The sequence below is a fragment of the Pseudophaeobacter sp. 1A09344 genome (genome assembly GCF_041008745.1).
Classification (GTDB): domain Bacteria; phylum Pseudomonadota; class Alphaproteobacteria; order Rhodobacterales; family Rhodobacteraceae; genus Phycobacter; species Phycobacter gallaeciensis_A.
Genome location: NZ_JAXGFS010000005.1, coordinates 223,725 through 339,067 on the forward strand (window position 1 = coordinate 223,725; position 115,343 = coordinate 339,067).

91 protein-coding genes and 1 pseudogene (2 of these 92 cut by a window edge) are annotated in these 115,343 nt (G+C 58.9%); 41 read left to right on the top strand and 51 right to left on the bottom strand.

What is annotated here, in order from left to right; all coding sequences use genetic code 11:
• The 8 genes from SM765_RS11080 to SM765_RS11115 all read right to left on the bottom strand — a co-directional run.
• Positions 1 to 3, bottom strand: partial view of a transcriptional regulator gene (locus SM765_RS11080; protein ID WP_274835094.1) — the start only. It extends 1,665 nt beyond the left edge of the window; the window shows 3 of its 1,668 coding nt (coding positions 1–3); the start codon lies at positions 1 to 3; its stop codon lies beyond the left edge, outside the window.
• Between the two features lie 292 nt (positions 4 to 295).
• Positions 296 to 1,156 carry an MBL fold metallo-hydrolase gene (locus SM765_RS11085; RefSeq protein ID WP_274835095.1) on the bottom strand — a complete coding sequence of 287 codons (861 nt, stop codon included), beginning with the start codon at positions 1,154 to 1,156 and terminating at the stop codon, positions 296 to 298.
• Between the two features lie 278 nt (positions 1,157 to 1,434).
• The gene (locus SM765_RS11090; protein WP_274830182.1) at positions 1,435 to 2,595 is read right to left on the bottom strand and encodes an ABC transporter substrate-binding protein; all 1,161 of its coding nucleotides are present in this window, start codon (positions 2,593 to 2,595) and stop codon (positions 1,435 to 1,437) included.
• Between the two features lie 47 nt (positions 2,596 to 2,642).
• Positions 2,643 to 4,538: an AMP-dependent synthetase/ligase gene (locus SM765_RS11095; protein WP_274830183.1), complete on the bottom strand. Its 1,896-nt coding sequence runs from the start codon at positions 4,536 to 4,538 to the stop codon at positions 2,643 to 2,645.
• Between the two features lie 11 nt (positions 4,539 to 4,549).
• Positions 4,550 to 5,323, bottom strand: coding sequence for an ABC transporter ATP-binding protein (locus SM765_RS11100; RefSeq protein WP_065272845.1), 774 nt, complete (start codon positions 5,321 to 5,323; stop codon positions 4,550 to 4,552).
• The gene (locus tag SM765_RS11105) at positions 5,323 to 6,090 is read right to left on the bottom strand and encodes an ABC transporter ATP-binding protein (RefSeq protein ID WP_065272844.1); all 768 of its coding nucleotides are present in this window, start codon (positions 6,088 to 6,090) and stop codon (positions 5,323 to 5,325) included. The genes SM765_RS11100 and SM765_RS11105 overlap by 1 nt, the downstream gene beginning before the upstream one ends.
• Positions 6,087 to 7,172, bottom strand: coding sequence for a branched-chain amino acid ABC transporter permease (locus tag SM765_RS11110; protein WP_065272843.1), 1,086 nt, complete (start codon positions 7,170 to 7,172; stop codon positions 6,087 to 6,089). Before SM765_RS11110 ends, SM765_RS11105 begins: the two co-directional genes overlap by 4 nt.
• Positions 7,173 to 7,176: 4 nt before the next feature.
• Positions 7,177 to 8,052 carry a branched-chain amino acid ABC transporter permease gene (locus SM765_RS11115; protein WP_065273757.1) on the bottom strand — a complete coding sequence of 292 codons (876 nt, stop codon included), beginning with the start codon at positions 8,050 to 8,052 and terminating at the stop codon, positions 7,177 to 7,179.
• 316 nt (positions 8,053 to 8,368) lie between these two features.
• Here SM765_RS11115 and SM765_RS11120 point away from each other — a divergent pair, with 316 nt between their 5' ends.
• Entirely contained in the window at positions 8,369 to 8,980 is a 612-nt protein-coding gene (locus SM765_RS11120) for a TetR/AcrR family transcriptional regulator (RefSeq protein ID WP_065272842.1), read from the top strand.
• On the opposite strand, the gene pcaQ is transcribed toward SM765_RS11120, so the two are convergent.
• On the bottom strand, positions 8,977 to 9,891 hold the full coding sequence (gene pcaQ / locus SM765_RS11125) for a pca operon transcription factor PcaQ (protein WP_274835097.1): 915 nt from the start codon (positions 9,889 to 9,891) through the stop codon (positions 8,977 to 8,979). The two genes, SM765_RS11120 and pcaQ, sit on opposite strands and share 4 nt — an antisense overlap.
• Positions 9,892 to 9,984: 93 nt before the next feature.
• Here pcaQ and pcaC point away from each other — a divergent pair, with 93 nt between their 5' ends.
• From pcaC to SM765_RS11150, 5 genes are all read left to right on the top strand, one after another.
• Positions 9,985 to 10,392, top strand: a complete 408-nt coding sequence (gene pcaC, locus SM765_RS11130) for a 4-carboxymuconolactone decarboxylase (protein ID WP_274835098.1) — start codon at positions 9,985 to 9,987, stop codon at positions 10,390 to 10,392.
• A 13-nt stretch (positions 10,393 to 10,405) separates the two neighbouring features.
• The gene (gene pcaH / locus SM765_RS11135) at positions 10,406 to 11,146 is read left to right on the top strand and encodes a protocatechuate 3,4-dioxygenase subunit beta (protein WP_274835099.1); all 741 of its coding nucleotides are present in this window, start codon (positions 10,406 to 10,408) and stop codon (positions 11,144 to 11,146) included.
• Complete coding sequence (gene pcaG, locus SM765_RS11140; protein ID WP_274835100.1) at positions 11,146 to 11,766, top strand: protocatechuate 3,4-dioxygenase subunit alpha; 621 nt, start codon at positions 11,146 to 11,148, stop codon at positions 11,764 to 11,766. Before pcaH ends, pcaG begins: the two co-directional genes overlap by 1 nt.
• 12 nt (positions 11,767 to 11,778) lie before the next feature.
• A complete protein-coding gene (locus SM765_RS11145; RefSeq protein WP_274835101.1) occupies positions 11,779 to 12,609 on the top strand; it encodes a 3-oxoadipate:acetyl-CoA acetyltransferase in 831 nt (276 codons plus the stop codon).
• 320 nt (positions 12,610 to 12,929) lie between these two features.
• The gene (locus SM765_RS11150) at positions 12,930 to 13,850 is read left to right on the top strand and encodes a PHP domain-containing protein (RefSeq protein WP_274835102.1); all 921 of its coding nucleotides are present in this window, start codon (positions 12,930 to 12,932) and stop codon (positions 13,848 to 13,850) included.
• 34 nt (positions 13,851 to 13,884) lie between these two features.
• On the opposite strand, the gene cueR is transcribed toward SM765_RS11150, so the two are convergent.
• Positions 13,885 to 14,298: a Cu(I)-responsive transcriptional regulator gene (cueR, locus tag SM765_RS11155; RefSeq protein WP_274830189.1), complete on the bottom strand. Its 414-nt coding sequence runs from the start codon at positions 14,296 to 14,298 to the stop codon at positions 13,885 to 13,887.
• A 357-nt stretch (positions 14,299 to 14,655) separates the two neighbouring features.
• Between cueR and SM765_RS11160 the strand changes: the two genes are divergently transcribed.
• Positions 14,656 to 15,771 carry an S-(hydroxymethyl)glutathione dehydrogenase/class III alcohol dehydrogenase gene (locus tag SM765_RS11160; RefSeq protein WP_065272835.1) on the top strand — a complete coding sequence of 372 codons (1,116 nt, stop codon included), beginning with the start codon at positions 14,656 to 14,658 and terminating at the stop codon, positions 15,769 to 15,771.
• Between the two features lie 132 nt (positions 15,772 to 15,903).
• Positions 15,904 to 16,566 carry a GntR family transcriptional regulator gene (locus SM765_RS11165; RefSeq protein ID WP_274837817.1) on the top strand — a complete coding sequence of 221 codons (663 nt, stop codon included), beginning with the start codon at positions 15,904 to 15,906 and terminating at the stop codon, positions 16,564 to 16,566.
• A gap of 37 nt (positions 16,567 to 16,603) precedes the next feature.
• Here the strand turns inward: SM765_RS11165 and SM765_RS11170 are convergent, their stop codons facing one another.
• Positions 16,604 to 17,698, bottom strand: a complete 1,095-nt coding sequence (locus SM765_RS11170) for a M24 family metallopeptidase (RefSeq protein WP_274837818.1) — start codon at positions 17,696 to 17,698, stop codon at positions 16,604 to 16,606.
• Between the two features lie 475 nt (positions 17,699 to 18,173).
• Here SM765_RS11170 and SM765_RS11175 point away from each other — a divergent pair, with 475 nt between their 5' ends.
• The 4 genes from SM765_RS11175 (at position 18,174) to SM765_RS11190 (ending at position 27,150) form a co-directional block, all read left to right on the top strand.
• Positions 18,174 to 22,154: an Ig-like domain-containing protein gene (locus SM765_RS11175; protein WP_274837819.1), complete on the top strand. Its 3,981-nt coding sequence runs from the start codon at positions 18,174 to 18,176 to the stop codon at positions 22,152 to 22,154.
• Between the two features lie 87 nt (positions 22,155 to 22,241).
• Positions 22,242 to 23,540 (top strand): TolC family protein, encoded by a 1,299-nt coding sequence (locus tag SM765_RS11180; RefSeq protein ID WP_274830193.1) that lies wholly within the window; start codon positions 22,242 to 22,244, stop codon positions 23,538 to 23,540.
• Between the two features lie 140 nt (positions 23,541 to 23,680).
• Positions 23,681 to 25,981, top strand: coding sequence for an ATP-binding cassette domain-containing protein (locus tag SM765_RS11185; RefSeq protein WP_274837820.1), 2,301 nt, complete (start codon positions 23,681 to 23,683; stop codon positions 25,979 to 25,981).
• Positions 25,978 to 27,150: an HlyD family type I secretion periplasmic adaptor subunit gene (locus SM765_RS11190; RefSeq protein WP_065272830.1), complete on the top strand. Its 1,173-nt coding sequence runs from the start codon at positions 25,978 to 25,980 to the stop codon at positions 27,148 to 27,150. Before SM765_RS11185 ends, SM765_RS11190 begins: the two co-directional genes overlap by 4 nt.
• A gap of 166 nt (positions 27,151 to 27,316) precedes the next feature.
• Here the strand turns inward: SM765_RS11190 and SM765_RS11195 are convergent, their stop codons facing one another.
• The 5 genes from SM765_RS11195 to SM765_RS11215 all read right to left on the bottom strand — a co-directional run bounded on the left by SM765_RS11195 (position 27,317) and on the right by SM765_RS11215 (position 32,715).
• A complete protein-coding gene (locus SM765_RS11195; RefSeq protein WP_274835107.1) occupies positions 27,317 to 28,030 on the bottom strand; it encodes a trypsin-like serine peptidase in 714 nt (237 codons plus the stop codon).
• Positions 28,031 to 28,470: 440 nt separating this feature from the next.
• Entirely contained in the window at positions 28,471 to 29,583 is a 1,113-nt protein-coding gene (locus tag SM765_RS11200) for an ABC transporter ATP-binding protein (protein ID WP_274835108.1), read from the bottom strand.
• A gap of 10 nt (positions 29,584 to 29,593) precedes the next feature.
• Entirely contained in the window at positions 29,594 to 30,481 is an 888-nt protein-coding gene (locus tag SM765_RS11205; RefSeq protein ID WP_274830197.1) for a carbohydrate ABC transporter permease, read from the bottom strand.
• Positions 30,474 to 31,346, bottom strand: coding sequence for a carbohydrate ABC transporter permease (locus tag SM765_RS11210; protein ID WP_065272826.1), 873 nt, complete (start codon positions 31,344 to 31,346; stop codon positions 30,474 to 30,476). Before SM765_RS11210 ends, SM765_RS11205 begins: the two co-directional genes overlap by 8 nt.
• A gap of 112 nt (positions 31,347 to 31,458) precedes the next feature.
• On the bottom strand, positions 31,459 to 32,715 hold the full coding sequence (locus tag SM765_RS11215) for an ABC transporter substrate-binding protein (protein WP_274832860.1): 1,257 nt from the start codon (positions 32,713 to 32,715) through the stop codon (positions 31,459 to 31,461).
• A 205-nt stretch (positions 32,716 to 32,920) separates the two neighbouring features.
• On the opposite strand from SM765_RS11215, the gene SM765_RS11220 reads away from it, so the two are divergent.
• Together SM765_RS11220 and SM765_RS11225 are read left to right on the top strand one after the other, a co-directional pair.
• Positions 32,921 to 33,619 (top strand): response regulator transcription factor, encoded by a 699-nt coding sequence (locus SM765_RS11220; protein ID WP_165832690.1) that lies wholly within the window; start codon positions 32,921 to 32,923, stop codon positions 33,617 to 33,619.
• 3 nt (positions 33,620 to 33,622) lie between these two features.
• A complete protein-coding gene (locus tag SM765_RS11225; protein ID WP_274837821.1) occupies positions 33,623 to 35,053 on the top strand; it encodes a sensor histidine kinase in 1,431 nt (476 codons plus the stop codon).
• Between the two features lie 2 nt (positions 35,054 to 35,055).
• Here the strand turns inward: SM765_RS11225 and SM765_RS11230 are convergent, their stop codons facing one another.
• The 4 genes from SM765_RS11230 to SM765_RS11245 all read right to left on the bottom strand — a co-directional run bounded on the left by SM765_RS11230 (position 35,056) and on the right by SM765_RS11245 (position 41,631).
• Positions 35,056 to 37,881, bottom strand: a complete 2,826-nt coding sequence (locus SM765_RS11230) for a Hint domain-containing protein (protein ID WP_274837822.1) — start codon at positions 37,879 to 37,881, stop codon at positions 35,056 to 35,058.
• A 293-nt stretch (positions 37,882 to 38,174) separates the two neighbouring features.
• The gene (locus SM765_RS11235; RefSeq protein WP_274832856.1) at positions 38,175 to 39,932 is read right to left on the bottom strand and encodes a methyl-accepting chemotaxis protein; all 1,758 of its coding nucleotides are present in this window, start codon (positions 39,930 to 39,932) and stop codon (positions 38,175 to 38,177) included.
• Positions 39,933 to 40,132: 200 nt separating this feature from the next.
• Positions 40,133 to 40,915 carry an amino acid ABC transporter ATP-binding protein gene (locus SM765_RS11240; RefSeq protein ID WP_274837823.1) on the bottom strand — a complete coding sequence of 261 codons (783 nt, stop codon included), beginning with the start codon at positions 40,913 to 40,915 and terminating at the stop codon, positions 40,133 to 40,135.
• Positions 40,916 to 40,968: 53 nt separating this feature from the next.
• On the bottom strand, positions 40,969 to 41,631 hold the full coding sequence (locus SM765_RS11245) for a GntR family transcriptional regulator (RefSeq protein ID WP_065272820.1): 663 nt from the start codon (positions 41,629 to 41,631) through the stop codon (positions 40,969 to 40,971).
• A 180-nt stretch (positions 41,632 to 41,811) separates the two neighbouring features.
• Between SM765_RS11245 and SM765_RS11250 the strand changes: the two genes are divergently transcribed.
• From SM765_RS11250 to SM765_RS11260, 3 genes are all read left to right on the top strand, one after another.
• The gene (locus tag SM765_RS11250; RefSeq protein ID WP_274837824.1) at positions 41,812 to 42,621 is read left to right on the top strand and encodes an ABC transporter substrate-binding protein; all 810 of its coding nucleotides are present in this window, start codon (positions 41,812 to 41,814) and stop codon (positions 42,619 to 42,621) included.
• A 94-nt stretch (positions 42,622 to 42,715) separates the two neighbouring features.
• Positions 42,716 to 43,387: an amino acid ABC transporter permease gene (locus tag SM765_RS11255; protein WP_065272818.1), complete on the top strand. Its 672-nt coding sequence runs from the start codon at positions 42,716 to 42,718 to the stop codon at positions 43,385 to 43,387.
• A gap of 64 nt (positions 43,388 to 43,451) precedes the next feature.
• Positions 43,452 to 44,600 carry an aminotransferase class V-fold PLP-dependent enzyme gene (locus SM765_RS11260; protein ID WP_274837825.1) on the top strand — a complete coding sequence of 383 codons (1,149 nt, stop codon included), beginning with the start codon at positions 43,452 to 43,454 and terminating at the stop codon, positions 44,598 to 44,600.
• A gap of 61 nt (positions 44,601 to 44,661) precedes the next feature.
• Here SM765_RS11260 and SM765_RS11265 read toward each other — a convergent pair whose 3' ends face one another.
• Positions 44,662 to 45,159 carry a hypothetical protein gene (locus SM765_RS11265; RefSeq protein WP_274837826.1) on the bottom strand — a complete coding sequence of 166 codons (498 nt, stop codon included), beginning with the start codon at positions 45,157 to 45,159 and terminating at the stop codon, positions 44,662 to 44,664.
• Positions 45,156 to 45,845, bottom strand: a complete 690-nt coding sequence (locus tag SM765_RS11270) for a helix-turn-helix transcriptional regulator (protein ID WP_082996106.1) — start codon at positions 45,843 to 45,845, stop codon at positions 45,156 to 45,158. The genes SM765_RS11265 and SM765_RS11270 overlap by 4 nt, the downstream gene beginning before the upstream one ends.
• Positions 45,846 to 46,555: 710 nt before the next feature.
• On the opposite strand from SM765_RS11270, the gene SM765_RS11275 reads away from it, so the two are divergent.
• The 5 genes from SM765_RS11275 to SM765_RS11295 all read left to right on the top strand — a co-directional run bounded on the left by SM765_RS11275 (position 46,556) and on the right by SM765_RS11295 (position 54,743).
• Positions 46,556 to 48,013: a hypothetical protein gene (locus tag SM765_RS11275; protein ID WP_274837827.1), complete on the top strand. Its 1,458-nt coding sequence runs from the start codon at positions 46,556 to 46,558 to the stop codon at positions 48,011 to 48,013.
• A 237-nt stretch (positions 48,014 to 48,250) separates the two neighbouring features.
• A complete protein-coding gene (locus SM765_RS11280) occupies positions 48,251 to 50,164 on the top strand; it encodes a hypothetical protein (protein ID WP_274837828.1) in 1,914 nt (637 codons plus the stop codon).
• 94 nt (positions 50,165 to 50,258) lie between these two features.
• Entirely contained in the window at positions 50,259 to 52,712 is a 2,454-nt protein-coding gene (locus tag SM765_RS11285; RefSeq protein ID WP_274837829.1) for a type I secretion system permease/ATPase, read from the top strand.
• Complete coding sequence (locus SM765_RS11290) at positions 52,709 to 54,043, top strand: HlyD family type I secretion periplasmic adaptor subunit (protein WP_065272813.1); 1,335 nt, start codon at positions 52,709 to 52,711, stop codon at positions 54,041 to 54,043. Before SM765_RS11285 ends, SM765_RS11290 begins: the two co-directional genes overlap by 4 nt.
• Positions 54,044 to 54,176: 133 nt before the next feature.
• Positions 54,177 to 54,743 (top strand): hypothetical protein, encoded by a 567-nt coding sequence (locus tag SM765_RS11295; protein WP_274837830.1) that lies wholly within the window; start codon positions 54,177 to 54,179, stop codon positions 54,741 to 54,743.
• Between the two features lie 88 nt (positions 54,744 to 54,831).
• On the opposite strand, the gene SM765_RS11300 is transcribed toward SM765_RS11295, so the two are convergent.
• The 7 genes from SM765_RS11300 to SM765_RS11330 all read right to left on the bottom strand — a co-directional run bounded on the left by SM765_RS11300 (position 54,832) and on the right by SM765_RS11330 (position 61,275).
• Complete coding sequence (locus SM765_RS11300; RefSeq protein WP_274835120.1) at positions 54,832 to 55,815, bottom strand: cyclase family protein; 984 nt, start codon at positions 55,813 to 55,815, stop codon at positions 54,832 to 54,834.
• Positions 55,816 to 56,049: 234 nt separating this feature from the next.
• The gene (speB, locus tag SM765_RS11305; RefSeq protein ID WP_274835121.1) at positions 56,050 to 57,021 is read right to left on the bottom strand and encodes an agmatinase; all 972 of its coding nucleotides are present in this window, start codon (positions 57,019 to 57,021) and stop codon (positions 56,050 to 56,052) included.
• A 15-nt stretch (positions 57,022 to 57,036) separates the two neighbouring features.
• Positions 57,037 to 57,768, bottom strand: coding sequence for an SDR family NAD(P)-dependent oxidoreductase (locus SM765_RS11310; RefSeq protein ID WP_274835122.1), 732 nt, complete (start codon positions 57,766 to 57,768; stop codon positions 57,037 to 57,039).
• Positions 57,765 to 58,532 carry an SDR family NAD(P)-dependent oxidoreductase gene (locus tag SM765_RS11315; protein ID WP_274837831.1) on the bottom strand — a complete coding sequence of 256 codons (768 nt, stop codon included), beginning with the start codon at positions 58,530 to 58,532 and terminating at the stop codon, positions 57,765 to 57,767. The genes SM765_RS11310 and SM765_RS11315 overlap by 4 nt, the downstream gene beginning before the upstream one ends.
• Before the next feature lie 24 nt (positions 58,533 to 58,556).
• Positions 58,557 to 59,348: an ABC transporter ATP-binding protein gene (locus tag SM765_RS11320; RefSeq protein WP_274837832.1), complete on the bottom strand. Its 792-nt coding sequence runs from the start codon at positions 59,346 to 59,348 to the stop codon at positions 58,557 to 58,559.
• On the bottom strand, positions 59,348 to 60,157 hold the full coding sequence (locus SM765_RS11325) for an ABC transporter permease (RefSeq protein ID WP_274835125.1): 810 nt from the start codon (positions 60,155 to 60,157) through the stop codon (positions 59,348 to 59,350). Before SM765_RS11325 ends, SM765_RS11320 begins: the two co-directional genes overlap by 1 nt.
• A gap of 59 nt (positions 60,158 to 60,216) precedes the next feature.
• A complete protein-coding gene (locus tag SM765_RS11330; protein ID WP_274837833.1) occupies positions 60,217 to 61,275 on the bottom strand; it encodes an ABC transporter substrate-binding protein in 1,059 nt (352 codons plus the stop codon).
• A 148-nt stretch (positions 61,276 to 61,423) separates the two neighbouring features.
• Between SM765_RS11330 and SM765_RS11335 the strand changes: the two genes are divergently transcribed.
• The 13 genes from SM765_RS11335 (at position 61,424) to SM765_RS11395 (ending at position 76,085) form a co-directional block, all read left to right on the top strand.
• Positions 61,424 to 62,041 (top strand): TetR/AcrR family transcriptional regulator, encoded by a 618-nt coding sequence (locus SM765_RS11335; RefSeq protein WP_274837834.1) that lies wholly within the window; start codon positions 61,424 to 61,426, stop codon positions 62,039 to 62,041.
• A 44-nt stretch (positions 62,042 to 62,085) separates the two neighbouring features.
• Complete coding sequence (locus SM765_RS11340; protein WP_274837835.1) at positions 62,086 to 62,937, top strand: polysaccharide deacetylase family protein; 852 nt, start codon at positions 62,086 to 62,088, stop codon at positions 62,935 to 62,937.
• A 274-nt stretch (positions 62,938 to 63,211) separates the two neighbouring features.
• Positions 63,212 to 63,832 (top strand): glutathione S-transferase family protein, encoded by a 621-nt coding sequence (locus SM765_RS11345; RefSeq protein WP_274830219.1) that lies wholly within the window; start codon positions 63,212 to 63,214, stop codon positions 63,830 to 63,832.
• A gap of 48 nt (positions 63,833 to 63,880) precedes the next feature.
• Positions 63,881 to 65,938, top strand: coding sequence for a pyridoxamine 5'-phosphate oxidase family protein (locus tag SM765_RS11350; protein WP_368981505.1), 2,058 nt, complete (start codon positions 63,881 to 63,883; stop codon positions 65,936 to 65,938).
• Between the two features lie 259 nt (positions 65,939 to 66,197).
• Entirely contained in the window at positions 66,198 to 67,622 is a 1,425-nt protein-coding gene (locus tag SM765_RS11355) for a circularly permuted type 2 ATP-grasp protein (RefSeq protein ID WP_274830221.1), read from the top strand.
• Between the two features lies 1 nt (position 67,623).
• The gene (locus tag SM765_RS11360) at positions 67,624 to 68,565 is read left to right on the top strand and encodes an alpha-E domain-containing protein (RefSeq protein WP_065272804.1); all 942 of its coding nucleotides are present in this window, start codon (positions 67,624 to 67,626) and stop codon (positions 68,563 to 68,565) included.
• Entirely contained in the window at positions 68,566 to 69,363 is a 798-nt protein-coding gene (locus SM765_RS11365; RefSeq protein WP_274837837.1) for a transglutaminase family protein, read from the top strand.
• Positions 69,364 to 69,399: 36 nt separating this feature from the next.
• Positions 69,400 to 70,131 (top strand): proteasome-type protease, encoded by a 732-nt coding sequence (locus SM765_RS11370; RefSeq protein WP_065272802.1) that lies wholly within the window; start codon positions 69,400 to 69,402, stop codon positions 70,129 to 70,131.
• A 790-nt stretch (positions 70,132 to 70,921) separates the two neighbouring features.
• Entirely contained in the window at positions 70,922 to 71,914 is a 993-nt protein-coding gene (locus SM765_RS11375) for a UDP-glucuronic acid decarboxylase family protein (RefSeq protein ID WP_274837860.1), read from the top strand.
• Positions 71,911 to 72,906: a UDP-glucose 4-epimerase GalE gene (galE, locus tag SM765_RS11380; RefSeq protein ID WP_274837838.1), complete on the top strand. Its 996-nt coding sequence runs from the start codon at positions 71,911 to 71,913 to the stop codon at positions 72,904 to 72,906. Before SM765_RS11375 ends, galE begins: the two co-directional genes overlap by 4 nt.
• Positions 72,893 to 74,713 (top strand): glycosyltransferase family 2 protein, encoded by a 1,821-nt coding sequence (locus SM765_RS11385; protein ID WP_274837839.1) that lies wholly within the window; start codon positions 72,893 to 72,895, stop codon positions 74,711 to 74,713. Before galE ends, SM765_RS11385 begins: the two co-directional genes overlap by 14 nt.
• Before the next feature lie 46 nt (positions 74,714 to 74,759).
• On the top strand, positions 74,760 to 75,683 hold the full coding sequence (locus SM765_RS11390; protein WP_274837840.1) for a glycoside hydrolase family 26 protein: 924 nt from the start codon (positions 74,760 to 74,762) through the stop codon (positions 75,681 to 75,683).
• Positions 75,684 to 75,800: 117 nt separating this feature from the next.
• A complete protein-coding gene (locus tag SM765_RS11395) occupies positions 75,801 to 76,085 on the top strand; it encodes a hypothetical protein (protein WP_133245386.1) in 285 nt (94 codons plus the stop codon).
• 212 nt (positions 76,086 to 76,297) lie between these two features.
• Here SM765_RS11395 and SM765_RS11400 read toward each other — a convergent pair whose 3' ends face one another.
• The 6 genes from SM765_RS11400 to SM765_RS11425 form a co-directional block, all read right to left on the bottom strand.
• A complete protein-coding gene (locus tag SM765_RS11400; RefSeq protein WP_274837841.1) occupies positions 76,298 to 77,887 on the bottom strand; it encodes a tetratricopeptide repeat protein in 1,590 nt (529 codons plus the stop codon).
• Between the two features lie 128 nt (positions 77,888 to 78,015).
• Positions 78,016 to 78,846 carry a glycosyl hydrolase gene (locus SM765_RS11405; protein ID WP_274832832.1) on the bottom strand — a complete coding sequence of 277 codons (831 nt, stop codon included), beginning with the start codon at positions 78,844 to 78,846 and terminating at the stop codon, positions 78,016 to 78,018.
• Positions 78,847 to 79,715: 869 nt separating this feature from the next.
• Complete coding sequence (gene argE / locus SM765_RS11410) at positions 79,716 to 80,909, bottom strand: acetylornithine deacetylase (RefSeq protein ID WP_274837842.1); 1,194 nt, start codon at positions 80,907 to 80,909, stop codon at positions 79,716 to 79,718.
• The gene (locus SM765_RS11415) at positions 80,906 to 82,396 is read right to left on the bottom strand and encodes a tripartite tricarboxylate transporter permease (protein ID WP_368981506.1); all 1,491 of its coding nucleotides are present in this window, start codon (positions 82,394 to 82,396) and stop codon (positions 80,906 to 80,908) included. The genes argE and SM765_RS11415 overlap by 4 nt, the downstream gene beginning before the upstream one ends.
• A gap of 13 nt (positions 82,397 to 82,409) precedes the next feature.
• On the bottom strand, positions 82,410 to 82,907 hold the full coding sequence (locus tag SM765_RS11420) for a tripartite tricarboxylate transporter TctB family protein (RefSeq protein ID WP_274837844.1): 498 nt from the start codon (positions 82,905 to 82,907) through the stop codon (positions 82,410 to 82,412).
• Positions 82,908 to 82,996: 89 nt separating this feature from the next.
• The gene (locus SM765_RS11425; RefSeq protein ID WP_274835140.1) at positions 82,997 to 83,971 is read right to left on the bottom strand and encodes a Bug family tripartite tricarboxylate transporter substrate binding protein; all 975 of its coding nucleotides are present in this window, start codon (positions 83,969 to 83,971) and stop codon (positions 82,997 to 82,999) included.
• Positions 83,972 to 84,015: 44 nt separating this feature from the next.
• Between SM765_RS11425 and SM765_RS11430 the strand changes: the two genes are divergently transcribed.
• On the top strand, positions 84,016 to 85,011 hold the full coding sequence (locus tag SM765_RS11430) for a LysR family transcriptional regulator (protein ID WP_274841229.1): 996 nt from the start codon (positions 84,016 to 84,018) through the stop codon (positions 85,009 to 85,011).
• A gap of 312 nt (positions 85,012 to 85,323) precedes the next feature.
• On the opposite strand, the gene SM765_RS11435 is transcribed toward SM765_RS11430, so the two are convergent.
• The 5 genes and pseudogenes from SM765_RS11435 to SM765_RS11455 all read right to left on the bottom strand — a co-directional run.
• Positions 85,324 to 85,713: a VOC family protein gene (locus tag SM765_RS11435; protein ID WP_274837861.1), complete on the bottom strand. Its 390-nt coding sequence runs from the start codon at positions 85,711 to 85,713 to the stop codon at positions 85,324 to 85,326.
• 497 nt (positions 85,714 to 86,210) lie between these two features.
• Positions 86,211 to 87,875: a ShlB/FhaC/HecB family hemolysin secretion/activation protein gene (locus tag SM765_RS11440; RefSeq protein ID WP_274839003.1), complete on the bottom strand. Its 1,665-nt coding sequence runs from the start codon at positions 87,873 to 87,875 to the stop codon at positions 86,211 to 86,213.
• 5 nt (positions 87,876 to 87,880) lie between these two features.
• Positions 87,881 to 93,721, bottom strand: a complete 5,841-nt coding sequence (locus tag SM765_RS11445) for an MBG domain-containing protein (protein WP_368981508.1) — start codon at positions 93,719 to 93,721, stop codon at positions 87,881 to 87,883.
• Between the two features lie 89 nt (positions 93,722 to 93,810).
• On the bottom strand, positions 93,811 to 95,523 hold the full coding sequence (locus tag SM765_RS11450; RefSeq protein WP_274837848.1) for a bifunctional helix-turn-helix transcriptional regulator/alpha/beta hydrolase: 1,713 nt from the start codon (positions 95,521 to 95,523) through the stop codon (positions 93,811 to 93,813).
• A 219-nt stretch (positions 95,524 to 95,742) separates the two neighbouring features.
• Positions 95,743 to 96,168 (bottom strand): annotated as a pseudogene (locus SM765_RS11455) (tyrosine-type recombinase/integrase); the annotation flags it as partial.
• Between the two features lie 620 nt (positions 96,169 to 96,788).
• Between SM765_RS11455 and SM765_RS11460 the strand changes: the two are divergent.
• On the top strand, positions 96,789 to 97,955 hold the full coding sequence (locus tag SM765_RS11460; RefSeq protein WP_274834398.1) for a M20 aminoacylase family protein: 1,167 nt from the start codon (positions 96,789 to 96,791) through the stop codon (positions 97,953 to 97,955).
• A gap of 672 nt (positions 97,956 to 98,627) precedes the next feature.
• Positions 98,628 to 99,728, top strand: a complete 1,101-nt coding sequence (locus tag SM765_RS11465; RefSeq protein ID WP_368981509.1) for a tyrosine-type recombinase/integrase — start codon at positions 98,628 to 98,630, stop codon at positions 99,726 to 99,728.
• A gap of 6 nt (positions 99,729 to 99,734) precedes the next feature.
• Here SM765_RS11465 and SM765_RS11470 read toward each other — a convergent pair whose 3' ends face one another.
• Positions 99,735 to 100,085, bottom strand: coding sequence for a hypothetical protein (locus SM765_RS11470; protein WP_368981510.1), 351 nt, complete (start codon positions 100,083 to 100,085; stop codon positions 99,735 to 99,737).
• Entirely contained in the window at positions 100,082 to 100,777 is a 696-nt protein-coding gene (locus tag SM765_RS11475; RefSeq protein WP_368981511.1) for a division plane positioning ATPase MipZ, read from the bottom strand. The genes SM765_RS11470 and SM765_RS11475 overlap by 4 nt, the downstream gene beginning before the upstream one ends.
• A gap of 341 nt (positions 100,778 to 101,118) precedes the next feature.
• On the opposite strand from SM765_RS11475, the gene SM765_RS11480 reads away from it, so the two are divergent.
• Positions 101,119 to 101,352 carry a DNA-binding protein gene (locus SM765_RS11480; protein WP_368981512.1) on the top strand — a complete coding sequence of 78 codons (234 nt, stop codon included), beginning with the start codon at positions 101,119 to 101,121 and terminating at the stop codon, positions 101,350 to 101,352.
• A 607-nt stretch (positions 101,353 to 101,959) separates the two neighbouring features.
• Here the strand turns inward: SM765_RS11480 and SM765_RS11485 are convergent.
• The 8 genes from SM765_RS11485 to SM765_RS11520 all read right to left on the bottom strand — a co-directional run bounded on the left by SM765_RS11485 (position 101,960) and on the right by SM765_RS11520 (position 112,593).
• Positions 101,960 to 102,514 carry a recombinase family protein gene (locus SM765_RS11485; RefSeq protein ID WP_368981513.1) on the bottom strand — a complete coding sequence of 185 codons (555 nt, stop codon included), beginning with the start codon at positions 102,512 to 102,514 and terminating at the stop codon, positions 101,960 to 101,962.
• 107 nt (positions 102,515 to 102,621) lie between these two features.
• A complete protein-coding gene (locus SM765_RS11490) occupies positions 102,622 to 104,913 on the bottom strand; it encodes an AAA family ATPase (protein ID WP_368981514.1) in 2,292 nt (763 codons plus the stop codon).
• 49 nt (positions 104,914 to 104,962) lie between these two features.
• On the bottom strand, positions 104,963 to 106,174 hold the full coding sequence (locus SM765_RS11495) for a GIY-YIG nuclease family protein (RefSeq protein ID WP_368981515.1): 1,212 nt from the start codon (positions 106,172 to 106,174) through the stop codon (positions 104,963 to 104,965).
• The gene (locus SM765_RS11500) at positions 106,167 to 108,215 is read right to left on the bottom strand and encodes a DEAD/DEAH box helicase (RefSeq protein ID WP_368981516.1); all 2,049 of its coding nucleotides are present in this window, start codon (positions 108,213 to 108,215) and stop codon (positions 106,167 to 106,169) included. Before SM765_RS11500 ends, SM765_RS11495 begins: the two co-directional genes overlap by 8 nt.
• Position 108,216: 1 nt before the next feature.
• Positions 108,217 to 109,080, bottom strand: coding sequence for a hypothetical protein (locus SM765_RS11505; protein ID WP_368981517.1), 864 nt, complete (start codon positions 109,078 to 109,080; stop codon positions 108,217 to 108,219).
• Complete coding sequence (locus SM765_RS11510; RefSeq protein WP_368981518.1) at positions 109,077 to 111,824, bottom strand: class I SAM-dependent DNA methyltransferase; 2,748 nt, start codon at positions 111,822 to 111,824, stop codon at positions 109,077 to 109,079. The genes SM765_RS11505 and SM765_RS11510 overlap by 4 nt, the downstream gene beginning before the upstream one ends.
• 224 nt (positions 111,825 to 112,048) lie before the next feature.
• Positions 112,049 to 112,369: a membrane protein insertion efficiency factor YidD gene (yidD, locus tag SM765_RS11515; RefSeq protein WP_368981519.1), complete on the bottom strand. Its 321-nt coding sequence runs from the start codon at positions 112,367 to 112,369 to the stop codon at positions 112,049 to 112,051.
• Positions 112,366 to 112,593 (bottom strand): hypothetical protein, encoded by a 228-nt coding sequence (locus SM765_RS11520; protein ID WP_368981520.1) that lies wholly within the window; start codon positions 112,591 to 112,593, stop codon positions 112,366 to 112,368. Before SM765_RS11520 ends, yidD begins: the two co-directional genes overlap by 4 nt.
• A 224-nt stretch (positions 112,594 to 112,817) precedes the next feature.
• Between SM765_RS11520 and SM765_RS11525 the strand changes: the two genes are divergently transcribed.
• Both SM765_RS11525 and SM765_RS11530 read left to right on the top strand, forming a co-directional pair.
• Positions 112,818 to 113,072 carry a helix-turn-helix domain-containing protein gene (locus SM765_RS11525; protein WP_368981521.1) on the top strand — a complete coding sequence of 85 codons (255 nt, stop codon included), beginning with the start codon at positions 112,818 to 112,820 and terminating at the stop codon, positions 113,070 to 113,072.
• Positions 113,069 to 114,394 carry a type II toxin-antitoxin system HipA family toxin gene (locus SM765_RS11530; protein WP_368981522.1) on the top strand — a complete coding sequence of 442 codons (1,326 nt, stop codon included), beginning with the start codon at positions 113,069 to 113,071 and terminating at the stop codon, positions 114,392 to 114,394. Before SM765_RS11525 ends, SM765_RS11530 begins: the two co-directional genes overlap by 4 nt.
• A gap of 10 nt (positions 114,395 to 114,404) precedes the next feature.
• On the opposite strand, the gene SM765_RS11535 is transcribed toward SM765_RS11530, so the two are convergent.
• A protein-coding gene (locus SM765_RS11535; protein ID WP_368981523.1) for a relaxase/mobilization nuclease domain-containing protein crosses the window boundary here: on the bottom strand, positions 114,405 to 115,343 show its 3' portion. Its footprint extends 723 nt past the window's final position; only the last 939 of its 1,662 coding nucleotides appear in the window; the start codon falls outside the window, past its right edge; it ends in the stop codon at positions 114,405 to 114,407.

The following is a 115,343-nucleotide window of genomic DNA, read 5'->3' on the forward strand; positions in this document are numbered from 1 at the left end:
CATTAATCCACCTAATCGACCGTGATCGCAGGATCAAATTACAACAATGCGACGCAAAGATGTAGTGAAAAATCACCTTTTCAAATAAATAAAGATAATTGAATTGAAATTTACATGTATCATGTTTCTTTAAACACGCATAGGAATAGTAACGGAATGAATTGCCGCCAAGCCAATAAGCTGGATTTTCCGAAAAAATTCGGATTTTCCGCCTTTAAACGCGCCCCAGACGACGCTGGGCGCGGCTTCTCTTAAAAACATAGTTTAACTTAGGCCAAATTTACAAGGAGGCAAGTTACAACGGGATAAACCGGTAACCGTCACCCTTGCGCGCGACCTGACCCAAACCACCCTCTGGTAGATGGTAGCCAATCACCCGCGTCTGCTCGTGAGCCAGTTGATCCAGCAAGCTCATGCGGGCGGCAGCGGCCATGGCTGCATCCTGGTCGGATCCCACGTGCCAATCGGGCCTTTCAAAGCTCACGTGGGAATTGCCGATGGCATCGCCAAGCACCATCACGCTCTCGCTGCCGGACCTGAGTTCAAAGGACATATGGCCCGGCGTATGACCATAGGTCGCCCGCGCCGCGACACCGGGCAGGATTTCTTCGCCATCGCGGAACCGGGTGATCTGGTCCTCCAGGATCTCCATCCGCCGCAGCGCCCCGGCGGCCATGGTAGCGCGGGCCTCGCCGATCGTGTCAATGGTGCTGGGGTCGAACCAGAAATCCCATTCCTGCTGCCCGATGAAATGTTCGGCATTGGCAAACAAAGGATCATCGAAATCGTCCAGAACGCCCCACAGGTGATCCGGGTGGCAATGGGTGAACACCACTTGGGTGACGTCCTCGGGGGATACGCCTGCCGCCTCCAGCGCGGCGGGCAGTTGCCCCGCGCTGGCCTGGAAGGCCGGGCCGGAACCGGCATCGAACAGCACGACACGGTCGCCCTGACGCATCAGCGTGACATTCAGCGGAGGCTCCATCGGATCCTGGGCAACGCCGTGCCGCGTCAGGATCGGCATCAGCTGCTCTGGCGACTGCTCGGGGAACAGGAACCCCTGAGGCAGTACCAGATTGCCATCAGACAGGGTTTGAAGGGACATATCGCCAATCATCAGCCGATCGCCGCCCGAGGCTGCAGCAGCCGATGCCATACCAGCAGCAGATCCTGCCAACGCCATACTGGCCCCTGCCCCTTGCAGAAATTCTCTTCTGTTCACACCCATTGCACCTGCCTCCCAATAATGCATCTGCGCAAATATCCGGCCGCCATGGCACAGTTATATTCACGTACGCGAATTTATATAATTTGGGGTTTGGCAATGTAAAGCCGGGCGCAGAACACCGGGCAAAAACAGACGCGGCTGACAAACAGAAAACCGGCGCGGGTCACCCCGCACCGGTTCATATCAGATTAGCTAAAGAGCGCGCGTTACTGGCGGCTCAGTTCTTTCCATTTGCCATCTTCGACAACCGAGATCACGATATCGTCCGCACCACGGTGATCATCAGCCGCATAGGTGATCTTGCTGTCGGTCAGCTCATCATAGAAATTGAGGCTCTCCATCCCCTTGATAAAGCTTTCCTGCGTCAGATCCTGCCCCGCGGCCTCAAGCGCGCGAATGACCGTATCCGCTGCGGAATAACCCAGCATGGCAAAGCCACCGGCCGGCTGACCGAACTTTTCCTCATAGGCTTTCATGAATTCGGCCGGCACCGGATCTTCGGCGCGGGCGATCAGGCTGACCCAGCCAGCCGCCGCGTAAAGACCATCGGTCACACCACCGGGAACGGCAGCAACCACATCAAGGAACCCGGCCGACGTGTTGAGGAATTTCACATCGGTCCAGCCCAGTTTCTTGGCGGTGCCGACAACGGTGATGCCCTGCCGCACGCCCAGCGCCAGTGTCACCACGTCACAGCCAGCGGACTTCAGCTTTGTGAGCGAGCCGACAAAATCCAGCTCATCCGGCTTGTGCGAGGTTTCCGCCGCATAGGTCAGGCCCAGCTCTTTGCTTACATCCTCGGTGCTTTCCTGAATTTCCTTGCCGAAATCCGACGGGATATACATCGAGCAGACTTCCTTGGCCTCGAATTCACCGGCCAGATATTTCACGCCCACCTGCACCTGATCGTAGTAGCTGGAGAAGCCGATGAATTTGTTGTGCATCGGTTCCTGAAGCATCTGACGCGCGGCGGACAGCGGGCTGATGTTCGGAATGCCCTTGGGGTCCAGCAACTTGAAGCCAGCCACGTTCATCGGTGTGCCCAGCGACAGAAGCATGGCAAAGGCCTTGTCCCGGTTCAGCAGCTTGTTGTAGCCCTGCATCGCGCGCGGGATCTGATAGCCGTTGTCCTCGACGACGAACTTGATCTGGCGACCATGCACACCGCCTGCGGCGTTGATTTCGTCAAAGCGCAGGTTGGCGCCATTGACCGCCGGCACGCCCACCGCAGCAAAGATACCGCTGAGGTCATTCACCGAGCCGATTACGACTTCGCTGTCCGTAACCCCCTGAGTGTCAGCCTGAACAGCCGTGGCCCCGGCAAGGGCTACAGCCGCCATCGTCAGCGCAGATGTCAGTTTTTTCATTTTCGCTTCCTCCCTAAATAACTGTCCGGCGTTCCTTGTCGCCGCCGCTAGTACATGTCGTCGATTAGTGCCTTGTGCTTCTTCTCCACAAAACTGCGTTTCAGTTTCATCGTTGCGGTCAACTCGTCGTCCTCAGCCGTCAGAAGAACGTTGATCAGGCGGAAATCCTTGATCTGTTCGACCCGTGCAAAGTCCCGGTTCACAGCTTCGACCTCTGCTCCGATCAGCTGTACCACCTCCTCCGCGGCACAGAGCGATGCAAAGTCGCTAAAGGGTATCTTGCGGTCCTGCGCGAATTTCTCAACATTTTCCTGATCGATCATGATCAGACAGGTGAGATATTTGCGCCCGTCCCCGATCACCACCGCATCCGAGATATAGTGGCTGAACTTCAACCGGCTTTCGATTTCGGCCGGGGTGATGTTCTTGCCGCCTGCGGTGATGATGATGTCCTTGATCCGGCCGGTGATGGTCAGATTGCCCTTGTCATCCAGCCTGCCGACATCACCCGTGCGCAGCCAGCCATCGGTGGTAAAGGTCTCGGCGGTCTTTTCATTGTTGCGCCAGTAACCCTGGAAGTTGTTGAGCCCCTTGGTCTGGATCTCCCCGTCTTCCGCGATACGCACCTCGACCCCCGGCACCGCGTGCCCCACCGTTCCCGGCGCGTTGGTGTCGAAAGTGTTGATGGTGGACAGGCCGGCGTTCTCGGTCATGCCGTAGCCTTCGATCAGCGGCACACCGATGGACCAGTACCATTCCAATAGCTCGGGTGAGATCGGCGCGGCGCCGGTTCCGCCGCGGCGCATCTTGTCCATGCCCAGCATCCGGCGCAGATTGCGCAGAACAGCAAAATCCCAGAAGGCATAAGACGCCGCCACGCCCGAAGGGACGGGTTTTCCGTACATCACGTATTGCGCCCGCTTGCGCCCGGCCTTGACCGCCTGATGGAAGGCCATACGGCCAATCGGCGTGGCTTCCTGCGCCAGAACCAGGACCCGGGAGTAGATCTTTTCCCAGACCCGCGGCACCGCGAAAAAGGTCGCCGGAGAGACCTCCTGCATATTGTCGAACACGGTTTCCGGGCTTTCGGCGAAGTTCACCGTGCTGGAAGCCGCGAGCGGGAAATAGACCGACACGTTGCGTTCAAGGATGTGGCACAGCGGCAGAAAACACAGCTGATCGTCTGTCTTGTAGACTTCCAGCGCCCGCGCCCCTGCCTCGGTCGAGGCAAGGATGTTCTCATTGCTGAGCATAGCGCCTTTGGGCATGCCCGTGGTGCCCGATGTATAGATCAGAAGCGCCGTGTCCTCGGGCTGGGATTTGGAAATTTCAGCCTCAAAGGTGCCGGGATGGCGCGCTTCATAGGCTTTACCCAGCTCGTACAGATCCTCGATGAAGAGGCATTTTTCATGGTCCAGATCATGCAGCCCTTCGCGTTCATAGATGATGACCTTGGCCAGACCCGGAACCTGATCGGCGATCTCAAGGTACTTGTCGAGCTGTTCGTCGTTTTCGACAAACAGGAACCGGCTGTCGCTGTCATTGACCAGATAGGCCAGCTGCGAGGCGGAGTCCGTGGTGTAGACGCCAGAGGCAATCCCGCCGACACCCTGAATACCCAGGTCGGAGTAAAGCCACTCGCGCCGGTCCTCACTTAAGATCGACACCACCTCGCCGCGTTTCAGACCCAGCGACATCAGGCCAAGGCCAATCCATTTCGCGTGATCCCAGTAATCGTTCCAGGAATAGGCCTTCCAGATGCCCATATCCTTTTCGCGGTGAGCAGTTCGGTCGCCCAGCGCCTGACAACGCAGCTGAAACAGTTTCACGATGGTGTCACAGCCGTCCACCAACACCGGGCGCTGGCCCGGCTCTGCGTTGAACGAAACGCCGTTGAGAACCACCTGCGGGTGTGCGGTCTGTCCAAGGTTTTGCATGTTCATCCCTTCCCCCCTCATCGCCACGTCTTCTTGCGTTTCCAGCGTTTCTCTCCGCGCTGGCCTTCTTCCTGGTGGCCCAAATAAAAGGCCTGGATGTCCTCGGACTGCATCAGGCGGTCGGCGGTGCCGTCCATCACAATGCGGCCGATCTCCATCACATAGCCCACGTCCGCCAGTTCCAGCGCGATGCGGGCGTTCTGTTCCACCAGCATCATGGTCACGTGTTCCTCGGCGTTGAGCCGCCGCAGAATGGCAAAGATCTCCTGCACCAGAAGCGGCGACAGGCCGAGGCTGGGTTCATCCAGCAGCATGATCTTGGGCCGCAGCATCAGCCCACGCCCGATCGCCAGCATCTGCTGCTGGCCGCCGGACAGCGTCCCGGCCTCCTGGTCGCGCCGTTCGGCGAGGATCGGGAAATAGTCGAATACCATCTCCCGGTCCTTTTCGATCTCGGCCCTGTCCGACCGGGTATAAGCGCCAAGGCTCAGGTTTTCATTCACCGTCAAAAGCGGGAAGACCTCGCGGCCTTCGGGCACGTGTACGATGCCCTGACTGACGATCTTGTGCGGCTCCTGTCCCTGAATCGGCTTGCCATCGAACAGCACTTCGCCCTTTTCAGGATCCATGATGCCCGAGATCGTTTTCAGAAGGGTGGATTTCCCGGCGCCATTGGCGCCCAGAACGGTGACGATCTGCCCCTTGTCCACCTTCAGCGACACGCCCCGGATCGCCATGATCGGCCCGTAAAAGCTCTCGAGGTTCTTGATTTCTAGCAAAGGCTCTCCCATCAGACAGCCCCCGCGCCAAGATAGGCCTCAATCACGGCCGGGTTCGACTGCACCTCGGCCGGTGTGCCCTCGGCCAGCTTGGCCCCATCCGCCAGCGCCAGAACGCGGTCGGACACGCCAGAGACCAGCCCCATGTCATGTTCCACCATCAATACGGTGATCCCCATCTGTTTGCGGATGTCGTCAATCCACCAGCGCATGTCCTGCGTTTCCTCAACCGAAAGTCCCGAGGCCGGTTCATCCAGCAGCAAAAGCCGTGGACCCGAGGCCAGCGCCCGGCCGAGTTCAACCACCTTGCGTACGCCATATGGCAGGCCGGCGATCATCTTGTTCCGGTAGGGCTGCAGGTCGAGGAAATCGATCACCTCCTCCACGGCCTCGCGGTGGCGGTGTTCTTCGCGGCGCACACGCGGGGCAAAGAACAGCTCTTCGATCAGCGTGGACTTGCGGTGGCGGTGCCGCCCCACAAGAAGGTTCTGCAACACCGTCGCGTGATCAAAGAGTTCGATGTTCTGAAAGGTCCGCGCGATGCCAAGATCCGCCACCTCGTCCGGTTTGCGATCCAGCAGGTTCTGCCCGTCGAAGGTGAAAGAGCCCGCATAGGGTTCGTAGAACCGCGAAATCAGGTTGAACACGGTCGACTTCCCTGCCCCGTTCGGGCCGACGATGGCATAGACCTCGCCTTCCTCGACCGAAAAGGACAGATCGTTCACAGCCACAACGCCACCGAATTTCAGCGTTGCATTCTTGATCTCCAAAAGGCTCATCTCAAACGCTCCGTCTTCAGGTAGGTTTTCTGGCGACGGAACATGTCCTTGCGCGCAAAGGGGAACAATTCGAACCAGGTCCGTATCTTCAACCAGCGGCCGTAAATGCCCATGGGTTCGAACAGGATGAACAGGATCAGGATCATGCCGAAGACGCCGGTTTCCAGCCCCGGGATGGCGACGCCGCCACCGATCACGCTGTCTTTGAGGATCGACAGACCCTGGGGCAGGAAGGCCACCACAACTGCGCCGAAGAAGGCCCCGTGAATGGAGCCGAGGCCGCCAATCACGATCATCATCAGCAGGGTGATCGAAATCACGATCGAGAAAGTCTCGTTGTTGAAGGTTCCCGCATAGTATCCCATCAGCGCCCCGGCCCAGCCGGTGATCATGCACGACAGGCCAAAGGCGGTCGCCTTGGTGCGGGCAATGTGAACGCCCATGGCAGTCGCCGAGACCTCACTGTCGCGCACCGCAGCAAAGGCACGGCCCAAAGGCGAGCGCAGCAGGTTGCGGTAGAACAGTGTGCAGATGATGGTGACGACAAGCACCAGATAGTAGAACCGGGTCGGCATCGACCAGCGTTCAATCTCGAACCCGAAAATGGTGATCATGTCCGGGAACTTGCCCGACACGCCGCCAGTCCAGGGCTCAAGAAGGACGATAATGTCATCGGCAAGGATCGACAGGGCAATGGTCGCAATCGCCAGATAGATCCCGTGCAGCCGCAGGGCCGGAATGGCGATCACGGCGCCGACGATCCCGGTGATGACCCCGGCCAGCGGGAAAGCCAGAATGAACGGCAGCCCCTGTTCGATCAGGATCGTGTTGGTATAGCAGCCGATGGCCAGAAACGCTGCATGGCCAAGGCTGGCCTGTCCGGTCTGACCGGTCAGCAGCATCAGACCCAGACCGGCAATCGCCCAGATCAGCACGTTGGTGACTTCGCCAATATAGAACTCGTTGATCAGGAACGGCAGGCCAAAGGCAATCAGGATCAGAAGGCCATAAACGCAGGCCGTCCACATATCGGGGAACAGGCGGATATCCTGCTCATAGGTGGTTTTGAAATGAATGCGCATGGGATCAGACCTTCTTCACTCGGACTTGGCTGAACAGGCCGTGCGGACGGAACACCAGCACCGCCAGAAGCAGCGCATAAGGCGCGATCTGCGAATAGCCCGCCGCAAGATACCGTGCCGCGAAGGGCTCGATCACACCCACGATCAGACCACCAGCCAGTGCACCGGGGAGCGAGCCGAAGCCGCCGATGACAGCCGCCGCAAAGGCCTTGATGCCCAAGAGGCCGGCGTTGGGATCAATGGCGCCCTTTGAGGCAAAAAGGATCCCGGCCACGGCAGCGGTTGCACCCGCCAGACCCCAGATCAGCCCCTGCACCCGGCGCACCGGAATGCCCATGAAATAGGCCGCCATCTGGTTCTGACTGGCCGCCTGCATGGCAAGCCCCAGCTTGGTGCGCTGGAAGAACTGGTAAAGCGACCATGTGAGCAGGAAGGTCACCACGATCACCGCGACATCCGCCATGCCAAGCACGACGCCGCCCAGTTGGAGATCGCCCAGTGCAAGCGGGCTTTCCAATGTCTGCGGCTCGTGCCCCCAGATCAAACCAGCCACGAAGCGCAGCACAAAGCCCAGCGCGATGGTCAGGATGACAACCGCAGTCTGGCTCTGCCCGAACAGGTGCCGCAGAATGAAAAAGTCGAGCAGATAGCCAAGAACCGCCATGATCGAAATCGCCAGCGGTGCTGCGACCCAGAATGGCAGGTCCATATATTCTGCGTTGGTAAGGCCAAGGGTCACAAATGCCCCCAGCATCATGAAATCGCCCTGAGCGAAATTGACCGCTTCAGTCGCTTTGTAGATCAGCACAAATCCGAGCGCGATCAGGCCGTAGACACAGCCATTCGCGAGCCCGCTGACCAGGAGCTGCAATACTTCCAAATTTTCCTCCCCCCGCCCGTCATGAGCGGTTCCTGACCCGGTCATTGCCGGGCATATGCGCCTTATTTTGCTGGGTTTTCGCTGCGCCTCCTCAAGCGGCGGAAACCCTTGGCGTCTAAAAACAGACTACTGAGTATGTTTTTCCCCTGTCAATTGCTAAGACCCAGCGTCAAAATGGCAAAATGCGGCTATATTTTGAGCATATGCCCCCCTATTGTTCGCTCCGCGCCCGATGGTGCGCGGCAGCGATCAAGGATGGTGAAATGGCCCCTCCAGCCGCGCCGCCCCGCAAGCAGACGACGTCAGGCGATGCATCATGTTAGAACAGATCAGCGCATCCAAAAGCGAAATTCTTGATGCAGCGGCCCATTGCTTCATGACGATGGGCGCCGATTCCGCATCCATCGACGATATCGCGGCCAGCCTTGGATCGACCAAGGGACGGATTTATCACCATTTTCCCTCTAAAGGCGCGCTTCTGGCTGCGGTACAACTGCGCGCAGCGCGGTTCACCTATCAGGCGGTCAGCGCAGTGGCCGATGATGCCCTGCCTCCGCAGCTTTGTCTGGAACGGATGGCCCGCGCCCATGTGATGGAGGTGCTGCGCTCCCTGCCCTACCACAAAGTGATTCTCCAAACCTATACCGGCGCGCGCGCCAAAACCTCCAACGCGTTTGAACTGGGCATGCAGGCGCAGGTGCGAGCAGAGCACCGGCAGTATGCCGAACTCTTCCGCGACCAGATCGCCCGGGGTATCGAGGCAGACATATTCCCGGAACGCAACCTGACGGTCACGGTTGCCGGGCTGATGCTGATGCTCAATTCCCCGGTCTTCTGGTATCAGCCGGATCGCGGCGCCGGGCAGGAGTTCCGCAACACCATCGCAGACGATCTGGCAGAAATGGCGCTGGCCAGCCTGCGCGCCTAAGCCTCGCAAATCTCCCGCAGGGCTGCGCAGAACCGCGCGGCGGCGGCAGAGAGCTGGTGTTCACTGCGGATACACAGCCCCACCGGACCCAGCGTGCTGTCCGTGTTCAGCGGCAGTAATGCCAGCACGCCCTCCTCCAGATCGGCACGCACCACACCATGGCTGATGATCCAGATCGCCCGATGCTCCAGCGTGAACCGGCGCCCAAACGTGGCAGAGACGGTTTCGATCGGGAAACGGGGCACCGTCATCCCCTGCTCCAGAAACATGCGGTCCACCAGCGGCCGGATGATCGACCCTTCCGAGGGCATCAGTACCGGGAACCCCTCAAAGGCATCAGCCGGGACATGCGGCAGCGCCGCCAGCGGATGATCATGGGCGACGACCGCGATCACCCGTTCGCGGAACAGCGGATCGAAATCCAGCCCCACCATGTGATCGGGCGCGGGCAGACGTCCCACCACCACATCCAGATTGCCCCGCCGCAGTTGGTCCAGCAGGTATTGATTGTCCCCGGTGCGGACCGAAAACCGGCTGTGGCTACCCTCGGTACGCAGCGCCGCCAGGGCATCCGGCACCACTGTCGCCGACACTGTCGGCAAAGCGCCAATAGCCACCCGTGGCCCTTCTGCCTCGTCCAGCCCCTGCAGCATTGCCACCCCGTCCCGTGCCAGCGCCAGACTGCGCCCGGCGTGGTCGCGGAACATCTCACCATAGGCGGACAGGCGGATACCGCGCCCGTGCCGCTCGACCAAGGGCTTGCCGACAACAGCCTCTAGCTCCCGCAGTGTGCGTGTCACTGCAGGCTGGGTCATGCCCAATGCCTCGGCCGCCTGGGTGACGCTGTCCTGCCGGGCGACCTCGACGAAGACCTCAAGATGGCGCAACTTCAGCTGTGCAGACAGACGCATACCATTTCCAATATGAAATCATGCAATTCACAGCATTATACAGTCCAATTTAGATATGCGATAGTACACACCATATGAAAGAGGGAGGACCGGATGACCGACAGCCGTTACGATCAGGGCATGACCGTGCGCCGCAGCGTGCTGGGAGATGCGCATGTGGATCGCGCCGAAGCTGCCAAGACCGATATGGACGTGGCCTTTCAGACGCTGATCACCGAAGGCGCCTGGGGCACCGTCTGGGCCTCGGACGGGATCGGCCAGCGCGAACGGTCGATGCTGACCCTAGCTCTGCTGGCGGCGATGGGAAATTTCGAGGAAATCCCGATGCATATCCGCGCCACCGCGCGCACGGGCGCCAGCCGCACCGATGTGATCGAAACGTTTCAGCACGTGGCGATCTACGCCGGGGTGCCGCGCGCCAACCATGCGCTGAAACTGGCCAAACAAACCTATGCGGAAATGGATGCCGAAGCCGCCGCGTCCCCGGCATCCAAGACCTGAGGAGGATAGGACAATGACGAAACCGACACAGAACATGGCTGAATTCTACCAGCGCGACCGCCGCTGGCACCCGCCAGCCTATGACAAGGACTACAAAACCTCGGTGGCGCGCTCGCCGAAGTTTTCGCTAATCAGCCTGGAAAACACGCCGAGCGAAATCACCGGCCCGCGCTTTGGCCACAGCGATCTCGCCGCCACCGACAACGATCTGATCTCGAACTACGCCAAGCCCGGCGAAAGCCCCATTGGCGAGCGGATCATCGTGCATGGCCGGGTGCTGGATGAAAACGCCCGACCGGTTCCGAATACTCTGGTGGAAATCTGGCAGGCCAATGCCGGTGGACGTTATCGTCACAAGAAAGACACCTACCTGGCGCCGATTGATCCCAACTTTGGCGGCTGCGGGCGCACCATGACGGATGAGGATGGCTACTACTATTTCCGCACCGTGAAGCCCGGCGCCTACCCCTGGCGCAACTGGGTCAACGACTGGCGCCCGGCGCATATTCACGTTTCGGTCTTTGGCAGCGGTTTTGCCCAGCGCCTGATCACCCAGCTCTATTTCGAGGGTGATCCGCTGATCAAAACCTGTCCCATTGTGGCGACGATCCCGGATCCAGACGCCATCGACCAGCTGATCGCGCGACTGGACCGCAACGCGACCATTCCGCTCGATACCATCGCATACAAATTCGACATCGTGCTGCGTGGTCGCCGCTCGACCCTGTTCGAAAACCGTCTGGAGGGGAACTGATGCAACAGAAGCTTGATTATCTGAAAGAAACCCCGTCGCAAACCGCAGGCCCCTACGTCCATATCGGCCTTGCGCCGGGCGCTGCCGGTTTCCAGATCTACGATCAGGAACTGGGTCAGGACATCGCAGGCCCCAATGCCGCCGGTGAGCGGATTCGGATTGAAGGACTGGTAATCGACGGCATCGGATCGCCGGTGAAGGACGTGCTGCTGGAGGCTTGGCAGGCCAATGCCGCCGGTGTCTATGCCCATCCAGAACATCCCGGCGAAGTCGAAGAGGGTTTTCGCGGCTGGGGCCGCGTGATCACCAACTTTGAAACCGGGGAATGGGCGTTTGAGACCGTCAAGCCCGGCCCGGTTATGGGCCGCAACGGTCAGATGATGGCGCCGCATATCAACCTCTGGATCGTGGCGCGCGGCATCAATATCGGCCTCAACACTCGCCTTTACTTTGACGACGAGGCGGAGGCCAACGCGACGGACCCGGTGATCAACCTGATCGAATGGGAGAAACGTCGCGAAACCTTGATCGCCAAGCGCAGCGAACGTGATGGGCAAACGGTTTATCGTTTTGACATTTGCCTGCAAGGTGACGATGAAACCGTATTCTTCGACATCTGAGGAGGGACAGAGTTGAGCAAACCCTGCATTATCTGCGTGGCCATCACCGGCTCGGTGCCGCGCAAGGAACATAACCCGGCGGTGCCGATTACCATCGCCGAGCAGATCGAAAGCACTCAGGAAGCTTTTGAGGCAGGCGCCTCGATCGCCCATTGCCACGTGCGCAACGACGATCAGACGCCGACCTCGGACCCAGAAAAATTCGGCCGTCTGCTGGAAGGGCTGAACAAACACTGCCCCGGCATGATCGTGCAGCTGTCCACTGGTGGCCGCTCCGGCGCAGGCAAGGAGCGCGGCGGCATGCTGTCGCTGCGCCCCGACATGGCGTCGCTGTCAGTGGGGTCCAACAACTTCCCCACCCGCGTCTACGAGAACCCGCCGGATCTGGTCGACTGGCTGGCCTCCGAAATGCGCACCTATGAGGTAAAGCCCGAGATCGAAGCCTTCGACCTCAGCCATATCCATCAGGCGGTGAAGATGAGCCGTGAAGGCGCCATTCCGGGCAAGCTCTATGTGCAATTCGTCATGGGCGTGAAGAACGCGATGCCGGTGGACAAGGAAACCTTTGATTTCTACGTCCAGACGGTCAAACGTCTTGCCCCCGAGGCGGAATGGTGCGGTGCCGGCATTGGTCCGGGTCAGATCATGCTGAACGAATGGGCCATCGCCGCAGGCGGTCACACCCGCACGGGTCTCGAAGACAACCTGCGCATTGATCGCAACACCATGGCGCCGTCGAACGCGGCCCTGGTCAAACGCGCGGCTGACCTGTGTGAGAAATACGAACGCCCCGTTGCCACCTGGCAGCAGGCGCGGGAAATTCTGGAACTGCGCCCGGCCTGAGCCTAGCGCAGACTGTTCACGCGGAGTTGTTCTTGAGGTCTGTTTCTCGCAGGCCCACTTCAAACCGCCTATACAATACGCAACGGTCCGGTCTGATCAGGCCGGACCGTTGCGTCACCTCTGCCGCCCCCCTTGCGGGCCCGGCGTCCTCGGCCTACATCCCCCCTGCGCGCGGCACCCCGTTTCTCTCGAGCCGCTCCTCCCTCGGCGCTGCCTTTTCTTAGGCAGGGGGTTGCCGCGCGCGTTCCTTCTCCTTCTCGTGTCACAAAACCATTGCCAAAGGCCGCTACCAGCCGGGGAACACGGACAGGAGACACCCCATGCTGCACCCCGCTTTTGCCGCCCCCGGAGAGTTTTTCCGCGGCAACCTGCATTGCCATTCCAACAGGTCGGACGGGGTTCTTGACCCGGCGGAGGTCTGCCGCCGCTACAAGGCGGAAGGCTATGATTTCATTGCGCTGACCGATCATTTCGTCGGGCGGTTTGACTATCCGATCACCGACACGCGCGACTTCAGGGACGAGGTCTTCACCACCCTGCCCGGCGCCGAACTGCATTCCGGCGCCATGGAAAACGGTGAGCTGTGGCACATTCTCGCCGTCGGCCTGCCTGCGGATTTTGCGCCGTCCCACTCGCCTGACTTTCACCCCGTCGAAGGCCAGGAAACCGGGCCGCAGATCGCCCGGCGTGCGCGTGAGGCCGGGGCTTTCGTGACCATTGCCCATCCCCATTGGTCGGGCATGACATTGACAGATGCGCGCAGCATCGAAGCGGCCCATGCGGTGGAAATTTACAATCATACCTGTGCCGTCGGCACTGATCGCGGCGAAGGCAGCCATGTCGCCGACCTTCTGCTCTCTGATTGGCGCGACCTGAACCTCATCGCCACCGATGACGCCCATTTCGCTGGCCCCGATCATTTCGGCGGCTGGGTCATGGTCAAGGCAGAAGCCAACGAGCCTGATTTGCTGCTGGAGGCCCTGAAGGACGGAAATTTCTATTCTTCACAAGGGCCCGAGCTGAAGGCTGTGGCGCTGAACGGCGGGCATATCGATGTGGCCTGCAGCCCGGTCTCTTCGGTCATCGTGCAGGGGCATGGCTCTGCCGCAACTCTGCAGCATGGCACCGCGCTGACACAGGCGCGTATTCCGCTCGACCGTCTGAAAGACAGCCCATGGCTGCGGGTTACCGTGATTGACCGGTCTGGCAAGCGGGCCTGGTCCAATCCGATCTGGCGCTGACGCGGATCGCACCGACAACCCGCAGGAACCGGCGCTACTCCGCGCCGGTTTCCTTTGCACAGAATTCGCCGGACAGATCTTTCAGAATTGGACAATCTGGCCGGTTGTCCCCGGCGCAGCAATGCACCAGTTCGGTCAGTGTATCGCGCATCGCCTGCAAATCAGCGATCTTGGCTTCGATCTTGCCGAGATGCTCCTGCGCCAGATGTTTCACATCGGCGCTGGCGCGGCTTTCATCCTCGTAGAGCGCCATCAGCATTCGGCAGTCTTCGATGGTAAAGCCCAGAGCCCGAGCCCGCCCCAGGAAGGCCAGCTTATGCAGGTCGGTTTCGGCAAAACTGCGATAGCCGTTGGCGCTGCGCATGGGTTTGATGAGGCCGATATCCTCGTAATACCGAATGGTTTTGGCAGGCAGCCCTGAACGGGCTGCAACATCTCCGATATTCATGCTGGTGCCTCCTTCATCCCGGTGTCGCATAGGGCGCTATCGCAGTCACCCCTTTCATCTATAGTCGGTCATCGCCCGTACAAGCATCACCAGACAGGCAGGCGTAAAAGGCATTGCAGATCTTCCCCTCCGAAACGGCCGTACAAGCCCGGATGACGCAGAGCTGCACGCAAGCGCCGGTTTTCTACAATACGCCCTCTTGCTGGTGAAAATCCGTGCAACAGGGGTGCTTGCGCCCATAGGGTGGCGAATGTAACGCTGGCGAAAGCAGGGCCAAAAGGTCCGCCAGCGCATGATGCCTCATGCCACAGAACACCCGGCCCGTCGGCCGCCAGACAGAAGCGAAGGAACCCAAACATGATCCGCACCCGTGCCGCCGTTGCCGTTGCTCCCGGCAAACCGCTTGAAATCATGGACGTGAACCTCGAAGGCCCCAAAGCGGGTGAGGTTCTGGTAGAGATCAAGGCCACCGGTCTGTGCCACACCGACGAATTCACCCGCTCGGGCGATGACCCCGAAGGCATCTTCCCCGCCATCCTGGGCCACGAAGGCGCAGGCGTGGTGATCGAAGTCGGCGAAGGCGTCACCAGCCTGGAAGTGGGCGATCACGTGATCCCGCTTTACACACCTGAGTGCCGCGAATGCGAATACTGCCTCAACCCGAAAACCAACCTCTGCCAGTCGATCCGCACCACCCAGGGCGCGGGCCTGCTGCCCGATGGCACCACCCGGTTCTCGATGCTGGATGGCACACCGATCCACCACTACATGGGCTGTTCGACCTTCGCCAACCACACCGTTGTTCCCGAAATCGCGCTGGCCAAGGTGCGCAAGGACGCGCCCTTTGACAAGATCTGCTACATCGGCTGCGGCGTCACTACCGGCATCGGCGCGGTGATCAACACCGCCAAGGTCGAAATCGGCTCCACCGCCATCGTGTTCGGTCTGGGCGGCATCGGTCTCAACGTGATCCAGGGCCTGCGGCTCGCGGGCGCCGACCAGATTGTCGGCGTGGACCTGAACCCCGGCAAGGTGGAGATGGCCACGCATTTCGGCATGACCGATTTCGTCAACCCCGCCGAAGTTGAGGGCGATCTGGTCGCGCATCTGGTCGAACTGACCGGCGGTGGTGCCGATTACACCTTTGACGCCACCGGCAACGTGCAGGTCATGCGCACCGCGCTGGAAGCCGCGCACAAGGGCTGGGGCGAAAGCATCATCATCGGCGTTGCCCCCGCAGGGGCCGAGATTTCCACCCGCCCCTTCCAGCTGGTCACCGGCCGCAGCTGGCGCGGCACCGCATTCGGTGGCGCCTCGGGCCGTACCGATGTGCCGAAGATCGTCGACTGGTACATGGACGGCAAGATCGAGATCGACCCGATGATCACCCACAAGCTGTCGCTGGACGAAATCAACCACGGCTTCGACCTGATGCACGAAGGCAAATCCATCCGCGCCGTCGTGGAATTCTGAGACAGGCCAGCCCGGTTACCAATCAGCGCCGTGGGTCCCTTGGGCTCGCGGCGTTTGCTTTGCCGCTTTCACAGCTGAGCAGAAGCCCTGTATAGAGGGGCCGGTTCACCGCAAGACAGATGAGGCAGAGGCGTGAAGTTTCAGGCCACGGATATTTCACAGACAGCCAGTGCTGCGACGGTCATCTTTGACGCGCTGCGCAAGGCCATCATCCAGGGCGATCTTGCCGATGGCGACCCGCTGCGCCAGGAAGAGATCGCCAAGGCGTTTCACACCTCCCGCTTTCCGGTGCGCGAGGCCCTGACCCGGCTGGAACAGCAGGGGCTAGTCAGAACCCAGCGCTACAAGGGCGCGGTTGTCGCCACCTTGTCGATGCAGGAGGCCGGCGAGGTTTTCGATCTGCGGGCCAAGTTGGAAGCCGATGTGATCCGCCAGGCGGTTCCGAATATGACACCGGACACCCTGCAAAGCGCCGAGGCCTGTCTGGAGAAATTTGCCGCCTCGGACGATCCTATGATCTGGGGGCAACTGAACCGCAAATTCCACGGCGCGCTTTATAGCGTCAGCGGCATGCCCTACCATATTCAGGTCATCGAAAACGCCATGGACCGGGTGGACCGCTACCTGCGCGCGCAACTGGTGATGAGCGGCGGCGTCGATCGCAGTACCGAAGAACACCGGGCCATCCTGCAGGCCTGCGCGACAGGAGAGGCGGAGACCGCCGCGCGGCTAACCTTTGCTCATATTCAGGATGCCAAGGCCTCGCTTCAGGCCCAGTTGCAATCCGCCAGCTGAAGCACGGGTTCGCCCCCCATTTCCGCGTGGCGTCAGATCAGCCGACGATCATCAGTTCCTTCGGGAACGTGGTCAGCGTACGGCAGCCGTCCTCGGTTATCAGCACGTCATCCTCGATCCGCACGCCAAACAGGCCCGGCCCGTAAAGACCCGGCTCATTGGTGTAAACGGTGCCGGCGGGCAGCTCCTGATGATTGCCTCGCATGATATAGGGTGCTTCGTGGACATCGCGGCCAAGCCCATGCCCGGTCTTGGTGCGGATCCGGTCGGCATAGGGCGAGGCTTCCAGAACGCCGGTCACCACATTATCAATTTCATGCGCCGTGACCCCGGCCCGCGTCACCTCCAGCCCAGCCAGATTGGCGCGCAGCACCGTGTCATACACCGCGCGACCTTCGTCACTGACCTCGCCAACAAAAACGGTGCGGGTAATATCGGCGCAGAAGCCGTCCTTGCGACCGCCGAAATCGAACAGCAGTGCATCACCGGACTGTACCTTGTAATCGGCGCGCGCGTGCGCGTGGGGGCGCGCGGAATTGTCCCCGGCCGCAACGATAGGGGTAAAGGCCAGGTCGTCGGCGCCTTCGGCAAACAGAGCCTGGATCAGCGCACTTTCGATCTCTTTCTCGGTCTGGCCGACACGCACGCCTTCGAGAACCCGATGCAGCGCACGCTCTGACAGGCTGATAGCCGCCTCAAGCGCAGCGATATCAGCCGCCGTCTTGATCATCCGTAGTCCCGAGATCTGACGTTCGGCATCGATGATTTCGACATCGGGCATCGCCTGTTTCAACGCGTGATGCACAAAAACCCGCATCACCTGTCCTTCGACGGCCAGCCGGGTCATCGGTAGATGCGCCGCCAGCGCCGCAAAGGCCCCGGCATAGCCATCCTGATCGCGCCAATCAAAAACCGCCCCATCAAAGCCGACCTGCTCCCAGGAGCCAAGTTCAAGGTTCGGAACGATCGCGGCCGGTTTGCCTTCGGCGGGTATCACCAGAACGAAAGGTCGTTCATGGCTCATGAAACTGTGACCGAGAGCCCGCGTAAAATTCGGCCCGGGCACCAGTGCGATGGCCTCCACCTTTAGGGCAGCGGCAAGTTGACGGTAGTCAGCCAGGAGTTGCGTCATCGATTTCGGACCTCGCGCGTTGATGATGTCAGACCAGTGGGCTCTGTTCGTTGCAGCAATGCCTCCGTGATAACATCGAAAATTTGATATTGGAAACAAGGCGTTCCCCGCGCGCCCGTTTTCGGGATCAAACTGCGCCCCCGTCCCCGCCCCTACATCCTCGCGCCCAGAGACATGAGACCGCCTCGGGACTGCCAACATCCTGCAAACGCCTCACAAAGCCGTTAACCATTTGGTAAGAACTGGCGCAAAAACGCTACAAAGTTTAATAGAATTGAGCCAAATGCGGCGACAAAGCCACTATTCCCACCGCTTGAAAGAGTTTCATGTTACTTAAAATGTAGACATAAGACCCAAAATTGACGCATTATGCCCACAATAAGGCCGCAAAGACGGCCATTGGGCAAGACGATACAGGCAATGAACCAGGTGACCCGCTTTGGCGGCGTTGTCCGGTCTATAAGCGAGCAAAAAAATGAGTAGTGTTGGATATATTTCCCGCGATATGACGGGAACGACCGTACAGGGTGTGTTTGCTGAAGGTACGCCGGCCCACCTGAACGTCTCTCAAACAAAAGACATTTCCCTGAACCTTGGCCGATCCGCGGTCGAAAGTTACGCACGGCATGGCGCAGATCTGCATATCGTGCTGGCCGATGGCCAGACCCTCGTGCTGGACAACTTCTTCAGTTACGGCGCGACCGGTGGCAAGAACCTGTTCCTCAGCGCCGATGGCCAGTTCATCGAGGTTGTGCTGGAGGACAAGGCCGATGGCATGCTGTTTGCCAGCTACGAAACACTGGACCTCTCCGGGAAATGGAGCGCCTATGACGAGCTGGTATTCCTGGATGTCGATCGCATCGAACCGGTGATCGCCCCGCTGGCAGCGCCACTGCTGGGCGGTTTTGGCGCCGCCGGTGTCGCAGCGGCTGGGGTCGTCGGCACCGCCGTACTGGTCACAGACGACAGCGAGACCGGAACGCCTCCGGGCCGCGGCCGCGTGCCCACGGTGGACGACCCCGATGCGGTCTACCCCATTGCCGGCTCGACCAACGATCCGGTCGTGATCACCGGCACCGGCACCCCAGGCTCTGAGGTGCGGGTTCTGATCGGCGGCCATACGGAAACAGTGACCATCCGCGATGACGGCACCTGGACGGCGACAATCGCGATCAACGATCTGCCGCCGGATGGCAATTATGATACCACGGTCGAGGTCACCGACCCAGACGGGAATGATTTCAACCTAGACGGGCCGACGGTGATCATCGACACCACCCCGCCCGAGGCCGAGGTCACCAGCGGCACCCAGTCCACCGGTGATATCGTCAATGCGATCGAGCAAGCCGATGGCCCAGTCATCACCGGCAACGGCGAGCCCGGCGCCCGTCTGAACGTGCGGATTAACAACGTTACCCAGCGCACCACGGTCAACGACGATGGCACCTGGTCTGTCACCTTTGATCCTGCCGATATTCCCACTGGCGAATACGAAACCGCCGTGCGGATCCGAACCACAGATGAGTTCGGCAACCGCAATACTTATCACGATGTGCTGGTGGTCGACACCATTGCGCCGCCCATCGGCATCGACACCGTCGAAGGCGACGACAACATCAACTTTATCGAAGCCTCCGACGGCGTGCGCCTAACTGGAACGGGAGAGGCTGGCGCCTCGATTTCGGTTGAGTTCCAGGGCGTTACGCGGACCACAACGGTTTCGAACAACGGCACCTGGTCGGTACAATACGGGTCTGGGCAAATTGCCGATGGCGTCTATGACAGCACTCTGACTGTCACATCGGCCGATGCCGCAGGCAACAGCTCCACCGAAGCCCACACGGTGCATATCGATACGGAAAACCGCGTCACGATCAACACTCAGGTGGGTGATGATCACACCATCAACGCTGCCGAACAAGCCGCAGGCGTAACTCTGACCGGCATGGCCGATCCGGGCGCCACCGTTGTTGTTACCTTCGAAGGTATCAGCCACACAGTCACTGCCGGTGCTGACGGCAGCTGGTCATCGGCTTTCTCCACCGCAGAGATCGGAACCGGCACCTATGATGCTACCGTCTCGGCCGTTGCAACGGACACCACGGGCAACGTCTCGACGGTCACCGAGACCATCGGCGTCGATACAGAAATATCCGCCACGCTAGATGCACAGCAAACCGGCGATAACATGCTGAGCGCGGCAGAAGTCGCCAATGGCTTTGCCCTCACAGGTACTGCCGATGCCGACGCCACTATCGAAGTAACGCTGGAAGGCGTGACCCGCACGGTTACTGCCGATGCAAACGGCAACTGGCAGGTGGATTTCGCGGGCAATGAGCTGTCGACCGGTGAATACGACGCTGCGATTTCCGTGACGGCGACAGATACAGCTGGAAACAGCACCACGACAACCGGCAGTCTGCGCGTTGACACCGCCACCTCTGTGACCATCGATTCAAATCAGGTCGGTGGTGATGACGTCATCAACGCACCCGAAGCAGCAGCCGGTGTCACCCTGACCGGCACCGCCGAGGCAGGCGCCTCGGTTGCAGTGACCTTCCAAGGCGCGACCCGCACGGTGACTGCAGATGGCACCGGCGCCTGGAGCGCAGATTTCGCCGCGTCCGAGATCACTGGCGGTGAATATGACGCCCCGGTGACAGCTGTTGCCACAGATGCCGCGGGCAATACCGCCTCCGCTAGCAGCACCCTGCATATCGACACCGAAACCAGTGTCACCCTGAACACCGCCCGTGCAAAAAGCGATGGCATCCTCAACGCCGAGGAAATCGCTGACGGCGTGACCCTCTCCGGCTCCGCCGAAGCCGGGGCCTCGGTCGCAGTGACCTTCCAGGGGCAGACCAAAACCGTCGTTGCCGATGCCGATGGCCAATGGAGCGTGGATTATACCCCCTCCGAAATCGCAGGCGGCGAATATGATGCCCCGATTTCCGCTACTGCAACAGATATTTACGGCAATACGGCCAGCGCCACTGGCACTCTGCGCATCGATACCGAAACCGCAGTGACAATCGATCCGGGACAGGCAGGCGGTGACAATATCGTCAACGCCGCCGAGGCCGAAGCCGGTGTCACCCTGACCGGTGTCGCGGAACCCGGCTCCGAGGTCTCCGTCACCCTTGCCGGTATCACCCGCGCCGCGGTGGTAGATGCCTCCGGAAACTGGAGCGCAACCTTTGAAGCGGGCGCCATCGCCCCCGGCGAATACGACAGTGCCGTGACCGTAGCAGCCACAGATGCAGCCGGAAACACAGCATCGGCGTCTTCAGTCCTGCGGGTGGATACGGTCGCCGGTACGGTCACCCTGTCGCCAGATCCTGTGGAGCTTGACGATATCATCAACGCCACCGAGCGTGCGAACGGTGTCGAGATCAGCGGCACCGCCACCCCTGGCCTGCTGGTTACAGTCGGGCTTGGCGCCGCCAGTAACCAGGTTGTTGCGGATGTGAACGGTAACTGGAGCACCACTTTCCTGGCGGGTCAGATCCCACAAGGCAACGCAGAACTGCCGATCACTGCCTCCATTGTCGACAGCGCCGGAAATACCGCCAGCGCAACGGATACAGTGGCGCTGGACACGCTGGTCGACCCCTTGACGGTTGCCCCGGACCAGACCGCCGACGATATCATCAACCTCGCCGAACGCGCGGCGGGCGTCACTCTGCAAGGCACCGTGGAACAGGGATCCACCGTTCAAGTCACGATCGCAGGCGTCACCCATGCGGCGACTGTGGATGCTGCCGGCAACTGGAGCGCCGATATCGCCGGTGCAGACCTGCCCGACGGCGATTATACCGCGACAGCAACTATCACCGCGACGGACGGGGCAGGAAACGTCCAGTCCCTGACCGAAAGCTTCACGGTCGACACCAGCTACACTACGCCGGATGTGGATGCCGTGACCTTCTCCAGCAGCGATGTGCGCCGGATCAGTACCGAAGGCGCAACCGACAGCTACACGGTGAATGCCCTTAATAGCGATGGTTCGGTCACAGCCCCCACCGCAAGCGTCGATCAGGACCCGGTGTTCGGAACCGAGTTCACCTTCTCAACCCCAGTGTCGGACGGCACCCATCTGGTGATTACTAGCCAGGATAGCGCTCAGAACGCGTCCAGCACGCTGGTCGTTCTGGAGGACAATGCGACCAACAGCGGCGCGCTGGATCATGCGGGGCTACCGCAGTTCAATATCGATGCTCTGAACCTCGACTATGCTTCCGACGTCTCGCTCAGCCTGACCGAGGCCGACATCAAGGCGCTGTCGGGCAATTCCGACACTCTGACCGTGCATGGCGGGGCGGATGACACGCTGACCGTTGCCAATGCATCGGCCGCAGGCGTCGAGGCCGTCGATGGGCAGATCTACAACGTCTACACCGTCGGCGACGATGGCACCAAACTGCTGGTGGACCAGGACGTCAACGTTCTCATCTGACGACATGTTCCGGCGACGGGTTTTCCCTGCCGCCGGAACCAACGACAAGCCGAAAACCGGCGACGCAGAAGAAGGGCAAAGGGCAGGATGCACTTGGGACGATCCGCTGGAGTGATTGCGCTGTTGTGCAGCCTGTCGGCCTGCGCAGAGCAATCGCCGTTCCTGCTGGGCGGCGGTGACGATGCCGTTGCCGGAACCTCCAGCAATTTTGCGCAGACCGAGGGCGAGAACAGCTCCGAGGTGATTTCGGCCCTGATGCAGCGCAAGTCCCTGCTGGAACCCAACAGCGTCTATCGCCGGGTTGGGGATGCCGCGATCGAAGCGTCCTCCCGCGCCTCCGAAGCCGAGTTGATCAGCGCCAAACTGCGCGCCGAGGCAAAATCCAAGAACTGGCTGCCCACCATCGGTCCCTCTGTCAGCCTGACGGACCTTGGCGATCTGGTGGCCGGGATCCTGATCGAACAGATCCTATTCGACAATGGCCGCCGCAAGGCAGAACGCGCCTTTGCCGCCGCCGACGTCGAGGTCGCAGCGGTCAATCTGTCAATCGACATCAACACGCGGGTCCAGACTGCAGTTGGTCTATACTCTGCAGGTCTGCGCGGCGACGAAAAGGCCGCTTATCTGGACCGCGCCATCCGCCAGATGAGCGAGTTCCGCCGCATCGTGAAAGGCCGTGTAGATGGCGGGCTGAACGATCAGTCCGATCTCAACGTGGTGGACAGCAAGATCAGCGGGCTGCGCACGGCGCGGGCCACCGCGCAGGACGCCGCCGCCACCGCGCGGGCCGAGCTTCAGGCCATGACCGGTCAAAGGTTCCCGGAAAAACCTGCCCGTATGGATCTTGGCACCCCGCCGCAACAGACCGCCTTTCTGGACGTGCTGAAAGCCCAAGCCGAAGCCGATCGCGCGATTGCCGAGGCTAAGGCTGGCCGCGCGGGCCTGTTGCCGCAGATCGCTGCTGCCGGGAACGCCACCACCGATGGGTCCGGCGCCGGTCTGACCCTTGATCTGGCGACACCTCTTGGCCTTGGCACGCCTGCCGCGCTTAAGGCGCTCGAAGCCAGCAAGGAAGCCGCCCGCCGCACCATTGGCGAGGCCCAGGAAGACGCCCGCCGCACCTATTCCCGGCAGATGCAGCGTCTTGCCTCATATATCCGGCAAGAAAGCGAAACCGCTGCCCTCGCCCGTGCCAGCCGCGAAACCTATAAGCTGTTCAAATCTCAATACGAAGCCGGTCAGCGCCCGGTGATGGAGGTCGTCTCCATCTACGAAGAGCTGATACGCCGCGAACAGGCACATATCGAAGCCAAATACGAAGTCATCCTGATCCAGTTGGAACTGTCGCGGGATATGGGTCTGTTGGCAGATGGGACTAAAATATGATCAGGTTCCCCGGAAAATTCAGAAGACCCAAGAAGGCGGCCAACGCAGAGCCCCCGGCACAGCCGGTGCCGATCTCCCCTGCTCCGGAGCTGTCTGCATCTCTGTCCCCTCCCCCCTTCACCGCCTCTGCACCGGAGCCGATGACTGTCAGCCCTGCGCTGGAACCGGCAGCCGACCCGCTGCCGCTGCACCCCGTAGACATGCAGATAGCCGCAACCGGCGCCCCTACCCCCGCGCCGTTGGGCGACACTGCTGAAGATGCGCCGCTGCAGCCGGAGATCGCCCCGGGAAATGCCGATGGTGCCGCCGAACAGGCAACCAAAGCACCGGCCGCCGGTGCTGATGAGCGGATCCGGCACCGGGCCGAGTTGATTTCCACGCTTGCCGCCCTCAAAGGCGCCGAAACTCAGACCAGCGATATTGCCAGCTTCCTCTGGCGCGACGGCAAGGGCGACACCTCGCCCAATGTTCTCGCCAAGGCGCTCGGCTCTGCAGGGCTCAAGGCCCGGCTGCAAAAGACGAAGAAAATCACCCCCGGCCTCTGGCCCGCACTGGCGATGATGCAAGGCGGGCAATGCGTTCTGGTCCTGGAGCAGACCGGTCAGATCCTGACCATCTATGACACCAGCTGCCCCGATAACCGCACCGAAGTCCCCATTGGCGACTTCAGCCCCTATTTCACAGGACAGGTTCTGACTGCCCGTGCCTCCGTGTCGCAAATGGCCGCACGCCATACCCCGCAGCTGGAAAACAGCCATTGGTTCTGGGGCGAATTCCCCAAATATCGCCGCCAGGTGGGCGAAATCATGCTTGGCTCGCTGGTGGCCAACGTGCTTGCCGTCTCGGTCGCGTTGTTTTCGCTGCAGGTCTATGACCGCGTCGTGCCGCACCAATCGCATGCAACGCTGTCGGTTCTCGCCATCGGCGCCTTTCTGGCCATCATGCTGGAGGCGCTTCTGAAAGTGGCCCGTGCCCGACTGACGGATACCGCAGGCCGCCAGATCGAACTCTCGGTGCAGCACAGTCTGATGCGCCGGATCATCGGCATGCGCTCGGACAAGAAGCCCCTGCCGCCCTCAGGCCTGTTTGCCGCGATGCGCGATTTCGGCTCGGTCCGTGAATTCTTCACCTCCTCGACCATCTCGACGCTGGCCGACATTCCCTTCATCGCGGTGTTCCTGCTGCTGGTTTCCTCGATCGCAGGGCCGATTGTCTGGGTGATCGTGCTAGGCGGGCTGCTGATGCTGCTGCCGGCCTACTTCATGCAGAAACGCATGATCGCCCTCACCCGTCAGACCCAAGGCGCCAATGCCAAGGCCGGGCGCCTGCTGCACGAGGTGGTGACCGAACTCGACACTCTGAAAACCCAGCGCGGCGAGGACCGGGTTCTGCGGCTCTGGGATGAACTGAACGTGCTGTCCTCCCATTCCTCGACCGAGCAGCGCCGCCTGTCCAGCGCCCTCACCTACTGGTCTCAAGGTGTGCAACAGGCCACCTATATAGTCGCCGTGGTGCTGGGCACGCTGATGGTGTTTGCCGGGGAATTCACCGTTGGCACCATCATCGCCACCGGCATCCTGACCAGCCGCACGCTGGCACCGCTGACGCAGTTTGCCGGCACGCTGGCGCGCTGGAGCAACGTCAAGGCCGCCCTCGAAGGGCTGGAGGCTATCGCCACCGCGCCCCAGGAAAACGACAGCCAGCGCAGCTATCTGCGCCGCGATACCCTCACGGGCCGGTTCGACCTGCGCGAAGTGGTATTCCGCTACGATCCCGATGCCGCCCCGACGCTGGACGTGCCCGCCGTGGCGATCCTGCCCGGCCAACGTGTCGCCATCCTTGGCGTCAACGGCTCCGGCAAATCCACTCTGCTAAAGCTGCTGTCCGGTCTTTACGCACCTGAAAAAGGCCGCGTGATGGTCGATGGCACCGACATCAGCCAGATCGACCCGCGCGATCTGCGCCGCAACATCGGCTATCTCAGCCAGGATGTGCGCCTGATGGCGGGCACCCTGCGCGACAACCTGAACCTTGGCCAGCTGGAACGCGACGACAGCCGCCTGATGGAGGCCCTGGATTTCGCCGGACTCGGCGCCTTTGTGCGCAGCCACCACAAGGGGCTGGATCTGGAAATCGGCGATGGTGGCGGCGGCCTGTCGATCGGCCAACGCCAGTCCATCGGTTGGGCACGCCTGTGGCTGCAAAACCCTGCGGTTGTCCTGCTGGATGAACCGACGGCGGCGCTGGACCAGACGCTGGAGCGCACCATGGTCAGCCGCCTGGAAAGCTGGCTGGAGGGCCGCACAGCAGTCATCGCGACCCACCGGATGCCGATCCTGTCGCTGACCAACCGGACCCTGATCCTGCAGGCCGGGCGCATGGTCGTGGATGGCCCCCGCGATCAGGTACTTGCCCATCTTGCGGCGGGAGATAAGAAATGACAGCCACCAGCCACTTTGACCTGATGGAAAGCTCGCGCAGTTCAAGCCGGATCATTCATCTGGTTGGGGCGGCGCTGGTGATCTTCCTCACCTGGGCGGCCTTTGCCTCGGTCGATGAAATCGTACGCAGTGAAGGCCAGGTCGTATCCTCGTCCCGGGCGCAGATCGTACAGAACCTCGAAGGCGGCATTCTGGGCGAATTGTTCGTCCGCCAGGGCGACGTGGTGCAGGCCGGTCAGGTGCTGGGCAAGCTGCAGGACACAAAATTCCGTGCTGCCGCTGATGAACTGCAGGAGCAGATCGACGCGCTGGAGATCAAGCAATACCGGCTTGAGGCAGAGATGAGTGGCGCTTTTGAGTTCAATGTCCCGGCCCATCTGACCCAGCGCTCTCCTGAGATTCTGGCCTCTGAACGCGCGCTGCTGAAGGCGCGCCAGACGGATTTCAACAGCCGCCGTGAAAGCGCGCATGCCATCATGACCCAGCTGAACGAGGAGCTGGAGAACCTGAAACGTCTCTACAAGACCAACATCGTGGCCCTGACTGAGGTCAACAAGGCGCAGAAATCGGCCACCGATGCCGCGGCCAAATACAATGAAATCGGCACCCAGAACGAGCTGGACCTGGCCGAGGAATACTCCGAAGCCCTGCGTAAGCTGGCCTCGCTACGCCAGGAGCTGCGTCTGGCGCAGGACCAGCTGAACCGGACCATCATCACCGCGCCGATGTCGGGCATCGTCAACAGCCTGGCTGTAACCACCATCGGCGGCGTAGTGCGCCCCGGTGAAGAGATTTTCGAGATCATCCCGCTGGGTGAAGAGCTGTTCGTCGAAGCCCGTGTGAACCCCAAGGACATCGCCAGCGTGCAACCCGGCCAGGACGCCACGATCAAACTGTCGGCCTATGACTATACGATCTATGGCGCGCTGAAGGGGAAAGTGGATTTTGTTTCGGCGGATACCTTCGAGGATGATCGCAACCCGCGGGCAGAACCGTTTTACCGGGTGACTGTACGGGTCGACAGATCCGGCTTCACCCAACGCCAGCAATCCATCGAGATCCGCCCCGGCATGCGCGCAACGGCAGAACTTCAGACCGGCTCCAAGACGGTGCTGAATTACCTTCTCAAACCGCTCTACAAATCACGTGAAGCGTTTCGCGAGCCCTAAGATTGCGGCGCCTTTGCCGCGCATATCTGTATGGATCTAATATTTCGGGACCATCTGTCCCATAGGTGACCTACCTTGGCCGGTCTTCCCTCTGCGCAAGTGCCGACCTCGTTCTGCAGGCGGGCATACGCGAAATTTCTTTTCGCGCGCAGGCACGGATTCCGGATCAACCGGCCCGTTGCATCAATGTCCGCAGCGTGCCGTCCAGAACCGAGCCGAGGGACACCCGTCTGGATCCGATGGCCGCCTTTGATGAAATCACCGACACCAGTCGTGGCGCGTGACCTGCGGTAACCTCGAACACCGGAGAGCCTGAAGCGCCGTAATCAACCCGGCAGGACATCACCAACGTCTGGTGCTGTTTCGCCAGCACCTGGCATCCACGCTCAAGATTGGGTCTGGTCGCCCGGGTATGCGAATAGGACAGAACCCCGACCACATCCCCCCGGTCGGCATGCCACGACAGGTCCAGAGGCCGGATTTCGCGGGCACTGATCGGGTTATTGAGCCGCAGCACCGCCAGATCGCTGCCGATCTGCGCCACGCCGCCGTTGCCGGTCCGGTAACCCGGATGCAGAACCGCCTTGGTTACAGTTCGCGACGCCTTCACCCGTTGTCCGTTCAGGCCAGCTTCAAACTTGATTGTCCTGGGGTCTACCCTGCGCCCTGTTGACGGATCGAACAGGCAATGGGCCGCCGTCAGCACAAGGTTATTCGCAATCAGGGATCCGGTGCACATATTTCGCCCGGCAATATTGAGACGGCCTACGGCCTCCCAGCCCGGCATCGAATTGACGCTTGGACGAAGCTCATCGGCTTCGGCGCCGCCGGACAGCCCGAAAGACAGGCAGACCGCCGCTATCGCAGCTCTTAGTCTCATTGTCATCCACTCCACTTTCCACACCTGCATCCTGTTGGAGGCCTGCGGCTGGAATGCGGCTCAATCTTGCGTGGACTGGACGAAATGATGGACAGAATATGACGCGGTAAACAAACCCTTAACCCCCCGGCTTTTCCCTCTTCAGCATGAACAATTCCTTTGGAAAAGCCTAACAAAGCTTGCGGATTGTCCGAAAATTTTAGTCAAACGCCCAAAAAATATGAGTGAATTCTTCGTCTATAGGGCGTGAAATAGGGGGGTGAGGGGAAACTTCTTGTCAATAAAGTCGCGAATCCGGGGGTGAATCGCGGGGAATGTGGCGAATCTTGGCCCGCTTCCACCCCGTTTAACGGGCCGGGTTCAGGCGGTCGTGCCACGCCCCCGCCGCATTGCGTTAAGATATCGCAACATGGACCGGCGGGAGGCGCTGCAGGGAAAAATCAACCGAGGCGTGCACCAGTCTGCGGGTCGAACAGCACCGCCCGCTCCAGGCTGATGGCAAAGTCCATGGTGCCCTCAAGGATCATGGCGTAGCCTGAGGTCCCGCGCGCCAGCACTTCCTTCCCGTTCCAGGTCAGAACACAAAGCGTGTCTGCGCCGGTCGCCTCGGTCACGTCGATCTCGCAGGGCACCACCTGCCCCGAGGCTGCAATGGAGGACTGGGTGATCATCTCGGGGCGCAGCCCCAGAACCAGTTTCTGCCCCATCCGTCCCTCAAGCTGTGCGGCATGGGCGGAAAGGTCCAGGACAACGGTCTGATCCACCCCTTCTGCCCGCACGGTGATTTCCGCCACCGGACCGCGATCCGAAGGCTGCGGCACCACCTCGATGAAGTTCATCGGCGGCGATCCGACCAACCCGGCCACGAACATATTCGCGGGCTGCTCGTAGATTTCCGCAGGGCTGGCCAGCTGCTGTACCTCACCATCCTTAAGAATGGCGATCCGGTCCGCCAGGGTCAGCGCCTCGATCTGGTCGTGGGTAACATAGACCATGGTGGCATTGAGCCGCTTGTGCAGGCGCTTGATCTCGGTGCGCATCTCAAGTCGCAGCTTGGCATCCAGATTGCTGAGCGGTTCATCAAACAGAAACACCTCGGGATCGCGTACCAGCGCCCGGCCCATGGCCACCCGCTGCCGCTGACCGCCGGACAATTGGCCAGGTTTGCGGTCCAGCAGGTGATCCATCTGCAGCATCTTCGCGACCTCCAACACCCGCTCCTTGCGCTCAGCCTTGGGCATTCCGCGCATCTCAAGTCCAAAGGCGATGTTCTGTGCCACCGTCATGGTCGGGTAAAGCGCGTAGGACTGGAACACCATGGCGATGTCGCGGTCCTTGGGGTGCACATCGTTGACCACGCGCCCGCCGATGCTGATTTCGCCCTCAGTCACGCTTTCCAGCCCGGCGATCATGTTGAGCAGCGTGGATTTCCCGCAGCCCGAGGCACCAAGCAGCACAAGAAACTCTCCATCCTGAAGATCGATCGACACGCCTTTCAGGACTTCGACCGTGCCGTACCGCTTGACCGCGTTGTTGATTGTCAGAGACGCCATGTGACTATCCTCATCCTTTGACCGAGCCAGCGGTAAGTCCGCGCACGAAGTAGCGGCCCGCGACGATATATACGAAAAGCGTGGGAGCTGCGGTGATCAGCGCCGCCGCCATGTCCACATTGTATTGTTTGACCCCGGTGGTGGTGTTCACCAGGTTGTTCAGCGCCACGGTGACGGGCTGTGCGCCGCCGGTGGTAAAGCTGGCCCCGAACAGGAAGTCGTTCCAGATCTGGGTGAATTGCCAGATGACCGAGACCACGATGATCGGCGGCGACAGCGGCAGAATGATCCGCCAGAAGATGGTGAAGAACCCGGCGCCGTCGATGGTGGCCGCACGCACCAGCTCATCCGGGATGGTGACATAATAATTGCGGAAGAACAGCGTGGTGAAGGCCAGGCCATAGACCGAATGCACCAGGATCAGCCCGTAGACCGTGTTGGTGATGCCAAGCCGTCCCAACGTCTGCGCCATCGGCAGGATCACCACCTGAAACGGTACGAAACAGCCGAACAGGATCAGGGCAAACACCAGATTGGCGCCGCGAAAGCGGAACTTGGTCAGGGCAAATCCGGTCAGCGCCCCCAAGAGGGTCGAAATCGCCACCGCAGGTAGGGCCATCCGCACGGAGTTCCAGAAATAGGGTTCAAGCCCGGTGCATTCGACGCCGATGCAAGCCTCGCTCCAGGCGTGGCGCCAAGCGGTAAAGTTCAGCTCGTGCGGCAGGGCCAGCAGTGATCCGCTGCGGATCTCTTCCAGCTCTTTCATCGAGGTACCAACCACCACATAGGCAGGCAGCAGAAACCAGACGGCGAACAGGATCAGCACGGCCCAGAGAAGCCCTCGCAGCAGCATCTGCTGGCCGGGCCGCGCCGTGGACAGGCTCAGGTGATCAGACATGTTTTTTGCCTCGCAGCTCGGAGTAGAGATAGGGCACCATGATCGCGGCAACCGTTGCCAGCATCACCATGGCCGAAGCCGCGCCGACCCCGATCTCGTTGCGGCGGAATGTCATTTCGTACATGAAGTTGGCCGGAAGTGTGGAGGCGTAGCCCGGCCCGCCGCCGGTCAGCGACACTACCAGATCGAAGCTCTTGATCGCCAGATGCGCCAGGATCACCACCGCGCTCATGAAAACAGGGCGCATCGAGGGCAGTATGATGCGCAGGTAGATCTGCCAGGGAGAAGCGCCATCAAGGCTGGCCGCCTTGATGATGTCCTGATCGACGCTGCGTAGGGCAGACAGGAACAGGGCCATCACGAAACCGGCGCTTTGCCAGACGGCGGCCATTACCAGCGCGTAGACCGCAAGGTTCTCATCGACGATCCAGCCGAACCGGAAACTCTCCCAGCCCCAACTGCGCACCACGGTTTCCAGCCCCAGCGAGGGGTTCATGATCCATTTCCAGGCAGTACCGGTGATGATGAAGGAAATCGCCATCGGATACAGGTAGATCGTGCGGATGAACCCTTCGGCGCGGATTTTCTGGTCCAGCAATACCGCCAGAAGGCAGCCGATGACGATGGCCGCGATGATGAAAAGGGCGCCAAAAACGAACAGGTTGTCGATGGCCACCGACCAGCGGTCCATCTGGAACAGCCGTTCGTACTGGCGGACCCCGGTCAGGGTATAATTCGGCAGCATCTTCGATTTGGTCAGCGACATATAGCCGGTCCAAAGGATGAAGCCGTAGACAAAGAACAGGATCGCCGCAAACCCCGGCGCCACAACAATCTGCGGCAAGAGGCGTGCCAAACGGTCCATCACAGTGGCAGAGGGACGGGTCACAACGGAATTCTTTCGCTAGACTGCGGGAGGTGACGCTGCGCGGCCCAGTTTTGTCGGGGCCGCGCAGCAGATCATGCAGCGCAGTGGCTTACATCGCCAGCTTGATGGATTTCACCAGCTTTTCGGTCGCCTCGGTTGAGGACATGTCCGAATTGAAATGCGCGGTCACCACGTCGATGAAGGCACCGCGGATGGCGCCGGCCTGCGCAATTTCATGCGCCATAGAGCCCATCAGCGTGCCGCCTTCGGCCGCCGAGACCATGTCGTCCATGGATTTGATCGCGCAGGCATCGAATTCGCCACGCGGCACATCGGTGCGGGCCGGGATCGATCCTTTGTAGAGGTTGAAGGTCTCTTGGAAGTCGGTGCCGAGGATCAGCTCGGCCAGCAGCGCCTGCCCTTCGACGTTGTCATCACCGCTGACGTTGAACATGGCAAAGCTGTCCGAGTTCAGAAGGTAACCGCCATCGGACGGGGTCGACGCGCAGATGTAATCCTTGCCCGGTTCCAGACCCGCCGCGGCGAATTCGCCCTTGGCCCAGTCGCCCATGATCTGCATCGCAGCCTCGCCGCGCATCACCATGGCTGTCGCTAGGTTCCAGTCGCGGCCCGGGAAATCGGGGTCCACGTAACCGCGCATCTTGCGCATCTGGTCGAACACCTTGACCATCGTGTCCGATCCCAGCGCCTCCATATCGAGATCAACCAGCGCCTTTTGGTAGAAATCAATGCCGCCGACGCCCAGAACCACGGTTTCGAAGACCGTCGCATCCTGCCAGGGTTGACCGCCATGGGCCAGCGGGATGATCCCAGCAGCCTTCAGCTTTTCTGCGGTCTCGTTGAATTCATCCCAGGTCTTGGGCACATCGGCGCCGACCTTGGCCAGAACCTCGGGGTTGGCCCAGATCCAGTCGACCCGGTGCACGTTGACCGGAACGGCCACGTACTGACCATCATATTTGACGATGTTCTGGATGGTTTCGGGCAGCACCTTGTCCCAGTTCTGCGCTTCGGCAACAGCGTTGAGATCGCCAAGCGCGCCTGCCTCGGCCCATTCCTGAATGTTCGGGCCCTTGATCTGCACCGCAGCCGGGGGATCACCCGCCAGCACGCGGGCGCGCAGCACTGCAGCCTGCGCATCGCCGCCACCGCCAGCGACCGGCGCGTCGACCCAGGTGCCACCGCGCGCCTTGAAAGCTTCCTGAAGCGCCTGAACCGCCTTTGCCTCACCACCGGATGTCCAGTAATGCAGCACCTCGGCCTTGGGTTCAGCCATCGCGGGCGCGGCAACGGTCACGGCCAGCATCGAAACAGCGCCCAAAAGCGCCTTTGCAACTGTTTTCATAATTTCCTCCCAGATCGTGCCTGTCTCCTCAGGCACCTGATGGGTCACTCTACCGGACCTTGTGCCCGCGCGGTCCATTCAATTTGTTGCGATTTGTTGCGTTCTTCCACACAGTCAGGACCGATACGATACAAACTGTTACATACCCTGCCGTTGGCCCCGCTATGATGATGGTTCCAACATACGACCAAGGATACCCTGCCCCGTGCCCCGCGTGCATATTGTCGAAGACGACAGCGAGATTTCCGATCTTCTGTCCACCTATCTGTCAGGCCGCGGTTTTGACTGTCGCGTCTCTGCCTCCGCCGAAGCCGCGCAAGAACTGGCGCCGCAGGAGTTCGACATCTACGTGATCGATGTCATGCTGCCGGGGCAGGACGGGCTGTCGCTGTGCCGCTGGCTGCGCGAACGATCAGAGGTGCCGGTGATCATCCTTTCGGCCATAAAAGGCGACACCGAACGCATCATCGGGCTGGAACTGGGCGCAGACGACTATCTGGAAAAGCCTTTCAATCCCCGCGAACTTCTGGCGCGGATGAACGCGCTGCTGAGGCGCAGCAAGGGACCCGGCGAGCGTAGCATGCTCACGGGACAGGTGCGGTTCTCCGGCTGGATGCTGGATTGCGCGCGGCAGAAGCTGCACAGCCCCGCGGGCATGCTGGTGCCGCTCAGCTCAACCGAGTACCAACTGATCACGGCGCTGATTTCCGCCCTGCCCGATCCGGTGTCGCGCGATGTGATCGGCCGCGACATCTTTGGTGTCGAGCTTGGCCCCGAGGACCGGCGTGTCGATATCCTGATCAGCCGCTTGCGCAAGAAACTCTCGGCCGCCGCGCCGGACGCGGATTTCATCAAGACCGTGCGCAACCGGGGTTATCAGTTCTCGGCGCCGGTCAGCGGCTGACGGATGCGGCTCCGCTCCCTCCTGATCCAGGGTCTGGGGCAATTGCCCGGATCGCTGGCCCAGCGCCTGCCGCTGTTGGTGGCGCTGTCCTTTGTGGCCGGGATCGTGGTGGCGGGCTGGACCTCTTACCGCATCTTTGACCGCCGCTCTGCGCTGCTGATCGCCGAAACCTCGGGGCCTGCGATGCTGCAGATCCTGCGGCAGGCAAGTGGGTCCGATGGTGCAGCGTCGGGCAGGTTGCCGCCCTATGAATGGCAGCGCACGCCCAGCGGCTTTACCGCCGAGGCCGCCCATACGGTGCCGCTGATCCTGATCCTCGACGGTCGCCGCCTGCGTGCCGCAGCTGTGTTCGACACGCCGCCGAAACTGCCGGACATTCTGCGCGCCGCCAGTGAACCGCAATCGCCAGAACGGCGTCTGGGCGACCTCTCGCGCGCGATCACCCGCCAGGACAGCGGCGCCACCCTGTCGCTGTTCCAATCTGACGGAACGGTGCTGTCGATTGCCGCCCCCAGCCTGTGGCGTCCGCGTCTGGAAGAAACAAAGGTCGCGCTGATCGGGCTTGCGGGTTTCCTCTTGGGCATGGCCGCCATCATCCCGCTGGCGCTGAACCTTGCGGCGCCCTTCCGGCTTTTGGCCCGGCGCGATCCAGCAAAGCTGCCGCCACTGGCGTCAAGCGAGGCCATTCAGGTACGCGACCGCATTGATCTGCTGAAGGAACGCTTTGCCGAGGAGCAGGCCCAGAAGGTGCGCGGACTGGCGGCGATTTCGCACGATCTGCGCACGCCCGTCACCCGGTTGCGCTTGCGCAGCGAACTCTTGGAGGATGAAGAGCTGCACCAGCGCTTCAGCGCCGATCTGGACGAGATTTCCGGAATCATCGACGGTGCCCTTGATCTGCTGAGCATCCGCCACCAAAGCGAACAGAGCCACCAGTTCGCCTTGGCGAGCCTCGTCGAAAGCCTGGTGGATGATTATCGCGACACCGGGCGCGCGGTGCGGTTTCTGGGCCAGCCGCCCCTGCGCCTGCCAGGGGTTCCCACCGTCTTTGGCCGCAGTGCTCCGGTAGACATATACACCGGCGGGCAAAGCCTGATGCAGGGGCAGCCGGACAAGCTGCGCCGCGCGCTCAGCAATCTGATCGACAACGGGCTGACCTATGGCACCGAGGTCTCGGTGTCGATATCCGGTGCCGGATCCGAGGCGCTTGATGTCATTGTCGAGGATGACGGACCGGGCATCCCGCCGGACCGGATTGCCGCCATGCTGCGGCCTTTTTCGCGCGGGCATATCGGCGGTGGCGGCGTTGGGCTGGGGCTGGCGATTGCTCAGGAAATCGCCGAGCTGCACAATGGCGAGCTCTTCGTCGAGAATACCCGGACCGGGCTAAAGGCAACCCTGCGACTAATGCGGGGACCAGTCCTGCCAGAGTGACATCAGGCGGCTGGCAGGTGTTGCAGGTCCCGCCTCTTCAGGGACTGGCGTGCCAGATCTCCATACCCGGTGCGAACATATCCGCGGCCCTCTTCGCCGGTAAGACCGTGCACGGCGGCCAGTTCAGGGAAGAGATAGAGCAGTTCGCGCAGATCCTCGGCAGAGAGCCCGCGGATCGCTTCGGGGCCAGGCCAGAAGGTTTCGGTCGCGATGCCTTCGGCAAAGATCACCTCGTGCCGCTCGGTCATCAAGTGCACATAGGTGACCGGTCCCGTCACCTCTGAGAGCTGGCCGCAATTCTCGTCGACCTCTGCCAGCAATTTCGCCGACAGAAAACTTTCGCCAAACGGTGTCTCCTGGCCAAAGGTGCGGCGGTTGACCAGCAGGCGATGTTGCGGCGACAACAGCATCGGTCGCTCTGGCCGCAGCAAGCCATCCGGGCGCAGGCAATAAGGGCGCAGCTCCGGTCGCAGCGCCAGCTCGGCCGGGCTCAACTCGCGTTTACCGACCCAGATCACCGGCTGAAAACCGTTGTCGGCGGTCTGCAGCAAATCCCCCACCCGGATCCGCCCGGCAGGCACAGCGCCGCGGCTGGTGGCCAGCAGGACCTCTGGCGTGAAACAGGGAATGCCCGCAGACATCAGCTGGGCATGGGATGAGATATCCCCGGGGGCAACGCCGCTCAGCACCAGTTTCTCACCGCCCGGGAAAGACAAAAGCGCGTTGCCGAACCCATCGTCCGTGACGGTGACATCAATCGTGCGAATGGCCCCATCCGGCCCGGTGCCACCGGTCAGTTCCGAAACATCAAGCTGGTCGTTGAAGAACGAGTCGCTGTCATCGTCCCCCATGTCGAAGTCGCCAATGGTATCGACGCCGCCCGAGGTGGTCAGCACCATCTGGTCATAGCCGGCGCCGCTGGTGATGGAATCATCCCCGGCACCCATCTTGATGGTGTCATCGCCCGCGCCGGAATCGATCTTCACGCCGCTAGCATCCGCCGAAGCATCAACCACATCGGCCTGATCCGTCAGGGTCAGCGCTTCGATCTCGGAAAAGGTAATCGTGTCGGCGCCGTCGGTAATCGTCCCGGCTTCATTGCCAGTGTAGGTAACCGAAACGCCCGTAGTGACAGCCGACATATCGACTGTGTCGTAGTCAACCCCGGCTTCGCCGCCCGTGAGGGTGTCATTGCCAAAGCCGTCGGACATCTGAAAGACATCCGCATCGGCCTCACCGAACATCAGGTCATCCCCGGCGCCACCTACAAGCAGGTCGTTGTGGTTGCCACCGTACATCGTGTCGTTGCCGTCGCCGCCTTCCAGCGTATCGTTGCCATCGGTTGCAACAATGCTGTCGTTGCCGACGCCGCCGACAAGACTGTCATCCCCGGCCGAGTTCTTGAGCGTATCGTCGCCCTCGCCGCCGATCAGCGTGTCATTGCCAAGACCCGTGGTCAGGTAGTCGTTGCCAAGACCGCCTTCGATGTAGTCGTCGCCATCACCACCCGCGATCGTATCCGCGCCATCGCCACCGATCAGCGTGTCGTTGCCGGTGCCGCCATCCATGGAATCGTCACCGGTACCACCGTCAAGGCTGTCGTTGTCATTGCCACCGTAAAGGGTGTCGTTGCCCTCTCCGCCTTCCAAGGTATCGTTGCCATCGGTCGCAACGATGCTATCGTTGCCAACGCCGCCGACAAGGCTGTCATCCCCGGCCGAGTTCTTAAGCGTGTCATCGCCTTCGCCACCGATCAGCGTGTCATTGCCGATCCCGGTGGTCATGTAATCGTTGCCAAGGCCACCTTCGATGTAGTCGTCGCCATCGCCACCGGCCAGCGTATCCGCACCATCCCCGCCGATCAGAGTGTCGTTGCCGATCCCACCTTCCATGAAATCGTTGCCAGCCCCGCCATCAAGGCTGTCATGACCTTCCTCCCCGAACAGGGAGTCATCCCCACCCTGGCCAAAGACCACATCGTTACCATCACCTGCCAGAACCGTGTCATTGCCTTGTTCGATGGTGGTGACGACGGCATCGTCGATCACATCACCCGATAGTGTGAAACCGGCCAGGCCGTCGCGCGTTTGCAGGGTGAACTCGATCGAGGAACGGTCTTCGAAGCCGGCCGAGAACCAGGCGTCCTGATCGGTGTAATCGTTCAGCTCAGTCCCGGTCGCGGTGACCATATTTCCGTCGATCGAGGTGTTGAGCGAGGAATCCGCCGACACCCCGAAGGAGGTGAAGCTGTTGCCATCAATGATGACCGCCTCTGCATCGCCCGCGTAGCTGTTGTCATCCACATCGTTGAATGTCGCAGTCGAATTCAGGTAGATCGGGTCGCCGGTAACCGGGTCAAAGAATTCCAGGCGGAAGGTCGCCCGGTCGCCCGGCTGATCACCGTCCAGCAAGACCTCTGCGCCCTCTGCATAGCCGAATTCGACCCACATGTTCGGGTTGGATTTCTCGACCAGAACCAACCTTCCCCAGACCGTGCTGCCGTCCTCCAGGGTTGCGATATCGCTGAAAACGGCGTTGTCGCCAGAAGAACCGGTCCAGCCATCGTGAGACACGCTTTGAAGGTTGCTGAGCTTCAGCTCCAACGGGCTGGCATCGATACCCTGGTCGAAACCGTCGCCCATGTCGCCAAAGATAATATCGTCGCCGCCACCGCCGTCGATGACATCATCACCCTCTTCACCGGCAACCGTATCATCACCGAGATCGGCACTCATCGTGTCATCGCCGGTGGTGCCGCCCATGTGGTCGTTACCCTTACCGCCGGTAAGGGATGCAACGAGGTCGGATAACCAGTCTGGTTCAGCCATGGTGTTTTCTCATTCTCATGCGGTTCGGGTCAGAGGCAGTACAGGAAACGGTTTACAAAGGTCCGCAGTAGCACCAGCGGCAACATCTACAGACATGTCGGTAAAAAAACGTAAATCAGCGCCAAGGTCTTTGTATTCGGCTCAGTATCCATCGGCACTGCGTAGGGGCAGATCCGGCTCATCACAGGTTCTGAGATGCCGCTTGCGGCGCTTCCCCGAAATACACACCCCGACAGCCTGCGCAGCTGCCGGGGTGTCTCGCTTTAACAAGGCTCGCATCGCCAAGCCGACGCTCAGGCGGCTTGCTGTTCCGCGTCCGAAGTGCCCGCAAAACGCTGTAACAGGTCGGTCAGACGCGAGGATTCGCTCTGCATTTTCTGGCTTGCCCCGATCGTTTCGTGGACCATGGCCGCGTTCTGCTGCGTGACCTGATCCAGCTGTGCAACGCCGACGTTGATCTCCTGCAGGCCCGAGGCCTGTTCAGTTGCAGAGGAGGCGATGGAGGACACCAGCTCGGAAACCTCGGTGACGCTCTTGACGATCTCGCTTAGCGTATCACCGGTTGCCTCTACCAGGCGTTCGCCCTCTGCAACCTGTTTGGCGCTGCTGCCGACGAGTTCCTTGATATCATTGGCCGATTTGGCCGCCAGATGGGCTAGGCCGCGCACCTCGGAGGCGACAACAGCGAAACCGCGGCCCGCTTCACCCGCCCGCGCAGCCTCGACGCCAGCGTTGAGCGCAAGCAGGCTGGTCTGGAAGGCAATATCGTCGATGACGGTGATGATCTTGGTGATGCTTTCCGAGGTTTCTGCGATCGAGCTCATCGCCGCCTTGGCCTCCTGCATGACCTGACCACCGCTTTCGGCGCGGGTGCGCCCGGCCTTGGCCTGCTGATCAGCAGCCTGTGCCTGTTCTGCAGCCGATTGTACGCTGGCCGACAGCTGCTCCAACGCGGCAGCGGATTCTTCCAGAGTAGCGGCTTGGGTTTCGGCACGCTGCGACATTTCATCGGACATCGAGGACAGGCTGCGGGCGTTTTGATCCACAGCGCCGGCACTGATCCGCAATTCCTCGACAAGATCGCCCAGCGCCGAGGCTAGATCGTTGAAGTCGATGCACAGCATTTCATAACTTTCACCCAGATCGACCCAGTCCCCGGAGGGGATGCGCTGCTGCATGTCACCCCCCTTCAGTCGCGCCATCGACGAACTGAGGATCTGGAACAATTCCACCCGGCGTGCATTCTCGTGCTGGTTTTTCTGCTCGGTCACCTGCGCTTCGGCAAGCCGGTCACGCAGCCCCGCAAGATTGCGGGCAATCTCCCCGACTTCATCGCCGCGATGGGTATCCGCGATTTCGCTGCTGTAATCCTCGTCCATCAGCCGCTTCACCGCACGAGCGGCTTCGACGATGGGACGACTAAGAAGCACACCGAACACCAGCGCCATGATCAGAGCACCGGCCATGGCGGCAACACTGATACCGAGCTGCAAAAGCCGACTGCGCTCAATCAGTTGAGTGATTTCGGCTTCGACCGCCTGTGTGCGCTCACCCATCGTGTCTTGCAGGCCATTCACGGTATCACGCAGGAGGGCAATGGCCGGAACGATCTCGGCATAGGCCAGATCCCGCCGTTCTTCGGGTGCAGCCCGTTCAAGAGCCGCGGTCGTTGCGGCAAAGCTGTCCAAGGTCGGCGTCAGAGTCATCACGGTCTTGAAGACATCCGGTTGCCGTGCGCTGGCGATGGAAACATCGACGAAACGACCTTTGGCGGCTTCGACTTCGGCAACGACCTCTTCGATGTTGCCGCGCAGACCGGCCAGACCGGCATTATCGCCGCCGGTATAGGCCAGAAGATCAGCCAGCCCCTGTTCGATATCTTCTTTCATGTCGTCCAGGCTTTTCAGCTGAGCGACCACGAGGCGGGATTGATAGATGCTTTCGGTGAGACGGTTACTTACGAGCCAGGATGTCACGGCGATGGCCGCAAGCATGGCAACAAAGGTGCCGCCCAACAAGAAAACCTGAGTGCGCAGAGAGAAACGGTGCATAGTTACTTACCTATTTGGAGCCTTCACAGAGCGCTCATAGCCGTGCTGTTGCAGGACAACACACGCCCTGGAGATCTTCACGCTAGGTAAAATTAATGTATATCCGGTTACCCCCGCCCCTCTGGAAAGGTGAAACAAAAGGAAAACAGGTTCAATTTTCCGCATTCATTCCGTTTTCTGAGCAACCGGACGCCCCCCCATCAATGGCCAAGAATTTGGTTGAGGAAACCCTGGGTCCGTTGGTGTTGTGGCGCAGAAAAAAACAGCTCTGGCGTGTTTTCCTCGATTATTTTTCCCTCATCCATGAAGATCACCCGATCCGCCACCTGCCGGGCAAATCCCATTTCATGGGTTACGCAAACCATGGTCATTCCGGTTTCTGCCAGCTCGATCATGGTGTCCAGAACTTCCTTAATGACCTCAGGGTCCAAGGCCGACGTCGGCTCATCAAAAAGCATCACGCGGGGCCGCATGCACAGGGCCCGGGCGATGGCCACCCGCTGCTGCTGACCACCGGACAATTGCCCCGGATATTTCTCTGCCTGGTTCTCGATATGCACCTTTGCCAGAAAACTGCGGGCAGTGGCCTCGGCCTCTTCTTGCGACAGGCCCCTCACGGACATTGGCGCCAGAATGCAGTTTTCCAGGATCGTCATATGCGGGAACAGGTTGAAGTGCTGAAAACACATACCAACCTCGGACCGCACCTGCCCGATGTTCTTCAAATCCGAGGTCAGCTCGGTGCCATCGACGACAATCTGCCCTTCCTGATGGGCCTCCAGCCGATTGATGCAGCGGATCAGCGTGGATTTACCCGATCCTGATGGCCCAGCGATGACGATCCGCTCACCCTTCTTCACCGTCAGGTCGATCCCCCGTAACACGTGAAAGTCGCCATACCATTTGTTGAGACCGGAAATCTGGATCACGGCCTCTTCGCCCGTCTCAATCTGTGCCGGATTGGTCAGTGTCGGATTGGTCATGCTCTGCCTCTGAAAAGCCTTTGAAGTACGGCGCGCGCTGTGGCGCCGGTGGTTCATTCTGTGTCCGCCTCACGGCCCGATACCCGCAGGTAGCTATCCTCCCCGGCCAGCACGAAACGCATCAGCAAGAGCTCCACATCCGCGCTCCTGCGGCTCTTGAAAGTCTCCAGCATGCGGCGGTGAAAGGCGACCAGTACCCGGTGCGCCTGGGTGTCGCGCAGGGTTGCCATGCGGACCGCCTGTATCTGCACCATGTAGCGCTGGATCGTGTCGCGCAGCTCGGCATTCGGAACCGCCATGACCCAGGTCCGCCGGATATCCTCGGAGGCGCGGTAGAGCGCCTCTATGTCTCCTGTCTCAAGCGTGCTTTCAGACAGGGTAACAGCCTGCTGCATCCGCTCGAAATCATCAGCCGTCAGCTCGTGCGTGGCGAGCGCAGCAGCCCGGGGCTCCAACAGGCGTCGCAATTCAAAGATTTCCAGAATCTGTCGCGGCTCCAGCGTTGGCAGAGTGAAGCCCCGGGTGGTGCTTGCCAGATAGCCCTCGTGCGTCAACCGCATCAGGGCATCGCGCACCGGCATCCGCGACACCTCGAACTCCGCTGCAATGGCGGTATCCACCAGACGGTCATCGGGGGTCAGCTCACCGCGCTGAATGCGCCCCAGATAGGCATCATAGATCACATCCTTCATGTGCCGCTTGGGTGTATCCGACATGTGCGCCCCTACTTTCGTATACAGAAACAACAAACTAACCCCTTTATACACAGCCATATAAGGCCTGAAAAGGTTTATGCTTAAAATAAAAGCTTGAAGCCGTATACTGATTCTGACTACCGTAGACGATAAGCGCGGAGCCCAATCAACCGCGCAGCTTGCTTCAACAAGGGGTTTCCCATGACTTTCAGAACTCGAATGCTTACCGGACTGGCCGCAGCGGCCATGGTCGCGGTATCCGGCCTTGCGGCAACCGCGCAGGAGACACTCAAGATCGGCTCTTACCCGGCCAACCCGCCTTGGGAGTACAAGAACGAAGACGGCAAGTTCGAAGGCTTCGAGGTCGACATCATCAACGAAATCGCCTCTCGCATCGGCGCCGAAGCCGAGATCAGCGGTCTGGACTTCCGGGCGCTTTTCGTCGCTACCGCATCGCGCCGGGTGGACGCGGTGATTTCCTCGCTCACCATCACCAACGAACGGCTTGAGGCGCAATCGTTCACCCAGCCTTATTTTTCCGGCGCTCTGGGTGTGGGGACCAAGGACGGCGCAGGCATCGCCAGCGTTGCGGACCTTGGCGGCAAGCGGGTCGGATCCATCGCGACCTCCTTCCCTGAAAACTGGCTGAAAGAGCGCGAAGGTGAAATCGGCTATGCGTCCTATTCCAGCTACGACAGCACGGCCAATATGCTGACGGATCTGCGCAGCGGCCGTATCGACGCGGCCGTCAATGACATCGTCGGCCTGCGCTATGCCTTCAATCAGGAACACATGACCGGCCTGTCCATTGCGGCCGAGATCCCGACCGGCGACAAATTCGCCATCATGATGCCCAAGGGATCGGAACGCCTTAAGGCCTTCAACGACGCGATTTCAGAGATGAAGACCGATGGCACCATGGCGAAGCTTTACGAGAAATGGTTCCACGTTGCGCCCAAGGCCGACAGCCTGACCGTGACCCCACTGCCGGTCCCGACCTCGGCAGATTAAACGTTGGGCGCAGCGGGGGATGGGATCGACTACCCACGCTGCGCCTGCCGGGCCAACCCTTTGGTCCGACGTCCTACAGACAGCAGAGTATCACATGGAAATTTTCGATATCTTCTTCAATCTGGACGTGATGCAGCGCGCCTTTCCCATCCTGATGCGCGGCCTGCTGAACACGCTGCTTCTGGGCGCTTCCGCGATCGTGGTGGGGGGCAGCCTTGGCGTGCTGATCTGTCTGGTCCGGCTTTATGCCGCGAAACCCTTCCGGCTGCTGGCCACCTTTTACATCGACCTGTTGCGCGCGATCCCCGTGCTGGTGGTGCTGATCCTCGTCTACTACGCCCTGCCCTTTGCCGGGATCGTCTTTTCTTCTTTCGTCGCGGCCACCATCGCCCTGTCACTGGTGCTGGCCGCCTATACCGCCGAGGTGGTGCGCGCGGGCATCGAAGCGGTGCCAAAGGGCCAGTTCGAAGCCTCCGAGGCGCTTGGCCTTTCGTTTCTCACCACCATGCGCAAGGTCGTGCTGCCGCAGGCCTTTCGCATGATGATCCCGCCGCTGGCGTCATATTGTGTTGCCATCATCAAGGACACCTCGCTGGCCTCGGTGGTGGCGATGGATGACCTGCTGAAACAGGCAACCGATGCGCAGGCGCTGTTTGCCAACCCGACCCCGCTGTTGCTGGCTGCGGCCATCTATGCCGCGTTCCTGTGGCCCCTGGTCCGCTTCACCAGCTGGCTCGAACAGCACTATAAACGTGGCTACCGCTAATCCCCGGCTGAGCCATCCCAATCCCGGCGCCCCCGGCGCCCAATCCCATTCCACGGAGAAGACCATGTCCGCAGTTTCCGGCGGCGGCGACGCCTACCTGTTGTATCATTCCATCGGCCACTACCCCGAAAAAGAGGCCGACCTGTCCCGCGGGCTGACTGATTTTGCCCAGACCTGGGCCGCCTTCGACGACGGACAATGGGGCGAGATCCTGCACAAGCGCCAGCAGTTCATCGACCTTTGGGAACAACTGATCAAGGCGCCGCAAGGCACCCTTACCACGTCCGAGAACGTGACCGCCGCACTGATGTCGGTGATCGGTGCCCTGCCTGCCGAAACACTGAAAGGCAAAAAGGTCCTGGTGGCCGAGGATGGCTTTCCGTCGCTGCATTTCCTGCTCAGCGGTCTTTCGGAGCGTTACGAGTTCGACCTGCAGACCGTTGCCATGCGGCAAGGCGCCCATTGGGTCGAGGATGACGATATTCTGGCCGAATGGGACGAAAACGTCGGTCTGGCCCTGCTCACCTGGATCAGCTCCACCAGTTCACACCGCAGCGACATTGAACGTCTGGCTGCCCATGGCCGCAAGATGGGCAGCCTGATCGGCGTCGATATCACCCAAGGCGCCGGATTGCTGCCTTATGACGTGGCCAAACCCAAGGCCGATTTCGTGATTTCTACCAGCCTCAAATGGCTCTGTGGCACGCCAGGTGCCGGTATTATCTACGTGGATGAGGGCCTGCTGCCACAGTGTGAGCCGGACCTGCGTGGATGGTTTTCGCAGGACAACCCGTTCTCCTGGGCACTGGATGCCTTTTCCTTTGCCCCAGATGCGCGCCGGTTCGACAATGGTACCCCCTCCTGCCTGCCTGCCATCGCCAGCCTGCCCGCGCTGCAATGGCGGATGCAGCAGGACGATGCGGCGTTCGTGGCCCACAACCGTGCCCTGTCGCAGCAGCTATGCGACGGGCTCACCTCTTTTGGCCTGAGACTTGCCAGCCCGCTGGATCCGGACAAGCGTGGTGGCAGCCTGATGGTCTCTCTGCCGCAGGATACCCCGGCGCCGGAGGTGCTGGAGCAGCTACGTGCCCAGCAGATCTATATGGATGCACGCGGTCAGATCCTGCGCATGTCACCGGGAACCATCACCACCGAAGCAGGCGTTTCGCGTGCCCTGGAGGCGCTTGGCAGCCTGCTGGCAAAGGCCGCCTGACACCACACATGCCTTACCGCCACCGCGTCTACGGATGCGGTGGTGGCCCGGGTCCGCCCTGTCAGGTTGGAAACCCGTAATCCTGAACGATCTTCCAGATGGTGCTGTTGACGTCCTGAAGCGTAACGATCGTGCGCTCGATCTCTTCGATCGCGCGATCATCGACATCATTTGTCTGCCCGATCTTCAGCCGGTCCTTGCGATCGGAAATGCGCATCAGGATCGTACGCGCCGTACCGGCGTCCTTGTCAAAGGAATAGATGCAGTGGTTATAGCGGTTGCGCAAAGCGGACTGCCGCATCATCAGCTTGCTCGCCTCCAGCACCCGGCGTCGCAATTCCGGGTCGCAGCGTTCCAGCTTCACCAGCCGTTCAACCAGTTCGACCCGGGCGCGGGTGGTATTCAGCGTCAGAAAGATGATCAGCGCCGCCTCGGTATCCGTGCCGGTCAGCCCCGCAATCAGGTGGATGAAAAGGCTTTCGGTATTGGTCCAGGTGTAGTTGAGGCGACCGATCAACATCAGCAACTGAGAAAAGTTCTGATCGGCCGCCAGGGTCATCCGGTCCTAGCCTCACTAAAGTATAGCCCGGCAGCCTCGGTCCGATTCCGCACGCCCAGCTTCTTCATGATATTGTGCATGTGCAGTTTCACCGTGTGCTCCGAAACCGCAAGATCGGCCGCGATCAGCTTGTTCTGCTTGCCCCGCGCCACAAGACGCAGGATCTCGTTCTCGCGCGGAGTGAGGTTCGCGTCGGCGCAGCGGCAGCCGCCGGTGACTTGCTCGCTCACCCGGGAAGATGCCTGAGGCCGCACCTTGGCCAATAGCGCGTTCGGAACGCAGCCCTGATCAAGAATCAGCAACCGCAGCATCGACAGCCAGCAATCAAGCTGCAGGTTCATCGGCAGGAACCCAAAACGGCCTAGCTCCTGCCGTCCGCGCACGTGCCGGTAGAACTCGGCCGCGACATCATCGTCGTGATAGGCCAGAACCACCCGTTTTGGAGCCAGCAGTTTGACGGCCTCAAGGCCCTTTTCGATATCCTCTTCGATGACCTCCTGCTCGACAAGCGCAAGGGAGGTTGGACCGGGAACAGTCATGCCCTCGGAATGTTCGAGAATCTTCAACTGGTCGATGCTCTTCAGCCGAATGAGCTGAACACCCGCATATTCCTGCTTGATCACACGGGCACATTGTTCGGACAGGGTCGCCCCCCCGCCTAGGATCGTAATAGACTTTACACTCATAACACTACTCCACAACCCATCGAGGTCGGGACCGACTGCTCAACAGTCCGGCTTCAAATGTTGCAATATTTTTACATCGGGTGTCTGTCGCAATCCTCAACAGCAAGGGTGCGGTTTTTGTCGCCGGTAATGTCAGCTTCCCCCATCGGGATGGCCCCCCGGCGCTGTTAGGCGCGACCACCTCTGCATAAACATTACACAAATCGAACCAAGAGGTGAAATTCTAATTTATATTAATCTTTAGACTTAACGCGAAGCCACCTGCCCCGGGGCGAGCGCCCTGCATCAGGAAAATCTTAACGTTATATTAACTAACATTTTTTCAGTCGACGCGACGCTGACCATCCTCTTGACAGCCGCTGACCTGGGTCCTTTGCGGAAAGGGCTTGCTTCTGCTGAAATAGACCGAATCGGTAGTAGCCCCCTGCCCGACTTTCCGAATCCCACTACAAACTTTGCCCATTTGTTCTAAACGGAAAGAAACCACGCCGGTTCGAGCATTAATATTTCATCCAGCTATTTTTTCACCCGGTCCACGCGCACTCTGGTCCAGCGCTTATTGCAGCGCCCGGAATGCCAATGCCTGCTGAAGGCGGCGTTCCCCGAAGCCAGCCGGACACACATGCCCGGCTGAACTCAACCGCCCGGAGATGGCCGTTTTAGAGATGACTGACGGTCGCAGCGGGCAAACCGACAAAGGACCCAAAGCAATGTCTATCAAAAACAATCAAACCGCGCTCGGATGGTTCAACAACAGCCCGGTGACCTATAACGACAACGGCGATCAGGAACAAACCCAGGACCAGGATCAAGGACAAGGTCAGGGGCAAGCCCAGGGCCAAGGTCAGGGTCAGGCGCAGTCCCAGGAAAGCCTCAACCTTAACGGTAATGGCAACGGCAACCTGAACCTCAATGGCAACGCCAGCCTGAACGGCAACGCCAACGGTAACGCCAATGGCAACTGGAATTACGACTACAACGAGGACGTCGATTCCAACACCAATACGGACAGCAACACCAACAACAACAACACCACGACGACCAACAGCGACACCAATATCAGTCGCACGGCCACCGACAGCTCCCACACCACCGATACGGACGTGGACGTGGATATCGATATCGATATGGAAGGCTACATGCCCAACGATGACGACTTTGCCGACATCGACGTGCAGGGTGGCTCCTCGATTGGTGATGTGCTGATGACCGAAGACGGCGATATGCACTACGACATCGGCGATGACGTGAACCTGGAAAACCTGCTCAACAATGCGCTCAACGGCCCGGGCAATGATGTCGGCACCGTCAACGTCATGAACAACAAGCTCAATGACAACGACTCGCTGCATGATCCGGATGTCACCAATTCCGGCGCCGGCTTCAACCAGAATGGCAGTGCCACCGGTGGCTCGGCAGAGGCTGACGAAGGCATCGCGGCCGAAGGTGGCAGCGGCTCCAGCGGCGGTGACGCCGGTTCCAGCGGCGGTGACGCGCTTGGCGCAGCCTTTGGCGGCTGGTCGCAATCCGACGATGTCGAATCCGGTGATGGCGGCGGCGGCGGCGCAGCATCTGCTCAGGGCGGCGCCAGCGGCGCGGCCGATGCCACCAGCGTGAATGTTGGCGTCGGTGTCGGTGCAGCGGCCAGTGGCGCGGCTGCAGGTGCATCAGCGGTCGAAGGTGGTATTGACCTTGGCCTGCTCGACTTCCTGGAAGGCGGCGATGCGGCTGCGGCGATCGCGGCGGCCAGCTCTGGCGCCATGGCCGGAGGCGGCGGGATCGCTGCGGGCGCACATTCCAGCGCAGCCTCTGGTGCGGCTGGTGCAGCCGGCGCAGCCGGTGGTGCAGGCGGCGCAACCGGCAGCGCGGTTGGTGGCAGCACCACTGCAGGCGCGGCCAATTCCTCGGTGATCGGCGGCGACGCAGCAATGGCCGTCGGTGGCGACGGCGGCAGCGGCGGCAGCGGCGGCATGTGGGGATCGCACAACGGGGATGACGGCTTCGTCACAGGCGAATCCTATGCCTCGGCAGATGCGATCCTGGACACCACGGCGTTCAACCAGTCGATCACCATGGGTGCAAATGTCCTTGGCAATACCGTGGACATGACCACCGTCGGTCACGATCTGAACTCGACCTACACCCTGACCGGCGAAGACGACGGCTGACCCCACAGCCGGGGGTGTCGGACAACGTGCCGACACCCCACCAGAAACCGGCCCGCGCGGCGTATCTATCGCGCGGGCTTGCCCCGAAACTCTTTTTCCGTATCGGTAGCGTCCGCCATGTTTATGGACAAGACGACAGAAGCGATCGCATATTTTATCGGCCTCTTTCAAACGGTTACCGAAAATACACAGTCACGTATTGAATATAGCAGCTTCCGGTTCCAACAAAAGAAACAGATGCTCGACCTGCTGCAGGAACACTCCGCAGCCCGCGATTTCGTCTACGGCCCACAGGGGTACGCCCCGCAGGCTCAGGATGCCACGCCTTACAGCCTTCCGGCACCGACACCCGCGCCACGGGCGCCACAGCCTCTTCCGCAAACCTCTCTGGCACCGCCTGATGTCCACCTGCCGTCAGGCGCCTTGGCGCCTCCGCTGGAGCAGGCCAGTGCTGCCGGGCCGAGCGGCGCCCTGCCGCCAGTCCATGAAGCACCGCCGCCGGGCGCTTCCGTACATGTTACATTGCAGGTGAACACGCTAGTGGATCAAGACAATCTGAACGTATCCGCAGAAACCGCTCAGGGCTTCGTACAGACACAGAGTGAGAGCCTGATGGAGCTACAGGTGGTGGCCGCGCGCTTGCAGGTGCTGGATCCTGAGGCCGTCACCCTCGCTACCAATCAGTTTTCCAGTCAATCTGACGATCTGGCAGAGGAGAACGACCTGCCAAGCCCGGCCGAGGTGGGCGAAACGATCGTCACGCAGATCCTCGTCCGCGCCGATGATGCTGCGGCGCAGACACCGGCCGCTACAGTCCATATCGCCACGGGCACATCCCTGCAGGGTGTGACAGTGAACGGTGAGGCAGAGCCGGAGCTACCCGCCTGGCAGGACGCACTGCCGCAACCCCTGCAACCCGATGCCGAAACAGAAACGGACGAAACACCACAGGCGGCCGACACCCCAACCCAGACCACTGGCGAGAACCTCGCTCTCAACGAAGCGATAATCAGCGGCGGCGGCGTCGATGCGGCCGTCATCGCGGTCGGGGGCGACGTGGCCAGCCTGGATGTGATTTCGCAGGTCAACGTGCTGCGGGATGACGCTGCGCGGCCCGAAGAGGACAACCAGCTGATCAACGCAGCCAGCTTTGACGGGCAGCCGACAGAAACCACCCCGCCCGCAACCGGCGGCGCGGGCAGTCTGCCCGGCCCGGTGACCCTCGCCTGTATCGAGGACGACCTGATCACCTATGACTGGATTCACCAGATCAATATGATCCGGGATGAGGATACGGTCTCCTTCACCACCTCCGGCAGCGAAACCACCCTGTCCACCGGTGAAAACCAAGCCGTCAATTTCAACTTCACCGGCACCTTTGGTCAGGCCTACGACCTGATCCTTGTCGCCGGCGACATGATTTCGCAAAACATAATTTCGCAGACCAATATCCTGCTGGATGAAGATTTCTGGCTGTCCCATCCCGCACCGACCCCGGCTTCTCAACCCGCTGCAGCCAGTCAAAGCTCCGACAACGCGCTGATCAACAGCGCGTCGATCACCCATACCGGAGAAGACCAGATCAGCGCCCTCACCGGGGACTTCCGCGCTCTGCTGGGTGGGTTCGACCCCGAAGCGCCCGACCTGTCACCGGTTCTGACCAGCGGCCTCTGGCCCCCCCAGGAGGTGCTGAGCGTCCTTTATGTCGGCGGCGACCTCATCCAAATGCGCGAGGTCACCCAGATCAATGTCCTCTCCGACAGCGACCTGATCGACATTCCCAACGCCCCGGACGGCCCCGAGCCCCCTGAGGCTCCGAGTGATGCGGCGATGGTCAGCACGGGCGCCAATGCGACCGTAAATCTGGCCACGATCTTCGACAATGGTCTGCCTTCTCATGTGATGTCGGGCGGATCGGTGTTTTCCGACGCGGTCTTGTACCAGGCCCAGCTGATTTCCGGCGATGCGCCGCCCACCGATGTGCGTCTTGCGCCCGGCCCCGAAGCGCCACTGGCAAGCGAAGCGGTTGCCTTTCTGACCGATCTGAATGCCACCGGAAACGCCGCGGATGCGGATCACACAGCCGCGTCAACCGCGGTTCAAGACGATGCGCCCGCACATCTGGATGTCATGCAGACGATGCTGGCCTGAACCAATAGGGACTGAGACCAGGGACGAACACACGGACGAGAAACAGGGACGAACACACGGACGAGAAACAGGGACGAAACACAGGGGGAGTGTCATGAAAATTACCAAATACGATGCACGCTGCGGCACCGAGGAAGAAGAAGCAATCGACAACCAAAAAGATCTGCAGGTCTTGCAGGCAAAGGCCGCAGCCTCACTAAAATCTGGTCGAACCGCAGGCTTCCCGCACACCGTAGCCACGGCTCCGCAACAGGAAGAGCAAACAAGCACTCTGACATTGGTCACCGACGATCAAGACCAGCAAAAGCTGGAACGGTTCGGGCCGGAGCAGCCGGAGGCCAAACCGGATCCCGCGCCCTATTGCCTGGAACGCCACATGCGCCGACCCACCGAGGAACCGACGTCTCCCAATTCGGGCCACGAACCTGCCGCAAGCGATAGCCCTCCCTCTCTCGCAATGCCGCAACCTACCCCGGCAGAGGCCGAGATCACACCTGAGACGATGAAGGCTGCCGACCCGGAAGTCGCGCCCGAAACCACGCCCTCCTCCAAACCCCGGCCAGCCCCCAAGGCCGGGCCGATCTCTCAGGCCTTACAGACTGCCAGAGCGAAACAGAAAGCCCCCGAGGAAGGCCGCATGACCCCACCGGCCCGCGGGCTGGGCGGGACAACGCTGGAGGGGCAGATCAATACCCGTGTGCGCAAGCAGGACGACGCCGCAGAGCCCCCTGCCAATGGCGGCGGCAATGGCGGCAACGGAGGCGGCAATGGCGGCGGTGGCGGGCCTGCACGGTTCCACCGGCGGCTTGGACCACAGAACTACGAAAAGAGCCTGCGCGAAGGCGTCGTGGCGGTCCGGCGTAATATGGGCTTCGTGATGCTGATGACCTGCGCCACCAATGTTCTGGTGCTGGCCATCCCGCTTTATCTGTTTCAGATCTCCGACCGCGTGCTGACCAGCCGCTCGGTGGATACGCTGATCATGCTGACGCTGGTGATTGCCGGCGCGGTGATCCTGCAGTCAGTCTTTGACGCGGTGCGACGCTTCATGCTGATGCGCACCGCGGTCGAGGTGGCCGCCCGCCTTGGCGCGCCGATCCTGAGCGCGGCGGCGCATGCCTCGTTGCATGGATCCGGGCGCGAGTATCAGGCCTTGGGCGATTTGCAGCAGGTGCGAAGTTTCCTCACCTCCGGCACGCTGATGTCCTTTCTCGACGTACCCTTTGCGCCGATCTTTATGGTCGCGATCTTTTTGGTGCACCCGCATCTGGGCTATATCGTTGCGGGAACGGCAATCGTTCTGCTGGTGATCGCAAACGTGAACCAGAAAATGACCGCGCGCCCCTTTGCCGAGGCGAACCTGGCGCAGTCAAAAGCGAATATGCACCTCGATTCCATGACCCGGAACAGCCAGATTATCAACGCGCTGGCGATGATTCCTGAGGCGGTCACCATCTGGGGCCGCGACACTGCGGCTTCGCTGACCTCGCAGGTCCGCGCGCAAGACCGCAACGTGATGTCTGCCACCCTGTCGCGCGGCGTGCGGTTACTGACACAGGTCGGCATGCTGGGATGGGGCGCCTATCTGGCGATTGCCGGGGAGATTACCGGCGGCATGGTGATTGCTGCCTCGATCATTGCCGGCCGGGCGCTGGCCCCGGTCGAAGGCGCCATCGAAGGCTGGAACGCCTTCCTGCTGTCGCGCTCGGCTTATGGCCGGATTTCCAACCTTCTCACCCGCTCTGCCCATCAGTTCGAACGGCTGCGCCTGCCCGACCCGCAAGGTCGGCTGGATGTGGAGCGGCTGCTATATGTCCCGAACGGCACCAAACAGGTGGTTCTGAATGCTGTCGGATTTTCGCTGGAACCCGGCGATACGCTGGCGGTGATCGGCAATTCCGGCGCCGGCAAGACGACACTGGGCAAGATGTTGGTGGGGTCGATCCTGCCAACCTCGGGTAATGTCCGGCTTGACCTGATGGATCTGCGAAACTGGGAGCCGCGCCAGCTGGGCGAGAACATAGGTTACCTGCCACAGGACGTGCAGCTGTTCCCCGGCTCCATCAAACAGAACATCGCCCGGATGCGCGATGATGCCACCGACGAGCAGATCCACCGCGCCGCGGTACTGGCCGACGTGCACAACATGATCGCGTCACTGCCGCAGGGCTATGAAACCATGGTGGCAGCGGATGGATCGCCCCTGTCGGGTGGGCAGAAACAGCGTATCGCCCTAGCCCGGGCCTTCTTTGGCAATCCGCGGCTTCTGGTTCTGGACGAGCCGAATTCGAACCTGGATGTCGCGGGTGATCAGGCGCTGGCGCGCGCCATTCAGCACGCCAAGGAGAACAAGATCACCGTGGTGGTCATCACCCAGAAACCAACGCTGCTGAGCGTTGTCGACAAGATCATGCTGCTGTCGGACGGCAATGTCGCCTTGATGGGGCATCGCAATGAAGTGCTGAAGCAGCTGGCCAATTTCCAGCAAGGCAACGCCCGTGGTCCCGAAGGGGGCACCACGCCCACACAAGGGGGGAACGCGCAATGACACAGACCGTCGATCTCATGGAATGGCACCACGAGGTGCCCCGCTCGATCCGCAAGCATGTGATCTTTGGCATCGCGCTCTTTGCCATCGCCTTTGGCGGATTTGGCACCTGGGCCTTCCGCGCACCACTGGCGGCGGCGGTGATTTCACAGGGCAGCTTCGTCGCCACCGGCCAGAACAAAATCGTCCAGCACCTGGAAGGCGGCATCATCGAAGCAATCCTTGTCTCCGAGGGCGACCGCATCAGCAAGGGCGATCAAATCATCCAGCTGAAACAGACAGCGGCGCAGGCCGACCTGCGCGAAATGGAGTTCCGCAAGGCGCGGCTTGAGGCCGCCGAAGCGCGGGTTCGGGCCGAATATGATGAGGCGGAGGAGGTCACGTTCTCCCCCCGCCTTCTGCAACTGGCCAAAGAGAACCAGCAGGTGGCCCAAATCGTTGAGGATCAGCGGCTATCCTTTGCCTCGGCCCGGCACATGCAGCAAAAGGAGCTGGAGATTCTGGAGAATGGCATCGCCTCGCTTCAAATCCGCAGCAAGGGCTACAAGGCGCAGCTGGCCGCTTATCGCGCGCGGGGCGTGAACCTCGGCGAAGAGCTAAGCGACAAGGAAGCCCTGCTGGAACGCGGCCTGATCCGGCGCCCCGAATTCAACTATGTGCGCCGCGCCATGCTGGAGACAGACGGCCATATCGCACGGATTGAATCAGAGGTTGAAGAAATAGAACGATCCCGGCTTAAGTTTGAGCTGGAGATCGAAAAACTGACAACGGAACGTCGGCGCAAGGCGCTGGATGAGCTGCAGGCGGTGCAGGCCGAGTTGGACACGATCCGCGAAAAGGCCCGCAAGGCCAAGGACGTGCTGTCCCGCTCGACCGTAGTGGCGCCCGTCAACGGCACCATCGTGCGCCTTTACTACCACAGTTCTGGCGGCGTCATCGAAAGCGGCAAACCCATCGCCGAGATCCTGCCCGCCGATGCACCCCTGCTGATCGAAACCCTGGTGCCGCGCACTGATATCGACAGTATCCGCGTCGGACAGGTCGCGGCGGTACGGCTTTCGGCGCTGAACCGGCGCACCACGCCGATGCTGACCGGTCACGTGAGTTACCTGTCGGCGGATTCCATCACCGACACTTCGCAGGGCATCGCCCGCGAGGTCTATGTCGCCCATATCGATCTGTCGTCAGCGGAATATGCGAGGGTGTCGCACTTCGCGCCGGTGCCTGGGATGCCTGCCGACATCATGATCGAAACCGAGGAACGGACCTTCTTTGAATATCTGATCAAACCGGTGAAGGACAGCATGTCACGCGCATTCCGGGAGCAATGATCCCGTGGCTTGGTCGCAGAAAGACACTGTTTTCAATGCCCTGTTAACCGGCGCGCGGTAAATCTTCGGGTGAAAGCAGGACGATAGCATTTATCGCCCTGTCTGCCCCATGAACCAGCGCCCGGACATTCGCATGACGAACAGACGCCTAGAACAAAAGCACGTGACTCCGCAAAGCGAAGACGCCGGCCTGTTCAAGCGCGAGCTGCGCGATGTGCCTGTGGAGCTGATCCCCGTGGTCAACCGCAACAACCGGGGAGATCTGCTGATCAAGGGGATCGTCAGACCCGACGCAGAGATCGAAGTGCTTTTTGCCGGCCGCCGCAAACCTGAGGCAGCAGGCCTGCTGCACCGGATCAAAAAACTGCGGGAACAGGGGTTGCGCACGGCGACAAACGGCCACGAGGCCATGATGCAGATCCGGCGGCTGCGCCTGCCGGTTCAGGTAAGGGGCAACTGGCGTATCCGATTTGAACCGGATGAAGAGGGTTGGGATCTGAAATGCTACCAGCTTTTGGCAGCTCAGTGGGCGTTTACTGACCACAAAGGCTTCAACGTTCTGTGCGGCTTCCCACCTGAAGTGCCTGATGACAGGCTGCAGGACCGGGCTCGCGCTGCGCGGGCACATCTAGCCGCATCCCGGGCGCGTGTGGCGGAACGGCATGCGCAAAGATCGGACCGCATGACCGAGGAAGGCTGAGCCATCCGAGCCCCACACCTGATGGGCGGCGATCAAAAGAACAATGTTGGGCGGCTGACCTCTGACCTCCAGCCGCCCGTCCGGCGCCTTATTGCAGGGGCATTGCAATCGGGCGCAACGGAGCCGCATCCGCACCGCGCAGCTTGAGCGAGCCTGCCACGAAGGCAAACTCGTAAACCTCGGAGGCGGACAACTCTTCCAGATAGGCGAGTTCGATGATCGGAACGCCCACCTGCGACAGAAGGTAGGTATGCACCGGCACGTAATTGCCTTCGACCTCTGACGGGAAGGCCTCAAAGCTCAGATTGTCGGCGCCGACGATCATCGCACCGGATTCTTCGGCAAGGTAGCGCGCCGCTTCCATGCCAAGACCCGGCGGGTTGTGAGAAAACTGGTCAGCCTCTTCGTAGACCTGCATGCGTCCAGTCCGGATCAGGACCACATCACCCTTTTGCAAGGCAACACCCTGCGCCTCCAGCGCGGCCTCCAGATCCGCCTGGGTAACGCGGTAGCCTTCGGGCAGCATCTCCACACCCTTTGCCGCAGCGACATCGATCAGCACGCCACGGGCCACGATGGGGGGGATCGTCTCTGCGCCGGTGACCTTCCAACCGGTATCGCCCAGATGTTCATCCGCACTGAAATGGTTGAAAATCTCACCGTTGAGACCAAAGTGGTTCAGGGCGTCGATATGAGTCCCGGTATGGGTATACATCGACACCGCCGATCCGGTGTAGCTGACGTGTTCGCCGATATCCCGGCCAACGCCCAGCGGGTCATCAATCGCCGCACCGCGCGGGGTATGGGTCATCCAGAACTGGTACCGGGGATCGCCTGCCGCGTGCCAGCCCGGCATGCCGATGAAATACTCGACGGAAAGGTCGAAAACCTGCCCCCCCGCAACACGGGACAGGATCGCTGCCCGAGTGTCTTCGGTCATCAGGTTCAAGGCGCCAAGTTCATCCTTGGGTCCCCAGGGGCTGGTGCCGACGGTGGGGGTGCTGTCACCGGCATAGCCGGGCGCGGCCATGGCAAGGCCAAGCGTGGCCGCCAGTAGAGTTGTGAAGCGCATTGCGGTCTCCTCAGGTGCTTTTCGAATCCGGAAAAGCATCGCCTGGGTGCCTGATGCGAAAAACCGTGCGCTTTGCAATTGAGTGTTGATACCACGTCAGCAATGGTGACCCAGCAGATTGCGTCACATTGCATGCAGCAGAAACAGCGCTCCGCCTCTCCTATTGGTCTGTGGCACCCATTTCACGGGCCCATATGCCATCTGGAAATCCGCGATGCGCTGTCTCGCTCCAAGTTATTCTGAGTGTTCCCCCAGAGCCAGTGCCAGGTTGCACAGAATCTCGAACATGATGGAGACCCCGAGAAAGGCGGTCGCGCCGCTTTGATCGAAGGGCGGCGAGACCTCCACCAGATCGGCACCCACGATGTTTACCCCCTTCAGCAAACGGGCAACCTGCAGCGCCTGGAACGAGTTCGGGCCGCCGACCTCGGGCGTACCGGTACCCGGTGCGAAGGCCGGATCGACGAAATCGATGTCATAGGAGACATAGGTCGGCTGCGAACCTGCGATCTCGCGGGCTTCGGCCATCACATCCTCTGGGCCGCGGGCGTGGAACTCTTCGATCGCGATCACCCGCACGCCGACCGCATCGGCAAAGTCACGGTCTTCGCTGTCGTAGGTGGTACCGCGAATGCCGATCTGCACGACCCGTTTGGGGTCCAGCAGGCCCTCTTCGATGGCGCGGCGGAAGGGCGTGCCATGGGTGTATTGGGTGCCGCCGAAGTAATCCTTGAACAGGTCCGTGTGGCTGTCGAAATGGATCATGCCCAAGGGGGCGCTCTTGCCAAGGGCCCGCAGGATCGGCAGCGAGCACAGATGATCACCCCCGCCGGTCAGCGGGATGACACCGGCGGCCACGACCTGATCGTAGAACTGAGTGATCCGGTCCATGCTGTCATGCAGGTCCGCCGGGTTCGGCCCGACATCGCCCAGATCGGCGCAGTTCACCATCTCGAACGGGCGCACACCGGTAGCGCCGTTCTGCGCCCGGATCATTGTCGACATGTCGCGCAGCTGGCGCGGTCCGTGGCGTGGGCCGGGGCGGTTGGTCGTGCCGCTGTCCCACGGGGTTCCGATCAGGCCGACCTGCACGTCCTTCAGACGCAGATCATCCAGCGACAGATGCGGCAGGCGCATGAAGGTCGGAACACCGGCAAAACGCGGCACATCGAAACCGGAAACCGGGTGGAAGAAAGAGTCAGTCATGGGGGGTATCCTTGATTATAACATGACGCTGCCGCCGTTGACGCCAAAGCATTGCCCGGTGATGAAACCGCTCTGCGGGCTGGCGAGAAAGGCGACCATATCGGCAATTTCGCGCGGCTGGCCAAAGCGGGCCAGCGGCGTGTCGAGATCCTTGGCAATGGCCTCGGGGCTCATGTTCTGGGGGCTGGTCATGTCGGTCTCGATTGAGCCCGGCGCCACAGCATTGACCAGGATCCCCGGCGCCAGTTCGCGCGCCAGCGTCCGGGTCATGGTGATGATGGCGCCTTTTGATGCGGTATAGGCCAGCATGTTTTCGCGCCCCAGCAGGCCAAGATCGCTGGCGATATTGATGATCCGCCCGCTGTCCGTTCGGCCGACAAAAGCACGGGAGACGAGGAAGCTGCCGCGCAGGTTCACCGCAATAACCCGGTCGAAATCCGCGGCCTCGGTTTCGGCCAGTGGGCTTTCGCGCAGGATCCCGGCGTTGTTCACCAGAATGTCAGGCGCGCCAAGGGCCTCGCTCGCGGCGTTGAAAAACCCCTCGACGGCCTGTTCATCGGCGACGTCGGCGCTCATCGCAAAACCGCGCGTGCGTTCGTTGATGGCGGCCAAAGTAGCGTCTGCCTCGGGGTCCTCATAGTGGCAGAACCCGACATCAGCGCCGAGATCGGCAAGCGCGAGGCAGACCGCCCGCCCAATGCCGCGCGCACCACCGGTGACCAGCGCGGTCTGGCCTTGCAGGCTCATGCCATCACCTCGCCCCGGTCGACGTTGATCGCCTGCCCGGTGATATTCGCGCCACCATCGCTGGCAAGGAACATATAGGTCGCAGCCATATCCGCCGGTTCCATCAGCCCGCCGATGGCCTGTGCAGATACGATTTCCTGCAACAATTCCTCTTCGCTTTGGCCGCTGGTTTCAGCCAGTTCCCGCAGGGAGTTCATCGCAGGTCCGGTCTTGACCCACCCCGGACAGACGGCGTTGACACGGATGCCGCGCGGTCCCAGCTCCTGCGCCCAGGTGCGCATCAGGCCCACATTGGCGTGTTTGGAGGCGACATAGGCCGAGAACCCGCCCACGGCGGTCTTGGCCCAGATGGACGCGGTGATGATAATCCGCCCGCCGTCGCTGATCCGGTTCACCAGAGTATCGGTCACATTCTGGGTGCCGGTGATATTGATCCCGACGATTTGTTCAAAGGTGGCGTTGCCCTCAGGGTTCTTGCCGGTCAGCGGCGTCGGGCGCTCCAGCCCGGCATTGTTGATCAGCACGTCCAGTTTCTCGATATGCGCCAGCGCCTGTGTCACCGCTGCGGCATCCGAGATATCGCATTTGATCGCCTGCACCTTGCCAGGCATCTCTTTGGCGGCGTCAAAGATCGCATCGCTCGACGACAGGATCGTGAGGTCGGCCCCTGCCCGTGCAAAGCCCATCGCCACGCCGTAGCCGATGCCGCTGCTGGCGCCTGTGACCAGAACGGATGTGCCGGAGAAATCGAAACTCACGCTCATGCTGCGCCTCCGTCTGTGTTTGGCTTATTCATCCCGGTGCCCTTCTTCGCGCATCAGCCGCATCAGTTTTTCTTCCAGCGCACCGTAGCCCTCAAGGCGTACGATGCGTTCCTTGTCCGCGATGCGCGCCCCATCCTTGAAAGCCGGGATAATCTCTTCCTTCAGGCGGCCCGGGTGGCTCGACAGAAAAACGATCTTGTCCGCCAGAAAGATCGCCTCTTCCAGATCATGGGTGACGATCACCATGGTGGTGTTGGTCTTTTCCGCCACATCGATCATCAGCTCCTGCATCAGCCAGCGGGTTTCTGCATCGAGCGCGCCAAAGGGTTCATCCATCAGGAGCACTTCGGGATCATTGGCAAGCGTGCGGGCAATGGCCACGCGCTGCCGCATGCCTCCGGACAGTTGCGACGGATAGGCGTCGGCGAATTTCGACAGGCCTACCAGATTGAGGAAATGCTCGGCCCGTTCGCGGCGCTCCTGCGCGGGCACGTCATTGATTTTCATGCCGAATTCGACATTCTTGCGCACCGTCAGCCAGTCAAACGACGTATAGGCCTGAAACACCATGCCCCGGTCGCGCCCCGGCCCGTCAACCTTGCGCCCGCCGACGATAATCTCGCCCTCGGTTGCGGTTTCAAGCCCTGCAATCATCCGCAGGATGGTGGATTTGCCGCAGCCCGACGGGCCAAGCAGCACGCAGATGGAGTTCTTCTCGACGGAGAATGACACATCCTGCACCGCCTGAAGTTTCTGCCCGCGCCCGATGTCGAACGCCTTGGACAGGTTCGAGATATCAACCAGCGTTGCGGTCATCAGCGTTTTTCCTTGAGATAGGGGAACAGGCCGCGGTGCAGCGCGGCAAAGAGGAGATCAAACAGCAGGCCAAGGGCGCCGATGACGATGATCCCGGCCAGGATCTCATCGGTTTTGAGGAAGCGGCGCGCCCGCATCATCATGGCGCCGATGCCGGTGGTTGAGGCGACGATCTCGGCGATCACCAGATAGGTCCAGGCCATCGCCAGCATCTGCCGCATCGCCACCACGATATCGGGCAGCGCGGCGGGGAAGACGACCTTCAACACCACGACATAGCGGTTCGCGCCCAGTGTCAGCGCAGTTTCGATCAGCTCTTTGCGCACGTTCTTGGTGTGATCCATGATCAGGGTTATCAGGAAGAAGATGACGCCGATGAACAGAAGTGCCAGCTTGGGGGCTTCGCCGGTGCCGAACCACATCAACAGGATCGGAATAAAGGACGGCGCGGGCAGGTAGCGCCAGGCCGACACGAAAGGCGCAAAGATCGCCTCGATCGAGGCAAAGGTGCCCATCATCACACCCAATGGCACCGCGACGGCGCAAGCCATGGCAAAGGCCACCAACACGCGGGTGATCGACACCAGCACATCGCTGGCGAAATCGCGCGCGGCAAACAGATCATAGGTGGCGCTGAACACCTTTTGCGGCGAGGGAACCAGAAGGTCATTCACCAGTCCGGTGGCTGCTGCCAAGGTCCAGACGGCAAAGAACACGGCCCAGATGCCAAAGGCAGAGACCATGCGTTGCCGACGGGTGACCGGCATGCGGATTTCCAGAAAGCGTTTGGAGCGGGTTGGCGAGGGCACCGGATTACCTCCGTTGGCGGAAGGGGCAGAAGCACCGGATGGCGCTTCTGCTTTTTAGCTTAATTGGCGGTCAGCGACTGACGGTAGCCAGAAGCGGCCAGATCACCCATCAGGCTACAGTCGATCCCGGCAGCGGCATCGACAGTCTTGTCCATCAGGCCCAGCTTAACCCACCAGTCATTGGTCAGCGCAACGGAATCCACCATGGAACCATTGGCCATGCCAAAGGGCGGCTCGCCGTCCAGAACACCACAAAGCTGGGCGGATTCATCAAAGTCGAGCATGTAGATGCCGCCTTCAAAGCTCTTGCCGTTGGTGCCGATTACATACCCGATGTCCTCTTCCGGCCATTGCAGGAACTCTGCCATCGCCTTGTTGGTTTCGGCCACGTTCTGGTTCCAGTATCCCAGACCATCCCAGCGTGCCTTCAGCACCGCCAGCGCCACATCGCGTTTTTCAGCGATGAAGTTCTTGTTCATGTAGAGCGCATCCATGAAGATCCCGGTCTTCAGAACCTCAGGATCGGCGGTGTTGACAGCGCTTTTCGATCCCGGACTGGCTTCCAGCACCTTGGAGATCCACGGCTCATACATATAGGCCGCCGCCAGATCGCCCGACAGCATCGGACCAACGGCCTCGTCTGCATTCAGGTTCACCCATTCGACCTGATCCGGGGTCACGCCAAGCGAATCCAGCCAGATGCCCATCAGCAGGTGACCGATATAGGCCTGCGGCGCCGCAACCTTCTTGCCGGGCAGATCGGCGGCCTCAATTTCAGGGGCCAGGATAATGTGGTCGACGCCGTAAGAGGGGTTGAGGAAGGCCACGTTCACAACATCGGTGCCACGGTCGACGGTCAGCGGGGTGTAATCCGCTGTGCAGCCGTAAACGTCGAGCTGACCCGCCGCGAGGGCCGCGTGCCCGCCCAGCGGATCTTCGAAGATGGTGATCTGCAGGTCGTGGTCGGGGATCAGATTGTTCTGACGGGCAACCTCCAGCATCGCGTAGCCGGGCCAGGACACACAGACGCCAACCTTGACAGTATCAGCGGCGGCAGCACCTGCCCCCAGGCCCAGTGCCACCGCGGCAGCTGAAGCGAGTTTAGTAAAAGAACGCATGGCTATTCCTCGTTGTTCGGTTTCGGGTGCAACTTGGTAAAAAGCGTATCCCGTAAAAAACTTAATGCAACTAATTTTTTAAGTGGACTAACCTATGCGGTGTTTGATTAGATGGCCCCGTAGCAGCAGAAAACCGGAGTATCCGACCGTGGGTTTGAGAGAACGACAGAAAGAAGACCGTCAAAGGCGCATCGTCGAATCCGCCCGAAAACTCTTTTTAAAACAGGGATTTGAAAAGACGACGATCGAAGCGATCGCAGAAGCCTCCGGGGTTTCCGGCGTCACCGTGCACAAGTATTACGGCACCAAGGCGGGCATTCTTCTTGCCATGGTCACGCAAAGCGATGCGCAGCTGATCGACCGGCTCGACCGTGAACTTGCCCAAGAATCGGGCAATCTGATCGAAATCGCGGCGAAGTTTGCATCAACCATCGTTGATCACGCCATGTCCAACCTGGAAAAGGAGATCTGGCGCCAGGTGATTTCTGCGGTGACTCTCAACGGGGGATCGCCGCTCAGCCAGACCTATTTCGAACTGGATCAGGAACTGGCGCAGGTGCTGGTGCGCAGAATCAAGGCCCTGCAAGAGGCGGGGGACCTGCCGCCTTCGGTCGATGCAGAAGGCTTGGGCAAGGCGCTGTTCCACCTTCAGAACGCTCGCTTCATCCAGTTCATCAGTTCGGACGACATCAACAGTGATGAGATCGCGCGTCGGTTCCGCCGCGATCTTGAGGCGCTGTTTTCGCTCCACATCGCAACGTCCTGACCGGCGGATAGTCCGGCGCACGGCAAGACCAAACAAGGATTCACATGTTTCTACATCCCATCAAATGGCCCCATGGCAAGAGATGTGCGGCTGCAATCACCTTTGATATCGATGCCGATTCCCTGATCCGGGATGCCTGCCGCGATGATGCAGAGTTGCGGCTCCAGCCGATTTCCATGGGGCGCTACGGGCCGACGGTGGCGGTTCCCCGTATTCTGGAGACCTATCGCCGACTTGGCCTGACCCAGACTTTCTTTATGCCGGGCTGGGTGATGGAAAATTACCCAAAGACGGTCGAGGCCATTCTTGAAGGCGGGCATGAGATCGGCCATCACTCCTGGCGCCATGAGGATCCGATGGGGCATTCCGATGCCGAAGAAGCGGAACTGTTCGAACGCGCCCTAGAGGTGCATGTCAAACTGACGGGCCGCAAACCGCGCGGCTATCGCGCGCCGGTCTATAGCATCACGCCTGCGATGGTGGACCGGCTGATCGCGCATGAATTCCTATACGACAGCTCGATGATGGCGGATGAACTGCCCTACCTTGTCAAAACAGGCACAGGCAGCATCATCGAGATGCCGCCGCATTGGGGGACCGACGACTGGCCGCCCTTCGCCCATTTTGCCGAGATCGACTACCTGATGCCCGTTCGCGGCCCGCGCGAGGGGATCGCGCCGTTCTTTGAAGAATTCGAGGCGATGTACGAAGCGGGAGGGTTCTGGATGCCGGTCCTGCATCCCTTCCTGACCGGTCGTCTGGCGCGCTGGCGCGAGATGGAGCGTCAGTTGGAGGCGGTTCTGGAACGGGGCGATGTCTGGTTCGCGCCTCTGGAGCAGATCGCCGGGCACGCGCGAGACAACAGCAACACTCTGAGAACGGAAGTGATCGGATAAAATCCGGCGCGGTTCCAAGTGAGACATTCTGAAAGGGCGCCGCCGGTTTGCGTGTCGGTGGCCCCACGTCGTCGCGGTGCGCCAGAGCTGGCCGTGAAAGAGGTTCGGGCCGCAACAGCCGTACCTGTGCTTGCGGTTACGCGCATCCTTTCGGCGACAAGTTAATCCACAAAATGTACACAGTAATTCCGCAAGAAAGTCAATTATCGCCAAAAGAACGCTAGCATAGAGTCCCCTTGCCTACTTGAAACATCAGTATCCAAGGAAAAAGACCATGACCCAACCAATCCGCATTCACGGCTTCCCCCTGTCCGGCCATTCGCACCGCGTAGAGCTGTTCGCAAACCTTGCCGGAATTGAGCACGAGATGATCACCGTCGATCTCGCTGCAGGTGCTCATAAGGCAGAGCCGTTCCTGTCCCTGAACCCCGCCGGGCAAGTGCCGGTGATCGAAGACGGCGACACCGTAATCGCTGACTCCAACGCCATCCTCGTTTACTTGGCGCGCAAATATGCACCGGCCTACCTGCCCTCTGATCCGGTTCTGGAAGCCGAAGTACAAAAGTTCCTTACCCTCGCCGCCGGAGAGATCGCCTTTGGCCCGGCAGCAGCGCGTCTGATCAACGTCTTCAATGCACCGTTTGACGCAGAATTCTGTGCGGCAACGGCCGCAACCGCCTTTGGCAAGATCGAAGCGCATATGGAAGGTCGTGAATTCCTGGTGGGCACCGAGCCGACCATCGCTGACATCGCCATCTATTCCTACAGCGCGCATGCGCCCGAAGGTGGCATCTCGCTGGAGGCCTACCCGAACCTGCGTCGCCTGCTGGCCAATGTCGAAGGTCTGAAAGGCTTCAAAGCCATGCCCGTGACCAAGGTCGGCCTAGCAGCCTAACCGCCGGGCACGGCCCAAATCACAACAACAGATACCCCGGAGGGTCCGATGTCTTCTTCTGTCTCAAACGTATCTTCGCCCTTCCACGAAGGCGAACAGGAAATGCAGCGCCGCACAGGTAAACGCGCCGCCATGGAAGTCTTCGGCCGCCGGGTTATCCGCCCATTCATGCCAGATCAGCACCGGGAGTTTTACGCTCAGCTGCCCTTTATCGCGGCAGGTGCCGTTGACGCAGAGGGCTGGCCCTGGGCCACCCTGCTGACCAGTGCCCCGGGCTTCATCCGCTCCCCCGATCCGGAGCATCTGACGATCAGCCTGTCCGCTGCTGAGGGCGACCCCGTTCATTCGGAATTGCGCACCGGGGCCCGGCTGGGCCTTTTGGGGATCGAACTGCACAGTCGCCGCCGCAACCGGGTCAATGGCCGCATCGCCTCCCTGTCCGAAAAGGCGCTCACCCTGAAGGTGGACCAGTCCTTCGGCAACTGCCCGCAGTATATCCAGCTTCGCCAGCTCGAAGCGGCAGACATCCGAGACGTCCGGCGTCAGTCAGAGCCGATCAAAGATCTGCAAGGACGCGTCCGGTCGCTGATCGAAGCCGCCGATACTTTCTTTGTCTCCAGCCACATTCCGGCAGGCGACACTCCTGAAAGAGAAGGGGTAGACGTCTCCCACCGCGGCGGTCGACCCGGTTTCATCCACGTCGAAGGCAATACGCTGACCATTCCCGAATTTCCGGGGAACAACTACTACAACACGCTGGGAAATTTCCTGCTGAACCCGCGTGCTGGGCTGCTGATCCCGGATTTTGCGACCGGGACTCTGTTGCAGCTGACCGGAACCGTAGAGCTTCTGGAAGCGGATGATCCCGTCATCTCCTCCTTCCAGGGGGCGCAGCGCGGCTGGCGTTTCACCTTCCATCATGGCCTCTGGACCGAGAATGCGCTGCCCTTCCGCGCAGGCCAAGGGGCCTTTTCCCCCAACACGCTGTTGACCGACACCTGGACCGATGCAGATGCGCACGAGAAGGCCGAAGAGCACCGCAACGCTTGGCGCGCCTTCAGGGTGTCCCGCATCGAGGACGAAAGCGCGGAGATCCGGTCCCTCTACCTTGAACCGGCGGATGGCCTGCCGCTTCTGCCTTTCGAGGCCGGGCAGTTCCTGACCCTGCGGGTGCCGCTGCCCGGAGAGGACACCCCATTACTGCGCACCTACACCGTCTCTTCTGCGCCCGGGGAACCCTTCTACCGGATCTCGGTGAAGAAAGAGGAACAGGGTCGCGTCTCCCGCCACCTGCACGAAAAAATCCAGAGCGGCCACCAGCTGGAGGCAAAGGCGCCGCGCGGCGGTTTCACGCTGGATGCCTCTGCCACACGCCCCGCAGTCCTGATCGCAGGCGGTGTCGGGATCACGCCGATGGTTGCGATGGTGCGCCATGCCCTGCGCGAAGGTCTGCGCACCCGGCATCGCCGCCAGATCACGGTGCTGCATTCCGCCCGCAACACCAAGGTCCAGGCTTTCGCACGGGAGTTAGATGAACTGGCGCAGGCTTCTGGCGGACAGATCCGCTACCTGCCGCTGGTGTCGGAAAAGCCCGCCAAGGGCGCTGCGAAAGGTCCGGTCTGGAAAACCGGCGTCATCGACGATGATATCCTGCGCCAGGCGCTCTGGCTCGACGATTTTGATTTCCACCTTTGTGGACCCGAAGGGTTCATGCAGGCGATTTATGACAGCCTTTTGACCTTGGGCGTCCCAGACAACCGCATCTTTGCCGAGGCGTTTGGCCCGTCATCGCTCGTCCGCAAGAAAGCCACCGCACCTCAGCCTGTGGAACCTGCCGCGGAGCAAGCGGTCGTGCGCTTTGCGAAATCCGGGTTTGAAATGCCATGGCAACCAGAAGACGGGTCCTTGCTGGAAATGGCCGAAGCCCATGGGCTCACGCCAGAATTTAGCTGCCGCTCGGGTACTTGCGGCATGTGCAGCACCCGGCTGAAAAGTGGCACCACCACCTATACAACGGACCCGTCTATCACCCCGCCGCCGGGTGAAACACTGCTCTGTTGCTCGGTTCCGGCCAAAGGCTCTGACACAATCGAGCTCGACTTGTGAGCGGAGGTGCATGATGGCGGAGTTGCAACAGCCTTTGGACTAACATTTGACAGCTCGTCTTCAGTCATTCTCTGCTCCTGCCGGTCGGTTTGCGTTGCGTCTGCTCTCGGCCAATAGACCCCAGCGGGATCAGAGCCACAATCTGGCGCCTGCCCATAAACACGCACCCACGCCCAAAAAACAGGCATCATAGGGACACCACAGAGGCGCCACTGTCGTCAGGCCTTGTGCTTAGCCAAGTGTCTGGCAACGGTTAGGTATGACGAGTGAAGATAAATTTTTCGACGAAATGTGTCGCTCAAACGGTGTGCGGGGTCCCTACGACCGCTACCATGCATGGTTCAACCAGCAGGACGTTGTGCGCCTTGCCCAGAAATCCGAAGAGGCGGAGCGATTTTTCCGACGCACCGGCATTACATTCAATGTCTATGGTCAGGATGATGCGGAAGAACGGCTGATCCCCTTCGACCTGATACCCAGGATTCTATCGAACCGGGAGTGGAGCACGCTTGCCCGCGGCGTTGATCAGCGGGTGCGGGCGATCAATGCCTTTCTGCACGATATCTACAACCGGCAGGAAATCCTGCGGGCGGGCATCGTACCGATCTCTGTGATTGCGCAAAACGATGCCTTCCTGCCGCAGATGATCGACTTCACTCCCGCTGGCGGCGTCTACACCCATATCGTCGGCACCGACATCGTGCGCACGGGCGAGAATGAGTTCTTCGTTCTGGAAGACAATGCTAGGACGCCCTCCGGGGTCAGCTACATGCTGGAAAACCGCGAGACGATGCTGCAGATGTTCCCGGAGCTGTTCAGCCAGATCAAAGTGCAGCGGGTCAGCGACTACCCCAAGAACCTGCGCGCCTCGCTTGAGGCATCGGCTCCGCCGAATTGCGAAGGGCGTCCCTTTGTCGTGGTGCTGACGCCGGGCATTCACAACTCGGCCTATTACGAGCACAGCTTTCTCGCCGATCAGATGGGCGTTGAGCTGGTCGAGGGGCACGATTTGCGCATCATCGACGGACGGATCAAGGTCCGCACGACACGCGGATACCGTACTGTCGATGTGATCTATCGCCGGGTCGATGATGATTTCCTTGATCCGCTGACCTTCAACCCCCAGTCCATGCTGGGCGTGCCGGGCATCATGGATATCTATCGCGCGGGCAACATCACCATCGCCAACGCGCCGGGCACGGGGGTGGCTGATGACAAGGCAATCTACAGCTACATGCCCGAGATCATTGAGTTCTATACCGGTGAGAAGGCGATCCTGAAAAACGTGGAGACGCATCGCTGCTCTGAGCCGGACAGTCTGAAATACGTGCTGGATAACCTTTCCGACCTGGTGGTGAAGGAGGTGCATGGATCGGGCGGCTACGGCATGCTGGTTGGCCCCGCGGCCAGCAAGAAGGAAATCGAGGCCTTCCGGGAAAAACTGATCGCGCGCCCGGCCAACTATATTGCCCAGCCCACGCTGAGCCTGTCGACCGTGCCAATTTTCACTGAAAAGGGCCTGGCCCCGCGCCATGTCGACCTGCGGCCCTTTGCGCTGGTTTCGCCCAAGGAGATCAACATTACGCCGGGCGGTCTTACCCGCGTTGCCCTGACCGAGGGCAGCCTTGTGGTGAATTCGAGCCAGGGCGGCGGTACCAAAGACACCTGGGTCCTGGAGAGCTGATATGCTGGGAAAAACTGCAGGCGGTCTGTACTGGATGTTCCGCGGGCTTGAACGGGCCGAAAACACCGCACGTCTGATCGAAGCGGGGTTCCGTATTGCCCTGACGCGCTCCACGGATCCAGCATCGGACTGGCGGTCGATCATTGTTGCCGCAGCGCAAAAACAGGGCTTTGACGCAAGGCATCTCGAATACACCAGCCAGAACGTCAGCGATTATTTGCTGAGGGAGCCAAGCAACCCAAGCTCGGTCCTGTCGGTGATCAAGGCAGCGCGAGACAATGCGCGACTTGTCCGCACCGCATTGACCACCGAAGTCTGGATTGCCGTGAACGAAACCTGGATGGTGCTGACGGATCTTCTTAAAACACCTGTGTCCGAGGCGGACCTGCCGCAGACGCTTGAAGCGATCCGGCATCAATCTGCCCTTGTGCGCGGGGCTTTGCACGGCACCATGCTGCGTAACGATCCCTATAACTTCTGCCGTCTTGGCACCTTTATCGAACGGGCGGACAGCACCGCGCGGATTGTGAATGTGAAGTATCACGCACTTCTGCCATCGCCGTCCTTCGTCGGAAGCAGGCTCGATAATGTGCAGTGGGAAATGATCCTGCGCTCGGTCTCGGCGCACCGGTCCTTTCGGCACGCGTTTGACGATGATTTCAACGCTGCCAGCATCGCAGAGTTTCTTTTGCTCGACGAACGCTTCCCCCGGTCACTGGCGTTCTGTGCCTGCAACATCACCTCGAATCTTGCGGCCCTCTGCCCCACCGGAGGCGAGGAAAGTGGCAGCTTGAAGGCAGCGCGTGCCTTGCAGGCACGGTTGCAGCACCGCGACATCGGATCCATCTTCGAAGACGGGCTTCACGAGTTCATATCGCAATCGATCATCGATATCGCCGACATCGGTACGAGGATCGAACAAGAATACAGGTTCATCAGTTAGATGCGCATCAAGATCGCCCATAACACCACCTACATCTACGATCATCCCGTCTCCGGCGCCCTGCAACAGGTTCGATTGCAACCTGTCGACGGCCCCCTGCAACAGGTCAGGAACTGGGACATCGATGTGGAGCACGGCAGCGTTGCGGCAAGCTATCGTGACCATCACGGCAACCGCGTCAGCCTGATCTGCGCGGACGAAGGGGCAACCGGGTTGACGATAACCGCCCGCGGCGAGGTGGACACCGAGGACAAAGCCGGGGTGCTTGGCCCTGTCTATGGTCGTGCCCCGCTTTGGTATTTCAAGCAATCCACCGCTTTGACCAAGGCTGGCCCGCTGATCAAAGCCATCGCAGATAACGTGCCGGACCAGGGGAGCGAGCTGGAAAAGATGCACCTGCTGTCCGCGGCCGTCCTTGGCGCCGTGCCCTATACGCTCAATGAAACCCATACCGAAACCAAGGCGGAAGAGGCTGCGGGTCAGGGCAGCGGGGTCTGCCAGGATCACGCCAATATCTTCATTTCCGCGGCTCGCCTGCTGGGGTTTCCGGCGCGCTACGTCAGCGGGTATCTGGTCATGGACGACCGGATCGATCAGGATGCCAGCCACGCCTGGGCTGAAGCCCATATCACGGGGCTGGGATGGGTCGGCTTCGACGTCTCTAACCAGATCTCACCGGACGAGCGCTATGTGCGGCTTGCCATTGGACGCGACGCCCATGATGCTGCGCCGATCTCAGGCCTGCGGATAGGGCACGGTGAGGAGTCACTCATTGTATCTTTACAGGTGCAGCAGTAAGAAAGTTTCGCGATCTTGATCTGTTGGTGACCCCCTATGACTTACTGCGTGGCGATGCGGCTGAACCATAGCCTTATTTTCATGTCGGATACGCGCACCAATGCGGGTGTCGATAACTTTGCCTCCACGCGCAAGATGTTCACGTTCGGCGTCCCAGGGGAGCGCAGCATAACGATCATGACGGCGGGTAACCTTGCAACAACACAGGCCCTGATCAGCCTGCTGCGCGAACGTACCGAAGCCGCCGATGACCGTGATCCCGGAATTCTGAACCAGCCCACCATGTTCCAGGTGGCCCGTCTGGTCGGCTCGACCCTACGCGAGGTGATTTCCTACAGCACCCCTGAGGGGCAGCAATCGTCGGATGCCTTCAGCGCCTCTGTTATCGTCGGCGGCCAGATCAAAGGCGGCGCGCCCACGGTGTTCCTTGTCTACCCCGAAGGCAATTTCATCGAAATTTCCGAAGACACGCCATTTTTCCAGATTGGTGAAACCAAATACGGCAAACCCATCCTCGTGCGGGCCTTCGGACCGGAAATGTCGACAGAGGACGCGCTGAAGCTTTTGCTGGTTTCATTCGATTCAACCGTCAAATCAAACCTCTCCGTCGCACCGCCGTTTGATGTGCATGTGTATGACAACGACAGCTTTGATCAGACAAGTATTTCCCGGATTGAAATCGACGATCCGGCCTATCAGGCGATTTCATCGGGCTGGGGACAAGCGCTGAAAGAGGCCTTGGACGGGTTGCCTGCCTACAAGATCTAAGGCCCCGAACGCCTGAACCCATATTCTGTGCATATTCGCCATCCATAGGGTTCCGGAATGACCTCCAAAACCTGTTCCCGATCACAAGGATTCAGGCGGCCCGTCACCCGTGAATTACAACATGCGCGGCCACAAACCGCGCATCTGCCCCCCTTTCGTGACATTGCTGCGCAATGCACTGCCAAACAGCGATCAAGATTGTTTTGGGGAGGCTCAAGGATCGGCGGCGCGCGCGCACTGATACGACAAAGGCCCGAAGACCCTTCTGTCAGCAACCGCACTCGTCGCAAGCTTTTCTATTGATTATGCGCCCTGCCCCAGCGGCGAGCCACAACCGTCGGCAGGATGCGTGTCAAAATTACAAATACGGCGCCCACATCACGGTAAAAGCGAAAACTCGACTTTACCCAAGAAATTAATCTGAAGCAGTATCGAATCGCTAACGCGGCCTTTTTGCCGCAGCTGTCAATTGCTTAAATCCTACGGCAAATTTCGCAATAAATGACACCACCACGCGTTGATTCAAACCACCCATACGGGAACAAATTTGGCAAAAAGTGGAAAGCCACACCATATTCAGTATGAAGCAGAGGCTGCCTGCACCAATCTCCTTATTTTGTTGAAAATTTTATTAGACTATGGCAGGCTTCTTATCCGGAGGTCGTATAGACAGCTGAACTGGCAAGTTCAAACCGTCGGAAATATCACGCACTTCCATTTCGCATTTATGCCGATTGTTGCTTTTTTCTCTGACACTTCTTGGGGAGGAGTGGATTTGCGTACCAGTATCATGCCGCGTGTCGTTACACGAAATCATAAAGTTATCCTTATTGCCGGCGGGGCCGGTTTTGTAGGATCAAACCTGTGCAGACGTTTAATTGATGAAGGGCACGAAATTATCTGCGTCGATAATTTCCAAACCGGAAACAGATGCAACATTGCACCGTTTTTGCAGCATCGTCATTTCCGCCTCATCCAGCATGATATCTGTGACCCGTTAGATATATCAGGGCCTGTAGATGAAATTTACAACATGGCCTGTGCAGCCTCACCGGACAGATATCAAGAAGGCCCGGTCCATACCTGCAAAACCTGTTTTCTGGGTGCGCTCAATTTGCTTGAGCTGGCCCGCCGCAAGAAGGCGCGGATACTGCAGTCCTCCACCTCGGAGGTCTATGGCGATCCGGAAATTTCTCTGCAGGATGAAAGCTACCGCGGCAGCGTCAACACCTGCGGCCCCCGCGCCTGCTATGACGAAGGCAAGCGCGTGGCGGAAACATTGTTCTGGGAATATGGCGCACACAATGGGGTTGAAACGCGGATTGCACGGATCTTCAACACCTATGGTCCCAACATGGACCCCGAAGACGGGCGGGTTGTGTCAAACTTCATCGTGCAGGCTCTGAAAGGCGAGGATCTGACCGTCTATGGCACCGGCTTGCAAACCCGCTCTTTCTGCTACGTGAGCGATCTTGTCGATGGGTTGATCCGTCTGATGGCTTCGGATGAGAAGATGCCCGTGAACCTGGGGAACCCCGGTGAATTCACCATGCTGGAGTTGGCCGAAAAGGTCGTCAAAATGGTGCGGTCGCGGGCAGGTGTCACGTTCCGACCGCTGCCCCAGGACGATCCCAGACAACGCAAACCTAATATTACCCGCGCCAAGACGATCTTGGGCTGGTCGCCAAAGGTGAACCTCGACGAGGGGCTGGCATCCACAATCGAGTGGTACCGTGAGCGATTGGCGGCAGATCAGGAAGCGGAGGCACCAGCAGGACAATGACCCAAGCTTCCTCAATCCTTGTTACGGGCGGCGCCGGGTTTATCGGCTCGCATAGCTGCAAGGCCTTGAAAATGGCAGGGTACCTTCCCGTTGTCTTTGACAATCTATCCACCGGGCACGCAGAGGCCGTTCGCTTTGGCCCCTTCGTAAAGGGCGATATACGCGACCAGGATGCGGTTGCGGCCGCGATCTCAAAGCACAAGATCACCGCGATTTTGCATTTTGCAGCCTCCGCCTATGTCGGAGAGAGCGTTCAGCACCCGAACGCCTATTACGACAACAACGTCGGCGGCATGATCTCCTTGCTGAAGGCTGCAAGCGCGACCGGCATCAAGCGGATCGTCTTCTCCTCAAGCTGTGCCACCTACGGTGTGCCGGAGACATTGCCGATCGTCGAGACAACGCCGCAACGGCCGATCAACCCATATGGCCGGACCAAGCTGATTGGCGAGCAGATGCTGGAAGATCTCGCCCATGTGACGGATCTGACATTTGCCTGCTTGCGCTACTTCAATGCGGCGGGGGCAGATCCCGGAGGCGAGCTGGGCGAGCGACATGATCCCGAAACCCACCTTGTCCCCCTTGCGCTGATGGCAGCGTCGGGGCGACGCGAGGTCCTTTCGATCTTTGGCGATGACTATCCGACACCGGATGGGACCTGCATTCGCGACTATATTCACGTAGCGGATCTGGCCAGGGCGCATGTTCTGGCCCTGCAGCACCTGATGCAGGGAAAGCCATCGATCAAGCTGAACCTCGGCAGCGGCAGGGGGCATTCGATCCTTGAAATCGTGCGCGCCATCGAGGCCAAGACCGGCCGGAAGTTGCCCATCCGGATCGAACCTCGTCGCGCCGGTGATCCGCCGTCGTTGACTGCAGACCCTTCCCGCGCCGCCGAGGTGCTGGGGTTCCGTGCCGAGCTGTCTTCGCTGGACCAGATCATTGAAGATGCGGCCCCGTGGTTCGGGCTGAAATGCAATGTCGCAGCGTGACCCCCGATATCGCAACCTGTCCCGTATAATCGTGGGACGCAATCGGGTCCTGTTCTGGGCCCTGCTGGGGATATGGGCGGGCGCGACCCTGTGGTTCTGGACATGGTGGTTCTCGCCTGAGCACATCGCATCACCCTGGCGGTTTGCCCTTGTGACCGGGCTGCTGGGCTGGCTGAGCTTCCTGCAATGCTATTTCGTCTATTTCGCGTTGCGCGCAGTTCGCTCCTGCGCGCCCGATCCAGAGCCTGGGCAATTCCGCGTGGCCATGATCGTGACCAAGACGCCCTCAGAACCGTTCGCGGTTGTGCAGGCCACGCTTGAGGCGATGCTGGCGCAGGATTATCCGCATGACACCTGGCTCGCGGATGAAGACCCCAGCGCCGACACCATAGATTGGTGCGCCCGTCACGGCGTGAAGATTTCCAGCCGCAAAGGAGTGGAAGAGTATCATCAGGCAACCTGGCCAAGACGCACACGCTGCAAGGAAGGCAATCTTGCCTATTTCTACGATCACTGGGGCTACGCGGAATACGATATCGTAAGCCAACTGGACTCCGACCACGTGCCGCAACCGGGCTACCTGCGCGAAATGTTGCGCCCCTTTGCGGATGCGGATGTGGGCTATGTCAGCGCCCCATCCATCTGTGCCTCGAACGCCTCCCGGAACTGGGCGGCGCGCACGCGTCTCCACACCGAAGGAGCGTTTCACGGAGTTCTGCAAGCGGGCTATACTGCCGGGTTTGCACCGATGTGTATCGGATCCCACTACGCCGTGCGGACCCGTGCCTTGCAGGAGGCTGGCGGATTGGGGCCTGAGCTGGCCGAGGATCATTCCACAACAATGCTGATCAATGCGGCAGGCTGGCGGGGGGTGCATGCGCTGGATGCGATTGCCATCGGCGACGGCCCGGCAACGGTGGCCGATCTTGCGACCCAAGAGTTCCAGTGGTCCCGCAGCCTGGTGACCCTGTTGCTGGTGCATACGCCGCACTATCTGCGACAACTGCCACTGCGACTGAAATGGCAGTTCCTTTTCTGCCAGATGCTCTATCCCATCTTCGGCGTGACTTTCTTGCTAATGTACCTGCTACCCATTCTCGCGGTTGTGTTCGATGTCCGTTACGCGGAAATCACCTTTCCTCAGTATCTGCTCCACGCGGTGCCACAGATCGCCGCCTTGCTGCTGCTGGCAAGCGCCCTGCGGCGGCTGAAGGTTTTCCGCCCCGTGGATGCCCCCCTTATCAGCTGGGAACGGACCTTGTTCCTGATGCTGCAATGGCCCTGGGTGTTGTGGGGCTGCATTTCAGCCCTACGAGACAGTCTGACAGGGCGCTTCGTCGATTTCCGGATCACCCCCAAGGGTGACACCGGGCCAACCCGTTTGCCGGTCAAGGTCTGGGCGGTCTATGCGATTCTGGCTCTAGGGTGTATCCTGCCAGTATTGCTGGCGGAACATCTGGAACAGGCGCAGGGTTTTTATCTCCTGACGTTGTTTTCCGGGAGCCTTTATACCGCCACACTGACCGTGACGGTGTTGAGACATTTTCACGAGAACGGATGGCCCGTCAGATTACAGTGGCGGGATGTTGTAGTGCAGACGGGGGTTGTGGCGACCACAGCGACATTGCTGTTCAGCGCCTTTACGATCCGCGCAGCAGAAAGCGCCTATGCCCTGTCGATTGGCCTTGAAACGGTGCAAATCGTCGACGTGCAGGTCAACGTCGCAGGGGCTGGCAGCGCACATCGAGATCCGTTTGGATATAGGTTTAATTTTGACTGGGGTGATGAACGCACCCCAGCGTGGTGACCGAAGAAACCCAGTGCGGTGACCACAGTATAGGAGGACCGGGTCTATGAAACGTTTCAAACCAGTCTCTCGCGCGAGGCGCATACTTGCTGCGATTGCAATCGCGGGATCTCCCCTCATCCTGTCCGCTGCGCCTCTTCCGCCCGGCAACATGCCCTATGGCGCATTTGACCCTGAGGGCGATTATAGCGACGAACCCGATGCGGTGATTGAGCATGTCTTCCTGCCCTGGGAGGACGTGTCGCTGATCTCCCTTCTGGATGCCGATGAATATGCGCTGGAACGCGGGCGCGCCCTGATGGTCACGATCGAACCCTGGACCTGGACCGTGGACGAACGCAACACACCGGATTTTCTGCGCAATGGCATCCTGAATGGCTATTATGACGCCAATATGCGCGGCATCTGCCAGGTGCTCAAGGACCTGCAAAGCCCGATCTCTGTGCGGTGGGCGCATGAAATGGAGCGCAACGAAGGCCAATTCATTTGGTCAGATTGGGATCCGGAAGACTATATCACCTCGTACAAGCGAATGATTGACATCTGCCGTGATCAGGCCCCCGACATCACTGTTGTCTGGTCGCCTGCTGGGGATGACGGGCTGGAGGATTATTACCCCGGTGACGACTACGTTGATATTGTAGGCCTGTCGATTTTCGGTCTCGAGCAATGGGAGATCGATATTCTCGGCGGCGCGCGCAAGTACCAACAGTGGCTGGACGAAACCTATGCTCGTGTAGAAGTTTTCGGCAAGCCGGTCATCGTTGCAGAGCTTGGCTTTGTCGGCAGCGCCGCCTACGTGGCGCAATGGGAAGGGGAAGTTCGGCAACCACAGCCCGACAAACCGCTGTTGTCCGGTGTGGTCTACTTCAACCAGAAAGAGGTCTACCCTTGGCCAGATGGATATGGCTTGCCGGATTGGCGCCTGGAAAACCGAGTGATCGGCGACGATCAGGAGGTTGGCAACTAGCAAAAACTCGCCACTCATAAAGCAGCCACAAATCAACCATTGCTTAACCATAAGCATGCCTTAATTTAGCGCATCAATGGTGGGGAAACCACCGGAGCAAGCTAGGGGCAGCGAGCAATGTTTATGAAGACAGCGACCGATTGGGTGTCTGCGACGCTCAGTGTTGGGTTTATTGTGGCAATCACTGCGATCCCAATGACTGCAGCCGCCGAGGCAGAACAGCAAAGCGTTGAGAATGTTTATGCTTTCAACTGGATGGCCAATGGCAAGAAGGTGAGCAAACGCGAAGCACGTGCACGTCAGGCGGCGCGGCGGGCCTCTTGGATGAGTACGCGCGGCGGGGCCACGTGGATTTGTTCTCCGGCAGGGTTTGGTCAGAAGTCGCGTTGCTATCGCGGCTAAAGCCGTGATCGCCGCGATCCCCGGCCGGATCTAGACCAACATCTTTTGAAAAGATGACCTCTCCGCTTTTGCGGAGCAAGTCTGCCGCCGACACGGGAGGTCTGCGGCGCGCGCCACATACGGTGCACAACCCGGCCAGGCTGCCCCCGGTGGATCTGGCCCCCTTTTCTGTCAATCAAGCATCTGTCAGTCCGGATGCCGGCCCCTGCACATTATCGTTGAGCCAGCAGCGCTCCGATGACCCTGGGCTGCATCACGGTATCCTGACAGGGCTCCGTATCCGGCAAGGTCCGGCAGGCATTCCACAAAGCTTTCAGGGTGCGTGGCCCTGCATACCCGTCTAGGGGGCCAACAGCCTTGCCTTGTTGTTTGAACCTGGATTGCAGGACGAAAATCGCGAAATTCGGGTTGCTGGCAAAGATATCCATGCCAAAGTCAGTGCTCTTCAGGTCTGGTCGACTTTTGAATTCTGCGAGAAATTCGTCATACAGGGCAGACCGCCGCGTGCCCGCCAACTTCAGGGTAAACTCCAGCCGCTCCCGATCGGCCTCGTCAAGAAGGTGGGAATAGCGCTCCAGATATTTTGCAGCCTGTTTTGGTGACTTTCTGACATTGAGCCGGTTACCGTCGCGGACAAGCTGGATCAGGAATTTAGCCGCCTCGGGGTTGCCATCCTCTGACGCCTGTTCAAGCATGTCGATCGCATCTGGACCGCTTGCGCGCATATTGATGCCGTATAGCTGTCGCAACGCCTCCAGCTTGGCGATACGGGGTTCACCTGCCGCACGCGCCTTTTCGGCAAAGGTTTCGAATTGCCCGCGCCGGTCCTTCCCAAGGTATCCAAACATCGCCCCTTCAGCCAGGGTCGCCCAGGCCGCGCCAGTGCCCAGCTCCCCGCTTTGGATCAGCAGGGCCTTTGCGGTCTTGCGGTCTGTCTGACGCCACATCATATCCGCGCCAAGGTGGAGCAGGCCTTCGCCATTGCCCGCCATTGCCGCATCTTTGAAAAGTGCGGTCGCGCGGGGCCGGTCTTTGGGGAGGTCGCCACCAAAGAACAATAAAGTGCCCAGAGCCACCTTGGCCTCAGCATCGCCAATATCCACGGCGCGTTCCAGCAACTGCACACCGGTGGCCAGATCTTGCTCCATGATCCGGCCGCTGATGAGTTGTTCCCCCAGGGTGCGCATTGCATCCGGGCTTCCCTTCTGCGCTGCCAAGCTCAGATAGTCGCGCGCCTTGCCCGGGTCAGCAGGTGTTCCCACGCCCCACAAAAGCGCCTGCCCCAGCGTTTCTTCTGCGAGCAGATTGCCCTTGTCAGCGGCCGTGCGCAGCAGGCGCACTCCCCTTTCAGGGTCCGCCTCGACATAAAAGCCATCGAGCAGGACTTTGCCCAACACCGCTTGCGCTGCCGTGTGATCGGCCGCCGCTGCCTGCGAAATCAGCGCCATCCCCCGATCCTTGTCCTGGGGCAGTCCCCTGTTGCCATAAAGGAGGATTTCACCAAGCTGGAGTTGAGCGTCAACGGCGCCCGGGTCTGCGGCAGCCTCTTGCAAGGCGTCAAACTCAGTTGTTTGGGCGTGAATGGCTGGCCCGGTGGCGCTGAGAATTACAACAAGACCGATGCCAATTCGTTTCAATAGAGGAGGACCTACGGACATTTCCCTTCCCTCACTATTTACCCTTTTATTAGACGCCTTTGAGGCCGCCTTTGTCAAATGAATCCAGATGCGGCAAATGTATGGTCCTATGGTAGCGGGGGACACGCGCCGCTCTATTGGCTTTTCTAAACGGTTCAATTTCAAAGCCCTGCGCAGAGGCGCAGAGGCGATCCAAACTCGATAGCCTTAGCAATGGTATGAGGCTGAATGAATTACCGGGCCGCATCCTACCCAAATACAGAATGCTCAGGCGACACCAAAATTATAGTGCGCTAGTTTTCCCGGCTGGAAACGCGTAGGGCTTCCAGCTGGCTGAGGGTCCGGTCAAATGCCTGCCCCGTCGGGGTCAGGGTCAGATCGTCGTTGACGAGGTTCAGATGCGGAGTGTGGCCATTCCAAGTGTAGGGATTGGCGGCGAACCAGGCATGTCTTTCCACGAATGGCAGGCCTTCCATCATGCGCATGGCATCTTCAACGAATTTGGCATTTTTCCGATAGGTCGCGGATCCGGGTCGATGCCAGTCAACATAAGCAAATTCGGTAACCCAGATCGGGCGATTGTATTCCGCGTGAACAGCTGTCAGCCAGTCGCGAAATTCCCTCACGCTTCCGTTGGTGGAATAGTAATGCACCGCCATAAAATCGACACGCAGCCCGCGCGCCTCGACTTGGTTCATGAAGCGGCGTTGCCACGAGTTTTTCCCCAGCGTTCCGCCCTGTGTGGTGGCCGGGCTGCCTAGGCGCAGACCACGCCGTTCCAGCTTGGGCCACAATGCGGCCGCGCGTGCAACGGACAGTCTGCGTTCGCCGTCCGGTTCGTTGAACCCCAGCAGATGCCGTACAGGCAAATCTGATTGTATTGGCTTGTTCACATCCGACACGTTGTGGATCATGGGCACGAATTCCACACTGCGCCGGTGGCGGCGGCTGGAATACATCTGATCGGGTCGCCAGTTGTAATACCACCCGAGCGCCGGCGTATCTTCCAGCCATTTCAACATGGTATAGCTGGAATTTTCCCAGGCCCCGACCCCTGCTTTCTCAGCCTGCGCTGATCCAACAATCATCATGGCCATAAGTGTCGCAAACACATAGCGCAGCATGAACCCGCCTCTCCAAGTTGCTGTCAACTCAAGCCGCCTGACGCGACTTGGGGTTCAGGCGGTCTAACGCGTTAGAACGGCCATTCTTGGGCAAGAAGTGGGTATAAATTGTTAACTGTGACGCTCGTTTTCTCTCGTACATTCCTATTTTTACTTACTTTTTTAGGAGAATGCTGAAGGGTTTCTTGCCGGGATGAGAATTTCGATCCCGTTTCACAACCCCTTGGACCCGTTTTGGCCCATCTCATCTGCCTCATTGCTGCTGTGAAACCTTGTCGCACGGAAAAGGGTCTTAGCCCAGTTCCCCGAGACCAGGACCGCATGGTTCCTTGGCTGCTGTGACAGGTTAGCAGCACCACCGCGAGGCAAACGCCTATCCGGCTTCGGATATGACGCCTCTTTCGGCGCCCCGATATCCCGCCAGTCAGGTAGACCCATCTTGAAGGCGCGCTGGCGGCAATCATCGACTTGGTTAAAACGCAAAAAGCCCTTCCGTGGAAGGGCTTGATGAGAACACGCATGAGTATCCAATTAAGGTTGGTTGCGGGAGCCTGCTGCCGTCGCCATCTACCTCAACCATCCTGCCATGTTTGATCCCATTTGGTGTGAATGAAGCGGATTGTTCAAAATTGGAATCCCTGGTCAAATTGTATCCCGGTGGACTTCGCTACATTGTCTTGAGAGCCAAAAGGTCTTTTTGACCCGCTCTTCATCGCAGCCTATGCCGGTCACAAAGTCTTCCTGTGTGACGCCACAGTCCTCGTGATGCATCCCAATCCTGCCAGGGCACTGCGACATTACAGGACAAAAGACCGGAGCATTTACCCCGGCCCATCTGTTTACTTGTACTTTGAAGGACCAAATCAGTTTCAGGCTTCACTCAGGCGCACGGTGAGTTCCTCCAGGAACTCCAGGCAATCCTCTATCTGGCTGATCTCGACGAATTCATTGGGCTTGTGCGCTTGTTCGATCGAACCGGGCCCCACAATGACAGAGGGGATACCGCCGATCTGTTCGAACACGCCGCCTTCGGAGCCGTAAGATACCTTACCGCCATATTCGGGCATCAGATCCGCGAGCGCGCGAAAACCGGCGCTGTTGCGGGCATCGTTCATCGCCGGATAGGCAAAGATGCGACTGAACGCGATGCCGCACCCGGGCGCACGCGCTCGCATTTCGGCGTTGATTTCACCGGCGCTTTCAATCAGCGCCGCCATCTCTCCCTCCGGGTCATTCTCCCCGATCGAACGCAACTCGAAGGTAAAGCTGCAATGATCCGGGGTCACGTTGGTGGCCACTCCACCCGAGATCATGGTCGCCAGCAAGGTCGCATGAGGCACGGTGAATTCTCCGTCAAACGGCCCCTCGGTCTCGTACGCTGCGGCCCGTTCGGTAATCAGCTGCAACACCCTGCCGGCGTATTCCACCGCGTTCACATGGCGCGGGGAGAAGGACGAATGCCCCGAGGTGCCGGTAACAGTGGCTCGCATGGCGATCTTGCCCTTCTGGCCAGTGACCAGCTTCATGTCAGAGGGTTCGCCAATGATGGCGAACTCCGGCGGCACCGGCAGCGCGGCCAGATGGCGGGCGATATCCGGCGCGCCAAGGCAACCGACTTCCTCGTCATAGGAAAAGCACAGGTACAGCGGACACTTCAGATCTGCTGCAGCAAAAGTGGGCGCGGCGGCCATGACACAGGCCGCGAAACCCTTCATATCGCAGGCGCCGCGACCGTAAAGGCGCCCATCACGCTCATCCATGGAAAAGGGCGGCGTGAGCCAGGTCTCCTCATTGGCAGGAACCACATCGGTATGCCCCGACAGCACAACCCCCGGCTGGTCTTCGGGGCCGAACCGGGCCACCAGGTTCACTTTCTGCCCGCTCTCGTCCGGCAGAAGCGTGATCTCCGCCCCCAACTTCCGGAAATGGACCGCCATATGTTCGATCAGGGGCCGGTTCGGGTTTTTCGACACGGTATCAAATCCGATCAGCGCCCGCAGGTGCTCTTTGGCCTGTTCCAGTTGTGGTTGGCTTGGGGCGATGGCTCGCGCTGGCTGGCTCATGAGATCAGGGCCTTTCGTTCTTTGGATTTCTGGATTTCGCGGCGCACGGTCAGGCCCACCACAAATACAATCAGGGCGGCAAACACCCAAGTGATCGGGGAGGACAGTAGAATGCCCGGCTCTCCGCGCGAAAGCGCCAGCGCACGGCGCAGGTTCTCTTCGATCATCGGTCCCAGAATAAAGGCGATGAGGAAGGGAGCAGCCGGGATATTCAGCAGGAACATGGCAAAGCCCACGCAGCCCATCACCAATAGTACCGTAACGTCGAACATGCTGGAAGAGATCGAATAGATCCCGAACAGGCACAAAAGAAGCACCGCCGGCGTCAGCAGGGTCTGCGGAATATGTGCAACATAAGAGAACATCCGCATCGTCAGCTTGCCTGCCCCGAACAGCAACACCGAGGAGAACAGCATGCCGATGAACAGCATGTAGATCTCGTGCATGTTGGTCTGGAACAGCAGCGGCCCGGGGGTCAGGCCCTGGATCATGAAGGCTCCGAGCATCACGCCGGTGATCACATCACCGGGCACGCCCAGCGCCAGGAGCGGGATCATGGTCGCCCCACAGGCACCGTTGTTGGCGCTTTCGGAGGCTGCAATGCCTTCCAGCTCTCCCTTACCGAAGTTCTTGCCGTTTTTCGAACTCCGCTGCGCTTCGCCATAAGAGAAGAATGCCGCAGCCGAAGGGCCGATGCCCGGGATCGCCCCCATGATCACGCCAATGGAACTGCCGCGCAGGATCGACTTCAGCGAGCTGAGGAATTCCGCGCGACTGACCTTCTGATCACCCAGCTTGGCGGTCTCCTGATCGGGGGCCGCCCGCATGACGATCATCTTGATCAGCTCGGGCAGGGCAAACAGACCGATCAGAACAGGCGCCACCGACAGTCCCGCCTGCATGTCATCGGTAAAGGCAAAGCGGAAGGAACCGTACATATCCTCTCCCGCAGTGGCCAGAAGCAGGCCCATGGCGGCTGAAACCAATCCCAACAGCAGCGAGTTTCCCGACACCCCGGCAACCGTGGTGAGGGCAAATAGCATCAGCATGAAGTATTCCGGGGGGCCCACGTGCAGCGCAAGCATCGCCAGCGGCGCGGCAAGGAAAATCAGCGACAGGTTCGAAATGAAATCGCCGGTAACCGACGAGTAGAGCGCCATGTTCAGCGCCTTACCCGCCTTCCCCTGCTGCGCCAGCGGATATCCATCCAGCGCGGTGCAGGCGGCCGAGGCGGTGCCCGGCGTCTTGATCAGGATAGCCGAAACCGAGCCGCCATAAGTCGACCCCTTGTAAAGTGCCACCAGCAGCAGGATCGAAGGGACCGGCGCCATGTAGAAGGTAAAGGGCAACGCCAGCGTAACCGCCATGGTACCAGTCATGCCCGGTATGGCGCCGATGATCACACCGCCCCAGATACCTGCGACCATGATCAGGAGGTTTTCAAACGTGGCGACCGCCTGCAGCGCGATCAGAATGTCATTCATCATGGTGTCAGTCCCTTCAGATCCCGATCGCCGTCGTCAGCATCCCTTTGGGAAACTGCGTGCCCAGCGCCTGCTGGAAAAATGTCAGAAGGAGGAGCGGTCCGAGAATGGAAATCGCCAGAGCCCACAGGACGTGACCGCGCTCACCGGTCAGCAGGATGCACAGTCCCGTCAGAGCCATTGCCGCAATGGGAAATCCGGCCAGCGGCACCACCAGAACAAAGCCCGCAAAGGCAGCAGCGGCGCCCAGCGCCCGAAGCACCATGGTGGCAACAGGAGCACCATCGGTCTCGATCAACTCCTCGTTTGGCAGGCCGCGTCCCAGAACTGCCTGTACAATGGCCAGCAGGCCCAGACCGGTTCCGATAAGTGCCACCGTACGCGGCCACATATCGGGCGGAGGGGCAAATCCGGGAATGAATGCAGGGCGCGGCACATAGACCGGGATCAGCACGGCGGCCACAAGGGCAAAAAAGGCTGCGATCAAAAGGCCGCGAAAGAGAGGTTTGGTCATCGCTCGATCTTTCGCTGTAGGAGGAACAGCCCCGCCCGCCCGAATGGGAACGGGGCCGCTCCGGTCTTGTGAGTGAAAGCGCTGGAGGCTTATTCGGCGGGCAGGTAGCCGAACTTTTTCGCCAGGCCGTTGAACAGTTCGTACTGCGCCTTGGCATAGGCGGGCATGTCCACGGCGCCCACGGTCGAGATTGACCCGCGGCGTTCGGCCAGAGTCAGCCAAGTCTCATCTGTAGCCACTTGGCCCAGCACGTCCTGCCATTTGGCAATCACGTCTTCCGGCAGGTCCTTGGGTGCATAGAGCGCGCTCCAGCCGGTGACTTGACCAGCCTGCTCGTATCCCAGCTCGGCCGCAGTCGGGACCTCGGGCAGCTTGTCCATACGCTTGGGAGCAAAAACCATCAGCGGCTTCATGCTTCCGCTCTCGATATGCGGCATCAGCGAACCCGCCGAGATCGCCAGAAAGTCCACGTGACCACCCAGCAGTGCGGTCGCCAGTGCTCCGCCACCCTTGTAAGGCACCAAGGTCGCAGCAGTCAGCGGATCCAGACCGGCATCCGACAGCAGCGATTGCACGGTGAACCCATCGATTGCGGTCGCGCCGGAGGCCGCATAGGCCATGCGGCCCTCGGACTCTTTTACCGCGGCAACCAGATCTTCCGCGCTGTCATAGGCGGCATCGCCCTTCACCGCGAGGATCATCGGCGTGGCTTCCAGGCTACCCACGAAGGTGTACGCGTCCCAATCGACCGAAGCCTGCGGGTTCACGGCCGGGGTCAGCGCCATACCAACGCGGGCCAGCAGCATCGTGTATCCGTCCGCATCCGCTTCGGAAACGAACCGCGCGCCGTTCATGCCGCCTGCGCCAGGCTTGTTCACCACGGTCACCGGCTGTCCCAGATAGGGCTTTGCACTTTCGGAAAGGGCACGGCCTGCCAGATCGGAGGCACCGCCGGGGCCATAGGGAACCACCAGCGTTACGGCCTTTTCGGGATAGTCAGCTGCCATGGCAGCGCCAGCGACCATCGAGACAGCCAGAGCAAAGCCTGAGATGAATTTTTTCATGGTATCCTCCCACAAAGCGGCCGGGAGCCCGACCGGAGTTTACGATGGGGATCCTGTTCCACAGTATTCAAATATTGACAAGGATCACCTCTAGTATGCAAAAACTGCATACTGAGAGGAGCAACAAGATGATCAAAGTGCGAGAAATCGAGGCTTTTGATGCTTTCATGCGTCTCGGCAGCGTGCAGACTGCCGGTGAATTCTTGGGGCTGGGTCAGCCAGCCGTCAGCCGCCTGCTTAGCGCTCTTGAAGAGCACGTGGGCTTTCCTCTTTTTCTCAGGAAACGCAACCGCTTGGCCCCAACACCCGAGGCCTTTCAATATCACATGACGGTGCAGCGTGCCCTCGCCGCCATGCGCGACATTGAAGAGGAAGCAGCCGCTATCGCGAATAAGCAACTCGGCCATCTGGTGATCGCCGCCCAACCAGTATTCTGCGATACGTTTCTGCTGGATGCCATCGCCGTATTCCGCCGCAGTCACCCCGGTGTCAGCATCCGCCTAGTCGATGTCGGAATGGAGGAAATGATGCGCATGATCGCGGAACGCAGTTGCGATCTGGCGCTGGGGATCACCCTGGAGGCCGAATCTTTTGGCGCCACGGCCCGCACCTTGGCCCGCTGCGAAGCGCGTTGCATCCTGCCGGTGGATCACCCTTTGAACCAGCCGGGTGAAATCCCCCTGCCCCGCCTGCGGCGCGAGAGCTTTGTCGATCTGGCCCCGGGCAGCCCACTGCGCACCCGGGTCGATTACCTCATGCAGACCATCGACGTGCAGCGGAACATTACCGCCGAGATGCGCAACCTGCGCGGTGTGGTCAAACTCGTGGAAATGGGACTGGGACTCGCCATCGTTGATCCCGTGGCCTGCCGCCTGTTGGATCCGGCCCAGGTGGTGGACCGCCCGCTTCTGCCCTCCATCGCTTGGGACATCGCCCAATTCACCCCCCGCGACCGCCCGCTCAGTGCGGTGGGCCAGGCGTTTTCTGACGTGATCGCCACCGAAATCGCACGCCTGCGTAGCCAAGGCTTGGTGCTTTGAGCGTAAGCGTGGCATCTGCCCCCGACAACGGGATCTAGCTACCACACCCGATGGCTCCCATATTGGCGTTCAGCGCCAATATGAAACTGGATATGCTAGACTTTCTCAGCCCAAAGCGGCCCCGTGCCTCGTGACCACACAAGCAGTGTCAGCCCATGCATTTCCGGGTGGCAAGTGGACATTCTCTGCGGTTGCGAGAGGATCGAACGGCCGGTTTGGGCCGCAGGGGGTCAATGTCTCGTGTCTGGAGCGTCGAGCCCTCCTCTGCGTCGGCGCAGGTCCGCTTCGAGCCCACATCTACCACAGGCATGTTCAAGAAACAGGCTTCTCAGAAAGCCTCCAGGGAGGGAAACGACGCTCATTTCCAGCATGAAACAGACACAGCTTATTCCCACTGGGATCATTTAGATGGGCCGTTCTCCATCTGAACGTTTGGTCTTTGGGTTCGCCTTTGAAGGCGATACCGCGTTCACGCAATTCAGTGAACTTCTGATCCACATCATCGACCTCAAAGTAAATGACGGTGTTTCCCACAGCTATTTGACCTGATTGGTAGATCGAAAAGGTTGCCGAACCTGATGGCATTTCGAAACGAGCGTATTCGCCTCTTTCGGAAACGATCAGACGGAGTCCAAATTTGGTGTAAAACTCGATACTCTCCGGAAAATCTTGCACTTCGATCAATACTTGATTTAAGTCCATGTCGACCACTCCGACTATCCAGAATCGCTTTTGCATCCAACTTAATGTCTCAAGTAAGGTTGAGGTGAAGGCGCAATGTCCGCTCAGTCCGCACAGCGGCCATCTGATCTACGTATTCATTCGTTCTCACGGCTATGTCCGCTTCGCCGACGCTATATCGCAGCTTGAGCCGAAGAGAAAAATGTCCAGAATGAGCCACAAACCCCGGCACATCCCCGGGTTTGCCGCCCTTTAGGATACTACACTCTTTTCAGGAATCCGCTGGCCACCGGGTCTAAGTTCCGCAAAGCACGTATCCGCCGCACTTGTGTCGGGTTCGGTTTCCAATCTGATGGTCAGAAACGTCCTTTTCGCCGATGACAGAAACGTACCTGACACACAGGCTGTGGGGTACAGGTGGCCCGCTAAAATGCGCCGTTCTTGGGGCTAGTCTTGTCGACAACTGGGAGATGCGGAAAAAACACGCCTCCCCCCCTTTTTCCGGCGCTTTCCCGCGCTCAAAGCCCGACACTCAAACTGAACGATAGGGCAAACGCGCTGCGCGATTCTTTGGTGGTTTGCCACCACAATCTCCCTGCATTCAACGACAGAGTTGCACGCCCCGAAATATCGGCGTTGATCCCTGCGCCAAGGCCAACCGCCAGTCGCGTATTCCGCAATGCGCCGGTGCTGTTTCCGGTCCAGCGGACTGCGGCGACATCCCCCATCAGCTGCGGAGTGAAGCGCCAGTTGCCGAAGGTCCAGTCAGAAACATTCAGGGTGTTTTGCAGCGCGAGACCATGATCGCCGTAGACGGAAACATCGCCAAACCGAACGGCGTTGCCTGACACCGCGTTAAATTGCTGTGACTGCAACAGCTTGCCTGTCGCGATCTGTCCACGCGCCGCAATCGACCATGTCCCACCCACCGGAAGCGCCATTGACTGCGAGAACCGCGGCCGCAGGATGGCATAGTCAGCTGTGGCCCCTGACCTTGCGGCATTGAACCGGGCGTCGGAATTTCCGCCACTAAAATCACCAGGGCTGAGCAGCAGATCCACCCCGTAGCTGCGCTGCCCCCGCTCCAGCCTCCGCGCACGGCTCCAACCGGCCTTTAGATAGGCCAGGTCCACATCCGTTCGCGAAACTGGAATGCCCGCGAATTGCAGCTCGTATTCCTCGCTGGAGACCTCAACACCGACATACCAGTCCTGCTGCTCTCCGGCTTTCGTGCCAAGGCCTGGCGCGTGATAGGTCAGGCCAAAGCGCGCAGTCGACTGGACCTGACGGAAAACCCCCGAAAACTCGTTTTTTGGCTTGGTGTAATAGGCCGATGCCTGAAGCCTTCGCCCGCCCCGCAGGAAATGGCTGAATGTCAGGGTATGTGCGATGGAGGTGGAGTTGTCCGGATCCGCACCCAGATCGTACCGCAGGACATCTCCTCTCCCCAGCACATTCCCGAAAACCGCGCTGCCATTCAGGTTCGTACTCGCTTCACCGTCAAAAACGTCCGTGCTGAACCCAAGCGTGAAGTCATAGGGTCGTTGCTCTTGCGTCACCAAAGTCAACGCCGTGGTGGCGGGCTCACGGCCAGGCGCCGAGACGAGTTTCACATCACGATAGGGATTGGCGTTCAGCAGGGCGACATCAGCTTCCAGCGTCTCGGCGTTTATGGTCTGGCCGGGCTGCACGCGGATCGCGCGGCGGTAGCTTACGGCCTCGAAATACTCCGCACCATCGACGGTCGGGGCCTGCGCCAGAAGCGAGGGCTGCACCAGGATCGCCACGGTGCCATGGGTGATGTCCTGCTCGGGCAGGGTCACCAATGTGAAGGGGTAGCCCGCTTCGCGGAAGTGCAGCCGCACATAGGCCACCAGCCGGTGGAGGCTTTCCAGTGAGGCGGGTTTGCCAAGGGCCTGTTGCAGCCGGGCCGCCAGCTGCGCCTCTTCGGGCGCCTCGAGCCGCTGAGAGATCTGCACCCCGGTCTGGCGGCTGGCGGTGGTGCCCGGCGCACGGGCCACCAGGGCCAGGCCGTTGAGTCGGGGCAACAGGGCCTCTTCGCCTGATAAGGCCGCAAGCTGCGCTGCGGGGCCTTGCTGCGCCGTGACGGGCGGCGCGGGCACAAGGGCTAGCAGCGCACCGTAAAGGAGGGCCAAAAGGCCCGGGGTCTTGGTCATTTTCATTGGTCTCAGTTCCCGCCCAGCGTGGCGCCGGTGGCCAGTTCGCTCATGATCAGGGCATGCATCGCGGGCGGCACGTTGCCCGGAGAGAAGTTGTCGGGGTGAAGGCGCTCCATGAAGAAGGCCAGTTCCGCCTCGCGGTTGGCGGCTTCGGATTGGGCGATGCCGCTTTGCACGCCGATGATGGCCGCGGTCAGGAAGATCCCACCGGCCACGCCCGCTGTCGAAGCAGTTACGGTGCTGCCGAACACCGCCGACATCTTGTTGAGGGCGAGGTTGGCCGCAACGACAGCCGCTTTGCTCGAAGCATTGCTCGTGATGATCGCCCCCAGGGGCGCTGCCTGTGCCGCCGTATGGGCGACATAGGCGATCGGCACGGCAGCCGCGCCGCCGGCGAAGCCTGCGACACTTGCCCCGCCGCTGATCGCCAGCATCTGGTCGCCCAGATCGCGGGTGTAATTGCCCAGCACGCCGTCCAGCACGTAGCCAGCCGGAGCCTTGGCGACCAGCCCGCCCAGGGTAGCGTCCTCCGAGGCGCGCCGGGCGTCATCCTGTTCCTTCGCCGCGACCAGGTCCCAGTACATCTGGTTGGCCATGCGACGCGCCCGGTATTCGTAGCGCCCGCGCAGCAGGGTTTCGGCCTCGGTCAGGCTGCCGGGATCGGCATTGACCAGCGCCTGAATGTAGCCGTCCATCGCCTCCATCAGCACGCTGCCTGCCCCGGGTTCGGCCAGCGCCCGCGCCATAAAGGCGTCGCCGCTGATCCTGCCGTTGCGCAGGTCGTCGATCAGGTAGATCATGTCGGTGCTCAGGGCGCCTGTCTGGATGCCGCCGATCAGGTAGTTCGAGAAGACCTCAACCAGGGTATCCGAGGGCTCGGTCGTCAGATCGTCCATCAGACCCGCCGTCAGGGGTGAAACCACGTCGGGTGCCTTGGTCAGCGTGTATTCGACGTGGCTGAGGTCGCAGACCCCGTCCACCATGACCTTGCCGAGGGATTCGCAGGCCTCAGGGTCGACGATCTGTCCCTGGTCGTTGGTGGCGATGAAGTTGTCCATCACGACGCTGGTCGTGGTCGATTCCACCTCGGTGTCGATTTCGATGAGCTCGATGATCTGATTGTTCTTGGTGATCACGTCGCCCAGCCCTCCGACATAGGTGATGTCGTACTTGCGATCCGCATCCGGGTCCTCGGTCCGCCCGTCCAGGGTCACCACCACCTGAAGCACATCCGCAACCGTGTTGCCGGGGATCACGCTGAGCGTCTCGTCTCCGATATAGGCCAGGCCCAGGCCGTTGCCGTTCACCAGCCGCCCGCCGACCAGCGTGCCGCCCTCGTAGACGAGACCAGGGTAGAGCTCTTCGCGCTGGTAGTCCGCGGCCAGCTCTCGCAGGATGTCATGGGCGGCGATGTAGATCTGCCGCTTGGTGACCTCCATCGCGCCGCGGTCGACGCGGATTAAATAATTGTCCATCGGCTTTTCGCCATTGGCAAGGACTGCGGGTTGATAGCTGAATGCCACCACATCTTCCTTGCGCCCGTCCGGCAGGGAAAACTCGCTGAGCAGATATTGCGGACCATACTGGACAAAGAGATTCTGCAGAGTTTCGCCGTTCTGCAGCCCCTCTACCGTATATGTGGCATTCGGCCTCTCGGCGTAGGCCACGGTCACATCGCTCATATCGATGGTCAGGGGCGCTGGCCGCACGTTCACATCGCCGATAACCTGACTCAGGACCTCGTAGTTGTCGTTATGGAAACGACCCGTGACCTCATAGGTGCCGACATTGGCATGGGGATCCGCACCTGCACTTAAGAACCCGCCGCCATTCAGGACGTCCTCCAGCGTATGCCCCGGCGCCATGTTGCCGATCTCAACCTGCACCGGGTCTGCGTCGCCATAGGTCCGGTTCTGCTCCGGTACGATTACAGTGATACGGCGCGGAATGATCGTCAGAGTGCCCCGCGCAGGGCTGGCCAGTTCATAATTGTTATCCTCAATCAAACCGGTGACGGTATAGGTGCCCACATCCGTCAGTGCATCGTCATGCACGCCGTCGAAGCTGAAGCCGTCAATATCCGCCAGCGTATCCCCATTCACCAATCCAGAGACCGTCATGTTCGGCGTACTGGTGTTGCCGAAAAACCTTTGAAAGCGCGAGATATAGCCGCGCACCTTTCGGCGTGTAACGGTGGCGGTACCTGGTATCACATCGGCCAACGTGTAGTTGACCACATCCGCCCCAAGCTGCGCAGTGATCGGGCGGCTTTGCCCGGCATCAAGACTGCTGTCAGTGATTGCAGAGGCGTAGCTGAGCCCCAGATCTTGAATACTGTCCCAGGACCGCAAGCCCGTGGCGGTGGTCCCGGAAACCTCGAACGCGCTGTCGCCATAGGCGCGGAACGCATCGCCAACGCTCAGGTTCAGCTCAGCCGGGGTGACAGTCAGAGTGGGCGTATTTGCCGAGGCTAATCTGTAATTGGGATTGGACAGCCCCGTGATATTGACCGCGTAGCCACCTGTCACCACATCGGCTTCGGCGGCAAACCCATCAGAAGTTGCTTGCAACGAACCAAGGTCTGCCACTTGGTCCTCCAGTTTCAGCCCTACGGCGTCAAAGCTTAGCCCCGCGCCATCCAGGAGGTCGCCATATTCCTTTGACAGGTTCTCAGCCGTGATGGTCAGCGGAGCGGGCGTGATGGTCAGCGCGCTGCCACTGAGGCGCGGTTCGATGGTGTAATTCCGGGCCGAACCACTGACCCGCACACCGTAGGTGCCAACATCCGATGTGCGGTCGGCATTCGTTGCAAAGCTCAAATTGACGTCGGACGCGTCATCGCCATTGCGCCAATAGGTCCCGGCGGTGGGCGTTGCAGAAAAGACGGGATTATCCTCGCCGTATTCCCGGCTGGTCGCGTCGACCGCCAGGCTGAGCGGCGCAGGCGTGATATTCAGGCGCCCCGGCACAATGCTCACATCGTAGTTCGACGCACTGCTTCCCGCCGCCGAAGCCGCGCCAGAAATCGCGTAGGTGCCGACATCGCTGGCCACCGTCGCGGCAGTGCTTTGGCTGACGGTGAAATCCTCTTCATGGGACGACCGTACAAGCCCCTCGAAAGTCGGATCGAGAAATCTGTTGGTTTCCCCATAAATGCGATTTCTGTCGCGCAGGCGGATGGTCAACGGGCGCGGCGTCACAACCAACTCATCAGTGGCGCCATTATCAACGAACCGGTAATTTCCGAAAGTTCCTGCAGAAAAGACCGCATCGTATCGGCCAACGTCCGGCGTGCCGCCCGCACCCGGCACCGCTGCTTCAGCATTCTGCAAACCAAGACTGCGCGCCGTATCCCCATTAAGAAAACCCGTGAAGGTCACAGGAATGCGGAAATTATCCCCATATGTCACTGTGGTTGTGACCGGAGAGGCAATCAGCTCCGCCGGTGTCACCGACAGCTTACCCGGCACAAAGGAAAAACCGGTATAGGTGGCAGAGGTCAGCTCCAGATCACCGTGGCCAATCGAAATCTCGTAGCTGCCAATATTGCTTTCGGTATCTGCGGCGACGGACAACGCGGGCGCCCCGGTGGTTACCGTGTCGAAGGTGTCGCTGCCGACCAAACCCTCGACCGAAAAGGTCAGCGCACCATTTGCGCTCCCGTAGGCGCGGCTGATATCATCTGCCGTCAGCGTCAGCTGCCCCAGCCCCGACAGGTAAAAGATCCGGCTGGTGCCATCCGCAGGCAACCCCGAGGGCGGCGCGGACGCATAGCTTTCCTGCGTGACCTCGGTCAGAGACAGATCGGTCGCGAGGGTCGTCTGGGACTTGTTGGTGGAATAGGCCAGCAGGCGTTGGTTCGCACCGGCATCCAGCCCGGCAAAGGCGCTTGCAGGCGCCTGACTTTTGATGTCGCCGTTGGTGGAGGCCAGCACAAGATCCAGCGCCCCCGAGGTCGCCGGAGCGGAGAGATCGAAGTCCGCCCCAAGGGAGAGGTCACCGTCCGTCACGATGGACAGGCCGGTCAGGTCGGTGCCAGCGAGGCTGCCGTTGACGGTCAGCCCATCCCCATCATTCACCAGCGTCAACGCGCCAGAGAAGCCCCCGCTCCCGGCGTTCAGCAGATTGACTTCGCCGATAGTATTGGCTGCATTCCCGAGGTTCACGTCACCGGAAATCGCCGTGCCGAAATCGAGGTCGACCGCCTGCGCGGAAAGAGCAACCGAGCCCAGGTCGACAGAAGCAAGGCCCGCACCGCCAGAGGCCCCGATGGAAATCCGGTTGGCCGTGATCGGGTTACCGCCAATCCCCGGGAAACCAGGGAAGGCCGAAGGACCTTGAATGCTGCCCTGGGCCAGCAGCGACAGGTCCCCCTGCTGAAGATTGATCATCTCCTCAAGGATAATGTCTTGTCCAGCTGTCAGGGTCAGGTTGTTGGTACTGCCAGCGGTCGTCTCGACCGGAGCCCTACCAAAGATGCTGCCGCTTGCCTGGAGGACGACATTGGTTGTCTCAAGCAGACCCTCGACAGTTTCCGCCAATACTTCGGATCCGGCAAAATCAGGATCCCACACACCCGAGCCCGGCTCCGGGGTGACGGTGCCGCTGCCCGTGTCGACGACGGCTGCTTCGCCCTGCATACGCGCGTCAACAATCAACAGATCGTCCGGGTCCAGAAGCAAAGTACCCGCGCTGCCCGTTTCCGCACTGAGATCCACCGAGGACGGTCTAAAATCCAGCCTCTCCCGCCCGGAGACCTCGGCAAACCCGCCGTCGCCGCTATCGGTTCCGCCGATTGCTTTGATACTGCCCTGAAACGAGGTCAGACCGTCAGACCACAGAATAACCCTGCCACCGTCCGCTTCCCCGGCACTGGCCGACACATCGAAGACTGCCGTCTCTCTCACCGTCAACGTTTCGGCATTCTCGATCGCGGCATCACTCCCCTGAAACCCACCACCGGCATAGATCTCGCCGCCGGAGCCATCCTGATTGCGGGCCTCCTGGGTGCCTGACACCTCCAGGGAGCCACCACCCGAACTCAGCAGGATACGGCCGTTCCTGCGCTCAACGCCTGTCGCACGCACGGTTCCGCTCTGATTGATCGCGAGATCGTAAACCGATCCGCCAGCGGCCTTCAGCTCTGCCTGCGCAGCCTTGATAACGCCCTGATTGTCTACGCCGCGACCGCCAATCTGCAGGCCTGTATCAATGTGCAGAATCTGGTCATCCGCAGGCCGCAACCATGCCGCGGACCCCGCGCCAAGCGCCGCGGTCCCGGCCTTGGCTCTCAGGGTGCCAAAGTTTCCGATCCGCGGCGCGACCAGAACCACATCACCCGCCTCACTTTCGATCACACCCCGATTGATGACCGCGCCAGAGCCATCGCCGCTGAGGCGCAGATCGCCCCCGCGCATGAACATGGACACCTCGATATCCAGAGTGGAGGCCACGAAACCTCCGCGTGATGCGATCCGGCCGGTCTCACCGATAACCACGCCATCCGGGTTCAGCACAAACACCTGACCGTTCGCTGTGAGACTGCCGTCGATCTGCGAAGCCCCTGCCCCGCCTGTCACCCGGTTCAGGATGGCGGCATGCTGACCCGGCTGGAGATAGGAAACCGACTCCTGCGTTCCGACGTCAAAACTCTGCCAGTCTATAACGGCCCGATTGCTTCTCTGACGGATCGTCGTGACCCCGCCGCCACCTGAAGAAATCCGAGCACTGCCCGAGGTGACTGCACCGCCTTTTGGCCCAGCCAGAGCCTGCGCCCCGGTCATCGCGCACAACATTGCGACCATCGCCACATACGATGCGCAGTTTCTCAGATAAAAAGCATATGTCATCAATTCACTCAGGCAAAATTTCAAAACTCGCAGGTTTTTAATTTTGCCTTGAATTTCAAACAATTCCCATTTGGGGACCCCGCTGTAATTTAACGGGCCAGAGCCTCTGCCAGTGGTCCGCGGCGATCTGCTGCCGGGATCTCGTAGTCTGCACCGGCAGCGGCAGCCAACAGCCAATCCCACTCGGCCTTGATCATCGAATGACCCATCCCCTTGATGATATGCAACGTCGCGTGCGGCGCTTTCTCCGCAAGGGCGACCGCACCTTCCACCGGGTTCATCCGATCACAGTCCCCCTGGAACAGATGCAACGGCACCTGCAATTCCGACAGATCGAAACCAAGGTTGCGCCCGATGTGACGATGTTCCTGGATGACGCCGTCAAAGCCCGACGCCGTGCGCTCTTCGAGCATTATTTGCACACTCTTCAGCAAGCTCGGCGCGCGCAGGATCGCTTTTTCATGATCGCACGTCGCCTCGGCGATGGCCTTTTCTGCGAACTTTCCGGGGTCCTGAACCACCGACTTGCACAGGAATGGGATCAACCAGCGCAAGACCAGCGGAGAGCGGCGCCCAATCACTGCGGAAATCTTGTGGAGATAATTCCCGGCGGCGCTTCGCTCAGCCTCCCGGTCGGGATTATGAACCGCTGCCAGCACAACCCGGTCACAGCGGTCTTGCAACGCGGCAGCAACATTGAGCGCACTGACCGCGCCAAAGGAATTGCTAATCAGCGCGAACCGGTCGATCCCGAGGGCCGCGCACAACAGACGCACATCCTCTGCATCCCCGGCCGCCGATTTGCGCCGTATGAAGGTCGACCGGAACGTTCCCGGCCGACAGGGAACGATCAGCCGCGCACCAAGGCGGTTCAGCACCGCCTCGAACACCTCCGGGAAACGCAGCACATCCAAACCTACCCCAGACAGTGCATCGTAATGAATGATCGGATAGGCACCCGCAGCGCCAAGCGCGAAATACTCGATCACGCCCCCTTCGGGGCGTTCGATCTGGCAACGCACCGCAGATCGTTCGGTCTGAGAGAAATCCGCGTCAATGACCGACAGCGGGTTCTGCAAGGCGGCGCGGATCAGTTCGGCCTGTCCTGACAAGCCGATCGTCTGGCAGATATCCTTGAGGTAGGTGCGCGCACTCTCATAGCTCAGGTCAACGGCCGTTGCGGCCTTGCGCAGGTCTGCATGTTCAAGAAAGGCCCCAAGGAACTTGCGCCGCCCCGCCGTGAGCCCGTAAGTCGCACCAAGGTTGGCTGCAATACGCTGCGGGTCTCGTGTCAGACGCAGACGTGCCCAGACTACCCGCGCAGGCAACCCGAGCTTTCGAACCAGATCAGGCCCCAACAGGATTTCCTCTGCCGGATCATCTCCTTCCCCGGCAAGACGCATTGGGTTCTGCGTCGCCGCGTATTGGCTGCGGAGCGTTTGCGGAAGAACATCTCGCACCAGCCCTGCGCTATCGTCCCCGTCTGTAAAACTCCCCGCTGTGGCATCGGTAGAAACCGACTCCGGCGGCAGTTCGTGGCCATCGCTATCAAAAAGCTGAAAAGACAACGACAGGCTGGCCAGAAGCTTGCGCCCAAGATCAGTTTCATCCCGCGCGGCACTTAGACGATCCGATATCTGCATGGCGCGCTCGACATGCTGCCGCAGATCCTCCAGCTGCTCCGCACTCTCAACACGTGCCACATCCCCCGCTGCCATGAGAGCTTCAATCCGGCCAATCATCTCGGCCCAGCGGGAATTGTCGAGGGCGACATCGTAGACCATATGCGATAGCTGCGTCATGTCGGCCTCCGAACGAGGATCAGAAGAAGAAAGCGCAGTGTCGGTGCCCGGTTTGGACATACTTGGTTCGGTCTTGTTCACGGGGCCTCCCAGCCAAAGCTTCCCGGCCGCCACGGGGAATCCAGTCATGCGGGCGGCGCCGACCCTAGCAGAAGCGCAACCCAAATGCCCACATGGCTAATGTCCGGTTTGGAGCATCCGTGAAGACGACCCAGTTTGCTAGATCTCAATCGCCTCCGCGATCGCAAGAGCATCCTCAAGATCAACACCCAGATACCTAACTGTGCTGTCCATCTTAGTGTGTCCCAACAGCAGCTGGACGGCACGCAGATTGCCGGTCTTTTTGTAGATCTGCGTCACCTTGGTGCGACGCATCGAGTGCGTGCCATAGGCACTTGCTTCCAACCCTATCGATGTAACCCAGTTGCGGACGATCCGAGCATATTGGCGGGTCGAGATATGAAGGCGCTCGTGACATCGGCTTGGCCAGAGGTATTCGGAGCCCCCCATCAGCGGGTCTTGCATCCATCTGTCGAGAGATGCCCGCGTGCCTTCTGAGAATTCGAAGCGGACAGGTTTCTGCGTCTTGCTTTGGAGAACCGACGCGCGTTCCTTGATTTTGCCGGATGTCATAACCTCCAAGACAACCCGACGTTGACGCGTGCAGAATACCATACGATGCAGCAACGCCTGCGGGGTATGGAAAGAGCCCACCTTGACTGACGCTGCCTAGGGTACGAAGGTCGACCAAACGCAGGAAGTGCCCTCTGCAAACTTGGCCGGTTTACGCAACCAGCTGAGGGTTTGTGCTGCGGTGCAGTCCGCCGTTTTTGCCGTTCACTGCGACTGCGAGGTTCTGAAGCCGTGATCTCACACAGTGCGGACGAAACAGCCGCTCGGATGGTGGCCCAAGATGCCCATTCGATTGAGGTCTGCCAGGACCCAAACAAAAAATGAGCGATAGCAGACGCTGCAAAGTCGGATTTTACGTGTGAGGGCAGAAGGTTCTGTAAGTTCTGATCTGCGGTTCGGCCAGTACCCGATTATGCCCGCGCAGTCCCTAATGGCCGATGCCTGCTACGACTGTGAAGGCCGACCTACAAGATGACTTTATGGCTGCATTTGTCACCCGGATCTCTGATGTCGCGCACATGCCTAGAATGGGTGCTTTGAGAGGTAACGTCCTTTGGATCGGATGCGCACAGTATCTTGCCTCTGCTGTCACCTGGTCCCAAAGTGCAATAACACTCACCTGGAGGAAACTGATGCCTGTCTTGAACCGCTTCGCCGAAATGTTGCCAGAAGTTTCAGCATGGCGGCGCGATATCCATGCCCATCCCGAATTGCGTTTTCAGGAGCATCGAACGGCGGCGCTTGTGGCATCGAAACTCAAGGAATTTGGCTGCGATGAGATTGTGACGGGCTTCGGTGAAACCGGTGTGGTCGCTGTGATCAACGGCAAGTCAAACACTTCGGGCAAAACCATCGGGTTTCGCGCAGACATGGACGCCCTTCCGATTCAGGAAGCAACAAATTTGCCTCATGCCTCGACCGTTCCGGGGAAGATGCACGCCTGCGGGCATGACGGGCACACATCAATGCTCCTGGGCGCGGCGAAATACCTAGCCGAGACGCGGAATTTTGACGGCAGGATAGTCTTGGCCTTCCAGCCCGCCGAAGAAGGTGGCGGTGGTGCGCGGGCGATGATCGATGCCGGGTTGATGGAGCGATGGGGTGTCGAAGAAGTCTACGGCATGCACAATATGCCGGGGATGCCCATCGGCGAATTTGCGGTACGCAGCGGGCCTCAGATGGCCTCGCCGGACAAGTTTGAGATCATCGTGCGCGGAAAAGGTGGCCATGGTGCCATGCCACACAAGAGCGTTGATACAACGTTGGTGGCGTCGCAGATTGTTGTGGCCCTGCAATCCATCGCATCACGCAACATCGATCCCATCGACAACGTGGTGGTCTCGGTCTGCGGCTTTCGGACAGAAACGGACACATACAATGTAATCCCGGATTCCGTTCACATGCGTGGCACGGTTCGGACGTTCGAACCCGGGGTTCAGAAGCTGGTGCGGGCCCGCATCGATGCGCTGGCGACGGCCACGGCAACTGGCTACGGCGCGGTTGCTGAAGTCACGCATATCTCCGGCCCACCTGCGCTGGTGAACCACGCGCGGGAAGCGGATCTTGCCGCAGAGGTTGCCCTCGAGGTCTCTGGTGTAGCGCATCGTGATCTGAAGCCAATCATGGGGGGAGAGGATTTTTCCGAGATGCTCCTGGAACGCCCTGGGGCATATCTGTTCATAGGCAATGGCGACAGTGCCGATCTTCACAACCCGTCCTATGAGTTCAATGACGAGGTCATTCCCTTCGGCTGCAGCTGGTTTGTCGCAATGGCAGAACGGCGCATGCCGCTGGCATAGACATTACGGCCGGATACCTTGTTGATCGCCTCGCTGGCATGTTTTTGCAGGACGACCCCATATTTATTGGGCTATGCAGCGTCGTTCTTCAGGCAAGAGCCTGATCGTGCCTCAAACAGAAAACTCCACTCCAGCTTTGCATACCGTTATGAAGGGTCATGAAAGGCGGAAAGCAGTCATTCGCTGCCTGGCAGTCAGTTTTCCTGTGGGTGAGATCGCCACTGACGAGCCTAAAGGTTTGTATGGACTTAGCCGCCTGCCCCTACTCCGAGCCTTCTCAATAGATTGGGAACCTGAGGATAAAGCTTAAAACCACGCTGCTACATCTGGAAGATGCTTTGCCACTGTGCGGAGATTGAATTCAAGTTGTTGGGTTTTACAGACGAAAAAAAACGCCGCTGCCCTTTCGGACGCGGCGTTTTGCGTTATTTTTGGTTGCGGGAGCAGGATTTGAACCTGCGACCTTCAGGTTATGAGCCCGATGCGTTTCTATAACCGCCAACAACCACCAATATTTTTTCCTTTTATTTTCAAAGGAGTTAAACATACTCAAGTGATGAGGTCTATTGACAGCTATTGGTGATACATGAGTTATACTGCCCCTAAATTGCCCCCAAGGGCAGCAACAGACAGTCTTCGGGTTTAATAACCTGACGTTCGCGAGGGCATACAATGGCTACGATTGAAAAACGGGAGCGGCAGAAAGGTGTGGTCTATCTAGTGGACATCCGCGTTTCTGGTTATCCCCGCCAAAAGAAAACCTTTCGGCGATTGACTGATGCCAAAGCCTGGGCCGCAAAGACAGAAAGTGAGATAAAATCAGGGTCATTTCGGCCCCTAAACCCAAAATCGCAGCGTAAGACCTTCTCAGACGTTCTGGATCGCTACGAGCGTGAAACCTTACCGCACTTGGCCAAAAGTACCCAGCGCGCCTCACAGACGTATTTACGGTACTGGCGAGGAGCTCTTGGAGACTACAGTCTCAGCTTCATCACCTCTGAGCAGATTTCCAAATTGATGGCTGAGCTGGCAAGTACCTCCGACGCCAGATCGGGTTCCAATACTGCCAAATCCAAGAGCAGAAAGACATTAAAACACTACCGCGACACGTTAGAAGTATTATTCAAAAAGGCGGTTTCTTGGCGGTGGCTGGGGACAAACCCAATGGATGGCGTGGAAGCAATAACAAAAATCCGCAACGAACGTGTCCGCTACCTCAACGATAAAGAGCGAGACCAACTTCTGGCCGCTTGCCGAAATAGTCCAAATTTGCAGCTGTATCCGATTGTTATTTTTGCTCTATCGACTGGTTCTCGCAAAGGTGAAATTCTAGGGCTAAAATTGTCGGATATAGACTTAGATCGAAATATGGCCATATTGCGAGACACCAAGAACGGTGAGACACGCTCTGTGCCTGTAGTTGGCCACCTACATGAGTTGCTGAAGGGCCAAATTGAATTCTCTACGGGCCTCTATGACGCCCAAATGCCGTCCGCTCAAGATCGATTTCTGTTCCCGAGACGCGATTTAATAGCGCCAATTGACATTCGGAAGGCCTGGGAAAATGCTCTGAATAGATCGGAAGTTTCCGATTTTCGGTTTCATGATTTGAGGCACTGCACTGCTAGCTATTTGGCTATGCAGGGCGCTACAATTCTTGAGATTGCGGACATGCTCGGGCACAAAACCCTTCAGATGGTTAAACGATATTCTCACCTATCGACGGATCATAAGCACGGCTTGGCCGAGAAGCTGAATTCAGAGCTTTTCTAGGAGATACTAACGCTCGGCACTGTCCAACAGTGCAAGCAAAGCATCCTCACCTGCAACAAACCCTTGCTCTATCGCGAAACTCCAAAACCTGTCTTTTGTTCCTGGCTTGATGGCGATGTTAAGCTGGGACGATCGACCCGTTTTCCGAAGGCTCCTTGCATCAAAGGTTGCCTGAGCCTGTTCCTCTACATCTCGCTCGGCCTTTCCGTGCCGCGCGGTAAACCCAGCCTCATCAGCGATTTTGCGCACTTTGTCTGAGGCTGGAATTTGGCGCACTGGAACTGGTTCAATTTGGGCCAAATCGGCCAACGGATCATCTTCTACTGTTTCAAAAGTTGTTGGCCTAATGCGATTCATGCGGCTACCCTCCCTTTGTTAGTTTGGTTTCGGGTAATCAGTGCCACTTCTCGGGCGAATGCTTCTGCATTTTCGATCGCCGCTTTTGGCTTTGAGACCTCGTCTTTTGTCAAATCGTAGATTGTCCCCCCTAGCTGCATGATTGCTCGGAATGCTGCCCGCTCTGTGAGCTCGACAGGTAGTGTTGGGATTAGTGCTTCTTTCAGATCGGCTTGAATATGCCCTAAATCCCTTGACCTGATCGCGGCGCTGGTCCGTGTAAAGAACACTGAATATGGAATACTACGTCTGAAAGCTCTTTCTTCGCGGCAAATTAGATCGATAACACGTTTTGTCTGGTCGGCATCAAGTTGACTGCCCTGCATAGGAATGAGTACTAAGTCAGCTCTTCCGATGGCATATGTCACCGCAAGATTGGCGGAACCTTCAAGATCGACAATTACAAACGCACTTTTTGATGCTTCATCGTCGATAATCTCGGTAATGGTATCCTCCGTCACTTTGGGGATCAGCTTCAGATTATCAGGAATTCTCCTCGGATCGCGGCTCCACCATGCTGACAACGGCTGATTTGGATCAGCGTCGATTAAGCTCACCGTAGCGCCGCGATGTGCAAGCACCTGAGCGAGCAGGACGGCTGATGTTGACTTTCCGACTCCGCCTTTTGAATTTGCGAATACTATTACTGACATATGTTCTCCCCTTTTCTTCATTTGAACAAAAGGCGGCCAACTTGCGCAAAGGAATCACGACAATCGCAACTCCGACAAGGGTGTTCTCTCCCTCGGCTAGTGATAATTATACACATGGAAGTCAAATCCTAGCACCTAACTTGCAAACACAAGACCGCATTATAGTCACTTGGATTCAGATAGTTACCCCAAACAAACCAGCAAGTTAGTAACTTCAAAGTCACTATCTTCCGAGTGACTAGGCGCATCCTAGTCGCCTTTAACTTGCGTTGCGACCGGCATCCGATAACATCGGCCTGTTTAGTTATCTTTTTGCTCTTACTTGAACAAGGATGCTAACCATGAAGGCTAGCTATAAGGACCTGCGCACTGTTAAACAGCTTGTAATCGAAACACCGATCCTGACGGAGGCAAAACTTCGTTGGTATATCTTCCATGCGGAGACGAATGGTATGGCATCGTCGATCGTGAAAATCTCTAACCGGGTTTACATTGACCGCGTTGCCTTTGCGACTTGGGTGGAAAGCCATCGTTTGGTCCCGCTCAATGATGATGAAGCGCCCGACACTGCGTAGCAGCTAACCGGGACAGCCCTGCCGAAAGGCGGGGTTGTTTCTTTCTGGAACAGTAGAAACCGCCCCTGGCGGGGCGGCTATTCGATTAGCAGTTCGCCCCAGTCGCGAAACATTTGGAACGAAATAGTATTTGCTTTGAAACGGCTAAGTTTCGGGCTCGTCGCGTAGAGCCATTATTTCCTTATGAATTTCGCCGATAGCACTTTCTGACAGCTTTGAACTCTATTCTTCAAGATGAGAGATTCCTCGGCACCCATCCTTCCCTTTTCGCCTGTTTGATTGTGTGAATGTACTTTTGCATCCCCAAGTCAGGTGCCCGCACCGGACCGTGTTCCTAACGTGGATGCATTCGCCATTCCCAGATTATGGATCAAACAAACGGAAAGGATGAACACCATGTCAAAATATTATCTTCACTTTTCAAGCCTGAGAGATGCAAAGGCGAAGCTTGCCCAGAAGTCTGGCGGCGTTGAAATTGAATTCTTCAGAGCTCGCGAAGGGTTCTCAATATTTCGCGTACGCTTGGCTGGCAGCCTAAGCTTTGTGGGCACTTTGTATGAAGGCCCTGACTGCCTTCTGTTTGCCCCACACTGTACAATAACCTCAACTACTTAATGCGTGAAATCGTCGATCGTGAGACTCCAAAAACACGCGCAATCTCAGCGTTGTTTGAGCCGTCAAACCGCATTTTCACAACAGTCCTTCGTTGATAAGAGTTTAGCTTAGAAGGCCTTCCCAAATGCCTACCATCACGCCGGGCTTGCTCGCGGCCTTCCGCAGTTCTTTCAGCAATCAAAGCACGTTCAAATTCCGCAAGGCCGCCCAAAACGGTAAGTATCAGTTTCCCAGTGGGTGTTGTTGTATCTGCCCATGAGTCGGCAAGAGCCTTGAGTTTCGCGCCCCTGTTTTCAATTTCATGGACAATGTCCAAAAGGTCACGCGTCGATCTAGCAAGCCGATCAAGGCGCGTCACCACCAGCACATCGCCTTCAGTCAGACTTCCCAATGCACTTTTGAGTTCAGGCCGGTCTCGCACCGCACCACTTACTTTCTCCTGAAAGACGTGAGAGCACCCTACTGCGCCAAGTTTTTCCAGCTGAGCGTCTAGGGTTTGGCCCAGCGTGGAAACACGGGCATATCCGATAGATTTCATATTGTACATTATGCACGTATCTTTTGCACGCGCCAAGCATTTGTTTTTACTACATTAAAAAAACCGTGCAAAAGTTTTGATTTATGCACGCATACTTGATTTGCTCTATAATTGTATTACCGGCGCGAAGCAAAAAGAAGCGTTCTTTCGGCAAAGTCAGTAAGTTCAGCATCATTGATCGCTGCAGTCTGCCAAGCGGGGTTGGTATCATGGTGGAACTGGTTTGCATAGGCGAGCAAAGCCCGTAACTCAGTTAAATCACCAGCACTGAGAATTTGATTGTTCGCCCCAAGCCTCTGATCACATTGGCCAATAAAGGGGCCGAGAAGCTGTCCTGGTGGAAAATGCTCTGGACAAGCAACCCTCATGAATGCTTCCAAGATATGGCGTAGGGCTGCTGCAACCTCACGCTCCTTCGCTGGATCGGCAGCAGTTAAATACCCCCGAACAAGTTCATGTCGCTTGTCATGCTCCGACACGCTGTCATTTCTAACATCCCATACCGCGAGTTCGGAGCCAACCGCAGCCCTGTTCACGCGAAATGCCGTCGATGTATTCCTATCGGCTTGCTCCCACAGACGGCAGAGGAACGGTTTCGAATGAGAAAGCACGATCACCTGCTGAACACGTTGAGATATTGCGAAAATTTCCTCACGGGTACGAAGAGTGCGGTGTTCATCGAGGCTGGTCATCGGATCATCAATCACGACGATCTTGTTAGCTAGATCGGGGTCTTGTTCCAGAGAGGTGAAGAAAAACGCAAGCGCCAACGTGTTTCGATCGCCTGCGCTGAGTGTGTTCCTGAAAGATGGCCCTGTATCAGCGCTGACGTTAACATTCTGCTGATTTATCACAACGCAGTATGAGGCCGATGATCCAGAACGAGTGTTGACCGACTGAACTTCGCCAAGCCGGAAAGAAGCCGCGAACCGCCGGAGGTAATCATTGATCGTCGCTTCGTATGTTGGAAAGATTTGTTCGCGATACTGGTCGAGGGCAGCGCGAGCTTGCATGCGCAGCCCCTCGGTAACGGTCTTTGCTGCTTTTTCGGTCAGGTAATCATTGCAGTAAGGCACAATAGTGGGTTCGAAACGTGCCTTCTGCGCTTTGACCTTTGCAAGGTCGTCAGTCAAAGCCGCAAGGTCATCGGCTTGTGCCTGCTCCTTTACAATTTCGAGCTTCGCATTCGCGGCTACCAAGCGCCCTGACAGCTCCGCCACTTCCTCGATCCGCTCACGAAAATCGATTATCGCCTGGCGCGCTTCCGGCGTGAGCGCCATCAGCTCAAGCGGTGCTGAGGCCTTGGCGCGCAGCTGTTCGAGTACGCCCTCACGGGCGGCATTCCATTGCCGTGCGATAGCTGCTGTGTCGATATCGACCTGTGGCAGCTCGGCGAAGTCCTTCCAAAATTCATGTGTCTGAGCCGCCGTGCGAATATCGCGTTCAAAGGCGGGAGGGATGTCCCCGCCATGAGTATCGCGCACGGATACTCCCGTTTCACGGATAGTAGCCTTCAGATCCTTGTATGCTTGCGAGAAATAGGCTCGGTAGTGTTCTATGAGATGCGAGCCACTCAGATCTTGCGCACAAAAAGGACAGACTTCGTATGGCGCGCCGACGGATACTGGGTCGATGCGGGGCACGCCTTCGGATATCCAAATCTCGCCGCCACGACCGAGCCTTGCGAGGTGCGCCCTTACGCGCTCACCGGCTTCAGCTTCAAGGTTGGGCAAGCCACGACCGAGAACAATATCAATCGCGTCGATGTCAAAATCGGGAAGCGCAAAGTCCTGAAACCCTGGTCGTTGCCGTATCGCGTCTGCAGAACGCGCCGCTGCAAGGCGGCGTTCGGCATCCTGTATCTTTGTGTCGATATCTCCATCCGCTTCAAGGCTACAGAACGCATCCACCTTGTACGGGCCGCGAGCATTGGCAGGGATGGCGTCAGCAAGATCGCGGAGCGCCGCGTTGTGTTCTTCGATACGACGCACATTCCCTTGCAGGGTGTCGTTGAGAGCAACGCCTTGCACTCCAAGAATCAGTTCATGCAGCCCCTGCCGATGCCCGGATTGGACTTCGATCCCCGAGCAGACATTCGCAGAAACAAAAGCGTCGTCAAAAATTGCGATATTTGGGAAGGGCTGAGTCCAAGCTCCATTCTGAAATATCGATTGCCCGCCTGTATGACCGATGACAAGATGGGGAGGGTGTTGAGAGCCAAGCCGCTGCCGTTCTTGGACTAGGGCAGAAGCTCCGGTCGCCAATGATCGCAGTATAGCTGCGATAGTAGTTTTGCCGCGCCCATTCTCACCGTAGACCAGCGAAAAAGGTGTGAAAGTAATCTGTTGGGGCGGGCTAACATTATCGAATTGCCCAATATTTCTTAGGAGCTGTATACGATCAATCATTTTCTAACCTCAACAAAGGAATTTGAGCGAGTTGCGTTTCGAGCAAAGCCTATGTCCCTTGCCTTACTAATTTTGCCCCTTGCGGATCATAACTGTAAGCAGAGATCGTACGATCCTTAATTCTCTCAACAGCTTCATCAATGATAAACAGTGGAACAAGGAACCATTCACGCGGCGTGACTGGATGCCCGAACCGGTCCTTAATCTCGACATCGAGCCGCGCGGATTCAAAAATTCGATGAATTAGGTTTTCGAGCTTTGTCCTGTTGATGTTGTAGAGTTCATAAGTCGCAACAACCTCTACCTCTGCCATCAAGAAGGTTGGATCAAGCTTGGCATTTGCAATGCGTTTCTCCACCTTTCCGCTCGTTACGCCGATCTTGTGAAGCACTTCGCGGTGTTCGGCGACAGTTGGGTGGTCAGATTTACTGCGAAGCACATAGATCACCCCACTTGCCAAATCTTTGTCGTCAGTTTCCGATGAAAACAGTGGGCCAGGGCCGCTGGGATCGGTAACAATCCTACTTGTTTCATCCTTGTAAAGAGCTCTTTGGAGTGAGCGCAGCAGGATGTTGCTCTCAGTGCCGTTTGAGTAAATCACCCGTAGTCTGGCGTCTGTCTCGCCGTTTGGTGCGCGAATTTCTTCACCAACTTCAGCGATGTACAAGGTTTGCCCGCTTAGGATAAAAAACTCGCCCTTTTTGATATCGGTTTTTAGGAAGCCTGCCTGTTTTCGAATGTTTCGGGTCGTTCGCACGCCCACATCCAAGTCGTTCTGAACCTCAGTGAACAAAGGCTTGAACTGCTCAAAGTCTTCGCAGCGCTCACGGTTGGCGATTTCTTCGGCGACCTTCTTCTCCGCAGTTGATCGAACGTGTTTCAGCTCTGTGATAAGCGGAGATTCGATTTCAACTCCCAGTTCGGCAAGAAGAGCATCGTCATCGAGCTCTTCGGCGACGATTGAAGACGCTTTGCTCGCACCAGTCAAAAGCCCTTGATCATCCAAAGGTTCAACAAGTTCACGGCATTCTTGAAGCTCACGAATACGGTCTAGCCGTACCGCGTAAAGGCGTTCGAAAATGTCACGCTCTTCTCCATGGCTCGGCGCGGACCAGTGTTCGTTGGCAAAGCGCTGTATTTCTTCAAAACCCGCAATGATGCGTTCTTCGCGTGGTGTGCGTGTGACGACTTTCTTCGTCTCCACCTCGACGCCAAGCTCCGCCAGTAGACCATCATCTTCCTGGGTGAATTCTTTAGCCATTGGCGGCCTCCTGCTTCATGCGCGCAAGAAAGGCGACGCCTTCTGCCATCTTCTTTTCCCAGGCATCAGATGACGTGATCGATGGCAACCGCCCGCGCTCCTGTTTGAATTTCACCGCACGCCGCGCCAGGTTCCTCGCTTCTTCTGGTGAGAGCTGTACTTTTTTCGCCGAAATCACAGCCGCAACTTGCTTCAGACTCTCCTCGCTCATCGTCTTGGCCAAGATCGCATAGGCTTCACCGAACGGATTGATCCGATCGATTAGGTCGATATCGAGCTCTCGCACGTCCATTGCAAATTTGCGCACACCGTCGATCAACGCCGTATTGCCGGAAGTCACTTCATCGCTATCGTGCGCAAGCGCAATCTCCTTGGCCTTTTGGGTCAGGTTCAAAGCGGCTACCGCATGCTGGCGCACGGCCTCTTGATCCTCGGCATCTAGCTCGGGGAACTTCGCCCCCACGATCTTACCCATACGCACTTGCGTCAGCTCTTCGGGTACAAGCTCTTCATCGAACAACCCCCGCTCGATCGTCGTCTTGTCCTGAACAAAGGCGGTGATCACCTCGTTCAAATCCTCCTGGCAAATGCGCTCGGCCTCTTTACTCTTCGGTTCTGCCAGACCTTTGATCTCAATCTGGAACTGTCCGCTTGCCTCGTTGAACCCGACATTCTCCTTCTCAGGATCATAGCCGCCTTCACCGTAGTCAAAACCTTCGACCGGCCCGCTCTTGGGGCTTTTGGGTGTGAAGTTGAAACGCGGGGCAAGCACCTGCTCCATGAGCAAGCTGGCGGCGATCGCCTTCAGCGTATCGTTCACCGCTTCAGTGACGGCTGCTTCGGCTGCGTCGGGCTCGGCAATCAGGTTGGTGAAGCGGGCACGGGATTTACCTTCGGCGTCACGGGTCGCGCGACCAATGATCTGAACAATCTCTGTCAAGCTCGCACGATAACCAACCGTCAGCGCATGCTCGCACCAAATCCAGTCAAAGCCTTCTTTGGCCATACCCAAGGCGATGATGATGTCCACATGATCGCGGTTGTTCTTTTGCGCGGGGTCCTTCAACGCCGCAGAAACCTTGTCTCGCTTAACGGCTTCATCATCTACCAGATCAGCGATCTTCAAAACCCGCCCTTCGGGGGTTTTCACAAGCTGAAAGCCCGTCTCATCGTCTGTTCCCTGCCAATCGCCCAGGGCGTCGATGATGTGCTCGACTTCCTGATGCTTATCCTTGGTGCTTTCGCGGGAATTCACATTCGGGATGTGCAGGATCGTCTTCTCGTTTGCATCAAGCACCTTCAAGATGTCGTCGGCATAAGAGCCGGAATAGAAGAAATAGCCGATATCGAGCGTTTTCAGGTATTTGTAGCCGTTCAACTGCTCGTAGTAGGTGTAGGTGATGGTGTCGAACTTGGCCTCGTTCTCGGGCAACAGGATCGGCACGGCGTCACCGCGAAAATAGCTGCCGGTCATGGCGACGACATGCACGCGGTCACGCGCGATGAAATCATTGAGCTGCTTGCCCAGGATGCTGTCTTCGCTTGCTGAAACGTGATGGAATTCGTCCACGGCAATTAGCCGATCGTCGAACGCCTCCACCCCAAGCTTTTCCACGGCAAAGCGGAAGGTGGCGTGGGTGCAGACAAGGATTTGATCTCCGCTCTCAAGAAACGCGCCAACCGATTTGACCTTGCCGCCATCTGTACCTGGCGAATTGCACAAGTTCCATTTTGGCGCGACAGTCCAATCCGCCCAGAATCCAAATTTGCTCAGCGGTTCGTCGTTAAAGCTCGCCCCGATCGATTTCTCGGGAACCACCACAATCGCCTGCTTGATCCCTTGGTTGTGCAGTTTGTCGAGCGCGATGAACATTAGCGCGCGACTCTTGCCCGATGCAGGCGGCGACTTGATTAAAAGATACTGCTCGCCCCGCTTCTCAAAGGCGCGCTCCTGCATCGCCCGCATGCCGAGTTCATTGGATTTTGTCGAACCGCCATTCTGGGCGTAGGCCACGGAAACCGAGGGAACATTCTTGTTCATCTCAAAATGTCTTTCTTTGATTGAATCTGCGAAGGAAAAGGCGAGCTGTAATAAGCGATATCTGAAGCCTGAAAGTAGCATCCTCTTCTTCGGATAGGCCAGGATGACCACCATGTGGGTGCATACGACTCATAAGGCCCTGCACAAATTGGGTCTTTTGCGGGTCCCACTCGTTGTAATCCTCAAGCAGGAAGGGCGGGTTCACGCCAGCGCCTAGGAAGTCGCGCCTTGCTTTGCTGTTGCCCGATCCGGCATATCCAAGCCCGTCGGCAATCTCGTTCAGATAGCTCTCATAGAAGTTTCGCAACTCACCATTAGCCGATGACCACTCGCCCCTTTGGAAAGCAGACAATGCTTGGTTCAGATGCCCCTTGGCTACGGAGAATCCATTACAATCCAAGAGCGCAACAATCTCGCTTTCAGCTTCGCGAAAATCGAGGCCTGGAATGCCCATTGGCAACATTCGCCTCAATTGACAAACTGCAATCATAGCAGGCGTATCGTCGAAGATAGAAGCTGTGCCGTTTGAGTTAGGAACCTGCTCGTCTACGACCTCAAACCCATCAAAACGTAGCCCCGCAATGAACTTTCTCCAGTCCGTACTTTGCTTGACACTACTGGGAGCTTGAATTGCAACTTCAACCAAGGCTCGTTCTAGAGCAATAAGTCCCGCTTCACTCATCACCTGAGGATTTACTTCCGTCGCGACTTGCGCCCAGCTCGCGACCCGAGCTGATTTACTGGTTGATGATACGTACTTCTTGATGCCCCACTGAACCTCAAGAATGGCCATGTCACTGTGCGACTTGAAGTTTGAGATAACCTCGGTGGCTGCAACGATGGTCATGCGATTAAATTCACTCATTTCACCACCTTTGTCGTCATTCTGGTGTAGAGCTCAAACAACTTCTCCAGGCGTTCGGTGTCATTGCGGAAGCGGCGACCGATGTAGATGCGTTCAAGCGTTTCGTCGTTTTGGTCATGGGCGGCGCGCAGGTCGTCTGGCATCTTGCTCTTGCCATCCTTCACCTCGTAGAGGTCGGCAACAGTTGCAGGAAAATGTGCCTCTCGCGCCAAAAGGATATCCTCAGCGCAACGAGTCAGGTCATCCTTGTTCTTCTCAGTCAACTTTGGGACGGGGAAGGTATTCCATCCTAACGTATTTGAATAGCTGAAGTCAGTGCGCATGCGTACGCAAACAGTTCCAATCCAAACCCAGTGAAGCCGAGATGCGACAAGGGCCAAATTCCAAAGAGGAGCATCGTATAAAGCGAAAAGCTTGTTTGATGCGATGGCGGTTTCATCTCGATAGTCGCAGGGCAGATATTCTCTGTTTTCAGAACTGACCCCGGGCACAAGAATTTGTGTCTTCTGAGCGACGCCCGCAATTTGGACAAAACGATAAGGCTTAGCCGCAAAGTCGCGAGTGGAAGCTGCCTTTGATTCTAATCGGTTGGCTACAACTTTTTTGAGTCTCTCAGCTATGAAGGGATTCTCAGAAGCAACTATCTTTTCTTCTTCTTTGATCCACAGGCAATGGCGTTGCTTACCATTAATCAGCTCCTCAGACCCAAGAAATTGCCGGACCATATGACCAACATCGGGGTCTTTTCGCAAATTTGCTGCCTCTTCAGAGTTCACAAACAAATTTCCTCCGTCTCTGGGCATGTTTCCGAAAAGCATAGGTGATTGTTGCCCAATGGGCGTAGTTGACTTTGTCACTACTTCGGATCGGTTGGGGACCAAGTATGGACCAATAACCGAGCAACTTTGCACTACATCACCGTCAAATAGCTTTTTGTATGAATTACTCTTTTTCCCAAGGCCGACGATAATAACGGTAACACCCGCGTTGTGGCTAGCCAAATTACTCCATTTGAAAGGAACATGTGCAAATGGAATTTCGACGCCGCTGTTGAAAACAAACGGCCAAATGTCTGAAGCTTGCTGACCTTGGCAAATGCTGTTGGTAGTCACAAATGCCGCAACCGCTTCTGGTACGCTTTTTGCGAAGTCTAGGTAACGGGCAATCCATCCGCTTACGAAGTCAGTAGTCTTTGCCAAACTAGGTTTTTCTCGCCAAGCGTGCCCCATATCCGATTTTTGCTCGGCTGTTTGCCACTTACTTCCTTTATAAGGCGGGTTCCCGCAAATGTAGGTCTCGCCACCCTCATTTTCGAAGTCGATTTGCGCTTGTTCAAGTGGCGAATGAAACAAGTCATCAGCTTTGTATTTGACACCGGTTCCAGTAGGAGGACAGATGCTCAACCAGTCTAGCCGAAGCGCGTTGCCGCAGGTGATCCAGTTTTGGGCATCAAGCGGCAAAAACTCAGCCAACGCTTCCTTCTGGCCTCGATAGGTCACATCACACTGATACTCAGCAATGATCAACGCCAGCCGCGCAATCTCAGCGGGAAAGTCGCGCAGCTCGATTCCACGATAGTTCGTCAGTGGAATCTCCGTGCGCCGATCTGCCTCCCCGCGCAGCTCGTTGATTTCGGCCTCTATGCTACGCATTTCTTTATAGGCAATCACAAGGAAGTTTCCCGACCCACAGGCTGGGTCAAAAACCCTAATCTTAGCCATTCGATTGCGCAGGTTTAGCAGCTTGCGAGGGTTCTCCCCCGCCTCTTCCAGCTTTTCACGCAGATCATCAAGGAAAAGCGGATTAAGCACCTTCAGGATGTTCGGTACGGATGTGTAATGCATACCAAGTGCGCCGCGCTCTTCATCATCCGCCACGGCCTGGATCATCGATCCGAAAATGTCGGGATTGATCTTTGTCCAGTCGAGGCTACCGATATGGATCAGGTAAGAGCGCGCGATTTTGCTGAAGCTCGGCACGTCTGTCGTGCCCGAAAACAGCCCGCCGTTCACGTAGGGAAAGACATTCGCCCAACGAGCAATGTCAGCCGCCGTGCGATCGTCGGCCTTTGTGTTCATGGCGCGGAAAAGCTCGCTGATCACCTCATGGGTGTTCGAGCTGTCCTTCTCGCTCATCCGCTCGATCGTGCCGGTGAACTGATCGGGGGTGGTGAAGATGTCAGTGTCTTCGGCAAAGAAGCAGAAAATCAGCCGCGCCATGAAGTGGTTCATGTCGTGACGGCGCGCTGCCGTGCCCCATTCGGGATTGTCCTTCAATAGCTCGACATAGAGCCGGTTGAGACGGCCAGTCGCTTTGATGTCAAAGGCGCTCTCGCGGATTTGCTTGACGGTGCTGATCCCTGCCAGGGGCAGGAAGAACCCGAAATGGTCGGGAAAATCGGTGTAAGCGCAGGCGATCGTCTCGCCCGTGGTCAGGTCTTCGGCCTCAAGATCGCGGCCATCGGTAGCAAGGACAAATTTCGCCTTGGCCTTGGTCGTGGCGGGGCTGGCCTTCAGATCGGCAAGGGAATTCGTGACTTCCCCTTCAGCGCAAACCTTCAAGTGGATCTTATTGGTCTGAAGCACGCCGCCCAGGTCAGACTTTTTTCGTGCGCCCTTGCGCAACATTTTGATGGTCGTGGCTTTGTTGCCAAATGCCAGAAGGAACGCGTACGGAAACTCAGCCGCATCAAACGGCTGCTCTGCAAGGGCGGATATTGCCTCTTCAATTTCAACAGCGTTCACGTCTCAATTCCTTACTTTTCTTGTTCGGCCTGGGCATTCTGATCAATGCGTGCTTGATCAACGTATTCCCGCATAAATGCTCTAAGCACTTGGGCCGCAGGTATATCCTGAGCCTTACAAGCTTCGACAAAGCTTTCCCGCAGCTCTCGCTGCACGCGTATGCGGAGACCGACATCTTTCATTCGGGTCAAAGTGTACCCAATGGATACACATCTGTAAAATTCTTAGTCGCCTTGACCATTGTTTAGACCGAACTCCCGCCTTAGCCGGTCCGACAATTCCACTTCGGGAACTATAGTACCGTCAACCAAACGCAAGAGTACAAGGTCATGATGCACAGTCATACTGGTGTCGATCTGTGTATACCCTGGGCGACAAGCCCGAACCCGCGATCTAAATCGTTTGAACGCCTCATAAACACCCTTCTCGCGGACACCCTCAAGCACATAGTTGGAACAACTCTTCTTGAAGATGCAGCGCTTACGGATCGAGGTTGGAGCAACCCGCTGATAAAATAAGATCGCCCAGATAATCAGGTACTTCACTTACGGAAGACAGCAACGGAAAAGGTTTTTTCAAATGGGCTGGTCGCGCCGAATCCAAAGCAACCGTTCGAGCCAGGCACCACCGTGCTGTGATTTTCAAGCCCGACAAACTCCCAACCAGCTTTGGCTTCCGAAGCTATCACCGCATCAAGGCTGGACGCGACACCCGGCACGGCATTTTTTCGGTCAATCGGGGGCTCAAAAGGTACGCATTTGTAATCCATCAAGAAATCCTCACTCACGTTATGCGTGAGCAGCCTTGCCGTATATTCGCACCAGGTCAACCTCCTCCGCCCTTCGCCAGAAATTCCCTTTCAAAGCGACACCCATCAAAAGTTACGCCAAGGCGTAACCATGTGGAAATTACGCCGTAGCGCAAAAAATTCAAAATTACTTTGCAGCGTAACTTCCATCATGTTACGCTATAGCGCAAATTAAGGAAGATGTGATGAAATTGGTTGCCAGAACACCCCAGCAAATTGGTGAGGCCCTGCGGCGGGTGCGGAAAGCCAAAGGCATAACGCAAAAGGATGTCAGTCAGCGAACAAATCTGCGCATCGCAACCATATCTTCGCTGGAAAACGGCGATCCTGGAACACAAATGCGAACGGTTATGAGTGTACTCGGCGCACTTGAACTTGAGTTCATCGTGCAAGAGAGAGGTCAATCTGATGAAGTCAGCATCGAGGATATTTTCTCGTGAGAGCATTTCGACGCAACCCTCCTCTGACCGTCCTTCTCAATGGGCGGCTGGTCGGCATAATCCACATGGCCACCAGCGGCGCGATTTCTTTTCAATATGATCACTCCTGGCTGGACTGGCAGTACGCCCTCCCCATCTCCCGCTCTCTCCCACTAACGGAGCAAGCCCATAAGGGTGCGTCGGTCATTTCCTATTTGGAAAACTTGCTCCCCGACAATCAGGCAATCCGTGAGCGTGTGGCAGCAAAAGTTCATGCTTCAGGCACTGACGCGTACCATATGCTGGAAAAGATCGGGCGCGACTGTGTCGGAGCGCTTCAGTTCGTTGTGGACTATGATGGCTCTGCGCCTACCACCGAACTAGAAGGTGATAACCTTACCAACAGCCAGATTTCAGCCATCCTGAAAAACCTAGCATCCGCACCACTGGGAATCGAAGAAGAGGATGACTTCCGCATCTCAATCGCGGGCGCACAGGAAAAGTCAGCCTTGCTTTACAAAGACGGACAGTGGCTCAGGCCAAAGGGTATGACGCCAACAACCCACATTCTCAAAACGCAGCTTGGCGTTCTACCGAACGGGATAAACTTGTCCGATAGCGTTGAGAATGAATTCTTCTGTATGCGCTTTTGCAGAGAAATGGGTTCGGACGTTGCCCAAGTCGATATTGTGGACTTTGAGGATACACGAGCGCTTTCAATTGAGCGATTTGACCGAAAGTGGACAAAGAAGGGAACACTTCTTCGCCTTCCGCAGGAAGATTTTTGCCAAGCAATGGCTGTGCCACCCAGCCAAAAGTATCAAACGGACGGCGGGCCATCGATAACGGACTGCATCGATTTGCTACGGGGTAGCGACAAGCCAACAGAGGACCAAATAGCATTTTTCAGGGCGCAAATTCTCTTCTGGCTTCTTGGAGCAACGGACGGCCATGCCAAGAACTTCAGCCTGTTCCTGCGACCTGGCAGCGGATTTGTAATGACGCCTTTGTACGATATTCTTTCGGCGCAAAAAGCACTGGACGAAGGCCAGGTACGGCATGGCCAAATGAAACTGGCCATGTCCGTCGGAAATCGAAATCGCTATCGCTTGGACCAGGTTGCACCAAGGCATTTTCTTCAATCGGCAAAGGCTGCGGGCTTTGGCGTAACGCTCGTTGAGCGGCTCCTTGTGGAAATTCATGAACAAGTACCCAGGGCAATTGAGGCAACGCTCACCCAGCTACCCGCCGATTTCCCCATAGAACTTTCTGAAACAATCGTTGCCGGTATCACTGCACGTCATCGCTTGCTGGAACTCGGACTAGCAGCGCTCAATGCGTAAGCCTCCGGCTTTATCGCTCCAAACGCTCATCTGTTTCTCGCTGCATTTCACGCTGCATTCGGGTTCGGTCAGCCTTGCGATCACTTTCAACCACCTGCCCCCAGGCGGCAGCTAGATGCTCTCGCGCTTCTTCGGGAAGATTTGCTTCCCAAATATCTCGCTCACTGACCTGTGACAGAGCAACACGCATTTCCTGCCACAGTTCAAGGCGGCGCTCATTACGAACTTCACGCGGGCCTACGACTTCGCGAGCCCGATTAAACGCCTCCTCTGATGCGCCAATTTTTGCTTGAAGCGTGAGACCGTCGTGATCGTGGCCGTCTTTCTGCCCGAGAAGGCGTGACAAGTTTTTTTGGAAACGCGGCAAACTCGACAGTGCTTGATTGGCTTCCTTGCGCGCCTTTGTCCTAAACCCAAGTAACCGCCACCCTCGCTTCTTACCAATGTCAGACAAGTCAATTTCACTTAGGCTCTCGCCAGACTTCAGACGGCGCTCCAACTCCTTTCGAGCAGCTCGGGGATTTCTGTACAACTGAACACAGGCAGCATCGACATCTCCATCGGCATTTTCGATATCATCGTTGATCCGCTCAGCAACAAATTTATTTTGCCGCAATGCTCGCTGGTCACGAACAAGTTTCGCGCCTAGTTCTGCGGCTTCTTTTTCCTTGGAACGAAAATACGCATAGCTGCTTGCGGCAGACAGTGCGTGCTTTATGCGAGCACTGGTTTCGGCCTTTGCTTGAGCTTCTTGGCGCTCTGCGCCTTGCTCCAGTTCCTCAAGGATGGATTCTGGCCGCTCCGATTCAGGTGGCTCAAGTTGATCAGCAACATCACGATCGATGTCGCGATCAATTTCGTAGCCCTCCCAAGATTCTTGGAACCGGTTTTCCAACCGATCTTGGCGAGCATGTTTCCCGATCTTGGAAAGAGTCATGAAGTGCTCGCC

Bases quoted from the DNA above. Each gene is read 5' to 3' on its own strand.
- SM765_RS11085 (WP_274835095.1), bottom strand. From the start codon at position 1,156: ATGGCATCGGCTGCTGCAGCCTCGGGCGGCGATCGGCTGATGATTGGC.
- SM765_RS11090 (WP_274830182.1), bottom strand. From the start codon at position 2,595: ATGAAAAAACTGACATCTGCGCTGACGATGGCGGCTGTAGCCCTTGCC.
- SM765_RS11095 (WP_274830183.1), bottom strand. From the start codon at position 4,538: ATGAACATGCAAAACCTTGGACAGACCGCACACCCGCAGGTGGTTCTC.
- SM765_RS11100 (WP_065272845.1), bottom strand. From the start codon at position 5,323: ATGGGAGAGCCTTTGCTAGAAATCAAGAACCTCGAGAGCTTTTACGGG.
- SM765_RS11105 (WP_065272844.1), bottom strand. From the start codon at position 6,090: ATGAGCCTTTTGGAGATCAAGAATGCAACGCTGAAATTCGGTGGCGTT.
- SM765_RS11110 (WP_065272843.1), bottom strand. From the start codon at position 7,172: ATGCGCATTCATTTCAAAACCACCTATGAGCAGGATATCCGCCTGTTC.
- SM765_RS11120 (WP_065272842.1), top strand. From the start codon at position 8,369: ATGTTAGAACAGATCAGCGCATCCAAAAGCGAAATTCTTGATGCAGCG.
- pcaQ (WP_274835097.1), bottom strand. From the start codon at position 9,891: ATGCGTCTGTCTGCACAGCTGAAGTTGCGCCATCTTGAGGTCTTCGTC.
- pcaC (WP_274835098.1), top strand. From the start codon at position 9,985: ATGACCGACAGCCGTTACGATCAGGGCATGACCGTGCGCCGCAGCGTG.
- pcaH (WP_274835099.1), top strand. From the start codon at position 10,406: ATGACGAAACCGACACAGAACATGGCTGAATTCTACCAGCGCGACCGC.
- pcaG (WP_274835100.1), top strand. From the start codon at position 11,146: ATGCAACAGAAGCTTGATTATCTGAAAGAAACCCCGTCGCAAACCGCA.
- SM765_RS11150 (WP_274835102.1), top strand. From the start codon at position 12,930: ATGCTGCACCCCGCTTTTGCCGCCCCCGGAGAGTTTTTCCGCGGCAAC.
- cueR (WP_274830189.1), bottom strand. From the start codon at position 14,298: ATGAATATCGGAGATGTTGCAGCCCGTTCAGGGCTGCCTGCCAAAACC.
- SM765_RS11160 (WP_065272835.1), top strand. From the start codon at position 14,656: ATGATCCGCACCCGTGCCGCCGTTGCCGTTGCTCCCGGCAAACCGCTT.
- SM765_RS11170 (WP_274837818.1), bottom strand. From the start codon at position 17,698: ATGACGCAACTCCTGGCTGACTACCGTCAACTTGCCGCTGCCCTAAAG.
- SM765_RS11175 (WP_274837819.1), top strand. From the start codon at position 18,174: ATGAGTAGTGTTGGATATATTTCCCGCGATATGACGGGAACGACCGTA.
- SM765_RS11180 (WP_274830193.1), top strand. From the start codon at position 22,242: ATGCACTTGGGACGATCCGCTGGAGTGATTGCGCTGTTGTGCAGCCTG.
- SM765_RS11185 (WP_274837820.1), top strand. From the start codon at position 23,681: ATGACTGTCAGCCCTGCGCTGGAACCGGCAGCCGACCCGCTGCCGCTG.
- SM765_RS11190 (WP_065272830.1), top strand. From the start codon at position 25,978: ATGACAGCCACCAGCCACTTTGACCTGATGGAAAGCTCGCGCAGTTCA.
- SM765_RS11195 (WP_274835107.1), bottom strand. From the start codon at position 28,030: ATGAGACTAAGAGCTGCGATAGCGGCGGTCTGCCTGTCTTTCGGGCTG.
- SM765_RS11200 (WP_274835108.1), bottom strand. From the start codon at position 29,583: ATGGCGTCTCTGACAATCAACAACGCGGTCAAGCGGTACGGCACGGTC.
- SM765_RS11205 (WP_274830197.1), bottom strand. From the start codon at position 30,481: ATGTCTGATCACCTGAGCCTGTCCACGGCGCGGCCCGGCCAGCAGATG.
- SM765_RS11210 (WP_065272826.1), bottom strand. From the start codon at position 31,346: ATGGACCGTTTGGCACGCCTCTTGCCGCAGATTGTTGTGGCGCCGGGG.
- SM765_RS11215 (WP_274832860.1), bottom strand. From the start codon at position 32,715: ATGAAAACAGTTGCAAAGGCGCTTTTGGGCGCTGTTTCGATGCTGGCC.
- SM765_RS11225 (WP_274837821.1), top strand. From the start codon at position 33,623: ATGCGGCTCCGCTCCCTCCTGATCCAGGGTCTGGGGCAATTGCCCGGA.
- SM765_RS11230 (WP_274837822.1), bottom strand. From the start codon at position 37,881: ATGGCTGAACCAGACTGGTTATCCGACCTCGTTGCATCCCTTACCGGC.
- SM765_RS11235 (WP_274832856.1), bottom strand. From the start codon at position 39,932: ATGCACCGTTTCTCTCTGCGCACTCAGGTTTTCTTGTTGGGCGGCACC.
- SM765_RS11240 (WP_274837823.1), bottom strand. From the start codon at position 40,915: ATGACCAATCCGACACTGACCAATCCGGCACAGATTGAGACGGGCGAA.
- SM765_RS11245 (WP_065272820.1), bottom strand. From the start codon at position 41,631: ATGTCGGATACACCCAAGCGGCACATGAAGGATGTGATCTATGATGCC.
- SM765_RS11250 (WP_274837824.1), top strand. From the start codon at position 41,812: ATGACTTTCAGAACTCGAATGCTTACCGGACTGGCCGCAGCGGCCATG.
- SM765_RS11255 (WP_065272818.1), top strand. From the start codon at position 42,716: ATGGAAATTTTCGATATCTTCTTCAATCTGGACGTGATGCAGCGCGCC.
- SM765_RS11260 (WP_274837825.1), top strand. From the start codon at position 43,452: ATGTCCGCAGTTTCCGGCGGCGGCGACGCCTACCTGTTGTATCATTCC.
- SM765_RS11265 (WP_274837826.1), bottom strand. From the start codon at position 45,159: ATGACCCTGGCGGCCGATCAGAACTTTTCTCAGTTGCTGATGTTGATC.
- SM765_RS11270 (WP_082996106.1), bottom strand. From the start codon at position 45,845: ATGAGTGTAAAGTCTATTACGATCCTAGGCGGGGGGGCGACCCTGTCC.
- SM765_RS11275 (WP_274837827.1), top strand. From the start codon at position 46,556: ATGTCTATCAAAAACAATCAAACCGCGCTCGGATGGTTCAACAACAGC.
- SM765_RS11280 (WP_274837828.1), top strand. From the start codon at position 48,251: ATGCTCGACCTGCTGCAGGAACACTCCGCAGCCCGCGATTTCGTCTAC.
- SM765_RS11285 (WP_274837829.1), top strand. From the start codon at position 50,259: ATGAAAATTACCAAATACGATGCACGCTGCGGCACCGAGGAAGAAGAA.
- SM765_RS11290 (WP_065272813.1), top strand. From the start codon at position 52,709: ATGACACAGACCGTCGATCTCATGGAATGGCACCACGAGGTGCCCCGC.
- SM765_RS11295 (WP_274837830.1), top strand. From the start codon at position 54,177: ATGACGAACAGACGCCTAGAACAAAAGCACGTGACTCCGCAAAGCGAA.
- SM765_RS11300 (WP_274835120.1), bottom strand. From the start codon at position 55,815: ATGCGCTTCACAACTCTACTGGCGGCCACGCTTGGCCTTGCCATGGCC.
- speB (WP_274835121.1), bottom strand. From the start codon at position 57,021: ATGACTGACTCTTTCTTCCACCCGGTTTCCGGTTTCGATGTGCCGCGT.
- SM765_RS11310 (WP_274835122.1), bottom strand. From the start codon at position 57,768: ATGAGCCTGCAAGGCCAGACCGCGCTGGTCACCGGTGGTGCGCGCGGC.
- SM765_RS11315 (WP_274837831.1), bottom strand. From the start codon at position 58,532: ATGAGCGTGAGTTTCGATTTCTCCGGCACATCCGTTCTGGTCACAGGC.
- SM765_RS11320 (WP_274837832.1), bottom strand. From the start codon at position 59,348: ATGACCGCAACGCTGGTTGATATCTCGAACCTGTCCAAGGCGTTCGAC.
- SM765_RS11330 (WP_274837833.1), bottom strand. From the start codon at position 61,275: ATGCGTTCTTTTACTAAACTCGCTTCAGCTGCCGCGGTGGCACTGGGC.
- SM765_RS11340 (WP_274837835.1), top strand. From the start codon at position 62,086: ATGTTTCTACATCCCATCAAATGGCCCCATGGCAAGAGATGTGCGGCT.
- SM765_RS11345 (WP_274830219.1), top strand. From the start codon at position 63,212: ATGACCCAACCAATCCGCATTCACGGCTTCCCCCTGTCCGGCCATTCG.
- SM765_RS11350 (WP_368981505.1), top strand. From the start codon at position 63,881: ATGTCTTCTTCTGTCTCAAACGTATCTTCGCCCTTCCACGAAGGCGAA.
- SM765_RS11355 (WP_274830221.1), top strand. From the start codon at position 66,198: ATGACGAGTGAAGATAAATTTTTCGACGAAATGTGTCGCTCAAACGGT.
- SM765_RS11360 (WP_065272804.1), top strand. From the start codon at position 67,624: ATGCTGGGAAAAACTGCAGGCGGTCTGTACTGGATGTTCCGCGGGCTT.
- SM765_RS11365 (WP_274837837.1), top strand. From the start codon at position 68,566: ATGCGCATCAAGATCGCCCATAACACCACCTACATCTACGATCATCCC.
- SM765_RS11370 (WP_065272802.1), top strand. From the start codon at position 69,400: ATGACTTACTGCGTGGCGATGCGGCTGAACCATAGCCTTATTTTCATG.
- SM765_RS11375 (WP_274837860.1), top strand. From the start codon at position 70,922: ATGCCGCGTGTCGTTACACGAAATCATAAAGTTATCCTTATTGCCGGC.
- galE (WP_274837838.1), top strand. From the start codon at position 71,911: ATGACCCAAGCTTCCTCAATCCTTGTTACGGGCGGCGCCGGGTTTATC.
- SM765_RS11385 (WP_274837839.1), top strand. From the start codon at position 72,893: ATGTCGCAGCGTGACCCCCGATATCGCAACCTGTCCCGTATAATCGTG.
- SM765_RS11390 (WP_274837840.1), top strand. From the start codon at position 74,760: ATGAAACGTTTCAAACCAGTCTCTCGCGCGAGGCGCATACTTGCTGCG.
- SM765_RS11395 (WP_133245386.1), top strand. From the start codon at position 75,801: ATGTTTATGAAGACAGCGACCGATTGGGTGTCTGCGACGCTCAGTGTT.
- SM765_RS11405 (WP_274832832.1), bottom strand. From the start codon at position 78,846: ATGCTGCGCTATGTGTTTGCGACACTTATGGCCATGATGATTGTTGGA.
- argE (WP_274837842.1), bottom strand. From the start codon at position 80,909: ATGAGCCAGCCAGCGCGAGCCATCGCCCCAAGCCAACCACAACTGGAA.
- SM765_RS11415 (WP_368981506.1), bottom strand. From the start codon at position 82,396: ATGATGAATGACATTCTGATCGCGCTGCAGGCGGTCGCCACGTTTGAA.
- SM765_RS11420 (WP_274837844.1), bottom strand. From the start codon at position 82,907: ATGACCAAACCTCTCTTTCGCGGCCTTTTGATCGCAGCCTTTTTTGCC.
- SM765_RS11425 (WP_274835140.1), bottom strand. From the start codon at position 83,971: ATGAAAAAATTCATCTCAGGCTTTGCTCTGGCTGTCTCGATGGTCGCT.
- SM765_RS11430 (WP_274841229.1), top strand. From the start codon at position 84,016: ATGGGGATCCTGTTCCACAGTATTCAAATATTGACAAGGATCACCTCT.
- SM765_RS11435 (WP_274837861.1), bottom strand. From the start codon at position 85,713: ATGGACTTAAATCAAGTATTGATCGAAGTGCAAGATTTTCCGGAGAGT.
- SM765_RS11440 (WP_274839003.1), bottom strand. From the start codon at position 87,875: ATGAAAATGACCAAGACCCCGGGCCTTTTGGCCCTCCTTTACGGTGCG.
- SM765_RS11445 (WP_368981508.1), bottom strand. From the start codon at position 93,721: ATGACATATGCTTTTTATCTGAGAAACTGCGCATCGTATGTGGCGATG.
- SM765_RS11450 (WP_274837848.1), bottom strand. From the start codon at position 95,523: ATGACGCAGCTATCGCATATGGTCTACGATGTCGCCCTCGACAATTCC.
- SM765_RS11460 (WP_274834398.1), top strand. From the start codon at position 96,789: ATGCCTGTCTTGAACCGCTTCGCCGAAATGTTGCCAGAAGTTTCAGCA.
- SM765_RS11465 (WP_368981509.1), top strand. From the start codon at position 98,628: ATGGCTACGATTGAAAAACGGGAGCGGCAGAAAGGTGTGGTCTATCTA.
- SM765_RS11470 (WP_368981510.1), bottom strand. From the start codon at position 100,085: ATGAATCGCATTAGGCCAACAACTTTTGAAACAGTAGAAGATGATCCG.
- SM765_RS11475 (WP_368981511.1), bottom strand. From the start codon at position 100,777: ATGTCAGTAATAGTATTCGCAAATTCAAAAGGCGGAGTCGGAAAGTCA.
- SM765_RS11480 (WP_368981512.1), top strand. From the start codon at position 101,119: ATGAAGGCTAGCTATAAGGACCTGCGCACTGTTAAACAGCTTGTAATC.
- SM765_RS11485 (WP_368981513.1), bottom strand. From the start codon at position 102,514: ATGTACAATATGAAATCTATCGGATATGCCCGTGTTTCCACGCTGGGC.
- SM765_RS11490 (WP_368981514.1), bottom strand. From the start codon at position 104,913: ATGATTGATCGTATACAGCTCCTAAGAAATATTGGGCAATTCGATAAT.
- SM765_RS11495 (WP_368981515.1), bottom strand. From the start codon at position 106,174: ATGGCTAAAGAATTCACCCAGGAAGATGATGGTCTACTGGCGGAGCTT.
- SM765_RS11500 (WP_368981516.1), bottom strand. From the start codon at position 108,215: ATGAACAAGAATGTTCCCTCGGTTTCCGTGGCCTACGCCCAGAATGGC.
- SM765_RS11505 (WP_368981517.1), bottom strand. From the start codon at position 109,080: ATGAGTGAATTTAATCGCATGACCATCGTTGCAGCCACCGAGGTTATC.
- SM765_RS11520 (WP_368981520.1), bottom strand. From the start codon at position 112,593: ATGGATTACAAATGCGTACCTTTTGAGCCCCCGATTGACCGAAAAAAT.
- SM765_RS11525 (WP_368981521.1), top strand. From the start codon at position 112,818: ATGAAATTGGTTGCCAGAACACCCCAGCAAATTGGTGAGGCCCTGCGG.